The sequence below is a fragment of the Klebsiella ornithinolytica genome, from assembly GCF_030505655.1.
Taxonomy (GTDB): Bacteria; Pseudomonadota; Gammaproteobacteria; order Enterobacterales; family Enterobacteriaceae; genus Klebsiella; species Klebsiella ornithinolytica.
Map to the genome: position 1 here is coordinate 568094 of NZ_CP130153.1, position 113809 is coordinate 681902.

Annotated in this window: 110 protein-coding genes, 3 tRNA genes, 1 other RNA gene and 1 pseudogene (2 of these 115 cut by a window edge); 51 read left to right on the forward strand and 64 right to left on the reverse strand. The window is 56.0% G+C overall.

Annotated features, from left to right (window positions below):
* Window positions 1-185, forward strand: partial view of an Obg family GTPase CgtA gene (gene cgtA / locus Q1L34_RS02715; RefSeq protein WP_004868113.1) — the end only. 994 nt of this gene lie to the left of the window's left edge; 185 of the gene's 1179 nt are visible here — the last part of the coding sequence; its start codon lies beyond the left edge, outside the window; it ends in the stop codon at window positions 183-185.
* A 120-nt stretch (window positions 186-305) separates the two neighbouring features.
* On the opposite strand, the gene dacB is transcribed toward cgtA, so the two are convergent.
* On the reverse strand, window positions 306-1739 hold the full coding sequence (gene dacB, locus Q1L34_RS02720) for a serine-type D-Ala-D-Ala carboxypeptidase (RefSeq protein ID WP_044346923.1): 1434 nt from the start codon (window positions 1737-1739) through the stop codon (window positions 306-308).
* 235 nt (window positions 1740-1974) lie between these two features.
* On the opposite strand from dacB, the gene greA reads away from it, so the two are divergent.
* Complete coding sequence (gene greA, locus Q1L34_RS02725; protein ID WP_004868107.1) at window positions 1975-2451, forward strand: transcription elongation factor GreA; 477 nt, start codon at window positions 1975-1977, stop codon at window positions 2449-2451.
* Between the two features lie 152 nt (window positions 2452-2603).
* Here the strand turns inward: greA and yhbY are convergent, their stop codons facing one another.
* Window positions 2604-2897: a ribosome assembly RNA-binding protein YhbY gene (gene yhbY, locus Q1L34_RS02730; RefSeq protein ID WP_004139797.1), complete on the reverse strand. Its 294-nt coding sequence runs from the start codon at window positions 2895-2897 to the stop codon at window positions 2604-2606.
* A gap of 124 nt (window positions 2898-3021) precedes the next feature.
* On the opposite strand from yhbY, the gene rlmE reads away from it, so the two are divergent.
* The 7 genes from rlmE (at window position 3022) to Q1L34_RS02765 (ending at window position 9247) form a co-directional block, all read left to right on the forward strand.
* Entirely contained in the window at window positions 3022-3651 is a 630-nt protein-coding gene (gene rlmE / locus Q1L34_RS02735) for a 23S rRNA (uridine(2552)-2'-O)-methyltransferase RlmE (protein WP_004106110.1), read from the forward strand.
* A gap of 99 nt (window positions 3652-3750) precedes the next feature.
* Window positions 3751-5685, forward strand: a complete 1935-nt coding sequence (gene ftsH, locus Q1L34_RS02740; protein ID WP_015585660.1) for an ATP-dependent zinc metalloprotease FtsH — start codon at window positions 3751-3753, stop codon at window positions 5683-5685.
* Window positions 5686-5785: 100 nt separating this feature from the next.
* Window positions 5786-6634 carry a dihydropteroate synthase gene (gene folP, locus Q1L34_RS02745; protein WP_004868096.1) on the forward strand — a complete coding sequence of 283 codons (849 nt, stop codon included), beginning with the start codon at window positions 5786-5788 and terminating at the stop codon, window positions 6632-6634.
* Window positions 6627-7964 carry a phosphoglucosamine mutase gene (glmM, locus tag Q1L34_RS02750; protein WP_015585662.1) on the forward strand — a complete coding sequence of 446 codons (1338 nt, stop codon included), beginning with the start codon at window positions 6627-6629 and terminating at the stop codon, window positions 7962-7964. The genes folP and glmM overlap by 8 nt, the downstream gene beginning before the upstream one ends.
* A 305-nt stretch (window positions 7965-8269) precedes the next feature.
* Window positions 8270-8599 (forward strand): preprotein translocase subunit SecG, encoded by a 330-nt coding sequence (gene secG, locus Q1L34_RS02755; protein ID WP_004868090.1) that lies wholly within the window; start codon window positions 8270-8272, stop codon window positions 8597-8599.
* Between the two features lie 13 nt (window positions 8600-8612).
* Window positions 8613-8699, forward strand: a tRNA-Leu gene (locus tag Q1L34_RS02760).
* A gap of 146 nt (window positions 8700-8845) precedes the next feature.
* Entirely contained in the window at window positions 8846-9247 is a 402-nt protein-coding gene (locus Q1L34_RS02765; RefSeq protein ID WP_004868088.1) for a hypothetical protein, read from the forward strand.
* Window positions 9248-9284: 37 nt separating this feature from the next.
* Here the strand turns inward: Q1L34_RS02765 and Q1L34_RS02770 are convergent, their stop codons facing one another.
* The 3 genes from Q1L34_RS02770 to argG all read right to left on the reverse strand — a co-directional run bounded on the left by Q1L34_RS02770 (window position 9285) and on the right by argG (window position 12667).
* Window positions 9285-9836: a YfaZ family outer membrane protein gene (locus Q1L34_RS02770; protein ID WP_004868084.1), complete on the reverse strand. Its 552-nt coding sequence runs from the start codon at window positions 9834-9836 to the stop codon at window positions 9285-9287.
* 687 nt (window positions 9837-10523) lie between these two features.
* Entirely contained in the window at window positions 10524-11153 is a 630-nt protein-coding gene (locus tag Q1L34_RS02775) for a helix-turn-helix domain-containing protein (protein ID WP_004868081.1), read from the reverse strand.
* A gap of 170 nt (window positions 11154-11323) precedes the next feature.
* Window positions 11324-12667, reverse strand: coding sequence for an argininosuccinate synthase (argG, locus tag Q1L34_RS02780; protein WP_004868077.1), 1344 nt, complete (start codon window positions 12665-12667; stop codon window positions 11324-11326).
* Window positions 12668-13120: 453 nt separating this feature from the next.
* Between argG and Q1L34_RS02785 the strand changes: the two genes are divergently transcribed.
* The 12 genes from Q1L34_RS02785 to mtr all read left to right on the forward strand — a co-directional run bounded on the left by Q1L34_RS02785 (window position 13121) and on the right by mtr (window position 27033).
* Window positions 13121-13197: transfer RNA gene (locus Q1L34_RS02785), tRNA-Met, on the forward strand.
* 206 nt (window positions 13198-13403) lie between these two features.
* Complete coding sequence (rimP, locus tag Q1L34_RS02790; RefSeq protein ID WP_004868075.1) at window positions 13404-13856, forward strand: ribosome maturation factor RimP; 453 nt, start codon at window positions 13404-13406, stop codon at window positions 13854-13856.
* 27 nt (window positions 13857-13883) lie between these two features.
* The gene (nusA, locus tag Q1L34_RS02795) at window positions 13884-15371 is read left to right on the forward strand and encodes a transcription termination factor NusA (protein WP_004868073.1); all 1488 of its coding nucleotides are present in this window, start codon (window positions 13884-13886) and stop codon (window positions 15369-15371) included.
* A 24-nt stretch (window positions 15372-15395) separates the two neighbouring features.
* A complete protein-coding gene (gene infB / locus Q1L34_RS02800) occupies window positions 15396-18080 on the forward strand; it encodes a translation initiation factor IF-2 (protein WP_004868071.1) in 2685 nt (894 codons plus the stop codon).
* A 289-nt stretch (window positions 18081-18369) separates the two neighbouring features.
* Entirely contained in the window at window positions 18370-18771 is a 402-nt protein-coding gene (gene rbfA, locus Q1L34_RS02805; RefSeq protein WP_004106092.1) for a 30S ribosome-binding factor RbfA, read from the forward strand.
* Entirely contained in the window at window positions 18771-19715 is a 945-nt protein-coding gene (gene truB / locus Q1L34_RS02810; RefSeq protein ID WP_004868069.1) for a tRNA pseudouridine(55) synthase TruB, read from the forward strand. The genes rbfA and truB overlap by 1 nt, the downstream gene beginning before the upstream one ends.
* A gap of 147 nt (window positions 19716-19862) precedes the next feature.
* Entirely contained in the window at window positions 19863-20132 is a 270-nt protein-coding gene (gene rpsO / locus Q1L34_RS02815; RefSeq protein ID WP_004868066.1) for a 30S ribosomal protein S15, read from the forward strand.
* Window positions 20133-20374: 242 nt separating this feature from the next.
* Window positions 20375-22510 (forward strand): polyribonucleotide nucleotidyltransferase, encoded by a 2136-nt coding sequence (pnp, locus tag Q1L34_RS02820; RefSeq protein ID WP_004868062.1) that lies wholly within the window; start codon window positions 20375-20377, stop codon window positions 22508-22510.
* Window positions 22511-22618: 108 nt separating this feature from the next.
* Entirely contained in the window at window positions 22619-23503 is an 885-nt protein-coding gene (gene nlpI, locus Q1L34_RS02825) for a lipoprotein NlpI (protein ID WP_004868058.1), read from the forward strand.
* A gap of 102 nt (window positions 23504-23605) precedes the next feature.
* Entirely contained in the window at window positions 23606-23686 is an 81-nt protein-coding gene (gene yrbN, locus Q1L34_RS02830) for a protein YrbN (protein ID WP_099001532.1), read from the forward strand.
* A complete protein-coding gene (locus Q1L34_RS02835; RefSeq protein WP_004868054.1) occupies window positions 23679-25646 on the forward strand; it encodes a DEAD/DEAH family ATP-dependent RNA helicase in 1968 nt (655 codons plus the stop codon). Before yrbN ends, Q1L34_RS02835 begins: the two co-directional genes overlap by 8 nt.
* 142 nt (window positions 25647-25788) lie before the next feature.
* Window positions 25789-27033, forward strand: coding sequence for a tryptophan permease (gene mtr, locus Q1L34_RS02840; protein ID WP_004868052.1), 1245 nt, complete (start codon window positions 25789-25791; stop codon window positions 27031-27033).
* Here the strand turns inward: mtr and Q1L34_RS02845 are convergent.
* The 4 genes from Q1L34_RS02845 to ubiU form a co-directional block, all read right to left on the reverse strand.
* A complete protein-coding gene (locus tag Q1L34_RS02845) occupies window positions 27008-27214 on the reverse strand; it encodes a hypothetical protein (RefSeq protein ID WP_165551408.1) in 207 nt (68 codons plus the stop codon). The two genes, mtr and Q1L34_RS02845, sit on opposite strands and share 26 nt — an antisense overlap.
* Window positions 27215-27218: 4 nt before the next feature.
* The gene (locus Q1L34_RS02850; RefSeq protein WP_004868051.1) at window positions 27219-28226 is read right to left on the reverse strand and encodes a luciferase-like monooxygenase; all 1008 of its coding nucleotides are present in this window, start codon (window positions 28224-28226) and stop codon (window positions 27219-27221) included.
* A gap of 142 nt (window positions 28227-28368) precedes the next feature.
* Window positions 28369-29247 carry a U32 family peptidase gene (locus Q1L34_RS02855; RefSeq protein WP_015585664.1) on the reverse strand — a complete coding sequence of 293 codons (879 nt, stop codon included), beginning with the start codon at window positions 29245-29247 and terminating at the stop codon, window positions 28369-28371.
* A gap of 8 nt (window positions 29248-29255) precedes the next feature.
* Complete coding sequence (ubiU, locus tag Q1L34_RS02860) at window positions 29256-30251, reverse strand: ubiquinone anaerobic biosynthesis protein UbiU (RefSeq protein ID WP_004868047.1); 996 nt, start codon at window positions 30249-30251, stop codon at window positions 29256-29258.
* Window positions 30252-30472: 221 nt separating this feature from the next.
* Between ubiU and ubiT the strand changes: the two genes are divergently transcribed.
* Both ubiT and Q1L34_RS02870 read left to right on the forward strand, forming a co-directional pair.
* A complete protein-coding gene (gene ubiT, locus Q1L34_RS02865; RefSeq protein WP_327204350.1) occupies window positions 30473-30997 on the forward strand; it encodes a ubiquinone anaerobic biosynthesis accessory factor UbiT in 525 nt (174 codons plus the stop codon).
* Window positions 30991-31494 carry a GNAT family N-acetyltransferase gene (locus Q1L34_RS02870; RefSeq protein ID WP_004868043.1) on the forward strand — a complete coding sequence of 168 codons (504 nt, stop codon included), beginning with the start codon at window positions 30991-30993 and terminating at the stop codon, window positions 31492-31494. The genes ubiT and Q1L34_RS02870 overlap by 7 nt, the downstream gene beginning before the upstream one ends.
* Here Q1L34_RS02870 and Q1L34_RS02875 read toward each other — a convergent pair.
* Window positions 31481-31765, reverse strand: coding sequence for a GIY-YIG nuclease family protein (locus tag Q1L34_RS02875; RefSeq protein WP_004868040.1), 285 nt, complete (start codon window positions 31763-31765; stop codon window positions 31481-31483). The genes Q1L34_RS02870 and Q1L34_RS02875 overlap by 14 nt on opposite strands.
* A 55-nt stretch (window positions 31766-31820) precedes the next feature.
* Between Q1L34_RS02875 and Q1L34_RS02880 the strand changes: the two genes are divergently transcribed.
* From Q1L34_RS02880 to Q1L34_RS02890, 3 genes are all read left to right on the forward strand, one after another.
* On the forward strand, window positions 31821-32258 hold the full coding sequence (locus Q1L34_RS02880; protein ID WP_004868037.1) for a YhbP family protein: 438 nt from the start codon (window positions 31821-31823) through the stop codon (window positions 32256-32258).
* A 92-nt stretch (window positions 32259-32350) separates the two neighbouring features.
* Window positions 32351-32995, forward strand: a complete 645-nt coding sequence (locus Q1L34_RS02885; RefSeq protein WP_015585665.1) for an NAD(P)H-binding protein — start codon at window positions 32351-32353, stop codon at window positions 32993-32995.
* A gap of 47 nt (window positions 32996-33042) precedes the next feature.
* Entirely contained in the window at window positions 33043-34080 is a 1038-nt protein-coding gene (locus Q1L34_RS02890; RefSeq protein ID WP_004868030.1) for a permease, read from the forward strand.
* 81 nt (window positions 34081-34161) lie between these two features.
* Here Q1L34_RS02890 and dolP read toward each other — a convergent pair whose 3' ends face one another.
* The 4 genes from dolP to Q1L34_RS02910 are packed head-to-tail and all read right to left on the reverse strand — an operon-like array spanning window position 34162 to window position 37812.
* Window positions 34162-34737: a division/outer membrane stress-associated lipid-binding lipoprotein gene (gene dolP, locus Q1L34_RS02895; RefSeq protein ID WP_004868028.1), complete on the reverse strand. Its 576-nt coding sequence runs from the start codon at window positions 34735-34737 to the stop codon at window positions 34162-34164.
* A 9-nt stretch (window positions 34738-34746) separates the two neighbouring features.
* Window positions 34747-35337: a DnaA initiator-associating protein DiaA gene (diaA, locus tag Q1L34_RS02900; protein ID WP_004868024.1), complete on the reverse strand. Its 591-nt coding sequence runs from the start codon at window positions 35335-35337 to the stop codon at window positions 34747-34749.
* Window positions 35338-35359: 22 nt separating this feature from the next.
* Window positions 35360-35746 (reverse strand): YraN family protein, encoded by a 387-nt coding sequence (locus Q1L34_RS02905; protein WP_004868021.1) that lies wholly within the window; start codon window positions 35744-35746, stop codon window positions 35360-35362.
* Complete coding sequence (locus Q1L34_RS02910) at window positions 35704-37812, reverse strand: penicillin-binding protein activator (RefSeq protein ID WP_004868017.1); 2109 nt, start codon at window positions 37810-37812, stop codon at window positions 35704-35706. Before Q1L34_RS02910 ends, Q1L34_RS02905 begins: the two co-directional genes overlap by 43 nt.
* A gap of 63 nt (window positions 37813-37875) precedes the next feature.
* On the opposite strand from Q1L34_RS02910, the gene rsmI reads away from it, so the two are divergent.
* Window positions 37876-38736 (forward strand): 16S rRNA (cytidine(1402)-2'-O)-methyltransferase, encoded by an 861-nt coding sequence (rsmI, locus tag Q1L34_RS02915; RefSeq protein WP_015585669.1) that lies wholly within the window; start codon window positions 37876-37878, stop codon window positions 38734-38736.
* A 32-nt stretch (window positions 38737-38768) separates the two neighbouring features.
* On the opposite strand, the gene Q1L34_RS02920 is transcribed toward rsmI, so the two are convergent.
* The 9 genes from Q1L34_RS02920 to kbaZ all read right to left on the reverse strand — a co-directional run bounded on the left by Q1L34_RS02920 (window position 38769) and on the right by kbaZ (window position 48135).
* On the reverse strand, window positions 38769-40658 hold the full coding sequence (locus Q1L34_RS02920; RefSeq protein ID WP_015585670.1) for an alpha-galactosidase: 1890 nt from the start codon (window positions 40656-40658) through the stop codon (window positions 38769-38771).
* 94 nt (window positions 40659-40752) lie between these two features.
* The gene (kbaY, locus tag Q1L34_RS02925) at window positions 40753-41625 is read right to left on the reverse strand and encodes a tagatose-bisphosphate aldolase subunit KbaY (protein WP_048023314.1); all 873 of its coding nucleotides are present in this window, start codon (window positions 41623-41625) and stop codon (window positions 40753-40755) included.
* Window positions 41626-41637: 12 nt separating this feature from the next.
* Window positions 41638-42795, reverse strand: a complete 1158-nt coding sequence (locus Q1L34_RS02930; RefSeq protein ID WP_048023316.1) for an AgaS family sugar isomerase — start codon at window positions 42793-42795, stop codon at window positions 41638-41640.
* 299 nt (window positions 42796-43094) lie between these two features.
* A complete protein-coding gene (gene nagA, locus Q1L34_RS02935; protein WP_015585673.1) occupies window positions 43095-44228 on the reverse strand; it encodes an N-acetylglucosamine-6-phosphate deacetylase in 1134 nt (377 codons plus the stop codon).
* Window positions 44225-44659: a PTS galactosamine/N-acetylgalactosamine transporter subunit IIA gene (gene agaF, locus Q1L34_RS02940; RefSeq protein ID WP_015585674.1), complete on the reverse strand. Its 435-nt coding sequence runs from the start codon at window positions 44657-44659 to the stop codon at window positions 44225-44227. Before agaF ends, nagA begins: the two co-directional genes overlap by 4 nt.
* 17 nt (window positions 44660-44676) lie before the next feature.
* Window positions 44677-45555 (reverse strand): PTS N-acetylgalactosamine transporter subunit IID, encoded by an 879-nt coding sequence (agaE, locus tag Q1L34_RS02945; RefSeq protein ID WP_015585675.1) that lies wholly within the window; start codon window positions 45553-45555, stop codon window positions 44677-44679.
* Entirely contained in the window at window positions 45545-46324 is a 780-nt protein-coding gene (gene agaW, locus Q1L34_RS02950; protein ID WP_327204351.1) for a PTS N-acetylgalactosamine transporter subunit IIC, read from the reverse strand. The genes agaE and agaW overlap by 11 nt, the downstream gene beginning before the upstream one ends.
* 10 nt (window positions 46325-46334) lie before the next feature.
* Complete coding sequence (gene agaV / locus Q1L34_RS02955) at window positions 46335-46808, reverse strand: PTS N-acetylgalactosamine transporter subunit IIB (protein ID WP_015585677.1); 474 nt, start codon at window positions 46806-46808, stop codon at window positions 46335-46337.
* Between the two features lie 19 nt (window positions 46809-46827).
* Window positions 46828-48135, reverse strand: a complete 1308-nt coding sequence (gene kbaZ / locus Q1L34_RS02960) for a tagatose-bisphosphate aldolase subunit KbaZ (protein WP_327204567.1) — start codon at window positions 48133-48135, stop codon at window positions 46828-46830.
* 238 nt (window positions 48136-48373) lie between these two features.
* Here kbaZ and Q1L34_RS02965 point away from each other — a divergent pair, with 238 nt between their 5' ends.
* Window positions 48374-49195, forward strand: coding sequence for a DeoR family transcriptional regulator (locus Q1L34_RS02965; protein WP_004867990.1), 822 nt, complete (start codon window positions 48374-48376; stop codon window positions 49193-49195).
* 65 nt (window positions 49196-49260) lie between these two features.
* On the opposite strand, the gene garD is transcribed toward Q1L34_RS02965, so the two are convergent.
* The gene (gene garD / locus Q1L34_RS02970; protein ID WP_004867985.1) at window positions 49261-50832 is read right to left on the reverse strand and encodes a galactarate dehydratase; all 1572 of its coding nucleotides are present in this window, start codon (window positions 50830-50832) and stop codon (window positions 49261-49263) included.
* Window positions 50833-51343: 511 nt separating this feature from the next.
* Between garD and garL the strand changes: the two genes are divergently transcribed.
* The 4 genes from garL to rnpB all read left to right on the forward strand — a co-directional run bounded on the left by garL (window position 51344) and on the right by rnpB (window position 54651).
* Window positions 51344-52114 (forward strand): 2-dehydro-3-deoxyglucarate aldolase, encoded by a 771-nt coding sequence (garL, locus tag Q1L34_RS02975; RefSeq protein WP_004867979.1) that lies wholly within the window; start codon window positions 51344-51346, stop codon window positions 52112-52114.
* A 28-nt stretch (window positions 52115-52142) separates the two neighbouring features.
* Complete coding sequence (garR, locus tag Q1L34_RS02980; RefSeq protein ID WP_004867977.1) at window positions 52143-53033, forward strand: 2-hydroxy-3-oxopropionate reductase; 891 nt, start codon at window positions 52143-52145, stop codon at window positions 53031-53033.
* 63 nt (window positions 53034-53096) lie between these two features.
* The gene (garK, locus tag Q1L34_RS02985) at window positions 53097-54242 is read left to right on the forward strand and encodes a glycerate 2-kinase (protein ID WP_004867976.1); all 1146 of its coding nucleotides are present in this window, start codon (window positions 53097-53099) and stop codon (window positions 54240-54242) included.
* Window positions 54243-54274: 32 nt separating this feature from the next.
* An RNA gene (gene rnpB / locus Q1L34_RS02990) (RNase P RNA component class A) lies at window positions 54275-54651 on the forward strand.
* A 328-nt stretch (window positions 54652-54979) separates the two neighbouring features.
* Here the strand turns inward: rnpB and Q1L34_RS02995 are convergent.
* Together Q1L34_RS02995 and Q1L34_RS03000 are read right to left on the reverse strand one after the other, a co-directional pair.
* Window positions 54980-55147 carry a hypothetical protein gene (locus tag Q1L34_RS02995; protein ID WP_004867972.1) on the reverse strand — a complete coding sequence of 56 codons (168 nt, stop codon included), beginning with the start codon at window positions 55145-55147 and terminating at the stop codon, window positions 54980-54982.
* Window positions 55148-55171: 24 nt separating this feature from the next.
* A complete protein-coding gene (locus Q1L34_RS03000) occupies window positions 55172-55873 on the reverse strand; it encodes a pirin family protein (RefSeq protein ID WP_004867969.1) in 702 nt (233 codons plus the stop codon).
* Between the two features lie 104 nt (window positions 55874-55977).
* Here Q1L34_RS03000 and Q1L34_RS03005 point away from each other — a divergent pair, with 104 nt between their 5' ends.
* Window positions 55978-56874 (forward strand): LysR family transcriptional regulator, encoded by an 897-nt coding sequence (locus Q1L34_RS03005; protein WP_004867964.1) that lies wholly within the window; start codon window positions 55978-55980, stop codon window positions 56872-56874.
* 38 nt (window positions 56875-56912) lie between these two features.
* Here the strand turns inward: Q1L34_RS03005 and Q1L34_RS03010 are convergent, their stop codons facing one another.
* The 11 genes from Q1L34_RS03010 to Q1L34_RS03060 form a co-directional block, all read right to left on the reverse strand.
* Window positions 56913-57281, reverse strand: a complete 369-nt coding sequence (locus tag Q1L34_RS03010) for a DUF805 domain-containing protein (RefSeq protein WP_004867959.1) — start codon at window positions 57279-57281, stop codon at window positions 56913-56915.
* 127 nt (window positions 57282-57408) lie between these two features.
* Window positions 57409-58395 carry a glutathione S-transferase family protein gene (locus Q1L34_RS03015; protein WP_004867958.1) on the reverse strand — a complete coding sequence of 329 codons (987 nt, stop codon included), beginning with the start codon at window positions 58393-58395 and terminating at the stop codon, window positions 57409-57411.
* Between the two features lie 77 nt (window positions 58396-58472).
* Window positions 58473-58865, reverse strand: coding sequence for a DoxX family protein (locus Q1L34_RS03020; RefSeq protein WP_004867955.1), 393 nt, complete (start codon window positions 58863-58865; stop codon window positions 58473-58475).
* A 311-nt stretch (window positions 58866-59176) separates the two neighbouring features.
* Entirely contained in the window at window positions 59177-59473 is a 297-nt protein-coding gene (locus tag Q1L34_RS03025; protein WP_004867953.1) for a YqjK-like family protein, read from the reverse strand.
* A complete protein-coding gene (locus Q1L34_RS03030; protein WP_004867949.1) occupies window positions 59470-59868 on the reverse strand; it encodes a phage holin family protein in 399 nt (132 codons plus the stop codon). Before Q1L34_RS03030 ends, Q1L34_RS03025 begins: the two co-directional genes overlap by 4 nt.
* A 2-nt stretch (window positions 59869-59870) precedes the next feature.
* Window positions 59871-60176 carry an ElaB/YgaM/YqjD family protein gene (locus Q1L34_RS03035; RefSeq protein WP_004867946.1) on the reverse strand — a complete coding sequence of 102 codons (306 nt, stop codon included), beginning with the start codon at window positions 60174-60176 and terminating at the stop codon, window positions 59871-59873.
* Window positions 60177-60217: 41 nt separating this feature from the next.
* Entirely contained in the window at window positions 60218-60586 is a 369-nt protein-coding gene (locus Q1L34_RS03040; RefSeq protein WP_032690623.1) for a DUF1090 domain-containing protein, read from the reverse strand.
* 150 nt (window positions 60587-60736) lie between these two features.
* On the reverse strand, window positions 60737-61120 hold the full coding sequence (gene mzrA, locus Q1L34_RS03045; RefSeq protein ID WP_004867943.1) for an EnvZ/OmpR regulon moderator MzrA: 384 nt from the start codon (window positions 61118-61120) through the stop codon (window positions 60737-60739).
* 2 nt (window positions 61121-61122) lie between these two features.
* On the reverse strand, window positions 61123-61785 hold the full coding sequence (gene yqjA / locus Q1L34_RS03050) for a DedA family general envelope maintenance protein YqjA (protein WP_004867940.1): 663 nt from the start codon (window positions 61783-61785) through the stop codon (window positions 61123-61125).
* Between the two features lie 336 nt (window positions 61786-62121).
* On the reverse strand, window positions 62122-62898 hold the full coding sequence (gene exuR, locus Q1L34_RS03055; protein WP_004867938.1) for a transcriptional regulator ExuR: 777 nt from the start codon (window positions 62896-62898) through the stop codon (window positions 62122-62124).
* 129 nt (window positions 62899-63027) lie between these two features.
* The gene (locus Q1L34_RS03060) at window positions 63028-64329 is read right to left on the reverse strand and encodes an MFS transporter (RefSeq protein ID WP_004867935.1); all 1302 of its coding nucleotides are present in this window, start codon (window positions 64327-64329) and stop codon (window positions 63028-63030) included.
* 481 nt (window positions 64330-64810) lie between these two features.
* Between Q1L34_RS03060 and uxaC the strand changes: the two genes are divergently transcribed.
* Both uxaC and Q1L34_RS03070 read left to right on the forward strand, forming a co-directional pair.
* Window positions 64811-66223, forward strand: a complete 1413-nt coding sequence (uxaC, locus tag Q1L34_RS03065) for a glucuronate isomerase (protein WP_004867932.1) — start codon at window positions 64811-64813, stop codon at window positions 66221-66223.
* Window positions 66224-66241: 18 nt separating this feature from the next.
* Window positions 66242-67729: a UxaA family hydrolase gene (locus tag Q1L34_RS03070; protein ID WP_048023325.1), complete on the forward strand. Its 1488-nt coding sequence runs from the start codon at window positions 66242-66244 to the stop codon at window positions 67727-67729.
* An 84-nt stretch (window positions 67730-67813) separates the two neighbouring features.
* On the opposite strand, the gene sstT is transcribed toward Q1L34_RS03070, so the two are convergent.
* From sstT to Q1L34_RS03090, 4 genes are all read right to left on the reverse strand, one after another.
* Window positions 67814-69061, reverse strand: coding sequence for a serine/threonine transporter SstT (gene sstT / locus Q1L34_RS03075; protein ID WP_004867918.1), 1248 nt, complete (start codon window positions 69059-69061; stop codon window positions 67814-67816).
* Window positions 69062-69314: 253 nt separating this feature from the next.
* The gene (locus Q1L34_RS03080; protein WP_015585682.1) at window positions 69315-70283 is read right to left on the reverse strand and encodes a TerC family protein; all 969 of its coding nucleotides are present in this window, start codon (window positions 70281-70283) and stop codon (window positions 69315-69317) included.
* Window positions 70284-70563: 280 nt separating this feature from the next.
* A complete protein-coding gene (locus tag Q1L34_RS03085) occupies window positions 70564-71553 on the reverse strand; it encodes a Gfo/Idh/MocA family protein (protein ID WP_015585683.1) in 990 nt (329 codons plus the stop codon).
* 73 nt (window positions 71554-71626) lie between these two features.
* Window positions 71627-72127: a M48 metallopeptidase family protein gene (locus Q1L34_RS03090; RefSeq protein ID WP_032718272.1), complete on the reverse strand. Its 501-nt coding sequence runs from the start codon at window positions 72125-72127 to the stop codon at window positions 71627-71629.
* Between the two features lie 136 nt (window positions 72128-72263).
* Here Q1L34_RS03090 and rlmG point away from each other — a divergent pair, with 136 nt between their 5' ends.
* A complete protein-coding gene (gene rlmG, locus Q1L34_RS03095; RefSeq protein ID WP_327204352.1) occupies window positions 72264-73400 on the forward strand; it encodes a 23S rRNA (guanine(1835)-N(2))-methyltransferase RlmG in 1137 nt (378 codons plus the stop codon).
* 82 nt (window positions 73401-73482) lie between these two features.
* Here the strand turns inward: rlmG and Q1L34_RS03100 are convergent, their stop codons facing one another.
* The 3 genes from Q1L34_RS03100 to lsrR form a co-directional block, all read right to left on the reverse strand.
* Window positions 73483-75504, reverse strand: a complete 2022-nt coding sequence (locus tag Q1L34_RS03100) for an NADPH-dependent 2,4-dienoyl-CoA reductase (RefSeq protein WP_327204353.1) — start codon at window positions 75502-75504, stop codon at window positions 73483-73485.
* Between the two features lie 191 nt (window positions 75505-75695).
* Entirely contained in the window at window positions 75696-77288 is a 1593-nt protein-coding gene (gene lsrK / locus Q1L34_RS03105) for an autoinducer-2 kinase (protein WP_044346711.1), read from the reverse strand.
* 37 nt (window positions 77289-77325) lie between these two features.
* Window positions 77326-78297 carry a transcriptional regulator LsrR gene (lsrR, locus tag Q1L34_RS03110; RefSeq protein WP_004867898.1) on the reverse strand — a complete coding sequence of 324 codons (972 nt, stop codon included), beginning with the start codon at window positions 78295-78297 and terminating at the stop codon, window positions 77326-77328.
* 217 nt (window positions 78298-78514) lie between these two features.
* On the opposite strand from lsrR, the gene lsrA reads away from it, so the two are divergent.
* The 8 genes from lsrA to Q1L34_RS03150 all read left to right on the forward strand — a co-directional run bounded on the left by lsrA (window position 78515) and on the right by Q1L34_RS03150 (window position 85943).
* Complete coding sequence (gene lsrA, locus Q1L34_RS03115) at window positions 78515-80002, forward strand: autoinducer 2 ABC transporter ATP-binding protein LsrA (protein WP_327204568.1); 1488 nt, start codon at window positions 78515-78517, stop codon at window positions 80000-80002.
* Window positions 79999-81033: an autoinducer 2 ABC transporter permease LsrC gene (gene lsrC, locus Q1L34_RS03120; RefSeq protein ID WP_327204354.1), complete on the forward strand. Its 1035-nt coding sequence runs from the start codon at window positions 79999-80001 to the stop codon at window positions 81031-81033. Before lsrA ends, lsrC begins: the two co-directional genes overlap by 4 nt.
* A complete protein-coding gene (gene lsrD / locus Q1L34_RS03125) occupies window positions 81034-82026 on the forward strand; it encodes an autoinducer 2 ABC transporter permease LsrD (protein WP_004867891.1) in 993 nt (330 codons plus the stop codon).
* Between the two features lie 4 nt (window positions 82027-82030).
* A complete protein-coding gene (gene lsrB, locus Q1L34_RS03130; RefSeq protein ID WP_004867888.1) occupies window positions 82031-83044 on the forward strand; it encodes an autoinducer 2 ABC transporter substrate-binding protein LsrB in 1014 nt (337 codons plus the stop codon).
* A gap of 11 nt (window positions 83045-83055) precedes the next feature.
* A complete protein-coding gene (gene lsrF, locus Q1L34_RS03135; protein ID WP_004867885.1) occupies window positions 83056-83943 on the forward strand; it encodes a 3-hydroxy-5-phosphonooxypentane-2,4-dione thiolase in 888 nt (295 codons plus the stop codon).
* On the forward strand, window positions 83940-84233 hold the full coding sequence (lsrG, locus tag Q1L34_RS03140) for a (4S)-4-hydroxy-5-phosphonooxypentane-2,3-dione isomerase (RefSeq protein WP_004867883.1): 294 nt from the start codon (window positions 83940-83942) through the stop codon (window positions 84231-84233). Before lsrF ends, lsrG begins: the two co-directional genes overlap by 4 nt.
* 318 nt (window positions 84234-84551) lie before the next feature.
* Entirely contained in the window at window positions 84552-85265 is a 714-nt protein-coding gene (locus tag Q1L34_RS03145; protein ID WP_004867877.1) for a hypothetical protein, read from the forward strand.
* Window positions 85266-85463: 198 nt separating this feature from the next.
* The gene (locus tag Q1L34_RS03150) at window positions 85464-85943 is read left to right on the forward strand and encodes an Hcp family type VI secretion system effector (protein WP_004867872.1); all 480 of its coding nucleotides are present in this window, start codon (window positions 85464-85466) and stop codon (window positions 85941-85943) included.
* A 133-nt stretch (window positions 85944-86076) separates the two neighbouring features.
* Here the strand turns inward: Q1L34_RS03150 and ygjG are convergent, their stop codons facing one another.
* Both ygjG and Q1L34_RS03160 read right to left on the reverse strand, forming a co-directional pair.
* Window positions 86077-87456, reverse strand: coding sequence for a putrescine aminotransferase (gene ygjG / locus Q1L34_RS03155; protein ID WP_004867869.1), 1380 nt, complete (start codon window positions 87454-87456; stop codon window positions 86077-86079).
* A 266-nt stretch (window positions 87457-87722) separates the two neighbouring features.
* A complete protein-coding gene (locus Q1L34_RS03160) occupies window positions 87723-88316 on the reverse strand; it encodes a PadR family transcriptional regulator (protein ID WP_004867865.1) in 594 nt (197 codons plus the stop codon).
* A gap of 237 nt (window positions 88317-88553) precedes the next feature.
* Between Q1L34_RS03160 and Q1L34_RS03165 the strand changes: the two genes are divergently transcribed.
* Entirely contained in the window at window positions 88554-89327 is a 774-nt protein-coding gene (locus Q1L34_RS03165; RefSeq protein WP_004867861.1) for a siderophore-interacting protein, read from the forward strand.
* 111 nt (window positions 89328-89438) lie between these two features.
* Here the strand turns inward: Q1L34_RS03165 and Q1L34_RS03170 are convergent, their stop codons facing one another.
* The 4 genes from Q1L34_RS03170 to dhaK all read right to left on the reverse strand — a co-directional run bounded on the left by Q1L34_RS03170 (window position 89439) and on the right by dhaK (window position 94326).
* Window positions 89439-91091 carry a glycerone kinase gene (locus Q1L34_RS03170; protein WP_123629169.1) on the reverse strand — a complete coding sequence of 551 codons (1653 nt, stop codon included), beginning with the start codon at window positions 91089-91091 and terminating at the stop codon, window positions 89439-89441.
* An 89-nt stretch (window positions 91092-91180) separates the two neighbouring features.
* A complete protein-coding gene (gene dhaM / locus Q1L34_RS03175) occupies window positions 91181-92602 on the reverse strand; it encodes a dihydroxyacetone kinase phosphoryl donor subunit DhaM (RefSeq protein ID WP_327204355.1) in 1422 nt (473 codons plus the stop codon).
* 10 nt (window positions 92603-92612) lie between these two features.
* Window positions 92613-93245 (reverse strand): dihydroxyacetone kinase subunit DhaL, encoded by a 633-nt coding sequence (gene dhaL, locus Q1L34_RS03180; protein WP_004867854.1) that lies wholly within the window; start codon window positions 93243-93245, stop codon window positions 92613-92615.
* A gap of 10 nt (window positions 93246-93255) precedes the next feature.
* Window positions 93256-94326: a dihydroxyacetone kinase subunit DhaK gene (gene dhaK / locus Q1L34_RS03185; RefSeq protein ID WP_004867852.1), complete on the reverse strand. Its 1071-nt coding sequence runs from the start codon at window positions 94324-94326 to the stop codon at window positions 93256-93258.
* A 596-nt stretch (window positions 94327-94922) separates the two neighbouring features.
* Between dhaK and Q1L34_RS03190 the strand changes: the two genes are divergently transcribed.
* From Q1L34_RS03190 to Q1L34_RS03200, 3 genes are all read left to right on the forward strand, one after another.
* Window positions 94923-96020: a glycerol dehydrogenase gene (locus tag Q1L34_RS03190; RefSeq protein WP_069476413.1), complete on the forward strand. Its 1098-nt coding sequence runs from the start codon at window positions 94923-94925 to the stop codon at window positions 96018-96020.
* A gap of 95 nt (window positions 96021-96115) precedes the next feature.
* The gene (gene dhaR, locus Q1L34_RS03195; protein ID WP_064359222.1) at window positions 96116-98041 is read left to right on the forward strand and encodes a dihydroxyacetone kinase operon transcriptional regulator DhaR; all 1926 of its coding nucleotides are present in this window, start codon (window positions 96116-96118) and stop codon (window positions 98039-98041) included.
* A gap of 225 nt (window positions 98042-98266) precedes the next feature.
* Window positions 98267-98590 carry a DUF1889 family protein gene (locus Q1L34_RS03200; protein WP_071824665.1) on the forward strand — a complete coding sequence of 108 codons (324 nt, stop codon included), beginning with the start codon at window positions 98267-98269 and terminating at the stop codon, window positions 98588-98590.
* 436 nt (window positions 98591-99026) lie between these two features.
* On the opposite strand, the gene Q1L34_RS03205 is transcribed toward Q1L34_RS03200, so the two are convergent.
* Both Q1L34_RS03205 and Q1L34_RS03210 read right to left on the reverse strand, forming a co-directional pair.
* Window positions 99027-99191 (reverse strand): hypothetical protein, encoded by a 165-nt coding sequence (locus Q1L34_RS03205; RefSeq protein ID WP_015585695.1) that lies wholly within the window; start codon window positions 99189-99191, stop codon window positions 99027-99029.
* A gap of 369 nt (window positions 99192-99560) precedes the next feature.
* Window positions 99561-99636: transfer RNA gene (locus Q1L34_RS03210), tRNA-Ile, on the reverse strand.
* 124 nt (window positions 99637-99760) lie between these two features.
* On the opposite strand from Q1L34_RS03210, the gene mug reads away from it, so the two are divergent.
* Window positions 99761-100267, forward strand: a complete 507-nt coding sequence (gene mug, locus Q1L34_RS03215) for a G/U mismatch-specific DNA glycosylase (RefSeq protein WP_004867844.1) — start codon at window positions 99761-99763, stop codon at window positions 100265-100267.
* Window positions 100268-100367: 100 nt separating this feature from the next.
* Here mug and rpoD read toward each other — a convergent pair whose 3' ends face one another.
* From rpoD to rpsU, 3 genes are all read right to left on the reverse strand, one after another.
* The gene (gene rpoD, locus Q1L34_RS03220; protein ID WP_004867842.1) at window positions 100368-102212 is read right to left on the reverse strand and encodes an RNA polymerase sigma factor RpoD; all 1845 of its coding nucleotides are present in this window, start codon (window positions 102210-102212) and stop codon (window positions 100368-100370) included.
* Between the two features lie 150 nt (window positions 102213-102362).
* Window positions 102363-104108 carry a DNA primase gene (dnaG, locus tag Q1L34_RS03225; protein ID WP_004867839.1) on the reverse strand — a complete coding sequence of 582 codons (1746 nt, stop codon included), beginning with the start codon at window positions 104106-104108 and terminating at the stop codon, window positions 102363-102365.
* A 176-nt stretch (window positions 104109-104284) separates the two neighbouring features.
* The gene (rpsU, locus tag Q1L34_RS03230) at window positions 104285-104500 is read right to left on the reverse strand and encodes a 30S ribosomal protein S21 (protein ID WP_001144069.1); all 216 of its coding nucleotides are present in this window, start codon (window positions 104498-104500) and stop codon (window positions 104285-104287) included.
* A 349-nt stretch (window positions 104501-104849) separates the two neighbouring features.
* Here rpsU and tsaD point away from each other — a divergent pair, with 349 nt between their 5' ends.
* On the forward strand, window positions 104850-105863 hold the full coding sequence (gene tsaD, locus Q1L34_RS03235) for a tRNA (adenosine(37)-N6)-threonylcarbamoyltransferase complex transferase subunit TsaD (RefSeq protein ID WP_004867835.1): 1014 nt from the start codon (window positions 104850-104852) through the stop codon (window positions 105861-105863).
* Window positions 105864-105905: 42 nt separating this feature from the next.
* Here tsaD and Q1L34_RS03240 read toward each other — a convergent pair whose 3' ends face one another.
* The 8 genes from Q1L34_RS03240 to Q1L34_RS03275 form a co-directional block, all read right to left on the reverse strand.
* Window positions 105906-107513, reverse strand: a complete 1608-nt coding sequence (locus tag Q1L34_RS03240; protein WP_015585696.1) for a purine-cytosine permease family protein — start codon at window positions 107511-107513, stop codon at window positions 105906-105908.
* Window positions 107514-107668: 155 nt separating this feature from the next.
* Window positions 107669-108283, reverse strand: a complete 615-nt coding sequence (ureG, locus tag Q1L34_RS03245) for an urease accessory protein UreG (protein WP_004867829.1) — start codon at window positions 108281-108283, stop codon at window positions 107669-107671.
* An 8-nt stretch (window positions 108284-108291) separates the two neighbouring features.
* The gene (locus Q1L34_RS03250) at window positions 108292-108966 is read right to left on the reverse strand and encodes an urease accessory protein UreF (RefSeq protein WP_004867827.1); all 675 of its coding nucleotides are present in this window, start codon (window positions 108964-108966) and stop codon (window positions 108292-108294) included.
* A complete protein-coding gene (ureE, locus tag Q1L34_RS03255) occupies window positions 108967-109464 on the reverse strand; it encodes an urease accessory protein UreE (RefSeq protein WP_004867824.1) in 498 nt (165 codons plus the stop codon).
* Between the two features lie 9 nt (window positions 109465-109473).
* Entirely contained in the window at window positions 109474-111177 is a 1704-nt protein-coding gene (gene ureC, locus Q1L34_RS03260) for an urease subunit alpha (RefSeq protein WP_004867822.1), read from the reverse strand.
* Entirely contained in the window at window positions 111170-111490 is a 321-nt protein-coding gene (locus Q1L34_RS03265) for an urease subunit beta (protein WP_004867818.1), read from the reverse strand. Before Q1L34_RS03265 ends, ureC begins: the two co-directional genes overlap by 8 nt.
* 9 nt (window positions 111491-111499) lie before the next feature.
* A complete protein-coding gene (locus Q1L34_RS03270) occupies window positions 111500-111802 on the reverse strand; it encodes an urease subunit gamma (RefSeq protein WP_004867816.1) in 303 nt (100 codons plus the stop codon).
* Between the two features lie 9 nt (window positions 111803-111811).
* Window positions 111812-112636 carry an urease accessory protein UreD gene (locus tag Q1L34_RS03275; RefSeq protein ID WP_004867813.1) on the reverse strand — a complete coding sequence of 275 codons (825 nt, stop codon included), beginning with the start codon at window positions 112634-112636 and terminating at the stop codon, window positions 111812-111814.
* Between Q1L34_RS03275 and Q1L34_RS03280 the strand changes: the two are divergent.
* Window positions 112626-112712, forward strand: a pseudogene (locus tag Q1L34_RS03280) (short-chain dehydrogenase); the annotation flags it as partial. The gene Q1L34_RS03275 and the pseudogene Q1L34_RS03280 overlap by 11 nt on opposite strands.
* A 67-nt stretch (window positions 112713-112779) precedes the next feature.
* On the opposite strand, the gene Q1L34_RS03285 reads toward Q1L34_RS03280, so the two are convergent.
* A protein-coding gene (locus Q1L34_RS03285) for an MFS transporter (RefSeq protein WP_015585698.1) crosses the window boundary here: on the reverse strand, window positions 112780-113809 show its 3' portion. Its footprint extends 437 nt past the window's final position; the window shows 1030 of its 1467 coding nt (coding positions 438-1467); its start codon lies beyond the right edge, outside the window — the gene reads right to left on this strand; its stop codon occupies window positions 112780-112782.

Below are 113809 nucleotides of genomic sequence, written 5' to 3' on the forward strand. Positions count from 1 at the left end.
TCATCGAAAACCCAATCGTTCATGCACAGGAAGAGAAAGCGCCTGAAAAAGTCGAGTTTATGTGGGACGACTACCACCGTCAGCAGCTTGAAGAAGCCGAAGTTGAAGTCGAAGACGACGAAGACTGGGATGACGACTGGGACGAAGACGACGAAGAAGGCGTTGAGTTCATCTATAAGCGTTAAGCTGCTGGAGTGCCCCGGTACATTGCCGATCGGGGCGACGGCGGGACTGCTGCCCGGGATATGCCGGGAAGCGGTTCAGAGCGCACTAAAAAGGGCCGCATTTGATGCGGCCCTTTCGTATTAGTTGTTCTGGTACAAATCCTTATACAAGCGACTCTCGAAGCGTACCAGCGGGATCCGGCGGTTGCGCTGATCCGCAGGCGGTACCGCATAGCCTGATAAGTATTGTACGAAGGCGATTTTTTGCCCGCTGGCGGCAGTGATGAAACCTGCGAGGTTGTAAACGCCCTGCAGAGAACCGGTTTTGGCCGACACTTTTCCATCGACCCCAGCCTGATTCAGGCCTGCACGATACTGCAGCGAGCCATCGTGGCCAGCCAGCGGCAGCATGGAGATGAAGTTGAGTTCATTATCGTGCTGGGCGATATATTGCAGCACCTGCATCATGGTCGCCGGAGCAATCAGGTTATGCCGCGACAGACCGGAACCGTCGGCAATAATCGTATTGCCTAGATCAATGCCGGCCTGTTGACGCAGGATCTGGCGCACCGCATCCGAACCGGCACGCCAGGTCCCTGGAACGCCAAGACGAGCGTGACCAATGGTGCGAAAGACGGTGTCCGCAATCATGTTGTCTGATTTTTTTAACATGATTCGCAGGAGATCGTGCAGCGGAGCTGATTGCGTCGTAGCCAGCACGGTTCCCGGATCGTTCGCCAGAGTCTGGCGCAGCAGCGTCCCGCTATAGGTAATCCCTGCCTGGATCAGTTCGGACTTCAGGATAACCCCCGCATAGCTTGCGCCGTCCTGAATGGCGAAAGCCAGCGGTAAGGGCTCACTACGCTGTGGCAGGCAACCCGTCAGGGTGTAGCGGTTCAGGTCGCCGGTCACCACGTCGAGTTCGCAATACTGGGCCTCCGCGGAGCCGCGGGCCAGCGTTCTTACCTGGCTAAACATCGTCACCGGGTAGTACGATGCGACGCGAATAAAGGCCAGGTCGCCAGGTTTCTGCGCGCTATAAAGTGAGATAGAAAAACAGTTACGATCGACGATAGCAGCCGCCGGCGGGGCGCTAAAGCATTGCGTCATGTCGTTCCACGGCCAGCCTGGGGCCTTGTCATGACTGGCGAAGACCGAGGTATCAATCAACACGTTCCCCTCGATCCGCTGGACGCCCGCTTTTTTTAGCGTCGCCACCATATTGCGAATATCCTGACGTTTCAGCGTGGGATCGCCGCCAAAACGGGCAATCAGGTCGCCTTTTAGCACGCCGCCATCAAGGCTGCCTTTGGTTTCCAGCGTGGTGGTAAAACGAAAGTTCGGCCCGAGCTGCAGCAGAGCAGCCAGCGCAGTGATCACCTTCTGGGTACTGGCGGGGAGCGCCATCTGCTGACTGTGGAAATCTATCTCCGGCGTCGGGGAGCCAACCTTCTGCGCCATGAAGGCGAGGTTAGCACCCGCAGGCAGCTGGGTGATATATTCGTCAATGTTCGCCGCCTGAGCGCTAAACGCTATACCGGCGGTCAATCCGATGATAAATCTGGGAAATCGCATAATCTCGCGCTAACAACCTGAAACCAGGCCGTCATACTACGGTGCAACACCCTGTAAAGTAAACGATGACCCATAGTGAACTTCAGGGTAAAATACGTATCAAATTGAAAATTGCTGCTGACCTGGGGAATGTTTTCCGGGTTGGTTTTCTTTTTGCTCCTGTCCTGCTGAAGGCCTGACTGGTGGCGGAACGGCGGCGTCCGTTCTATGAAGGAATGATAAAGAGGTATAACAAATGCAAGCTATTCCGATGACCTTACGTGGTGCTGAAAAACTTCGCGAAGAACTGGATTTTCTGAAGTCCGTTCGTCGTCCTGAAATCATCGCTGCTATTGCCGATGCGCGCGAACATGGCGATCTGAAAGAGAACGCTGAGTACCACGCAGCCCGCGAGCAGCAAGGTTTCTGCGAAGGCCGTATTAAGGATATTGAAGCTAAGCTGTCCAATGCACAGGTTATCGATATCACCAAAATGCCGAACAACGGGCGGGTGATTTTTGGTGCAACGGTAAAGGTCCTGAACCTCGATACCGATGAAGAACAGACTTACCGCATCGTGGGTGATGATGAAGCTGATTTTAAGCAAAATCTGATCTCTGTGAATTCACCGATTGCCCGTGGTTTGATCGGTAAAGAACAGGACGATGTAGTGACAATCCGCACACCAGGCGGCGAAGTAGAATACGAAATTATCAAGGTCGAGTACCTTTAATCCGTATTTCCCGCTACCATGTTGATGGATTGTAAAGAAAGGAAAAAGGCCGCATAGCGGCCTTTTATCAACGTCAGGAGCATGGCATTTTGCTCGTCTACCCGTAGAAATCCCTCGTTTTACACAAAGTTGTGTCGAGATTCAGGATATTCTTAGCGTGGCAGCGAGATTTTACGCTCTTTAGTTGGGCGATACAGGACCAGCGTTTTACCGATGACCTGTACGTTACAGGCGCCGGTTTCGCGCACGATAGCTTCCACGATCAAGGTTTTAGTTTCGCGGTCTTCCGATGCGATTTTCACCTTGATGAGCTCATGGTGCTCTAACGCTTGTTCGATCTCGGCCAGTACCCCTTCGGTCAAACCATTGTTGCCAAGCATAACTACCGGCTTGAGCGGATGTGCCAGACCTTTCAGGTGCTGTTTTTGTTTAGTACTCAGATTCATCGTATTTTTTTGCTTACGTTGGGATTGAAAACGGTTCATTCTACCGCCATCTCCCATATATCGCCAAACTACCGTGTCGATTTTTACGTCGCAAAGTATGATGAACCCGAAACGGGAATGTTAAATGACAGGTAAAAAGCGTTCTGCCAGCTCAAGCCGCTGGCTTCAGGAACACTTTAGCGATAAATATGTTCAACAGGCACAGAAAAAGGGGTTACGTTCCCGTGCCTGGTTTAAACTTGATGAAATACAGCAAAGTGACAAGATTTTTAAACCGGGGATGACCATTGTTGACCTCGGCGCTGCACCCGGTGGCTGGTCGCAATATGCGGTTACGCAGATCGGAAACAGCGGCCGCATCATCGCTTGCGATCTTTTACCTATGGATCCAATCGTTGGTGTGGACTTCCTTCAGGGCGACTTTCGTGATGAATTAGTTCTGAAAGCGTTACTTGAACGCGTAGGTGACAGTAAAGTGCAGGTTGTCATGTCCGATATGGCACCAAACATGTGTGGAACACCGGCGGTGGATATTCCCCGGGCCATGTATTTGGTGGAGCTGGCGCTTGGAATGGCTCGTGATGTATTAGCGCCGGGTGGTAGTTTTGTAGTGAAGGTGTTCCAGGGCGAAGGTTTCGATGAGTATCTAAGAGAAATTCGCTCCCTGTTTACGAAGGTCAAAGTTCGTAAGCCGGACTCTTCTCGCGCACGTTCGCGTGAAGTGTACATTGTAGCGACCGGGCGTAAACCATAACCGGTAGATTTCAAACGAAAGTTTGAAAGACGCTGGATATAGAGTATCCTGACGCTGTTTTTAACACAGTTGTAATAAGAGGTTAATCCCTTGAGTGACATGGCGAAAAACCTAATACTCTGGCTGGTCATTGCCGTTGTGCTGATGTCAGTATTCCAGAGCTTTGGGCCCAGCGAGTCTAATGGCCGTAAGGTGGATTATTCAACCTTCCTGCAAGAGGTCAACCAGGACCAGGTTCGCGAAGCGCGTATCAACGGACGTGAGATCAACGTTACCAAGAAAGATAGTAACCGTTACACGACTTACATTCCGGTCAACGATCCGAAGCTGCTCGATAACCTGTTGACGAAAAACGTCAAAGTGGTTGGCGAACCGCCGGAAGAACCGAGCCTGCTGGCTTCCATCTTTATTTCCTGGTTCCCGATGCTGTTGCTGATCGGCGTCTGGATCTTCTTCATGCGGCAAATGCAGGGCGGCGGCGGAAAGGGCGCGATGTCCTTCGGCAAAAGCAAAGCCCGTATGCTGACGGAAGACCAGATCAAAACCACTTTTGCCGATGTCGCCGGTTGCGACGAAGCGAAAGAGGAAGTCGGTGAACTGGTTGAATACCTGCGTGAACCGAGCCGCTTCCAGAAGCTGGGCGGTAAAATCCCGAAAGGCGTCCTGATGGTCGGCCCTCCGGGTACCGGTAAAACGCTGCTGGCGAAAGCTATCGCCGGTGAGGCGAAAGTACCATTCTTCACCATTTCTGGTTCTGACTTCGTTGAAATGTTCGTCGGTGTGGGCGCATCGCGTGTGCGTGACATGTTCGAACAGGCCAAGAAAGCGGCACCGTGCATTATCTTCATCGATGAAATCGACGCCGTCGGTCGCCAGCGTGGCGCTGGTCTTGGCGGTGGTCACGATGAACGTGAACAGACGCTTAACCAGATGCTGGTTGAGATGGATGGCTTCGAAGGTAACGAAGGCATTATCGTTATCGCGGCGACCAACCGTCCTGACGTACTTGACCCGGCGCTGCTGCGTCCAGGCCGTTTTGACCGTCAGGTTGTTGTAGGGCTGCCGGATGTCCGCGGTCGTGAACAGATTCTGAAAGTTCACATGCGTCGCGTACCGTTGTCGCCTGATATCGACGCGGCAATCATTGCGCGCGGTACCCCGGGCTTCTCGGGTGCTGACCTGGCGAACCTGGTCAACGAAGCCGCTCTGTTTGCTGCCCGTGGCAACAAACGCGTGGTATCGATGGTCGAGTTCGAAAAAGCGAAAGACAAAATCATGATGGGTGCGGAACGTCGCTCCATGGTGATGACGGAAGCGCAGAAAGAATCCACCGCATACCACGAAGCGGGCCATGCGATTATCGGCCGCCTGGTACCGGAACACGATCCGGTGCACAAAGTGACGATTATTCCGCGCGGTCGTGCGCTGGGTGTGACCTTCTTCCTGCCGGAAGGCGATGCTATCAGCGCCAGCCGTCAGAAGCTGGAAAGCCAGATTTCGACCCTGTACGGCGGTCGTCTGGCGGAAGAGATTATCTACGGTGTGGAACATGTTTCTACCGGTGCGTCGAACGACATTAAAGTCGCGACGAACCTGGCACGTAACATGGTGACGCAGTGGGGCTTCTCCGACAAACTCGGTCCGCTGCTGTATGCGGAAGAAGAGGGCGAAGTTTTCCTGGGGCGTAGCGTTGCGAAAGCGAAACATATGTCCGATGAGACTGCACGTATCATCGACCAGGAAGTGAAATCGCTGGTTGAACGCAACTACAACCGTGCTCGTCAGATTCTGAATGACAACATGGACATCCTGCATTCGATGAAAGATGCGCTCATGAAATATGAGACCATCGACGCACCGCAGATTGATGACCTGATGGCTCGCCGCGAAGTTCGCCCACCTGCGGGCTGGGAAGATCCGAACGGCACCAATAACTCTGGCAACAATGGCACCCCGAGTGCGCCGCGTCCGGTCGATGAACCGCGTACGCCAAACCCGGGTAACACCATGTCAGAGCAACTGGGCGACAAATAAGTTAGCCGCTATTGATGTTGTTATGTCTATCGAAACCCCGGGGCGCCTGCCGCTCCGGGGTTTTTCTTTTTATTAACCTTCCGGATTCATGGATTTCGCGATGAAACTCGTAGCCCAGGGCTCAACCCTCGATCTCTCCCATCCTCACGTAATGGGTATCCTTAACGTGACGCCAGATTCATTCTCCGATGGCGGCACACATAACTCGCTCGTGGAGGCGGTTAAGCATGCCAATCTGATGATAAATGCGGGAGCGACTATCATTGATATCGGCGGCGAATCGACCCGTCCGGGAGCGTTGGATGTGAGCGTCGAAGAGGAGCTGGCGCGCGTGATCCCGGTGGTAGAAGCCGTTGCTCAGCGTTTTGAAGTCTGGATCTCGGTAGACACGTCGAAGCCAGAAGTGATCCGTGAGTCCGCTCGGGCAGGCGCGCATATTATTAACGATATCCGTTCGCTGACCGAGCCTGGGGCGCTGGAAGCCGCGGCACAAACCGGGCTACCGGTGTGTCTGATGCATATGCAGGGGCAGCCAAAAACGATGCAGGAAGCACCGAAGTACGATGATGTCTTTGCCGATGTCGCCCGCTTCTTCACCGAGCATATCGTGCGCTGTGAACAGGCGGGTATCGCAAAAGAGAAATTGTTGCTCGACCCGGGATTCGGTTTCGGTAAAAATCTTGCCCATAATTATGAGCTACTTGCCCGACTCGGCGAGTTCCATCAGTTCGGTCTCCCGCTGCTGGTTGGCATGTCGCGCAAATCGATGGTCGGCCAACTGCTTAACGTCGGGCCGACGGAACGCCTCAGCGGCAGCCTGGCGTGTGCAGTGATTGCAGCGATGCAGGGCGCGCAGATTATTCGCGTCCATGACGTCAAAGAAACGGTAGAAGCGCTACGCGTGGTGGAAGCCACCCTGAGCACAAAGGAAAATAAACGTTATGAGTAACCGCAAATATTTTGGCACCGATGGTATCCGTGGCCGCGTGGGTGATGCGCCAATTACCCCGGAATTCGTGCTCAAGCTGGGCTGGGCTGCGGGCAAGGTGCTGGCGCGCCACGGTTCACGCAAAATCATTATTGGTAAAGATACCCGTATCTCTGGCTATATGCTGGAATCGGCGCTGGAGGCAGGGCTGGCTGCGGCGGGGCTCTCCGCTTCTTTCACCGGTCCAATGCCTACTCCGGCGGTGGCTTACCTGACGCGAGCCTTCCGTGCTGAAGCCGGGATTGTCATTTCAGCTTCGCATAACCCGTTCTATGACAACGGGATCAAATTCTTCTCTATTGAAGGCACAAAGCTGCCGGATAACGTAGAAGAGGCGATTGAAGCGGAAATGGAAAAAGAGCTCACCTGCGTTGATTCGGCCGAATTGGGCAAAGCCAGCCGTATCGTGGATGCCGCCGGCCGTTATATTGAATTCTGCAAAGGTACCTTCCCGAACGAACTGAGCCTGAATGCGCTCAAAGTGGTTGTCGACTGCGCCCATGGCGCGACCTATCACATTGCGCCGAATGTATTCCGCGAGTTGGGTGCTCAGGTGATCGCGATGGGTTGTGAGCCGAACGGGCTCAATATCAACGAAGAGGTCGGAGCAACCGACGTACGCGCCCTGCAGGCTCGCGTACTGGCCGAAAAAGCCGATCTGGGTATCGCCTATGATGGCGATGGCGACCGCGTCATCATGGTCGACCATGAAGGTAACAAGGTCGATGGCGATCAGATTCTGTATATCATCGCCCGGGAAGGTCTGCGGCAGGGCCAGCTGCGCGGCGGCGCGGTGGGAACGTTAATGAGTAATATGGGGCTGGAGCTGGCGCTCAAACAGCTGGGCATTCCGTTTGTCCGGGCTAAAGTGGGTGACCGCTATGTCCTCGAGAAGCTGCAGGAGAAAGGCTGGCGTATCGGCGCGGAAAACTCCGGCCACGTTATCCTGCTGGATAAAACCACCACCGGTGACGGTATCGTCGCGAGTCTGCAGGTTGTGGCGGCGATGGTGCGTAACCACATGAGTCTGCATGACCTGTGTAGCGGCATGAAAATGTTCCCGCAAATCCTGGTCAACGTCCGTTTCACCGAAGGCAGTGGCAACCCGCTGGAACATGAAAACGTGAAAGCGGTGATGGCGGAAGTGGAAGCGGCATTGGGCAACCGTGGTCGTGTGCTGCTGCGCAAATCGGGTACCGAGCCGCTCATTCGCGTCATGGTCGAAGGCGAGCACGAAGAGCAGGTGCATGAGTTCGCGCATCGTATCGCCGATGCGGTGAAAAACGCCTGATTAAGCCGGTGATTTATTTTCTCGTCTGCGCAGTGGTGCCGTCGGCACCAGACAACGTGAAATAATTATGCGGACTGACAGGGTGCTAAGTGTTTAAAAAGGCGGCGCTTGCCGCCTTTTTCTTCGCCAAAAAATCGTTTTTTGCTGTTTTTTTCCGCAGTTGATACAATGCACCGAAATTGCCCTTGCGAAGGTCATTCGCTTTGGTTAGTATTCACACCCGCTTCAGTGGGAAACATTAAAACCTCCCGCTTTATTGGTTGAAGCAATTGGTATGCGGCGAATCCGCAAGGAACAGGTTGATTATGCAAGAAGCTCTTTTAGTTGTTTTCCTTATTGTAGCGATTGGCCTCGTTGGTCTGATCATGCTGCAGCAAGGTAAAGGCGCTGATATGGGAGCCTCCTTCGGAGCAGGCGCTTCCGGCACGTTGTTTGGATCCAGCGGTTCTGGTAACTTCATGACCCGCATGACTGGTATTCTGGCAGCGTTGTTCTTCATCATCAGTCTGGTGCTGGGCAATATCAACAGCAACAAGACCAATAAAGGAAGTGAGTGGGATAATCTGAGCGCGCCGAAAACCGAGCAGACTCAGCCAACAGCGCCGGCACAGCCGAGCAGCGATATCCCGCACTAATAGTTATATCCGTGCCGAGGTGGTGGAATTGGTAGACACGCTACCTTGAGGTGGTAGTGCCCGATTGGGCTTACGGGTTCAAGTCCCGTCCTCGGTACCAATATTCCGAAAAAAAGACGCTGAAAAGCGTCTTTTTTTTTGCCTTCGACAGGCGCTTATTTATTTATAAATAACTCTTCACTGGTCTTGAACCCACCGCAATCGCTAAAGTCGCGCTCATCTATTCAGAAGAGGTGAAGTGACGCCATGAAAAAAATCAGGTCGTTTATCATTGCCGGCGCCCTGTGTTTGTCCGGATGCAGTACTACGCCGTCGGCGGATACCGTGGACACTATTAACACTTTAACGGTGCCGGTATTGCATAGTGACGCGCAGCTTTCAGGGCAGAGTGCTCAGGCGGTGGTCAGTTGTTTCCAGGATAATAGCGCAATTATCGGCAGCCTGAGCCGGTCGTTAAAAGATAACTACCTGCAGGATGCTTCTAAAAAAGACATCTTTGATAAAGACAGCGAGGCGTTCCACGTCTACAGCGCTCTGACGAAACTGGAACAGATGTCAGCGATGAACGAGGTTTATCGTAAAGAGAACAACATTGCCGGACTGCAGGTGATTAACCGCCTGCTGAAAGCCGTTCCTGTGGCGGCATAGGCGAATGAGGGATTGCCGTCGGCAATCCCTTTTTGCATCAGAAACGGAAGTTGAAACCTGCATAAGCGCCATCAGCCAACGTGTTGTCATGATGAGCGTCTTTCCCCGCCATATCGATATAGCGATATCCGGCTTCAATATTCAGCGATTTAATCACGTTAATCCGCACGCCGGCATTGGCTTCCACGTAGTCATCGACGCCGCTGGACATGGAGTCCGGAGAATAATAGGTTTCACCGAAAAGCGTAAAGTATTGGCCCAGCGGAAGCTGTGCACCGCCGCCCAGTGCGACGGCGTAGCCTTCATCGCTGTCTTGCGGATTCAGATAGAGCGCTTTGCCACCCAGAGTCAGGAGAAACGGACCGAGGTTAAAGTTATAGCCCATGCCTAACCCGGCGACGTCGCCGTCATTATCGCTGTGCGCCCAGTTGCCGTTAAAGGTCATACCCGGTTCTTCGGCACCGAAGCTGGCGGAAAGGTTAGTGAATTCTTCCCCCGCCTCTCCGTGTAAGTTTACCGATGCGCAGGCGGCGCTGCTGGCGCCGAGAGCGGCAACTAACAGAACTGATTTCGGAGTGATCATGCTCATTGTTGAATTCCTTCAGGTAAAAAAATGCCCGATACGGGCGTTCGGGCAAAAATTTAACGGGTTTTTGGGTTTAATCGTTATTTACTGAAGCGCGATACCTTTGTCACGATTGCGCCAGGGGTATCGACACTTACGCTTTGCTGATTATTGGCAGCGTCGCTGGCGCGCTAAAAGATCGCGCGACCAGCCCAGTCTGGTATGACATCCGGATAGCGCGCCATCTGCTGACGGACCATCCATCAGGCGTTTTCAGGGACAGCTGAAGCACCTGATTTCTCCACCCATCCTCGCGCCTGAAGGGACATAAATGCCTGCAGCAGCCGGATGAGGGTTAATCCTCACATCAGACAACTCTTCCCAACGTATCGCCCACCTGGTCGATGAGGTACGGTCGAAGAAGATCGTCATAGTGCCAGCTGCAGAAACCGGTGTTGTCGTATCGCGCACCGGGACAGAAGGATATTAACCTTCGCACGGTACAGGGATTGACTGTGAATGGTATAAGGAGAACCATCTTCATTCCTGAGCTTGTTGTTCAGTTTTCAACACACAATCAGTGTGATAAATACATGAGCCCAGAATAAAATTATTTATCGCTTGTCGTTATCATTTGTTTGTTTAAATTTAAATTCTTCAGTCGACCCGGCGCCGACAACAATAGATAAGCGATAAATAGCCGATGGATGATTAGAATTTTTCAGGAAGCGAGCTTACGCTTTGTAAATAACCACCGCGGGCGAACTCAATATATCCTCCTTTTTTTAACGCCGACAGCACATTGAGAATACTGCTGCGTGAAAGATGGGTGCGGTCCTGAATATATTCGAGGATGGAGACCCGTAGTCGCGTCTCTTCCGGCAACAGCAGCATCTCCAGCAGATGATTGCGAATCACCGAGTAGGTACGTTGCTGCAGCACCAGATCGTCCCGGTACACCAGATAGGAAGTATGGTATGCCAGCAGACGGGTCACCTCTTCCCACAGGTTATGCTCACGGAACAGTTTGATGGCTTGCTCGCTGTCGATACGCAGAACTTCGGAGGCGACCTCAGCACGCAGAGCGTGGCTATGGCTCGGCTGCAGTATCTCGGCGACGCCAAACAGATGAGGTTCATAGACGGTCACGATCAATAATTTATCAGATGAACGAATGACGGACAGCTCACCTTTTTTTAAAAGATAGAGCTGCGCTTTACCTTTATAGTTCGGCGTCAGCCTTTTTCTGGCAACGACATTCATAGGTGTAGCATACGGTTCGAGCGTTTCCAGCAGACGGTTGATCGCCTGGTTTGGCCTGACCGGGGGATTAATATTCATCGCGATCCTCGTGGGGTCAAGGATAAATGTATTCGGGTGATTATAGACAATAATTATAAAAAATTGCGACAGGTAAAAATTACCAGACTAAGACTTTTCTGATGCCGTGTGTTGAGCAGATAAAAAAAGCCGACGGATTAACGTCGGCTGAGAGCATAGTTGAAAACAGATTATTTGTCTCTGTTTTCCAGGTTTTCTACCTGCGGCAGGCCGGTGGCCGAAGAGGCGCTCAGCAGGCCCGATTGCGCGTAACCAAACAGCTTGTCACGGGTATCGGTAATATCCAGATTACGCATCGTCAGTTGACCAATACGGTCTTCCGCCGAGAACATGGAGTCGCCTTTTTCCATCGTCAGACGTTCGGCTTTGTAGGTCAGATTATCGGAGACGGTATTCAGGATGGAGTAGTCGTTTCCGCGACGCAGCTCCAGCGTCACCTCGCCGGTAATGGCGCTGGCCACCCAACGCTGCAGCGCATCGCGCAGCATCAGGGCCTGGGAATCGAACCAACGGCCCTGATACAGCAGGCGGCCCAGCTGACGACCATGGGCATGGTACTGCTCGATGGTATCTTCGTTATGGATACCGGTCAGCAGGCGCTCATAAGCAATATGCAGCAGTGCCATCCCCGGGGCTTCATAAATACCGCGGCTCTTCGCTTCGATGATGCGGTTCTCGATCTGATCGCTCATGCCCAGACCGTGACGACCGCCGATGCGGTTCGCTTCCAGCATCAGCTCAACGTCATCGCTGAAGGTTTTACCGTTCAACGCCACCGGATGACCCTGTTCAAAACGGACAGTCACTTCCTCGGCCGGGATTTTGACGCTTTCGTCCCAGAACTTGACGCCCATGATCGGGTTAACGATTTTCACGCTGGAGTTGAGGAATTCCAGATCTTTCGCTTCGTGCGTTGCGCCCAGCATATTGGAGTCGGTGGAGTAGGCTTTTTCAACGGACATTTTGTAGTCAAAGCCACAGGAAATCATGAACTCAGACATTTCCTGGCGACCGCCCAGCTCATCGATAAAGTCGCTATCCAGCCACGGTTTGTAAATTTTCAGCTCGGCATTGGTCAGCAGACCATAGCGATAGAAACGCTCGATATCGTTGCCTTTGTAAGTGCTGCCGTCACCCCAGATATTGACGCCATCTTCTTTCATCGCGGCAACCAGCATTGTGCCGGTTACCGCGCGGCCCAGCGGGGTGGTGTTAAAGTAGGTCAGACCGCCAGTGGTATTGTGGAAAGCACCGCACTGAATCGCGGCGATCCCTTCGGCGACCAGCTGCTTACGGCAGTCGATCAGACGAGCGCCTTCTGCACCGTACTCTTTGGCGCGACGAGGGATTGCATCGTAATCTTCTTCGTCAGGCTGGCCCAGGTTTGCGGTATAGGCATAAGGAACTGCACCTTTTTTGCGCATCCACAGCAGTGCGGCGCTGGTATCCAGACCACCAGAGAAAGCGATACCAATACGTTGACCAACCGGGAGATGCTTAAGAATCGTCGTCATAAAATAAAACCCTGCTAGATAGACTGTTGTGAGTTCGGTTTATCAAGTCGTAGAACCTGTCCCATTTGACTATTCTGCCTGCCGTTTTTTCTCCGGACAAAGTGCATAATCTTCACGAGCATTGACGCTGCGCTGGTGACTGCGCGCTTCCGTACCCAAAGAGGCGGTAGCAATGGCGTCAAATGGAACAAGTTCTTATTGCATGTTTATGCATTAATTATGAGTTTTCATTTAATCATCTTTTGCGGATGACAGGAAGTGCTTCATTGCTTTTTTGCTAAAAAAGAGCGAGATGGCAGCACAAACGCGAACAGGGAGAGATGAAATACATGTTGACAAAATATAGAGTTTATCAATAAACTTTACCACGATTTTATGTCCCGTCCTCGGTACCAAATCCCAGCAGTATTTGCGTCTTTTGCTCAATAAGAGTAAAATATGCCACGTTTCAGGCGCGGGGTGGAGCAGCCTGGTAGCTCGTCGGGCTCATAACCCGAAGGTCGTCGGTTCAAATCCGGCCCCCGCAACCACTTTCCCATTGAGTACTTTTTCAAATATACTGTGAGGACCTGGTCCTTCGTATCCGAATTTGAAAGAATTCTCCTGGAAGGTGTTCCAGATCGCAGTTGCGATCGCAGGGTTCAGTTATCTAAAACCCCGATTTATCGGGGTTTTTTGTTATCTGACTTCAGAATAACTGGGCTATACGCCCTTTTTTTATGTCTTGGGGGTGGGTTTGTCCACATTAGAGCAAAAATTAACAGAGATGCTCACGGCGCCGGTTGAAGCGCTTGGCTTTGAGCTGGTCGGCATCGAATTCATTCGCGGTCGCACATCCACACTGCGCATCTATATTGATAGTGATGATGGCATCAATGTTGATGATTGTGCTGATGTGAGCCACCAGGTCAGCGCTGTCATGGATGTCGAAGATCCAATCACCGTAGCTTACAACCTGGAAGTGTCTTCACCTGGTCTCGATCGCCCGATGTTTACCGCCGAACACTATGAGCGTTTTTCCGGTGAGGAAGTCGCGCTGGTATTGCGTATGGCGGTACAGAACCGTCGCAAATGGCAGGGCATTATCAAAGCGGTAGACGGTGAAATGATCACGGTAACCGTCGAAGGCAAAGATGAAGTGTTCGCGCTGAGTAACATCCAGAAGGCGAACCTGGTTCCCCACTTTTAACAGTCTGGATTGAGGTGAAAGGCCCCGATGAACAAAGAAATTTTGGCTGTTGTTGAAGCCGTTTCCAACGAAAAGGCGCTGCCGCGCGAAAAGATTTTCGAAGCGCTGGAAAGTGCTCTGGCAACGGCAACCAAGAAAAAATACGAACAAGAGATCGATGTGCGTGTAAGCATCGATCGTCGTAGCGGCGATTTTGATACCTTCCGTCGCTGGCTGGTCGTTGAAGAAGTGACTCAGCCGACGCGCGAAATTACGCTTGAAGCGGCGCGCTACGAAGACGAGAGCATGAATCCTGGTGACTACGTTGAGGACCAGATTGAATCCGTCACCTTCGACCGTATCACTACGCAGACCGCGAAACAGGTTATCGTACAGAAAGTCCGTGAAGCTGAACGCGCCATGGTTGTCGATCAGTTCCGCGAGCACGAAGGTGAAATCATCACCGGCGTAGTGAAGAAAGTAAACCGCGACAACATCACTCTGGATCTGGGCAGCAATGCTGAAGCCGTGATCCTGCGTGAAGATATGCTGCCGCGTGAGAACTTCCGTCCAGGTGACCGTATTCGCGGTGTCCTGTATGCGGTTCGTCCGGAAGCGCGCGGCGCTCAGCTGTTCGTAACCCGTTCTAAGCCGGAAATGCTGGTTGAACTGTTCCGTATTGAAGTACCGGAAATCGGCGAAGAAGTTCTCGAAATCAAAGCCGCCGCTCGCGATCCGGGCTCCCGTGCCAAGATTGCGGTGAAAACCAACGATAAGCGTATCGACCCGGTTGGCGCTTGCGTAGGTATGCGTGGCGCACGCGTTCAGGCGGTTTCAACCGAACTGGGCGGCGAGCGTATCGATATCGTCCTGTGGGATGATAACCCGGCGCAATTCGTGATTAACGCGATGGCACCGGCTGACGTCGCATCTATCGTGGTGGATGAAGATAAACACACCATGGATATTGCGGTTGAAGCGGGCAATCTGGCGCAGGCGATTGGCCGTAACGGTCAAAACGTGCGTCTGGCCTCACAGCTGAGCGGCTGGGAACTCAACGTGATGACCGTTGACGACCTGCAGGCGAAGCATCAGGCCGAAGCCCACGCGGCTATCGATACCTTCACGAAATATCTTGATATTGATGAAGATTTCGCCACGCTGCTGGTTGAAGAAGGTTTCGCGACGCTGGAAGAACTGGCCTATGTGCCGGTGAAAGAACTGCTGGAAATCGACGGTCTGGATGAAGCCACCGTTGAAGCACTTCGCGAGCGTGCGAAAAACGCGCTGACCACGTTGGCGCTGGCTCAGGAAGAAAGCCTGGGAGATACTAAACCTGCCGATGATTTATTAAATCTGGAAGGTTTAGAACGTTTGATGGCTTTCAAACTGGCTGCCCGTGGTGTTTGTACGCTGGAAGATCTCGCCGAGCAGGGCATTGATGATCTGGCTGATATCGAAGGGTTGACCGACGAAAAAGCCGGAGAGCTCATCATGGCCGCCCGTAATATTTGTTGGTTCGGCGACGAAGCGTAATAAACTGTAGCAGGAAGGAACAGCATGACAGATGTGACTATTAAAGCGCTGGCCTCAGAGATTCAGACCTCTGTGGATCGCCTGATACAGCAATTTGCTGATGCAGGGATTCGCAAATCGGCTGATGATTCTGTGACGGCGCAAGAGAAGCAGACCTTGTTGACGCACCTGAACCGTGAGCACGGTTCGGCGCCCGACAAGCTGACGCTGCAGCGCAAAACGCGCAGCACGTTAAATATTCCAGGTACCGGTGGTAAAAGTAAATCGGTACAAATCGAAGTCCGCAAGAAGCGCACCTTTGTGAAACGCGACCCGCAAGAGGCAGAACGCCTTGCCGCGGAAGAGCAGGCGCAGCGTGAAGCGGAAGAGCAAGCCCATCGCGAGGCAGAAGAAGCTGCCAAGCGAGAGGCGCAATTAAAAGCTGAACGTGAGGCCGCAGAACAAGCTAAACGTGAAGTCGCTGAGAAAGCGAAACGTGAAGCTGCGGAAAAAGACAAAGTGAGCAATCAACAAACCGACGACATGACAAAAAGCGCCCAGGCTGAAAAGATCCGCCGTGAAAACGAAGCAGCAGAGCTGAAACGTAAAGCGGAAGAAGAAGCACGTCGCAAGCTTGAAGAAGAAGCGCGCCGCGTAGCGGACGAAGCACGCCGTATGGCTGCAGAAAACGAAAAGAACTGGACCGAAACGCCAGAAGCTCCAGAAGAAACCAGCGATTATCACGTGACGACGTCTCAGCACGCTCGTCAGGCTGAAGATGATAACGATCGCGAAGTAGAAGGCGGCCGTGGCCGCGGTCGCAACAGCAAAGCTGCGCGTCCGAAGAAAGGCAACAAGCACGCCGAATCAAAAGCCGATCGTGAAGAAGCCCGTGCAGCCGTTCGTGGCGGCAAAGGCGGCAAGCGTAAAGGTTCTTCTCTGCAACAGGGCTTCCAGAAGCCTGCGCAGGCTGTAAACCGTGACGTTATCATCGGTGAAACCATCACCGTTGGCGAGCTGGCTAACAAGATGGCGGTCAAAGGCTCTCAGGTCATCAAAGCGATGATGAAGCTGGGCGCGATGGCAACCATCAACCAGGTCATCGACCAGGAAACCGCACAGCTGGTTGCCGAAGAGATGGGCCACAAAGTTATCCTGCGTCGTGAGAACGAGCTGGAAGAAGCGGTAATGAGCGACCGTGATACCGGCGCGGCGGCAGAAGCCCGTGCACCGGTTGTGACCATCATGGGTCACGTTGACCACGGTAAAACCTCTCTGCTGGACTACATTCGTTCAACCAAAGTGGCATCCGGCGAAGCGGGTGGTATTACCCAGCACATCGGTGCATACCACGTTGAAACCGAAAACGGGATGATCACCTTCCTGGATACTCCGGGTCACGCCGCGTTTACCTCAATGCGTGCTCGTGGTGCGCAGGCAACGGATATCGTTGTTCTGGTTGTTGCTGCCGACGATGGCGTGATGCCACAGACTATCGAAGCTATCCAGCACGCAAAAGCGGCTCAGGTGCCGGTAGTGGTTGCGGTCAACAAGATCGACAAACCTGAAGCGGATATGGATCGCGTTAAAAACGAACTGTCTCAGTACGGCGTTATGCCGGAAGAGTGGGGCGGCGAATCTCAGTTCATCCCTGTTTCTGCGAAAGCGGGTACCGGTATTGATGACCTGTTGAATGCTATCCTGCTGCAGGCTGAAGTTCTGGAGCTGAAAGCTGTACGTAACGGTATGGCCAGCGGCGCGGTTATCGAATCCTTCCTGGATAAAGGTCGTGGTCCGGTAGCAACCGTTCTGGTTCGCGAAGGTACTCTGCACAAGGGCGACATCGTTCTGTGCGGCTTCGAATACGGTCGCGTTCGTGCGATGCGTAACGAACTGGGTCAGGAAGTTCTGGAAGCGGGTCCGTCCATTCCGGTGGAAATCCTCGGTCTGTCCGGTGTTCCGGCTGCGGGTGATGAAGTGACCGTTGTTCGTGACGAGAAGAAAGCGCGTGAAGTTGCGCTGTATCGTCAGGGCAAATTCCGTGAAGTTAAACTGGCGCGCCAGCAGAAATCTAAACTCGAGAACATGTTCGCTAACATGACTGAAGGCGAAGTTCACGAAGTGAACGTCGTACTGAAGGCGGACGTTCAGGGTTCTGTCGAAGCGATCTCCGACTCTTTACTGAAACTGTCTACCGACGAAGTCAAAGTGAAGATCATCGGTTCTGGCGTAGGTGGTATCACCGAAACCGACGCGACCCTGGCTGCGGCATCCAACGCCATCCTGGTCGGCTTCAACGTACGTGCCGATGCATCTGCACGTAAAGTTATCGAAGCGGAAAGCCTGGATCTGCGCTACTACTCCGTCATCTATAACCTGATCGACGAAGTGAAAGCGGCGATGAGCGGTATGCTCTCTCCGGAACTGAAACAGCAGATCATCGGTCTGGCTGAAGTCCGTGATGTCTTTAAATCGCCGAAATTTGGCGCTATCGCGGGCTGTATGGTTACCGAAGGGACGATCAAACGTCATAACCCAATCCGCGTTCTGCGCGACAACGTGGTTATCTATGAAGGCGAGCTGGAATCCCTGCGCCGCTTCAAAGATGACGTTAACGAAGTCCGTAACGGTATGGAATGTGGTATCGGCGTGAAGAACTACAACGACGTTCGCGTTGGCGATATGATCGAAGTGTTCGAAATCATCGAGATCCAGCGTACCATCGCCTAATCTTCGTCGGTTTTTGGGCCGCCACGCGTTGGCTGCGCTCGCTCGCCCCGGTCGCATCGTTATCTATGCTCCCGGGGATTGATGAGAGACCTCTGTCTCTCTCACCGGAGGCCAGCCTTCGGTTGTTCAAATTCGTCCCCGATGAATTTGTCACGAGCCTGCCGCCTTGTTGCCACCCAACATCCTTAGACGATTGACTAGCGTAGGCCGGGTTAGCATAGCGCCACCCGGCAATAATTCTAAAAAGGGGCTTATGGCCCCTTTTTTGTCTTTATCTGGAGAATTTATTATGGCGAAAGAATTTGGTCGCCCGCAGCGCGTGGCTCAGGAGATGCAAAAAGAGATTGCTATCATCCTGCAGCGCGAAATTAAAGACCCGCGTCTGGGCATGATGACCACCGTTTCTGGTGTTGAAATGTCTCGCGATCTGGCTTATGCCAAAGTCTTCGTGACCTTTCTGAACGACAAAGACGAAGCCGCGGTGAAAGCCGGTATTAAAGCATTGCAGGAAGCATCCGGCTTTATCCGTTCCCTGCTGGGGAAAGCGATGCGACTGCGTATCGTGCCGGAACTGACCTTCTTCTACGACAACTCGTTGGTTGAAGGGATGCGTATGTCTAACCTGGTGACCAGCGTGGTGAAGCATGACGATGAGCGTCGTGTGAACCCGGACGACAGCAAGGAGGACTGATGAGTCGTCCTCGTCGTCGCGGTCGCGATGTGCATGGCGTGCTGTTGCTGGATAAACCTCAGGGCGCGTCCAGCAACGATGTACTGCAGAAAGTCAAACGTATCTATAACGCGAATCGCGCAGGGCACACCGGTGCGCTGGATCCGCTGGCAACCGGCATGCTGCCGATTTGTCTCGGGGAAGCCACGAAGTTTTCCCAGTATCTGCTGGATTCCGATAAGCGCTATCGTGTGATTGCGAAGCTCGGACAGCGTACCGACACCTCTGATGCCGATGGCCTGGTGGTGGAAGAGCGCCCGCTGACCTTCAGCGACGAACAGCTGGCGGCGGCGCTGGACAGTTTCCGCGGCGAAACCCAACAGGTACCGTCGATGTATTCGGCGCTGAAATACCAGGGGAAAAAGCTCTACGAATATGCCCGTCAGGGGATTGACGTCCCGCGTGAAGCCCGGCCGATTAACGTCTATGAGCTGCTGTTTATCCGCCACGAAGGGGATGAGCTGGAGCTGGAAATTCACTGCTCCAAAGGCACCTATATCCGGACGATTATTGACGATCTGGGTGAGAAACTGGGCTGTGGCGCACACGTTATTTATCTGCGTCGTCTGGCCGTCAGCAAATATCCGGTTGAGCGGATGGTGACGCTGGAGCAGCTGCAGGCGCTGGTTGAACAGGCCATGGCGCAGGATATTCCTGCCGCGCAGCTGCTCGATCCGCTGCTGATGCCGATGGACAGCCCGGCGTCGGACTATCCTCTGGTTAATATTCCCGAAACATCGGCTGTTTACTTTAAGAATGGCAACCCGGTCCGTACAGCAGGCGCCCCGCTACAGGGCCTGGTGCGGGTCACTGAAGGTGAAGAGGGTAAGTTTCTCGGTATGGGTGAGATTGACGATGAAGGCCGCGTGGCGCCGCGTCGTCTGGTTGTCGAATACCCAGCTTGAGGGCTGTTCTTGCGATAAAAGCCGGCTGCGGGTAGAATATCGCCGCTTAACGTCCGCAAAAGTGTTTTAACATTTTCGGGCGTTGCATCAGGGGTCGCTGAATTAGAGATCGGCACCCTTTCTTTCTTTTAAATCTGGAGTTTTAAAATGTCTCTAAGCGTTGAAGCTAAAGCAAAAATCGTTTCTGAGTTTGGTCGTGGCGAAAACGACAGCGGTTCTACCGAAGTTCAGGTTGCACTGCTGACTGCACAGATTAACCATCTGCAGGGTCACTTCTCCGAGCATAAAAAAGATCACCACAGCCGTCGTGGTCTGCTGCGCATGGTTTCCCAGCGTCGTAAACTGCTCGACTACCTGAAACGTAAAGATGTTGCACGTTACTCTTCGCTGATCGAGCGTCTGGGTCTGCGTCGCTAATTCTGCGAGTTTCAGAAAAAGGGGCCTCAGGGCCCCTTTTTTCGACCAGGCGGCAGCAATTCACTAAAAACTCATGTATTGTTGCTATTAATGATCTTCGTGCAGAGGTTCGCGCGGCTAATGAGAGGCTTGATCCGCAGGGGCGGGTAAAGGTTGTCATTAGTCGCGAGGATGCAGGAGATCGGGTCAACTGACGCTATGTCGTGGATATCGCGTCACCTATTGATATAAAGGATAGAATTTTGCTAAATCCGATCGTTCGTAAATTCCAGTACGGCCAACATACCGTAACGCTGGAAACCGGCATGATGGCTCGTCAGGCCACTGCTGCTGTCATGGTTAGCATGGATGACACTGCGGTATTCGTTACCGTTGTTGGTCAGAAAAAAGCGAAGCCAGGTCAGGACTTCTTCCCGCTGACTGTTAACTATCAAGAGCGTACTTACGCAGCAGGTAAAATCCCGGGTGGTTTCTTCCGTCGTGAAGGCCGTCCAAGCGAAGGCGAAACCCTGATCGCGCGTCTGATTGACCGCCCGGTTCGTCCGCTGTTCCCGGAAGGCTTCGTCAACGAAGTTCAGGTTATCGCCACCGTTGTTTCCGTTAACCCGCAGGTTAACCCGGATATCGTGGCGATGATTGGTGCTTCCGCAGCGCTGTCTCTGTCAGGTATTCCGTTCAACGGTCCTATCGGTTCTGCTCGCGTTGGTTATATCAACGACCAGTACGTTCTGAACCCGACTCAGGATGAGCTGAAAGAAAGTAAGCTGGACCTGGTGGTTGCCGGTACCGAAGCGGCCGTGCTGATGGTTGAATCTGAAGCTGAACTGCTGAGCGAAGACCAGATGCTGGGTGCGGTGGTCTTTGGCCACGAGCAGCAGCAGATTGTCATTCAGAACATCAACGACCTGGTTAAAGAAGCGGGTAAACCGCGCTGGGACTGGCAGCCTGAAGCCGTCAACGAAGCGCTGAATGCGCGCGTTGCTGCCCTGGCCGAAGCGCGTCTGAGCGATGCTTACCGTATCACTGATAAACAAGAGCGTTACGCTCAGATTGACGTGATCAAAGCGGAAACTATCGCGACTCTGATTGCTGAAGACGAAACCCTGGACGCTAACGAACTGGGTGAAATCCTGCACGCTATCGAGAAAAATGCCGTACGTAGCCGCGTACTGGCAGGCGAGCCGCGTATCGATGGCCGTGAAAAAGATATGATTCGTGGTCTGGATGTTCGTACTGGCGTACTGCCGCGTACTCACGGTTCCGCACTGTTCACCCGTGGCGAAACTCAGGCGCTGGTGACTGCGACCCTGGGTACCGCACGTGATGCGCAGAACATTGACGAACTGATGGGCGAGCGTACTGACTCCTTCCTGTTCCACTACAACTTCCCTCCGTACTCTGTCGGTGAGACTGGCATGGTGGGTTCACCGAAGCGTCGTGAAATCGGTCACGGTCGTCTGGCTAAGCGCGGCGTACTGGCCGTGATGCCGACCACCGAAGAATTCCCGTACACCGTTCGCGTGGTATCTGAAATCACCGAATCTAACGGTTCTTCCTCCATGGCTTCCGTGTGCGGTGCTTCTCTGGCGCTGATGGATGCTGGTGTGCCGGTGAAGGCTGCCGTTGCGGGTATCGCGATGGGTCTGGTGAAAGAAGGCGACAACTACGTCGTTCTGTCTGACATTCTGGGTGACGAAGACCACCTCGGTGATATGGACTTCAAAGTGGCGGGTTCCCGCGACGGTATCTCTGCACTGCAGATGGATATCAAAATTGAAGGCATCACCAAAGAGATCATGCAGGTTGCACTGAACCAGGCGAAAGGTGCACGTCTGCACATCCTGGGCGTCATGGAGCAGGCGATTAACGCGCCGCGCGGCGATATCTCTGAATTCGCACCGCGTATCCACACCATCAAGATCAGCCCGGACAAGATCAAAGACGTGATCGGTAAAGGCGGCTCTGTGATTCGTGCGCTGACTGAAGAGACCGGTACTACCATCGAAATCGAAGATGACGGTACCGTGAAGATCGCAGCAACCGATGGCGATAAAGCGCAGCACGCTATCCGTCGTATCGAAGAGATCACGGCTGAGATCGAAGTTGGCCGTGTTTACAATGGTAAAGTGACCCGTATCGTTGACTTTGGCGCATTTGTTGCCATCGGCGGCGGTAAAGAAGGTCTGGTCCACATCTCTCAGATCGCTGACAAGCGCGTAGAGAAAGTGACCGATTACCTGCAGATGGGTCAGGAAGTGCCGGTTAAAGTTCTGGAAGTTGACCGTCAGGGCCGCGTTCGTCTGAGCATTAAAGAAGCAGCTGAACAGACTCAGCCTGCCGCTGCACCGGAAGCTCCGGTTGCTGAGCAAGGCGAGTAAGGTTGCCGTTTGCCCTCCGCGTTGGCGGAGGGCGTATTACGGGCAGGACGCCCTGTTTGCAGCCGGGGAACTGGACGTTCATCCAATCGTTGTCTTCGGGAGTGGGAAATGAAGCCTTTTTTGCGCTGGTGTTTCGTGGCGACAGCTCTCACGCTGGCAGGATGCAGCAACTCTGCCTGGCGTAAGGACGCAGTCCTCGCGGTGCCATTGCAACCGACTTTGCAGCAAGAAGTGATTCTGGCGCGCATGGAACAAATTCTTGCCAGTCGGGCTTTAACCGATGACGAACGCGCACAGCTTTTATATGAGCGCGGAGTGTTGTATGATAGTCTCGGTCTGAGGGCATTAGCGCGAAATGATTTTTCACAAGCGTTGGCAATCCGACCTGATATGCCTGAAGTATTCAATTACTTAGGCATTTATTTAACGCAGGCAGGCAATTTTGATGCTGCCTATGAAGCGTTTGATTCTGTACTTGAGCTTGATCCAACTTACAACTACGCGCACTTAAATCGCGGTATCGCCCTTTATTACGGCGGTCGCGCTAAGTTAGCGCAAGATGATCTGCTGGCGTTTTATCAAGACGATCCCAATGATCCTTTCCGTAGCCTGTGGCTTTACCTCGCTGAGCGTAAACTCGACGAGAAGCAGGCGCTTGAAGCACTGAAACAGCGCTTCGACAAATCGGATAAAGAACAATGGGGATGGAACATTGTCGAGTTCTACCTTAGCGACATCAACGAAAAAACGTTGATGGACCGTTTGAAGGCAGACGCAACGGATAACACCTCGCTCGCTGAGCATCTCAGTGAAACCAACTTCTATTTAGGTAAGTACTACCTAAGTCTGGGGGACAAGGACAGCGCTACGGCACTGTTCAAACTGGCGGTCGCAAACAACGTTCACAACTACGTTGAGCACCGATACGCATTGTTGGAATTATCGCTCTTGGGCCAGGAGCAAGATGACCTGGCAGAATCGGACCAGCAATAGCTGACGAACACATCAGCCCATTTTTTTGTTTGCCATCACCTTAACGGGTGAGGGCGTTGTTGTTCGTTAATACACCTACTTTGAGCCGGTTCACACTTTTCAATGAAAATTACTCTAAATTTTCACGTTGAGTTATGTAGACTGGCCGCCATTAATTTTGAGGCACACGTACTACATGGCTGAATTCGAAACCACTTTTGCAGATCTGGGCCTGAAGGCTCCCATCCTTGAAGCGCTTAACGATCTGGGTTACGAAAAACCATCTCCGATCCAGGCTGAGTGCATTCCGCATCTTCTGGGCGGCCGCGACGTTCTGGGTATGGCCCAGACGGGTAGCGGTAAAACCGCAGCGTTCTCTTTACCGCTGCTGAACAATCTTGATCCTGAGCTGAAAGCACCGCAAATTCTGGTGCTGGCGCCGACCCGCGAACTGGCGGTACAGGTCGCTGAAGCAATGACGGACTTCTCTAAACATATGCGCGGCGTAAACGTGGTAGCCCTTTACGGCGGCCAGCGTTATGACGTGCAGCTGCGTGCTCTGCGCCAGGGACCACAAATCGTTGTGGGTACCCCGGGTCGTCTGCTGGACCACCTGAAGCGCGGTACTCTTGATCTCTCTAAACTGAGCGGTCTGGTACTGGATGAAGCTGACGAAATGTTGCGTATGGGCTTCATCGAAGACGTAGAAACGATTATGGCGCAGATCCCGGAAGGTCATCAGACCGCTCTGTTCTCTGCCACCATGCCGGAAGCGATCCGTCGCATTACCCGCCGCTTTATGAAAGAGCCGCAGGAAGTGCGCATCCAGTCCAGCGTCACGACTCGCCCGGACATCAGCCAGAGCTACTGGACTGCTTACGGTATGCGTAAAAATGAAGCGCTGGTGCGTTTCCTGGAAGCGGAAGATTTTGATGCGGCGATTATCTTCGTTCGTACCAAAAACGCGACCCTGGAAGTGGCTGAAGCGCTGGAGCGTAGCGGCTACAACAGCGCCGCGCTGAACGGCGACATGAACCAGGCGCTGCGTGAGCAGACTCTGGAGCGTCTGAAAGATGGTCGTCTGGATATCCTGATTGCGACCGACGTTGCGGCTCGTGGCCTCGACGTTGAGCGTATCAGCCTGGTTGTTAACTATGATATCCCGATGGACTCCGAGTCTTACGTTCACCGTATCGGCCGTACCGGTCGTGCGGGTCGTGCTGGCCGCGCGCTGCTGTTCGTTGAGAACCGTGAACGCCGCCTGCTGCGTAACATCGAACGCACCATGAAGCTGACGATTCCGGAAGTAGAACTGCCGAACGCAGAACTGCTGGGCAAACGCCGCCTGGAAAAATTTGCCGCTAAAGTTCAGCAGCAGCTGGAAAGCAGCGATCTGGATCAGTACCGTGCGCTGCTGGCGAAAATCCAGCCGTCTGCTGAAGGTGAAGAGCTGGATATCGAAACTCTGGCCGCAGCTCTGCTGAAAATGGCTCAGGGCGAACGTCCGCTGATTCTGCCGCCGGATGCACCGATGCGTCCTAAGCGTGAATTCCGCGACCGTGACGATCGTTTCGAGCGCCGTGGCGACCGCAACGACCGTGGTCCGCGTGGCGACCGTCCGGAGCGTAGCGGTGAAGATCGTCCTAAGCGCGAACGTCGTGACGTGGGCGATATGGAGCTGTATCGCATTGAAGTGGGCCGCGATGATGGCGTTGAAGTTCGTCATATTGTTGGCGCTATCGCTAACGAAGGCGACATCAGCAGCCGTTACATCGGTAACATCAAGCTGTTCGGTACCCACTCCACGATCGAACTGCCGAAAGGCATGCCGGGCGAAGTTCTGCAGCACTTCACTCGTACTCGCATCCTGAACAAGCCGATGAACATGCAGCTGCTGGGCGATGCTCAGCCGCGTCCGGACCGTGGCGGCGAACGTCGTGGCGGTGGTGAGCGCCGTGAAGGCGGTCGCGCATTCGGTGGCGAACGTCGTGAAGGCGGCCGCAACTTCGGTGGTGGTGAGCGTCGCGAAGGCGGCCGTGGTGATGGTCGTCGTTTCAGCGGCGAACGTCGTGACGGTGCTCGTGCTCCGCGTCGTGATGATGCCGCTGCGGCTCCGCGCCGTGATGATTCCGCTGGCCGTCGTCGTTTCGGTGGCGATGCGTAATTAGCGCACTCCGCTAGCGTAAAGTAAATAATACAGCCCCGATCGTAATGATTGGGGCTTTTTTTATTTCTTTTGTACTCGTGTACTGGTACAGTGCTGCGCGTTAACAACGAAAAGCATGAATGACTGGAGATTTCGGCAAATGGCGACACTTACCACTACGGCAACCCGACCGTCCTTGTTTGGCGGCGTGGTGATAATCGGCGGGACCATCATTGGCGCAGGCATGTTTTCGCTGCCGGTGGTCATGTCCGGTGCGTGGTTCTTCTGGTCGCTGGCTGCGCTGATCTTTACCTGGTTTTGCATGCTCCATTCCGGACTGATGATTCTGGAAGCGAACCTGAACTACCGCATTGGCTCCAGCTTCGACACCATCACGAAAGATCTGCTGGGTAAAGGCTGGAATCTGGTCAACGGCCTGTCGATCGCTTTTGTGCTCTATATCCTGACCTACGCCTATATCTCGGCCAGCGGCTCCATACTGCACCATACCTTCGCGGAGCTTTCATTGAATGTGCCGGCGCGGGCTGCGGGCTTTGGCTTTGCGCTGCTGGTGGCTTTTATCGTCTGGTTGAGTACCAAAGCGGTGAGCCGAATGACGGCAATCGTACTGGGAGCGAAGGTTATTACCTTCTTCCTGACCTTTGGAAGTCTGCTGGGGCACGTTGAGCCGACGACACTGTTTAACGTCGCCGAAAAGAATGCATCCTACACGCCGTACCTGTTGATGACGCTGCCGTTTTGCCTGGCTTCCTTTGGCTATCACGGTAACGTACCGAGCCTGATGAAGTATTATGGCAAAGATCCCCGGACCATTATCCGCTGCCTGGTGTACGGTACGCTGCTGGCCCTCGGGCTGTATGTCGTCTGGTTACTGGTGACGATGGGCAACATTCCACGCCCTGAGTTTATCGGCATCGCGCAGAAGGGCGGTAACATAGATGTGCTGGTACAGGCATTGAGCGGGGTGCTCAACAGCCGTAGTCTGGACCTGCTGCTGGTGGTGTTCTCGAACTTCGCCGTTGCCAGCTCTTTCCTTGGGGTCACCTTGGGACTGTTTGACTACCTGGCGGACCTGTTTGGGTTTGATGATTCTGCTCTCGGCCGTTTTAAGACCGCGCTTCTGACCTTTGTTCCACCGATCATTGGCGGCCTGCTGCAGCCCAATGGTTTCCTGTATGCCATCGGCTATGCCGGTCTGGCCGCAACCGTCTGGGCGGCGATTGTCCCGGCGCTGCTGGCCCGCGCATCGCGTAAGCGCTTCGGTAGCCCACAGTTTCGTGTCTGGGGCGGAACGCCGATGATTGTGCTGATTCTGCTGTTTGGTGCCGGTAACATCATCGTGCATTTCCTGTCGAGCTTTAATCTGTTGCCTGTTTACCAGTAAACAGAATGCCCGGTGGCGCGACGCTGACCGGGCCTACCGGAGCGAGCAGGCCGGATAAGACGCCGCCGCCATCCGGCAAAAAGCGATCTAACCAACGCAGAGCCAGAATGCCCGGTGGCGCGACGCTGACCGGGCCTACCGAAGCGAGCAGGCCGGATAAGACGCCGTCGCCATCCGGCAAAAAACTACCCCAGCAACTCCTCTTTTACCTGCATCGCTAAATCAAACGAATGCAGGCGCGCCTGATGATCGAAGATCTGGCCGTTCACCATCAGCTCATCGGCCTGGGTTTCCCGCAAAATGGACTCCAGTCCGTGGCGGATTTTGGCTTTATCCCCTACCAGCGACATGCTGAGCGCCTGCTGTACTCCATACTGTTCTGAGGCGGACCACAGTTGATGCATATTTTCCACCGGCGGCGGGAGCTGACCGGTTTCGCCGCGACGCAGCTTCACGAATGCCTGTTGCATCGAGGTGAACAGGAATTCGGCATCACGGTTGCTATCGGCGGCGATGATATTAATACATACCATGGCGTACGGTTTCGCTAAGCGCTCGGACGGTTTGAACTGGGTGCGGTAGAGATGCAGCGCCTGGAATAACATATCCGGCGCAAAGTGCGACGCGAAGGCAAAGGGCAACCCAAGCTGTGCCGCCAGCTGTGCGCTGTACAGACTGGAGCCTAACAGCCACACCGGGATCTGCTCTCCGTAGCCGGGAACCGGGCGCACGTGCGGATTGGGATCGCGGGCATCAAACCAGTCCACCAGTTCGGCGACATCGCGCGGGAAGTTATCAACATCCCCGCCCATATGGCGGCGGAGCGCCATCATCGTCCGCTGGTCGCTGCCCGGCGCACGGCCAAGCCCCAGGTCAATACGTCCTGGATACAAGGTATTGAGCGTACCGAACTGTTCGGCGATCACCAGCGGTGAATGGTTGGGTAACATCACGCCACCGGATCCCAGATGCAGCGTCGTGGTATTCGCCGCCAGATAGCCGATAAGCACCGATGTTGCGGCGCTGGCAATGCCAACCATGTTGTGATGTTCCGCCAGCCAATAGCGATGATAGCCGCGTTTTTCAGCCAGGCGAGCGAGATCCAGAGAGTGTGAGAAGGCCGTTTTGGCGCAAGAACCCTCGGGGATCGGTGCCAGATCGAGCACCGAGAACGGAATAGATTTGTCAGTCATAAAGGCTCACTTTGTTACAGCATCGTCATCAGATTGAAGGTCTTCTTCCAGCCTGGCGCATTCAGCGAGCGCCAGCCAGAAAAGCTGCAGCTTTCATACTGCATGAAAAGACGAAGCATGCTGTTAACAAAGCGAGCTATTTTCAGGACTGCAGTTCCAGCCCGGCCAGTCGTTTCCAGTAACCGTTGCAGTCACTGTTGGCGATCAGCGGCAGCGGCGAGGCGCCGTTTTCATTGGCGCGGAAGGCATCGAGCATAGCAAAGGTATCGTTACCCAGCGGTGACAGGCGCACCATATCGACCAGCCCCTGCATCGACGCCAGTTCGTTGCCGAGGTTATAGACATAGCCGCTCATGGTCTGAATACCGTTCAGGACAAACACCTGCTGATTTTCCTGGGACAGCACGCTGCGCCCGTTCGGGTACTTGATGCAGCAGGTCTCACATTCATCTTTCGGGCGATCTTCGGAACGTGCGGTAAAGCAGCGAGCGGAATAGGCCAACGGCAGGTGGCCGTAGCTCAGGACTTCCACGTCGAACTGGTCGCGGAGACCGAGCTCTTCGCACTGGGCGAGCAGGTTCACCAGCCAGTCGCGAGACAGCTCAACCGGCATGCACCAGCGTATCATTCCTTGTTTACGCAGCAGACGCAGGGTGACGGCGTTATAGCAGTTGAGCGCATGTCCGGCGACGAAAGGCAGTTTGCGCTCTGCGCACATATTGACGACGCCAAGGTCGCTGGCTTCGATCAGAAATTCACCGTTATCGACATAGCGCTTCAGCTCGTTGAGTTCGGAAGAGGCCTGCACCAGCGCAAGCGTGGAGAGCACCACCTGCTTACCGCTGCCCGCCAGCGCTTTCGCCATCTCCAGCCAGTCGCCCACTTTGGTGGCGCGGCGTTTGCTGCATACGGCTTCGCCCAGATAGATCGTATCAGCACTGGATCGTGCGGCCTGCTGGTAAAAATCTTCCAGCGTCTCTTTCGGCCAGTAGTAAAGCACCGGCCCTAATGAATATTTCATTACTTTTCTCACTGCCATTTACGGTGGTAGGCGCCAAGGGTGGTTTGTGTCCCTTCGGACATGGCACCGAGCGTCTCCATCCATGCGGATTGCGGAATAAAGTTTTGCGGATCGGCTTTGCAGCGATCGATCGCCTGGCGCCATACTTTCGCCACCTGGGTGACGTAGGCGGGGCTGCGCTGGCGACCTTCAATTTTCACCGACGCAATATTTGCCGCCATCAGTTCCGGCAGGAGCTCCAGCGTATTCAGGCTGGTTGGCTCTTCCAGCGCATGATAGCGCTCGCCATCTACCAGATAGCGACCCTTGCACAGCGTCGGGTAACCCGCATTTTCACCATCCTGATAGCGATCGATCAGCACTTCGTTGAGGCGTGACTCGAGACCCTGCGGCGTTTGTTGCCAGCGGACAAAGCGCGCAGGTGAACAGGCGCCGACGGTATTCGGCGATTCGCCGGTCAGGTAAGAAGAGAGGTAGCAGCGGCCTTCTGCCATGATGCACAGGCTGCCGAAGGCGAAGACCTCCAGCGGAACCGGCGTCGTGCGGGCGAGCTGTTTTACCTGATGAATCGACAGCACGCGCGGTAGCACAACGCGGGCGACATCGAAATTGCGATGATAGAAACGCACCGCCTCTTCGTTGGTTGCCGACGCCTGTACCGAAACGTGGCGTTCAATATGTGGATAACGCTCTGCGGCGTATTCCAGCATGGCGATATCGGCAAGGATTAAGGCATCCGCGCCCAGCTGTGCCGCCATGTCTACCGCACGCTGCCAGCGGGCATAACCGTCAGGATGTGCAAAGGTGTTGATCGCTATATGCAGCTTACGACGGTGCTGATGCACAAAGCTAACGGCCTCCTGCAGTTTCTTTTCGGTGAAATTAAGGCCGGCAAAGTGGCGGGCGTTGGTGTCATCTTTCAGCCCGATATAGACGGCGTCGGCACCGTTTTCGATGGCCGCCTTAAGTGCCGGAAGGTTGCCGGCTGGGCAGAGCAGCTCCATAATTTTTCCTGAAAAATGCGGCCCGTAGGGACGCTGATAGGGTTAATGAGCAGGGATTTTAGTTAACCTTCTGGTGACAATTTTTGATTTGAGGCAGTTAAAAGCGTATTGGCGGCGCCAATAATTGGTACCCGTTGTGGTGATTTTGTTGATTTACGCCGCTATGTCGTTTATTTGATATGGCACAATAGCGGAACTATTGCTTTCATGGAGTAAGGCTTGTGTTGGATAAATTGCGTTCCCGGCTGGTCCACTTTGGCCCGTCTTTGATGAGCGTGCCGGTTAAGCTGGCGCCTTTTGCCCTCAAGCGCCAGGTGCTGGAGCAGGTATTAAGCTGGCAGTTTCGTCAGGCTCTGGAAGAGGGCGAACTGGATTTTCTCGAAGGCCGCTGGTTAAGTATTAATGTGCGTGATATCGGTTTGCTGTGGTATACCTCGGTGAGCGAAGGGCGTCTGGTGGTCAGCGCTACGGCCGAAGCGGATGTGAGCTTCAGCGCCGATGCCAGCGATCTGCTGATGATCGCCGCGCGTAAACAGGATCCGGATACATTGTTCTTCCAGCGTCGGCTGGTCATCGAAGGTGATACTGAGCTGGGGCTGTATGTAAAAAACCTGATGGATGCCATTGAGCTGGAGCAGATGCCAAAAGCGCTGCGCGTGATGATGCTGCAGCTGGCTGACTTTGTTGAAGCGGGGCTGAACGGCCCGCGGAAACCTGAACAGACATCGGTAGGTGAGGCATGCTGATTCGAGTTGAAATTGGGATTGATGCACCGGGAATCGACGCGTTACTGCGCCGTACGTTTGGCAGCGATGCCGAAGCGCAGCTGGTGCACGATTTACGTGAAGACGGCCTGATCACGCTGGGCGTGGTGGCGACAGATGATGAAGGGCAGGTTATTGGCTATGTCGCCTTCAGCCCGGTCTCCGTTGAAGGCGAAGAGCTGCAGTGGGTCGGACTGGCGCCGCTGGCGGTAGATGAAAACTATCGCGGCCAGGGAATCGGCAGCCAGCTGGTCTACGAAGGGCTGGATTCATTGAATGAGTTTAGCTATGCCGCAGTGGTGACGCTGGGCGAGCCGGCCTTCTACGGCCGCCTCGGCTTTGAGCCGGCTGCCCGCTTCGATCTGCGTTGCCGCTGGCCGGATACCGGCGAGGCGTTCCAGGTGCGCCCGTTGGCCGATGACGCGCTGGAAGGGGTGCATGGGCTGGTAGAGTACTGCGATCGCTTTAACCGCCTCTGAGGCTCTCCAGCAGAGTCTCAAAAGAACCATCTCCGGCAACGAGGCGCTCTTTCTGGCGCTTCGTTAGCTGCTTGATGCGATACTCCAGTCGTAGCGCAAGTGAGTGTTCACCAACTTCCTGGCTGAACGCCAGCTGTAGTTCGCCTTTTCCGCGCAATGCTTTTGCTCCCTTGCCATCCTGATGCTGACAAAAACGGCGTGCAACATCGGTAGTGATCCCGGTGTAAAGGCGATTATCGGCGGTACGTATCAGATAGAGAAACCAGCGCACGGTAGAAAGATCGGTATGTTAAGGTAGTTGCACCATAACATACCGGAGAGTAAAGATGGATACGCTTGCTGCTATCAGCCGCTGGCTTGGCAAACAGCATGTGATTAGCTGGTGCGTTGCCAGCGACGGAGAGCTGTGGTGCGCCAATGCGTTCTATGTGTATGACTCGCAAAACGTCGCCTTCTATCTCCTGAGTGATGACAGTACCCGCCACGGGCAGATGACCGGCCTGCGCGCAAAGGTCGCCGGCACCGTCAATGGCCAGCCGAAAACCGTTGCCCGTATTCGCGGCGTCCAGTTCAAAGGTGAAATTCGTCGTCTTTCAGGTCACGAGGAAGAGACGATGCGCGCGCGGTACGTCAGCCGCTTTCCGATCGCCAGGATGCTGCGTGCGCCGGTCTGGGAAATCCGCCCGGATGAGCTCAAATTCACCGATAACACGCTGGGGTTTGGCACCAAGTTACACTGGCTACGTCACCCGGATAGCGAGTGAAAGCCCGCACGGGCGTGCAGAGTCTCACATTTCCCGCATACTCTTGTTACCGCGGCATCCGCCGCTGAAGGGCTGATTTTTCAGGGGGCATAATGAGTCAGGTGCTAATAACAGGGGCTACCGGATTAGTTGGTGGGCACTTACTTCGAATGCTGATCGAGGCGCCGGACATTGCGGCGATAACCGCAGCGACCCGCCGCCCGCTGGCGGACGCAGAGGGGGTGCTAAATCCCCACGCGCCTGAGCTGAGCGATGCGCTGGCGCAGGTTGTTGACCCTGTTGATATCGTGTTTTGCTGTCTCGGGACCACGCTGCGAGACGCGGGCAGCAAAGCCGCCTTCATTCAGGCTGACTACCAGCTGGTGGTGGATACGGCGCTCACCGGGCTCCGGCTGGGCGCGAAGCACATGCTGGTGGTCAGCGCGATGGGGGCCAATCCGCATTCGATGTTCTTCTACAACCGCGTTAAAGGCGAAATGGAAGAGGCGCTGCGTGCGCAGCCGTGGACGCGTCTGACGATTTTGCGCCCGTCGATGCTGCTGGGCGATCGAGAGCAAAAAAGGGCAAATGAAGCGGTGCTGGCGCCATTATTCCGATTGCTGCCGGGAAACTGGAAATCTATCCATGCCCATGAGGTGGCGCAAGCGATGCTGAGCGAAGCGCTGACCCCTGGCCGGGAAGGCGTGACGATTCTGCCATCGGCAAAACTGCGTGAAATTGCGGCCAGCGAAGCGTAGTATTCTGCGCTTCACATCATATCACCACATCTTTCCTGGGGAATGCTATGGCTGGTCAGTCTTCATCTCAGGCGGCGTCACCGTTTCAATGGTGGAAGCCCGCACTCTTTTTTCTCGTTGTTATCGTTGGCCTGTGGTTCGTCAAATGGCAGCCTTACTATGGCAAGGCGTTTACGGCCGCAGAAACGCACAGTATCGGTAAATCGATCCTGGCCCAGGCCGACGCCAACCCGCTAAAAGCGGCATGGGACTACGCGGTGGTCTACTTCCTGGCGGTGTGGAAAGCGGCGGTGCTGGGCGTCCTGCTCGGTTCGCTGATTCAGGTGCTGATCCCGCGCGACTGGCTGCTGCGTACGCTGGGCCAATCGCGATTTCGCGGTACGCTCTCAGGGGTGCTGTTTTCTCTGCCTGGTATGATGTGTACTTGCTGCGCCGCACCGGTTGCGGCGGGGATGCGTAAGCAGCAGGTATCGATGGGCGGCGCGCTGGCGTTCTGGATGGGCAACCCGCTGCTGAATCCGGCAACGCTGGTGTTTATGGGCTTTGTGCTGGGCTGGCAGTTTGCGTTGATTCGCCTGGCTGCCGGGCTGGCAACGGTGTTAATCGTGGCGACGCTGGTGCAAAAATGGGTCAAAGAGGCGGCAACGCAACCGTCAGATCTTCCGGCTGTCGATGGTACCGCACAGGGGCCTTTTTTCACCCGCTGGCTGAGCGCACTCTGGACCCTGTTCTGGAATACTATCCCGGTCTATATTCTGGCGGTCCTGGTGCTGGGGGCGGCACGTGTCTGGCTGTTCCCGCATGCCGATGGCGTGGTGGGGAATACCCTGTTCTGGGTGGTGGCGATGGCGATAGCCGGCTGTCTGTTTGTCATCCCTACCGCGGCGGAGATCCCTATCGTCCAAACCATGATGCTGGCGGGAATGGGGTTTGCCCCGGCGTTGGCGCTACTCATCACGCTGCCTGCGGTCAGCGTGCCGTCGTTGATTATGTTGCGTAAGGCTTTTCCGGCGAAAGCGCTGTGGCTGACCGGTGGGCTGGTGGCCCTATGCGGCGCGGTGGTTGGCGGACTGGCGTTACTCTGAGGAAATCCCGGGCTGCGGCTAACGCCTTGCCCGGTTCGTCACCCGGCTCAGCATTGCGCGAGCCGGGACTATTTGGGGGACTTACTTGATATAGGTAAAGGCGGTGGTCACACGCGATACGCCGCTTACCCGACTGGCGATATCTGCCGCCGCACGACCTTCACGCTCCGTGACCAGACCCATCAGGAACACTTCGCCATTCTCGGTCGTTACTTTAACGTTTGACGATTTGACCTGATCGGTGCCCAGCAGCTGAGAGCGCACTTTGGTCGTAATCCAGGTATCGGAAGAGGCGGTACCTAAACCAATCGGCTGGCCCTGACGCACTTCGTTAAAGACTTCCGTTGTGCCTTCGACGCCCATGGCGATTTGTTTCGCGCGCGCGGAGAGATCCGCCACCGGAGACTGACCGGTCAGCAGGACTTTGCCCTGATAGGCGGTAACGTTAATCCGCGCCTGTTTCTTAATTTGCTCGTCTTTCGACAGCGCGCTGTTGACGCGCAGTTCCAGCGTACTGTCATCAACCTGAGTACCGACCGTACGCGGGTCCGTGGCGGCTTTGGTGCCGACAGCTGCCGTTCCGACTACCGCTGCGGCAACGCATCCTTGTAGCAGTAGCGCAGAAAGAATGATGGCGAGGGGCGAGAGAGCCTTCATGTGTTCTCCTTAATCGTCCTGGTGTGGAAAAAGCGTGTTATCAATCAAATCGCACAGGCAGTTAACGGTGAGCATATGCATTTCCTGAATTCGCGCGCTGCGATGAGACGGAATGCGGATTTCGACATCCTGCTGGCCCAGCAGACCAGCCAGCTCACCGCCGTCGTAGCCGGTGAGTGCGACGATGGTCATATCGCGGGTGACGGCAGCTTCAACGGCTTTCACGATGTCCCGACTATTGCCGCGCGTGGAAATGGCCAGCAGAACATCACCTGCGTGGCCTAACGCGCGAACCTGCTTGGCGTAGATTTCGTCATGCAGGCGATCGTTGGCAATTGCGGTTAAGACCACATTATCGGTATTTAGTGCAATGGCGGGTAAACCAGGACGCTCTGTTTCAAAACGATTAATCATGCTGGCAGCAAAATGCTGTGCGTTGGCGGCAGAGGTGCCATTGCCACAACAGAGGATTTTGTTGCCATTGAGCAGCGACTGTACCAGGGTCAAGGCCGCACGGGAGATGGCATCCGGGAGAGCTTCCGCTGCTGCAATTTGGGTTTGAATGCTTTCAGTAAAGCAGGCTTTAATTCTATCGAGCACGGGATCCCTTAATTCATTTACGCTATTCGCCAAAGGCGTTTCTCAGCCATTGGATGTCGTTTCCGGTGAAGGCTACCACATCGAAACGGCAATCCACAGTGTCAAAGCTCCCATTCTGCCGGGAGAGCCACAGGCGAGCAGCCTGGAGGAGTCTTTGTTGTTTTTTTTGCGTGACGCTGGAGGCGGCATCCCCGTAGCTTGCGCTGCGCCGATAGCGCACTTCCACAAAAACGGTTACCGCGCCATCGCGCATGATGAGGTCAATCTCACCGCCCCGCTCACGGGCGTTGGCGGCGATAAAATGCAGCCCCCGGCTTTCCAGCCACCGGCGAGCCTGGTTTTCCCAGGCATCTCCGGTCTGTTTGGTTAGTTGGCTGCGACGATCTGTCCGTGTTGGTACTTGAGCCATGACAATTTCCTGTTGATCACGCAGTCCTGCGTGGCCGTCAGATCGCCGGTGTTACCGTTCAGCTCGAAGCCCGGCGTCTGGCGCATCTGGGCGAAATGGTTAGCCAGAGACCAGGCATCCGCGCCCATTGCATACAGGCGAGCCAGTGAGTAATCGTTGCGCACGGCGGAGAGCGCCTGCTGCATCAGCGCCGGGTTGCTGCCGGCCAGCATCGGGATCTCACTATACTGCAAACCTTCCATCTCCAGGCGGAAATCCGGACCGGCAGTGCCCTGGGCGCTACGGGAGCTGGCGTACAGGGTGACATTGCTCTGGCTGCCGTTGCGCAGGGCGATCATCGGTTTGATATAGGCAATCTGTTCCGGCGTCGCCAGGATCCAGGCGGCGTCGACGCCACCGCTACTGCTGACCGGGACATCTTCCGGGTTGCCGAGGCTGCTGTCAGACGCTGACGGCAGCGTAGAAACGGGCGTACCGCTCAGAGAGATACCGCTGTTGACGCTGGATTTCAGCTCAGAAGCGGAACCAAAGCGCTGCTGCAGGACGGTTCCGCCACCCAGTTTTAACCACTCGTTGGCGAAGGCGTTCACCACGCGATCGCCGAGCGCGCCGCGAGGCGCCAGCAGCAGCGGCGTTTGTTTGCCCTGATCGTGAATATGGCGCGCCGCGTCACGGGCCTCATCTTCCGGGGAGAGAGCGAAATAGCAAATATTGGCGCGATTTTCGACTTTCTCCGGCTGGTTCAGCGCCAGTACGTTGAGCGAGGTATTGCTCTTGATGACATCCTCGACGTTATCCTTGAGCAGCGGGCCGACGACGAGGGTGGCGCCATCCTGCTGTACCTGCGCGAGCAGCTGACTCATTGGTTGCGTGGTGGTGTCGTAAATTTTCAGTTCAGCCGAAGGGTTGGCCGGAGTGGTGGCAACCGGCTGGGTCTGCGGTGCGCTGACCGCAGGTTGCGCGGTTGTGGCGGTGGCGTCGCTGGTGGCTGACTGCTCCGGCACCGCGGCAGCCTGAGTGGCGGTCGGCGCAGTGACCGGAGCCGGCGCCCGATCGGCCTCTGGCGCCTGTACAGGGACCGGCGCGGTATTGGTTGAGGTCAGGTCACCCACTTCGGCCTGTGAAGGGCTCACGACGTCGCTGCTGGCGACACTGGCGGCCTGCGCAACCTGGGCAGGAACGGCGTTTCCGGTGACGGTCGGCGCGCCATTTTTCGCCGCTTCAAAACCCTGCTGGATGGTACGACCGAAGACGGCGGCCTGGCCGTTGAGCGGCAGCAGGAGGGCGATCTTATTGGTTGAGGCCGGTTTATAATTTTGCATATTCACCAGCGCCGTTGGCAGCATTTTCGCGCCAGGGTTCTGCGGATAGCGGGTTTGCCAGTCTTTCACGCCGGCTTTGAGCAGGGTGGGATCGTTACGGTTGTCAAACCACATGCGTTGCAGATCCAGCCATCCCTGCAGGACGTTTTCATCGGCATTGATGATCAGCGCGTTAGCCTGATCCTGGGTCATTGAGGTGAGCGCTTTCCAGGTCGCGTCGATATTCTGCTGCTGTTGTTTCGGCTGACTCAGCAGCGGCTGCTGGGCGATCAGGGCACGTAGCAGCGTAATTGACGGACGGCCCTGGCTGGCATCAATCTGCGCCTGCCAGTATCGCGGCTGCTGATTCGTCTCGAAGTTTGCCGGATCGAGCTTGCTCAGCAGCGCCTGAGCGCCCTGGAAATCGTTCTGTGCCAGCTTCACTTCGACGGCCAGCAGAGATTGCTCGCGGGCCTGGGTACCGTTGAGATTAGAGGGCAGCTGGTTGAACAGGTCGATGGCCTGCTGCTTTTTGCCTTCCTGTAACAGTGCACGAATGGCGAGTAATTGCCAGTTGGTCTTGCTATCATTCGAGCTTTGCTGCATTTGCTGTAGGTAGTAACTGGAATCTGCCTGTGCCGTACCCTGTAAAAACGCCGTGCTTTGATCCGGGGTATGGGTGCCGCAGCCAGCGAAGATCAAAGCAGCCAGCAGTACGGGCAGACAACGCGCGGGTTTAGAACGAAGAAATGTTGACGGTACCATATGTATCCAGTGATATTTTTTTGGCTCAATGCTCAATATTAATTCGGCAATACGGACGAGACAATGAAACAACACGAATCAGCAGATAATTCTCAGGGGCAGCTCTATATTGTGCCCACTCCGATCGGAAATCTGTCTGATATCACGCAGCGTGCCCTGGAAGTATTACAAGCCGTTGATTTAGTTGCCGCGGAAGATACCCGCCACACCGGTTTGCTGCTCCAGCATTTTGCGATTAACGCCCGTTTATTTGCGCTGCACGACCATAATGAACAGCAAAAAGCTGAAACACTTCTGGCGAAATTAAAAGACGGGCAGAACATTGCGCTGGTGTCTGACGCCGGGACTCCGCTGATCAACGATCCGGGCTATCACCTGGTACGGGCTTGTCGCGAGGCCAATATCCGCGTGGTGCCGCTTCCGGGCCCCTGTGCCGCCATTGCTGCGCTCAGCGCGGCAGGCCTGCCTTCCGATCGTTTCTGCTACGAAGGATTCCTGCCGGCAAAATCAAAAGGACGTCGCGATACGCTGAAGGCGCTGGAAGAAGAGCCGCGTACGCTGATCTTTTACGAATCAACTCACCGTTTACTGGAAAGCCTGGAAGATATCTGCACGGTGCTGGGAGAGTCCCGCTACGTGGTGCTGGCGCGTGAGCTGACCAAAACCTGGGAATCCATTCACGGCGCGCCAATTGGCGAACTGCTGGCGTGGGTGAAAGAGGATGAGAACCGGCGTAAAGGCGAGATGGTACTGATCGTCGAAGGGTTTAAAGCGCAGGAAGAAGCCCTGCCCGCAGACGCGCTGCGTACGCTGGCTCTGCTGCAGGCGGAGCTACCGCTGAAAAAAGCCGCTGCGCTGGCCGCGGAAATTCACGGCGTGAAGAAAAATGCGCTGTATAAATATGCGCTGGAGCAGCAGGGATAAGAGACAGGCCCGGGAACCCCGGGCCATTTATCTTATTTGATCGGCGTGGCTTCAAAAACCAGCGTTTGTAGCGGCTGTAGCGTAATAACCACGGCGTCCTGATAATGCTCCGGAACCGTTGGGTTATTGCCGTAGCGAGCGGTCAGAGTAAACCGGGTTGCTTCGCCCTGAGGAATTTCAAACTCTTTTTTCAGATTCAGGTAGTAACTTTGCGGTTTATCGGAAGGGTTACGCAGTCCCAGTATCGCCTTGTCTTTGCTCCAGGAGGCCCAGCCATACACCTCAAGCGCCGTCGGATCGCCGCCGACCCAGTGTGTATCCACCAGCACGTGGGCATTTTCACGCGACCATTTTGCGGCCTCTGCCAGAACGTCCCACTTGGCTTTGTTCAACATGGACGGCGTGATGTACAGCTCCTGTAGCTGGGTCCCCGTCGCGAAATAGCTCCACACCTGATCGGCAAAATCGCCGTCGCTCTGCACTTTCTCCAGTCCATAATAGGCATTCTCTGCACTGACAATACCATGATACATCAAGGAATTAAGTGGGAATAATGGCCCCTTTCTTACGATTGAGCGCCAGGTTTCCGCGTCGCGATAGGTCATCCACTGCTGTACCGGCGTTCCGGGACCGTACAGATTGATATCATCGCCCTGACGCCAGATCGAATCAGCGTAGAACAGCCATGACGGGCTGGCATCGGTGCCGGTCGTCAGGTTGATAAACAGGTTCGGGTTTGCGCTACGCATGTTGTGTAGCAGGGCGATAGAGGCATCAAAATCGGAAGCAAACGGGCTACCCTCAATATGTGAGTTGGCATTGCCCATGCCGTCCAGTTTGAAGGAGGTGATGTGTTCGTTCTTAATCAGGCTGGCGATCTGTTCATTGAAGTTCTTGAAATAACGAGGCCCTGAGAGCGCAAATTTACCGTCGACCGTTTCAAAACCATACTCTTTGGCATGAGAGACGCGAATATCGCGCGGTTTATTGTAGCCGCCCCACGGTGAGAGCCATAAACCGACGGAACTATGCAGGCTGTCCGCTTTCTCCCTGACCTTGCCGAAACCCTGACTGAATGCCGGGCCAAATAACCATCTGCCGGTACGATCGTCCCAGCCATCATCCAGCAGGAAAGCATCGAGAGGTACGCCGCGGCCGGTAATAAACGCCTTATTCCATTCATCCATACGCCCCAGCACGTCCTGCTCGGTGTAGGTGGTAAAGAAGCCGATGTCCATCCAGCTATTGTAGTGGAGGTAGGGTTTATAAGGGCGTGGGCGAACGGCATCGATAAACTGGTTAACACTGCGGCGCAGCTGGCTGGTTTCCGCCACGGTGCCAAACCAGGTGGTATAGCTCACCGGTGTTTCTGGCTGGACGGGCGTTTTCAGTTCGACGTTGAGATTGGTGGTGCCTTCATAGGCATAAGTATTGACGACAGGCTTATTCGGCAACATGAAAAACGTGTCGGCAATAATTGGCGAACTGTTAATTGCGCCATCGACATAAGGGGCCTGCGCCTGTTTTTTGGTTGGGAAGAAGGTGATTTTCGCGACATTCTGCGCTTTGCCAACGGCGGCAATGGTGTAATCGATACTGGCGTACTTGCCTTTCAGCAGGTTCAGCGTCATGGTCACGTTGAAATCGGGATGGACGTACTCCACCACCAGCGTATTCTCTTTTTTCTCAACGTGGCTGATTTTAAAATCAGCCGTATGGATAACGGTCTCATCCGGTAGCGTCAGAAAGAATGGTTCCTGGGGCGACAGCTGATGGCCGGAATGCGTATCTTTAACCACCACAGCCGAACTGGCATCATCGAATGAGAAAGCCATATTGTCGTTATTCAGTGCATAGTTCGCCGCAAAGGCACTTTGTGAAATAAACAGGGCGAGCAACGAAACATTGAGCGCTTTTTTCATGGGGCAGAGGTCCTTTGTTTTCGTTTTATCAGCGTTATCCTGTCGTGAATAACGCTGTGGGACAGAGGCGTATCATGACCGCCTGCGAAAGCGATCAGGCTTCAGCGGGGAGCAGTAGACGGCTGGCTGAGCCGCAGACGGTGATTTTGTGTCTGACCACCTCTTTCATGGCATCCATACCGACGCGCATGTAGTAGCGAGGATCGTTACCCTGCGGATTTTCGGCGAACCATTTTTTGACCGCCGCGGCGAAGGCGATTTTTAGCTCGGTGGCGACGTTGACTTTACATACCCCCAGTTCGATGGTGCGGCGAACGTAATCGTCAGGTACGTCGCTTGCGCCGTGCAGCACCAGCGGTACGTCCACGACCTCGCGGATTTCCGCCAGACGCTGGAAGTCAATTTTTGGCGTTTTGCTGTAGAGCCCGTGGGCGGTGCCGATTGCTACCGCAAGACTGTCGACTCCGGTCAATTCAACAAAACGCTTTGCCTCCTGCGGATCGGTCAGAAAAGCGCTTTCAGCATCAACGCTCATATCATCTTCCACGCCGCCCAGGCGTCCGAGTTCTGCTTCGACGCTGCAATCACGGGCATGGCAAAAATCCACGACCGATTTCACCAGCCGGACATTCTCTGCAAACGGGAAATGGCTACCATCGATCATGGCGCTACGAACGCCGGCATTTACTTTACGGGTAATATCTTCCAGCGATTCGTGATGATCGAGATGCAGCGCCAGCGGCATGTCGTAGGTAGTGGAGTAAGCGCTGCATAGCGCATAGATCTCCTCCAGCGCGATGTGCTTAAACGTGCCCGGCGTTCCTGCGAGGATCACCGGCGATCGCATTTCACTGCAGACTTCAAGGATCGCCTGGATCGTCTCGGCGTTATGAATGTTGAATGCCGGTACCGCATAGCCTTTTGCCTGGGCATCCAGCAGGAGATATTTCGTCGAAATAATACTCATGATGCGTTCCTCTCAAGCATTCCAGGGGTGAATGACAACACCTTGCACCACGCGGTTAACCGTACCGCTGGCGGAAGGGGTATCCGGGGTATTACCAACGCGGATAGATTGTGCGAGCGCAAACGTCTGGGCATACATCAGGAAGCAGAACGCCTGCTCGACATCGCTAAAGGTGCGGGAAGAAGACGGTAACAGGATGTGTGGGCCGGCTTCGACGGCGGCGTCGCTTTCGGCCGCTATTGCTACCACGCGCATGGCCTGGTTGTCGCGACGCAGCTCGGCCAGTAGATCGAGATCGTACTGGCGGGTATAGGGATGGCTGGACACCATCACCACCACCAGCGTTTCATTATCCACCAGCGATTTAGGTCCGTGGCGAAAGCCGACAGGGGAGTCATAAAACGCCGCCAGCTTACCGGCGGTCAGCTCCAGGACCTTGAGGGCCGATTCACGAGCCGCGCCCTGTAATCCGCCGCTGCCAAGATAGACGATCCGTTTCCACGGCTCATAACCAAACACCCCATCGCTAAAATCACCCAGCGACGTGAGGATCGTTTGGCAACGATCCGCTACGTCACGGAAGGTTTTGCTGTTGATCGTCTCCGGCGCGAATACCGCAAGGCAGCTTGCCATCATGGTGGTGATACTGCTGGTCATTGCGAAGCCGCGGTCATGTGTTTCTGCCGGCATCAATAGCGCAAAGGCGTTATCGCGGTTCACCGCATTTTGGTACAGGCTGCCGGCTTCATTACAGGTAATCGATAGGTGGTAGCATTCCGGTACGAACTGATTGGCCAGCTCAACGGCGGCGACGCTCTCCGGGCTATTGCCGGAGCGGGCAAAGGAGACCAGCAGCAGCGGATGTGCGGCGTTAAAATAGTCCATGGGGTTGGTGACCAGGTCCGTCGTTGGGATCGCGCTGATATTTTTTCCGCTCTGGCGCGACAGCCAGGGCGCGATGATCTCGCCGATAAAGGCGGAGGTGCCAGCACCAGTCAGGACAATCCGCAGATCGTTTTTGCGCAGCAGCGGGGCGAGGAAGCTGTCGATCGTTGCACGATTATTGTCGATGTTGTTGAGTGAGCGAAGCCAGCAGGAGGGCTGTTGACGAATCTCTGCTTCAGTCCAGGTGCCAGTCGAGGCAAAGGCGGCGGTATAGGTTTCAGGCATAACTCAGTCCTTAGTCGTGTGAATTCCACATCAGACGCTGGCAAAAATGTCGCTATCTTTCGTTTCGTTTCACTTATTCATGTAATCAGTTAGATAAAATCTATAGGAAAGAAATCGAAAGTTCAATGGAAGAAATTAGAAATAAAACGAAAACTGTGATCTTTGAAGTTATGATGTTTTTATGTGACTGATAAACAATAAATTACGTGTTTTTATTGTCAGACTGGCGTTATTTCAGAAAGAAAGGAAAAGGCCTTTCGGTACAACGCCGAAGGCCAATGTGATACATAACGAAAGGATTAAAGGGAGAGAGCCTGTCCCTGAATCCAGATTTTTTGCAGCTGCAGGCTGTCATCCAGCGCAATAACGTTGGCGTATTTTCCCGCCCGCAGCGATCCCAGCCGATCGTCGATACCCAACAGACGAGCAGGGTGGAGCGATGCCATATGAATGGCCTGTTCTGGCGTGGCCCCTGCTTGTTCAACCATGTTGCGAACGGCGGCATCAAGAGAGAGCGTGCTGCCCGCGAGGCCACCGGAAGCGGTACGTACGATGCCCTTACGCATTTCTACCTCTTCGCCGCACAACGAATAGTGGCCATCCGGCATGCCGGCTGCCTGCATCGCATCGGTGATCAGGACCAGCCTCTCTCTGGCACAGCTGCAACACAGCTGCATGGCGGCAGGATGGACATGATGACCATCGGCGATAAGTTCCAGCCATGCATGCCGGGTGGTTAACCCGGCACCGACCATGCCAGGCTCCCGATGATGTAATCCGCTCATGCCGTTGTAGCAATGCACCAGCCCGTCAGCGCCTGCGGTAAACGCCGCTCGGGTCTGTGCATAGGTGGCAGCGCTATGGCCCAGCATGACGCGGATACCCTGCTGTTTAAGATGGCGAATAGCCCGTATGGCATCCGGTTTTTCCGGTGCCAGGGCCACGACCCGCAGCGTTTGCCGGGAGCGAGCAATCAACGTATCCAGCTCGGCGATATCCAGTTCACGGAACAACTCGGGTGGATGGGCGCCTTTATTCTCTGGCGTAAAGTAGGGGCCTTCAAGATAGCTCCCCAATACCAGGGCGCCGGGGCCGCCGGAAAGCGTGCGTCGGGCGATACGTTCCAGCGCACCGTGGATGGCCTGCAACGGCGCGGTGACGGTAGTCGGGAGCCAGGCCCCCACTCCCTCGCGAGTTTTATACATCGCCAGCCTGTCGAGTGCTTCCGGTGCCTCGTCCATCACATCAATACCCGCGCCGCCGTGGACATGCGTATCGATGTAGGCCGGGCAAAGCAGATCGGCATCGCGCGCGGTGACGCCAACCGGAACGGGCTCGATGGCGGTGATAACGCCCGCTTCCATCCGAAGCTGATGATCGGCAAGCCAGCCCTGCTCGGTTAACAAGCGTCTGGCACGCAGAATTTGCGTCATATTCCTTCCTCAACCGGTTTTTCTTCGCGACAGCGCGCCAGTTCATCGACCAGGCTGGTTAACCCGCGATGCCCGCATTCCAGCGCCTGCAGGCGAAACGCCTCGCTGTTCAGCCCCTCGCGTTCCAGCACCATTTCAAGCAGTAGCTGCAAATTCGTGCCGGTAATCACCTCGCGCCCGGTTTTTTGCATTGCCAGCGTCGAGGCTACGCGAAAGGGGGTTCCCCCCAGGAGATCGGTCAGAAAAACGATATCGTCCTGAGCATCCAGTGCGTTGACTGCCTGCTCAAGCTGCGCAGTCAGCAGGGCCGTGGTTGAGGTTTCTGGAAAGTCGATGGCAATAAACTGCGATTGTTCACCCAGAATTTGTTTCATCGCCATTTCCATACCGCTGGCAAAGCCGCCATGCCCCGTCAAAATAATGCCTAACATCGAATACCTCTTTGTTTTTACAGGAAGTGGCAGAATTTACCCACAACGCCCAGCACAACGGTGAGCGCGATGAGGCGCAACGGACTCCAGCCGCGACGCACCAGCCAGAACATGGTCAGGGTATAAACCAGTGGAAGAAACGCCGGCATCAGTTTATCGATGACATCGGTTTGCAGTTTCACCACCGCATCACCCGCGGTGATCTCCAGCGTAGTGCTGAGACGGACATAGGTGGCCACCAGCGCGCCAATGACCGTCATGCCAACAATAGACGCCGCGTGTCCGACTTTTTTGGTATTGGCTTTAATCAAAGGGATCGCCGCCACGCCCATACGATACGCGTAGTGTGCAAGACCAAAGCGCAATCCGAGATGTACCACGTTAAACAGCACAATAAACACCACCGCGCCGAGGATAGAGCCTTGTAGCGCGAGGCTGGCCCCAATCCCGCCGCAAATGGGCAGTAGCGTCAGCCAGAACATTGCATCGCCAATCCCGCCGAGCGGGGCACCCACGGCAATTTTGGTGCTCTGAATGCTGTTGACATCCTGCTTGGAACGTTCCATGGCGAGAATGATGCCGATAACAAAAGTCACCAGAAAAGGATGGGTGTTGAAGAACCCCATATGCCCTTTCATGGCTCGTGCCAGGTCGCGTTGGTTGGTATGGATCTTTTTCAACGCGGGCAGCAGACCGTACAGCCAGCCTGAAGCCTGCATACGTTCATAGTTGAAGGAGGCCTGTAAAAGCATGGACCGCCAGGCGACGCGGTTAATGTCTTTTTTCGTCAGCTCCGCACCGAGACTCTGGTCTTCGTAGACGTTTTCATTCACGCCGGAAAGCAACGTCTCTTCAGGAGCGGAGACGCCTGGCAGAGTGGTTTGATTAGATGCCATCTTCGAATTCCTCTTTCTGTGCCGCAGAAGCAGTCGGTTCAGGAGATTTACGCAGCAGGTCTATTAACGCCATTGCCAGCGCCGCGGCGGCAATGGCCAGCACCGGTAGCTTCAGCCAGGCAGCGGCGACAAAACCGATGATAAAATAGGGGATATAGACGTTTTTCATCATGATTTTCAGCAGAACAGCGAAGCCGATAGCAGGCATAATGCCGCCAGCCACGCCGAGACCGTCAATCAGGCGCTCAGGCAGAACATCAATGGCCGTTTTCGCATGTTCCGCGCCGAAATAGATTGGCAGAAAAGCACAGAGAAAATAGAAAATCCCCAGCGCCAGCAGCGCCAGATAGTTAACCTGTTCAATACCGCGGGTATCAGCATTCGCTGCCATACGGTCGCAGCGAGACATCACCCCTGACATCACCGAGAACAGGAAGGTGATCCCCATTTGTACTGCGACGGCGAAGGGCACGGCGACACCGACGGCAACGTCAGGTTTCACGCCGGTAGTAATGGCAAAGGTGGTGCCGACGATGGTACCGATAATCACGTTTGGCGGCTGAGCTCCGGCCAGCGGGGCCAGCCCCATCCAGACCAGTTCCAGCGTACCGCCGGTTAAAATGCCGGTATGCAGATCGCCCAGAATCAGGCCAACCAGCGGGCCGAGCACCACCGGACGGTGCATATGTGTCAAACCATTGAACATATCCAGGCCCGCAATAAAGGCCAGAATGCCCAACGCAAATGCCTGCAACAGACTGATTTCCATTATGAATCCCTCAGAGTAGTTTAAAGAGATCCAAAGCGGGTTCTGTCGGAACGCCCTGAACAAAGCATTCCACCCCGGCGGCCTTCAGGCCGTTAAACGCCGCAATATCGTCAGCGTCTACAGAAACCGTTTTGGCAATGTGTTGTTTGCCATTGGCGTAGTGCATATTGCCTACGTTGATACGTGTGACGGGAACGCCGCCTTCGACCAGGCGTAAGAAATCTGCTGGCGTTTTGCAGACCAGTAGAATCTTTTGTCGATCGGCGGCGCGGTGGATATTGTCGATAACCTTTTGCAGTGACCAGAAGCGTACGGCGATCCCTTCTGCCAGGACCATTTCCATCAGGTTTTGCTGCACCGGGTCTTCAGCAACCTCATCATTGGCCACCAGTACCAGGTTTGCTCCCGCAAATCCGACCCACTGGACACCTACCTGACCGTGGATCAAACGTTCATCAATACGGCTTAAGACAATGTTTGGCATCGCGTTTTCCTCTTCGTTGTTATGCGTTATGGGACGTAACGCCCACACAGGCGGCGTGGTACTGCTGCAGTATGTCCTGAATGTGATCGAGGATGAGTTCTCGCGGCTCCGCCTTGAGATCGCCCTCGCGAACTTTGATGTACTGCAGCGGCATATACTGACTGAGGAGCGGCAGCGGGAGCGGCCAGTCCGCGAGATTACGCACCAGGCGGGCAAACGCCTCATCGATTTGCCGATCCGGCCAGTAGTAGCGCACGCGGTCTGAATAGCTATAGCCTCGCGCCAGACGTCGCGCATGACCATCGCCGTGATAGTGGTTTTGCCAGTATTCCGGGCGATCGAGCATCACGTTTTCCAGCACCTGACGCAGCCCGGAGCAGGCCTTCGCAGGCAGCAGCTCCTCCTCTATTGCCGCCAGTGAGAACAGCGCTTCACGCAGGGCGAAGGTGAGCGCCGGGCCAACCTTCAAAATAGCAAAGTGATCTTTAACCAGCTGCCGCAGCGCCTGCAGCGTCTGGTAATCGGTCGAGTGGGCTTCAAAGACCAGCGCGTCATAGTCTTCAACCATGGCGCTAAGCGCTTCGGCTTGCTGGGGTTGATAGTCGATAATATGCGTGTGATCGAATTCGACGCCAGGCTGGACCACTAATCCGATGATACGTGGCCAGATGTGGGTCAGCCCGCGTAGCTCAAAGGCATGTCGATGTGCTTCCAGCGTCGCACGCGCGGCATCAGGCGTCGTAACCTGTAGCTCGGTCAGGGTTTCATGAGCCCCGCCTGGGACGGGGACTTCGGTGCCGATGACGTAGACCAGGTCAGATTCACCGAAACGTTCACGGCAGGTCTCTTCCGCCACCGCGGCCAGGCGCGCGGCGCGTTCAGCGACGATGTCATCGGTTAACGGCAGCGGATCACCTTCGCAGGACATACTACAATCGAGGTGGATCTTCTTAAAACCGGCGGCGACGTAGCTTTTTATTAAATCATCGGCATTCGCCATCGCCTGGGCGGCAGGCAGGGTTTGCCAGCGGTTGGGCCCAAGGTGATCGCCGCCGAGGATCAGCTGTGATTGGGGAAAATCGAGCGAGTCGGCGAGCTGGTGGACAAAACCGCGGAAATCGGCCGGCGTCATGCCGGTATAACCGCCGAACTGATCGACCTGATTGGATGTGGCTTCAATCAGTAACGGGGTTTGCTGCGCCCGGGCGTAACGAATGGCGGCCTCAAGTACCAGTGGATGGGCGGAACAGACGGCATAAATACCGTTGCCTCTACCTTGTTTATGCTGCGCCACCATTTTTGTCAGATGTTTCACTTTCCTCTCCATTTCGGATGGTAATGAGATTAATCTTTCGTTTTGTTTCATTTAATACTGCATCATGGTGATGTAAAAATAAAACGAAAGATAATAGTTTTCCGATCTGTTTCACAAAAGAAACATAATGAAAGGTTTCAGCGAGGGGCGTTGCGCTGCTCTCTGCCTTTATGGGGCTTGCATTCCGTTAAAAGAAAGGTGTTAATAGACCAAACGAAATGAAACGAAAGATTTGATGAAAGGAATACTTATGAGCGGTACCGACTCTTCTGCAGATAAGCGCATCAGCGGCACCAGTGAAAGGCGTGAGCAGATTATCCAGCGCTTACGGCAGCAGGGAAGCGTGCAGGTGAACGATCTTTCTCTTTTATACGGTGTCTCGACGGTGACGATTCGCAACGATCTGGCCTTCCTTGAAAAACAAGGTATTGCGGTTCGCGCTTACGGCGGCGCGCTGATCTGCGACGGGACAATGCCGGCTCCCGAACCGTCGGTGGAAGATAAAAGTTCGCTCAATACCGCGGTGAAGCGCAGCATCGCGCGGGCGGCGGTAGAACTGATTCAACCGGGGCATCGTATTATTCTCGATTCCGGGACCACCACCTATGAAATCGCCCGTCTGTTGCATCAACATACGGACATTATTGCGATGACCAATGGGATGAATGTGGCGAATGCGCTGCTGGATGCTGAAGGGGTGGAACTGTTAATGACCGGGGGACATCTGCGCCGTCAGTCGCAGTCGTTTTATGGCGATCAGGCCGAGCAGTCTTTACTGAATTACCACTTCGATATGCTTTTTCTCGGCGTCGACGCCATCGACCTCGATCGCGGTGTGAGTACCCACAATGAAGATGAAGCCCGCCTGAACCGGCGGATGTGTGAAGTGGCGGAACGCATTATCGTCGTCACCGATTCCACCAAATTTAATCGTTCGAGTCTGCATAAGATCATCGATACGCAACGCATTGATATGATTATTGTCGATGAAGGCATTCCGACGGAAAGTCTGGAAGGGCTGCGCAAGAGCGGGATTGATGTGCGACTGGTGAAGCGCCAGGACGCGGCATAGACCCCCTTCCCGAGGGGGAGAGGGTCTGCGGTCAGGCGGCTGGCACCGTGCCGCCCGAGGGGCAATCAGGTCACCGGCGCCGGGTTAAAGACCGCCAGCTGATTATACAGGCCCCACCGATCGGAGAAGGTTTTCTTACGGCCGCTGGCGACATCAAGAATAAACCCGAACAGCTTCTGGCCAACCTCTTCAATCGTCTCTTCGCCGGTGGCGATAGTCCCGGCGTTGATATCCATTAAGTCATACCAGCGGTTTGCCAGCTCGGTGCGGGTTGCCATCTTGATGACCGGCACGGCGACCAGACCATACGGCGTGCCGCGCCCGGTTGTAAACACCTGAACCGTAATCCCCGAAGCAACCTGCTGAGTGCCGCAGACAAAGTCGCTGGCCGGGGTAGCCGCAAAGATCAGGCCGCGTTTGGTTGGGCGCTGGCCTGGTGAGAGGACCTCGGCAATCGCGCTCTTGCCGGATTTGGCGATCGAACCCAGCGCCTTTTCCACTACGTTCGCCAGGCCGCCCTTCTTATTACCGGGGGAGGGATTGGCGCTGCGATCGGTTTGACCTGAATCGAGGTAGTTATCGTACCAGGCCATCTCTTCGAGCAGACGCTTACCCACTTCTTCGTTGATCGCCCGCGGCGTCAGCAGATGGATAGCATCGCGAACCTCAGTGACCTCAGAGAACATGACGGTGGCGCCGCAGCGGACCAGCAGATCGGAAGCGTAGCCCACCGCCGGATTGGCGGTCACGCCGGAAAAGGCATCGCTGCCGCCGCACTGCATGCCCACCACCAGCTCAGAGGCCGGACAGGTTTCACGCTGGCGGGCATTCAGTTTTGTCAGATGCCGTTCCGCTACCTGCAAAATATCGTCAACCATTGACTGGAACCCGACATGCTGTTCATCCTGCAGGCGGATGACACTGGCGCTGTCGACGGCGATGGGCTGAACATCTTCGGTGCCCTGGAGCAGGCGTTCCGGCTGGAGCTTTTCACAGCCGAGCCCAACCACCATGACTTCACCGCCGAAATTGGGGTTTAGCGCCAGATTATGGATCGTGCGAATAGGGATCACGGCAGCCGGGGCGTTGATCGCCACGCCGCAGCCATACAGGTGGTTGAGACCGACCACACCGTCGACATTCGGGTATTTCGGCAGCAGGTCTCGTTCAATAATTTTCACCACATAGTCGACGACGCCCGCGACGCAGTGCACGCTGGTAGTGATACCGAGCAGGTTTCTGGTGCCGACGCTGCCATCGGCGTTGCGATACCCTTCAAAGGTGTAACCGGTCAGCGCAGGCAGAGGCTCCGGAACTTTGTTTGCCAGCGGTAGCGTGTTCAGCGGCGGCGCTTTCGGCAGTTCAACCAGCGATTCCTCAATCCAGCTACCCTGCGGGATGTCGCGCACCGCGTAGCCAATGACTTCGCCATAGCGGATGATTTCACCGCGTACAGGAATATCAATCAATGCTACTTTGTGACCTTGCGGGATATGTTCGATGAGCGTCAGTCCGTCAGGGAAACGCGTTCCGGCTTTTAAACCTCGATCGTTAACAATAATCGCTACATTATCCGTTTGGTGTACTTTTATATAAAACGCCGTCGGCGATTCCTGTCTGATTTCAATGTCGGCCATTGTCCAGTATTCTCCAGCAAGGTGCGAATAATAAAATAAAACGGCTATTCAGTTTCTGATGAACGAATTTCTTCGGCAAAGAATGTCAGGTGTTTTGATTTGGATGTGTGATCCCAGTCACTCATTGTCGCGGGAGCAAAACCGCTGCCAAGGGAAAACACTGGAACTGTGCATCAGCGCCCACTGATTATGGCGTATGCACAATTATAATGATTATTTATTCTATTTTATGGGTTTTTTGCACGGTGTTCTATGACCGCCAGCTGATTATACTGAGTCATGCTTGCTATGCGCCAGATGAGTAAATCGAGTGCTTCTGATATCGGTTTATAAACAATTAAGAGGCACACCAAAAATAAATAAATGAAGTGCAATGCGCTTATTCAACGCAGCGCTAATCTTCATTGAATGTTCGGCCTGATAGCAATGATTGGCTATCCGTTTATTGTCGACCACATTCAATATGTGTAACTGCAGAAATAATTAACGGTTGAGTGACAAGGTATAAGTGATGAATAACGATATCTTCCCGAACAAATTTAAGGCGGCCCTGGCGGCGCATCAGATTCAAATTGGTTGCTGGTCCGCCCTGGCCAGCCCCATCACGACAGAAGTATTAGGCCTGGCCGGTTTCGACTGGCTGGTGCTGGACGGCGAACATGCGCCGAACGATATCTCCACCTTTATCCCCCAGTTGATGGCGCTGAAAGGCAGCGTCAGCGCGCCGGTTGTGCGCGTACCGACTAACGAGCCGGTGATCATTAAGCGCCTGCTGGATATTGGTTTCTATAACTTTTTGATCCCGTTTGTGGAAAGCGAAAAGGAAGCGCTCGACGCTGTCGCCGCCACGCGCTATCCGCCAGAAGGAATTCGCGGCGTTTCCGTGTCGCACCGCGCCAACATGTTTGGCACGGTGCCGGATTACTTCGCGCAGTCGAACCAAAACATCACCCTCCTGGTACAAATTGAAAGCCAGCAGGGGGTGGATAATGTCGATGCGATTGCCGCGACTGCGGGCGTTGACGGTATTTTTGTCGGCCCAAGCGACCTGGCCGCCGCGCTGGGACATCTGGGCAACGCCTCTCACCCGCAGGTCCAGCAGGCTATCCAGCACATCTTTGCGAGCGCGAAAAAGCACGGCAAGCCGAGCGGTATTCTGGCGCCGGTAGAAGCGGATGCGCGTCGTTATCTGGAATGGGGCGCGACCTTTGTCGCCGTCGGCAGCGATCTGGGCGTATTCCGCTCCGCCACGCAGAAACTGGCTGATTCCTTTAAGAAATAACCGCCACCGGAACAAGAGAGATAAAGACATGACAATGAAAGTTGGTTTTATTGGCCTTGGCATCATGGGTAAACCCATGAGTAAAAACCTCCTCAAAGCGGGTTACTCGCTGGTGGTTGCCGATCGTAATCCGGAAGCCATCGCAGAAGTGATTGCCGCAGGCGCTGAAACCGCCGCTTCGGCGAAAGCGATAGCTGAACAGTGTGAGGTGATCATCACCATGCTGCCGAACTCTCCGCATGTGAAAGAGGTGGCGCTGGGCGAAGGCGGCATTATTGAAGGGGCGAAGCCGGGCACCGTGCTGATTGATATGAGCTCCATTGCTCCGCTGGCGAGCCGCGAAATCAGCGATGCGCTAAAGGCGAAAGGCGTAAATATGCTGGATGCGCCGGTCAGCGGCGGCGAGCCGAAGGCCATTGACGGTACTTTGTCGGTCATGGTTGGCGGTGATAAAGCGATTTTTGACCAATATTATGACCTGCTGAAAGCGATGGCGGGTTCTGTCGTGCATACCGGCGATATCGGTGCGGGCAACGTGACCAAGCTGGCCAACCAGGTGATCGTGGCGCTGAATATTGCGGCCATGTCTGAAGCATTGACCCTGGCGACCAAAGCAGGTGTGAACCCGGATCTGGTGTATCAGGCAATCCGCGGCGGTCTGGCCGGCAGCACCGTACTGGATGCCAAAGCGCCGATGGTGATGGATCGCAACTTTAAACCGGGCTTCCGTATCGATTTGCATATCAAAGATCTGGCGAATGCGCTGGATACGTCCCACGGCGTGGGGGCGCAGCTGCCGCTGACCGCGGCGGTGATGGAGATGATGCAGGCGCTGCGCGCTGACGGTCTGGGTACCGCCGACCACAGCGCGCTTGCGTGCTACTACGAAAAACTGGCGAAAGTGGAAGTCACTCGCTAACAAGAAGGGCGCGGATAGCGCCCTGTAATTCTTGCCTTGCGCGGCACTGTCAGGCTAATAACTATGAAAATCGTAATCGCCCCAGACTCATATAAAGAAAGCCTCTCGGCCACTGAGGTTGCACAGGCTATAGAAAAAGGTTTTCGGGAGATTTTCCCCGATGCGCTCTATGTGAAGGTCCCTCTCGCCGATGGCGGTGAAGGGACCGTTGAGGCGATGATCGCCGCGACACAGGGAACCAAAATGAGCGCTTGTGTGACGGGGCCGCTGGGGGTGCCGGTTGATGCCTGCTGGGGGCTTTCCGGGGATGGTCAAACCGCGTTTATTGAAATGGCGGCGGCCAGCGGGCTGGGGCTGGTGCCTCCCGCGCAGCGCAATCCGCTGTTGACGACCTCGCGTGGCACCGGTGAGCTGATTTTGCAGGCGCTGGAGCATGGGGCGAGAAAGATCATTATTGGTATTGGCGGCAGTGCAACCAACGACGGTGGCGCAGGGATGGTGCAGGCGCTGGGCGCGCGGCTTCGCGACGCGAACGGCGTTGATATTGGTGACGGCGGTGGCAGCCTTGCCTGCCTGAATTCGATTGACCTGTCCGCACTGGATGTTCGGTTGCAGGAGTGTTCAATTCACGTGGCCTGCGATGTCTCTAACCCACTGACTGGCGAGACGGGCGCTTCGTGGATTTTCGGCCCGCAAAAAGGGGCGACGGAAGCGATGATCCTCGAGCTGGATCGTAATCTTGAGCACTATGCGGATGTGATTAAGCGAACTCTGCGTGTCGATGTCAAAGAGGTCGCCGGAGCCGGTGCCGCAGGTGGCATGGGGGCGGCGCTGATGGCATTTCTGAATGCTGAATTACGTAGCGGTATCGAGATTGTGACCCAGGCGCTGAATCTGGAAGAGCATATTCTTGACTGTTCGCTGGTAGTGACCGGTGAAGGAAGGCTCGACAGTCAAAGCATTAGCGGTAAGGTCCCGGTCGGCGTCGCGAGCGTGGCGAAAAAATACCGTAAGCCGGTGATTGGTATTGCCGGCAGCCTGGCCCGCGATGTCGGCGTGGTACATCAGTATGGTATCGACGCGGTGTTCAGCGTGCTGACCACTATCACGAGCCTGGAGGAGGCCTTCCGCGGTGCTTCGGACAATATTTATCGCGCTTCACGGAATGTTGCCGCGACTTTGCAGGTCGGGATTGTGATGGAAGGATGACAACCGACGGTAAACCTTTTATACTTCGCGCCGAAGCTGACCAGACAGTCGCCGCTTCGTCGTCGTCCTCTTCGGGGGAGACGGGCGGAGGGGAGGAAAGTCCGGGCTCCATAGGGCAGGGTGCCAGGTAACGCCTGGGGGGGAAACCCACGACCAGTGCAACAGAGAGCAAACCGCCGATGGCCCGCGCAAGCGGGATCAGGTAAGGGTGAAAGGGTGCGGTAAGAGCGCACCGCGCGACTGGTAACAGTTCGTGGCACGGTAAACTCCACCCGGAGCAAGGCCAAATAGGGGTTCACAAGGTACGGCCCGTACTGAACCCGGGTAGGCTGCTTGAGCCAGTGAGCGATTGCTGGCCTAGATGAATGACTGTCCACGACAGAACCCGGCTTATCGGTCAGCTTCAACTCATTCAAAAACGCCCATACAGCGCAATCTGTATGGGCGTTTTGCGATATGCGGCAGAAGCGGCAGAAGACGATGAATGACAGTCCACTCCGCTCTCAATGACAAGAAAGCGGCTTATCGGTCAGCGTCAACTCATTCAAGAACGCCCATACAGCGCAATCTGTATGGGCGTTTTGCGATATGCGGCAGAAGCGGCAGAAGACGATGAATGACAGTCCACTCCGCTCTCAATGACAAGAAAGCGGCTTATCGGTCAGCGTCAATCATGCAAAAACGCCCTGCGCAGGATAAGCTAAGCAGGGCGTTTTGCTATTTCCGAAGGTGGCCGTTCAGGCGGTGTTTTCTTCGTCCTGAATCCGAATTTCGGCTTCTGAAACAATTGCTTCCAGTTCGCTTAGCATCTCTTCATAGCCAAAACTTACGGCCTTCGTTGGCTCCGTTAACAGCGGCTCGGGCGACGATACGGCTTTCTTTGCTTTCTTCTTATGCTTACTCACTGACAGACTCCATGACTCCCGTTATTACACCGGTAAATCTATCAGTAAAGCGCGCAATGGCGTGTCGGCAACAAGGGTAATGTTAGCTTCGTCACGAATAAATGCCCCGTCACCGCAGGTCAGGGCCTGTTTTGCTTCTTCATGGGCGACGGCATGCACCGTTCCATGAATCGATTGCAGGTAGGCGCGCGGCCCGTGTAGCTGGACATCAACCCGCTCGCCTTTGGCGAGATCGAGATGGTGGATCCAGACCTGCTGACGCAGCTGTAAACTGTTGTGCGCGCCGTCAGGTGAAGCGAGCAGCTGTTGCCCGCTACCAGCGATAGCCATTTTCTGCAGCAGCGGATTTTCCCGCTGCGGACAGGCATCCAGCCACAGCTGCATCCGCGTCAGCGAACCGTCTTTACTCAAATTGTGCTCGCTGTAACTCACCCCTGGTTGAGTGGATATCAGCAGCGCTTCGCCGGCCTTTGCCTGCACATGGTTGCCATCACTGTCACGATATTCCGCTTCCCCTTCCAGAATCAGGTTCAGGATATCGACTTTCGGGTAGGTACGCGGTTGAAACGACGCGCCGGGTGCCAGAACTTCCTGGTTGAGCACGCGCAAAGAGGCGTAGCCTAACAGTTTAGGGTCAAAGTAGTGTCCAAAGGAAAAGGTGTAGCGGGCCTGCAGCCAGCCGAAATCTGCTTGTCCGCATTGTTTGGCTGTTCGGGTAGTAATCATTTTCTTGACCTCTCTTTACACTAAATCAATGGTAAAGGTATGGACGCTGTATTGTTAGCCAGATATTCTGCCCGGTATATTCAAATTTCCTGAATGAGAGTGCTATGGCTAAAGAGAGAGCATTGACGCTGGAAGCGTTACGCGTAATGGACGCTATCGACAGGCGTGGGAGCTTTGCTGCTGCGGCCGACGAACTCGGACGGGTGCCCTCAGCCCTCAGTTACACCATGCAAAAGCTGGAAGAGGAACTGGATGTAGTGCTGTTTGACCGCTCAGGTCATCGGACAAAATTCACCAACGTTGGGCGGATGCTGCTGGAGCGCGGGCGCGTGCTGCTGGAAGCGGCCGATAAGCTCACCACTGATGCCGAAGCGCTTTCGCGCGGCTGGGAAACGCATCTGACCATCGTGACCGAAGCCCTGGTACCAACCCAGGACTTCTTTCCGCTGATTGAGAAGCTGGCGACCAAATCGAATACCCAGCTGTCGGTGCTTACCGAAGTGCTGGCCGGCGCGTGGGAGCGGCTGGAGCAGGGACGTGCGGATATCGTTGTCGCCCCTGATATGCATTTTCGTTCCTCATCGGAGATTAACTCCCGCAAACTCTATTCGGTGCTGAACGTCTATGTTGCTGCGCCGGATCACCCCATTCACCAGGAGCCGGAGCCGCTTTCCGAAGTGACGCGGGTAAAATATCGCGGCGTGGCGGTGGCAGATACCGCCCGCGAGCGTCCGGTTCTGACGGTACAGCTGCTCGACAAACAGCCGCGCTTAACGGTCAGTACTATTGAAGATAAACGTCAGGCTCTGCTGGCGGGACTGGGGGTGGCGACGATGCCCTATCCGCTGGTCGAGAAAGACATCGCCGAAGGGCGCTTACGGGTTGTCAGCCCGGAATATACTAATGAAATTGACATCATTATGGCGTGGCGCCGCGACAGTATGGGCGAAGCGAAATCATGGTGTCTGCGGGAGATCCCTAAGCTGTTTGCCGGGAAGTAAATCCGCTATGCGCTCCTTCCGCGGGAGGAGCGCATCATTCACGATGACAGGGATTTGGGATCCGGCCCGAAACGGTTGTTGCCAGGCGTGCCGTTCTGGCAATTGAAGAGCAGAATGATCAGCCAGCCAATAACCGGAATCAGCATCAGCAACAGCCACCACGCCGAGCGATCCGTATCGTGTAAACGGCGAAACTGCACCGCCCACCACGGCAAAAAGACCAACACGCCATAAATCGTCGTCAGGATGCCTTCACCTCCTGCGCGCTGCCATCCCAGCATTTTATCGATGATGCTCAGTACGCCGGTCAGGATGATGTTGACCAGAATAAACATCCAGTACTCTTTGCGGCGTGCGCGGCCGCCAAATCCAATGTAGTTTCTCAGTACTTTTAAATACCAGTCCATTTTTACGCCTCGATTAACGGTCAATCACTTGTTTTTAAAGCGATCGCAATAAGAATAGACGCGAATAGCAGACGGGTAAATATGCCGGATCTGAAAATATCGGGCGCCGGGAAGGGCGCCCGGCAGGTTAGCGGAACAGAAGGTCCCGGCCGTGCGGCTCGGTGAGATCCTGCTGAGGACCGACGGAGATAATCCCGGTTGGGTTAATCGTTTTATGGCTGCGATAGTAGTGGTGGCGGATGTGGGCAAAATTCACCGTCTCCGCAATACCCGGCATCTGGTAGATATCGCGCAGGAAACCATACAGATTGGGGTAGTCGCTGATACGGCGTTTGTCGCACTTAAAGTGGGTCACGTAGACCGGGTCGAAACGCACGAGGGTTGTCCACAGACGAATATCGGCCTCGGTCAGCTGGCTACCCGTCAGATAGCGATGCTGGCCCAGAATTTGTTCCAGGCGCTCCAGCGAGGTGAACACCGCATCGACAGCCTCATCATAGGCCTGCTGGCTGGTGGCGAACCCGGCTTTATAGACGCCGTTATTGACGTTGTCGTAGATCCAACCGTTCAGCGCATCGATATTTTCGCGCAGCGCGGGCGGGTAGTAATCGCCGGCGGTGGCGCCCAGTCCGTCAAAGGCGGTATTGAACATGCGGATGATTTCAGCCGACTCATTACTGACGATCGTATGCTGCTTTTTATCCCACAGAACCGGCACCGTGACACGTCCGGTGTAGTGCGGATCGGCGTGCAGGTAGAGCTGATAGAGAAATTCATGTTGATACAGCGTATCGCCGGTCGCCTCGGGAAAATCGTCGTCGAAAGTCCAGCCGTTTTCCAGCATCAGGGGGTGAACCACCGAGACGGAAAGAAAAGGATCCAGACCTTTGAGCTTGCGCAGAATTAACGTGCGGTGCGCCCACGGGCAGGCGAGGGATACGTACAGATGATAGCGATCTTTTTCTGCAGCAAAGCCGCCGTCGCCGGAGGGGCCCGGTGCGCCATCGGCGGTCAGCCAGTTGCGGAAGGCTGAAACGGAACGCTTGAAACGCCCTCCGGTGGATTTGGTGTCATACCAGGTATCGTGCCAGACGCCGTCGATTAATTGTCCCATTTTTTCCTCCTTCAGACTTCAGATAGCAAAAGCGAGGAGATATCTCCTCGCTTTGTTCTTCACTCAGTATAGTGTGCTTACCACTTTTTATTCAGCACGCGGTCGATGCTGAATGCGCCCGGACCGGTGATGGCCAGCAGCAGGAAACCGCCTGCGATGGTCAGGTTTTTCATGAACATCAGCGAGTTCACGCCTTCAGCAAAGTTGCTGTGGAACAGGAACGCGGTCAGCAGGGTGAAGCCTGCGGTGAACAGCGCGGTGGTACGTGTCAGGAAACCGAACAGAATCGCCAGACCGCCGCCGAACTCCAGCAGAATGGTTAATGGCAGTAATGCGCCCGGTACGCCCATGGCTTCCATATATTGTTGAGTACCCGCATAACCGGTGATTTTTCCCCAACCTGCAGTGATAAACAGGATTGGCATCAGAATGCGTGCTACCAGTACACCAACATCTTCTAATTTTTTCATTTCTTACTCCAGAAAACCCAAAGGGCGGCGATTTTGTTTTTTGGTGCAATCCTGCGTAGTTACGCGGGGTTGCTGTCGATGGAGAGAATATTAGCGAGGCTCGAAAGGAATTGTTAGCAAGGAAAACTGTAGATCTTCATCAAAGATTCTGAGTGATCGCGATCGGTAAACGCGACCTGACAAGGGCCACGAGCAGAGCTCAACGCCGCCGTCAGCGGCTGGAGTGGTGACGAAGAGCGGCGCCAGTTGCGAGGCGTTTACGCCCCGGAACAAGGAGAACAGGGATGGCGGAGGTGTGACGGGCAGGGTGTTTAGAGGGAGGATGTCTGGCGCAGCAGGCGTTTTGCCATGCGCCAGGCGCTCCAGAGACCGAAGCCGCGTTTAGTCCAGCGCAGTAAAAAGCGCGGGTGACGAACGGACCATACTGCCATGATACCGCTGCCGACCACCGCCCAGGAGCGAAGGTGCTGGAGGGTCAGCCAGCCGCGGTCGAACGGGGCGGTCGCTTCGAGCCAGTCGCGACGGCTGGCGATTAAATCCAGCCGCTGCTGTTGGATCTGGCGCAGCAGCAGCGCTTTCCGCTGCTCGCGTTGCTGTTTGCTGTTCATAGGCGTTCGTCCTCCAGCAGAGCGCGGTCTTCAGCCAGCTCTTTGCGCGTCAAGCGCAGGAAAGTCGAACGGCGGGCTTTGCGCAGCGTCCAGATACCGCCGATTAACGAGCTGAGCAGCAGCACAGCGGTGGTCGCAATCATTACGTACAGCCGATACTGGGGATCGATGGCCCAGATAATCAGAACCAGCAGGCTCATCAGGCCAAAGGCGGCAAACAGCAGCGTCAGCCCCAGCATCAAAAACAGCTGGAAGAGGTTCGCCTTCTCTTCTTCCAGCTCCACGACCACCAGGCGCAGGCGCGTTTCGACCATTTCAACCAGCAGCGTAATGATCCGCTGGCCGATACCGAAAACGCTCTTTCCCGGCCCCTGAGTGTGTTGAGAATCCGCCATAATTAACGACGCGTCAGCAGGACACCCAGCACCAGCCCGACGGCTGCGCCAATACCTACACCGGTCCACGGATTTTCACGGACGTACTCGTCGGCGCGGGCGGCGGTTTCACGCGTTTGTCTGACGATGGCATCGCTGGTTTCACCGAGCCGGACGCGGCTCTCTTTCAGTGCGCTCTCTGCTTTGCTACGCAGTTTGCCAATCTCTTCTTTTGACTTATCCGTGGAGGAGTTAAGCACTTCTTCCAGGGTATCAGCCAGCGTCTTCAGTTCTGCACGCAGATCGTCTGCAACGTTGTCTTTAGGCATCTTTCTCTCCTGTAGAGTGGGTCCATGTAAAGTGTGGCTTATTAGTAATCACGCGACTCAAGCGTTTTCAGCTCGTGCTGCGCTTCATCAAGCTTGCGTTGGCGCTTGCTGATTTTATCGGCATCGCCTTTCTGCTCAGCTTCCTTCAAATCGCGCTGACGCTCGGTAATTTCCTCGCGTTGTTTTGCGATTTTTTGCTGATGTTCGGCTTTGAGCTTACCGTCGCTGCAGTTCGCTCTGACTTCACGAAGCGCTTTGTTCAAACCATCAATCCGGTTCTGGTTGTGATGTTTTTCGGCGTAGCTAATCTCCCGCTGGATATCCTGCTCTTTTTCCTGACAGGGGGAGATGGCAAAGGCGCTGGAGCTCAGCGAAGTCAAAACCAGAATCAAAGCGATGCGGTATTTCATGGATGCTACCTTCCATTGTGTGAGGGCATACCCGGGAGATATGCCCGATCCAGTCGATAAACGTCAGCCCGGTGGCTCCCGCAGTCTTAAGCATAGTCAGGAAAACGGGAAACCACCAAACTGCGTGAAAATATTCAGAATTTTGGCTAGTTATCCCAATCTGTGTGGCGCATCGCGCAGACGGGAGAGCCATGCTGTCGGCGTATTTTCTTCCTCCAGCAAAGCAATAATATAACCATGTGGCAGGGCGCGGCCCAGCACTTCTTTCGCGGCGATACCCTGGGCGCTGGAATCAAATTTGATTAACAGGCCGTCTTTTTGCGGGGTGATACTTTTAAAACGAATGCCGTTTGCGTCGAGATGATGCCAGACGGAAAAACCGTCAGGCATGCCAACGCCCTGAGAGACAGGATGGATAGTCAGGGTTGATTCCTGTTGCTGCACCGCCAGCCATAGCCAGAACAGCGCGCACAAAAAAACAGAACCGCCCAGCAGCCAGCTAATCCGGCGTCGGGAGAGGCTTTTTATGGCCATTATCAGCTCCGGCTTCTGTATTTTTTCTTCCACAGGACAACTAACGAGCCGATTAAGCCAAACACCAGCAGCACAACCGGCAGCAGCATCAGGCAGGACATCAGCTGATCCTCATATTTGAGGAATACCGGGGTTTTACCCAGCAGGTAACCCAGGGAAGTCAGAATCAAAACCCACAGCAGGCCGCTCATCCAGTTAAAGAACTGGAAGCGGGCATTGTTCAGACCCGAAAGTCCGGCAATGGTCGGCAGCAGCGTACGAACGAAGGCAATAAAGCGGCCCATCAACAAGGCGGAGAGCCCGTGCTTATGAAACAGGTGATGTGCGCGCTGGTGGTAGTGGGAGGGCAAATGTGAAAGCCAGTTTTGCACAATTCGCGTATTGCCGAGCCAGCGGCCCTGAATGTAGCTGAGCCAGCAACCCAGGCTGGCTGCCGTCGTCAGCAGAAGCAGGGTTTCGGGAAAACCCATCGCCCCTTTGGCTATCAGAACGCCGACCAGCACCAGCAGGCTGTCGCCGGGTAAAAAGGCGGCGGGAAGCAGGCCGTTTTCAAGGAACAAAATCATAAATAAGACAAAGTAAAGCATGCCAATCATGGAGGGATTCGCGAGGGTCTCGTAATCCTGGCTCCATAAGGCATTCAACAATTGGGTTAATAGTTCCATTCACGATTCCTGGTACATCGGTTAACGGTATGTCTGAACGCAGCGTGTATTGCGACATAGATTCTTATGAGATTATGGTCGCTGTTGGTGCGTTCTGAACGGTTCCCTGTTAAAAGTGAAATCAACGCAAGCCTACTTCAGAACGTCAAAATGCATCTAATTGTAACAAAATCGCTGAGTTTACGTCAGAAAAATTGCAGTCGGTTGCTCGTTGATTTTGCTGATTGCGGTGGCGGGAGGCGAGTCTCTTTACACAGGCTGACACTATAGATGTTTGCTTACCCTGGCGGGTTTGCGGGCAGGCGCTGACAGCCTGCCTGAAATGAAGATAACCGCTTATTTTGCGCCATTGGCCGCGGTATCGAGGTGAACGACCGGATTTTCTGCAAACAGATAGCGGTCGGCATTGAATTCAAAATCGTCGCTGGTCTCGTTGAACAACATCAGCTTAGTGTTCTCCAGATGCTGCCACATGGCCAGTTTCGCCGCGTGCGGATCTTTGCGAATCAGCGCTTTCAGAATTTGGTCATGATCGTCACACCAGTTATCCACGGTGCGCAGGTCGATATGGTCATGGAGCTTTTTCCAGTACGGGTTATGCACGCGCTGGGTCCACATTTTTTCAACAATAGCGGCTAACGCCGTATTTTGCGTCGCCAGAGCTACCTGGACATGAAACTGAAGATCCCATTCCGAATCGCGGAAGCATTTCTCTTTACGCGCCTTCTCCTGGATCTCCATCAGCTTCATGATGTCCTGCTTGGTCACCTGGGTGGCGGCGAACTCGGCAATATTGCTTTCAATAAGCTGACGCGCCTGCAGCAGTTCAAAGGGGCCGTAGCTGGCGAACTCCAGCGTTTCATCAACCACCTGCTGATACTTCGGATGGTTGGAGATGACGTGGATGCCAGAGCCTTTACGCACTTCCACATAGCCTTCCACTTCCAGCATGATAATGGCTTCGCGAACCACGGTGCGGCTGACGCTCTTTTCATCGGCGATAAACCGCTCTGCAGGCAGCTTATCGCCCACAAGGTAAACACCTTGCTCAATACGCGCCTTCAGCTCGGCAGCAAGCTGCTGATACAAACGACGCGGTTCTGTGATTTCCATATTCGCTCCCGGAAGATGGCGACAATATTGGATTTGTTATACCACTTTTACGCGCATCTCACCACCGTCAGACATGAAAAAGCCGCCTTCAATGAGGCGGCTTTGTAAACAGATCTCACCGTATCAGGACTAGCTTTGCGTCACCGGCTTAGTCGTTTTGAGCGGCGGGGCGTCGTCATCGGCTGACTTGTTCTTCAGTACGGTCCAGATGACAAGGGCGCCCAGCAGATCGAAGACCGCCAGTACGGCGAACAGCGGGCTGAAACCAATGGTATCCGCCAGAGCGCCGACCACCAGGGCGAACATGGTACTCGCCATCCAGGCCGCCATACCGGTCAGGCCGTTTGCCGTAGCCACTTCGTTACGGCCAAATACGTCGGAAGAGAGCGTAATCAGCGCACCGGACAGCGCCTGGTGGGCAAAGCCGCCGACGCACAGCAGGGCGATAGCCACAAACGGGCTGGTAAACAGGCCGATCATCCCCGGGCCAATCATCAGCAGTGCGCCCATGGTCACGACCATTTTACGCGACACAATCAGGTTAACCCCGAACCAGCGCTGGAACAGCGGCGGCAGATAGCCCCCGATGATGCAGCCCAGGTCAGCAAACAGCATTGGCATCCATGCAAACATCGCGATTTCTTTCAGGTTAAAGCCATAGACTTTAAACATGAACAGCGGGATCCAGGCATTGAAGGTCCCCCATGCTGGCTCGGCAAGGAAGCGCGGCAGCGCGATGCCCCAGAACTGACGGTTGCGCAGGATCTGCCACGGAGACATTTTCTTGCTGTTGTTGGTCTGGTGATGCGATTCCTGACCGCCGATGATGTAGTCGCGTTCTTCAGTGGTTAATTTTTTCTGGTCGCGAGGGTGTTTATAGAAGACCAGCCACGCCATGGCCCAGATAAAACTCAGGACACCGGAGATAATGAACGCCATCTGCCAGCTGTGCATCACAATCGCCCAGACGACCAGCGGCGGGGCGATCATCGCGCCGATTGAGGAGCCCACGTTGAAGTAACCGACGGCAATAGAGCGTTCTTTTGCCGGGAACCATTCGGAGCTGGCCTTCAGGCCTGCCGGGATCATCGCCGCTTCCGCCGCGCCGACCGCGCCACGAGCCAGCGCTAATCCGCCCCAGCTGCCCGCCAGCGCCGTTGAACCACAGAAAACGGCCCAGGCGATCGCGAAGAAGGCATAACCGATCTTCGTCCCCAGCACGTCAAGGACGTAGCCTGCCACCGGCTGCATGACGGTATAAGCAGCTGAATAGGCTGCGATGATATAGGAATACTGTTGGGTGGAGATGTGTAACTCTTCCATCAGAGTCGGCGCAGCCGCAGCCACAGTGTTACGTGTCAGGTAACCCAGCACGGTGCCCATTGTCACCAGTGCGATCATATACCAACGTAACCCTTTAATTTTACGCATGTAAAACCTCATCGTTTGTTATATCTCCGCAGCGAGTGCGGCCATCTTCAAACCCTGTACAGGGGTTGAGAAGGAGAAACGGAGGGCTCAGGAGGGAAAACCCATATGGCCCGAACCTTGCCATCAATTGTTTTGCTTAATTCGGTATCCGTACCGGTCAATGCGATGTATTGAATCATCGCGAATACATTCCAACGGTTTATATGTTGCGACGGCAGAAAGATAACTTGTCATACAACTTTAAAAGTTGAGTACTGTCACAAAAGTGGGAAAGTTTATGGGGGTATTATTTCTTGCGAGCAAAGCCAGTACTGGCGCGGCTTGCACGAGGGTTTACTCCAGAAAGGGTACTTTTTTTGTCAGCGTTTATTGATCTATCTCACGAAAAAGATTTCGGCCTGTAGAAATTGGTGTGATAACTTTGTCAGCATGATAGTCAATCATCTGAAGGGCTCCTCAATGGGGCGAAGAGGAAATGAAAATGACACCGTTTATGACCGAAGATTTTCTGCTTGATACCGAGTTTGCCCGCCGTTTGTATCACGACTACGCCAAAGACCAGCCGATTTTCGACTATCACTGCCACCTTCCGCCGCAGCAGATTGCCGAAAATTATCGTTTTAAAAACCTGTATGACATCTGGCTGAAAGGTGACCACTACAAATGGCGCGCAATGCGCACCAATGGCGTGGCTGAACGCCTGTGTACCGGCGATGCTTCGGACCGCGAGAAGTTTGACGCATGGGCAGCTACCGTACCGCATACGATCGGCAATCCGCTCTATCACTGGACCCATCTGGAGCTGCGCCGCCCGTTTGGGATTACGGGTAAGCTGCTGTCCCCGTCCACCGCGGATGAGATCTGGAATCAGTGCAACGATCTGCTGGCCCAGGAGCGCTTCTCCGCCCGCGGTATCATGACGCAGATGAACGTGAAAATGGTCGGCACCACCGACGATCCGATCGATTCGCTGGAACATCATGCGGCGGTGGCGAAAGACGCGACCTTCACGACCAAAGTGCTGCCAAGCTGGCGTCCGGATAAAGCGTTCAACATTGAGCAGGCGACGTTTAACGACTACATGGCGAAGCTGGGTGAAGTTTCAGATACCGACATCCGCCGCTTTGCCGATCTGCAGGCTGCGCTGGTCAAACGTCTGGATCACTTCGCCGCGCACGGCTGTAAAGTCTCCGACCATGCGCTGGATGTGGTGCTGTTTGCTGAAGCCAGCGAAGCGGAACTCGATAGCATCCTTGCCCGCCGTCTGGCCGGTTCCATCCTGTGCGAACATGAAGTGGCGCAGTTTAAAACGGCTGTGCTGGTCTTCCTGGGAGCAGAATACGCTCGCCGTGGCTGGGTCCAGCAGTATCACATTGGCGCGCTGCGTAACAATAATCAGCGTCAGTTCAAGCTGTTAGGGCCGGATGTTGGCTTTGATTCCATCAACGATCGCCCGATGGCGGAAGAGCTGTCCCGACTGCTGAGCAAGCAGAATGAAGAAAACCTGCTGCCGAAAACCATTCTTTACTGCCTGAACCCGCGCGATAACGAAGTGCTGGGCACGATGATCGGTAACTTCCAGGGCGAAGGGATGCCGGGCAAGATGCAGTTCGGTTCCGGCTGGTGGTTCAACGATCAGAAAGACGGCATGGAACGTCAGATGACCCAGCTGGCGCAGCTTGGTCTGCTCAGTCGTTTCGTCGGCATGCTGACCGACAGCCGCAGCTTCTTGTCCTACACCCGCCATGAGTATTTCCGTCGCATCCTGTGCCAGATGATCGGCCGCTGGGTTGCCGCGGGTGAAGCGCCGGCGGATATTCAGCTGCTGGGCGAGATGGTGAAAAATATCTGCTTTAACAATGCGCGTGATTACTTCGCGATTGAACTGAATTAAGACCAGAGGTCGGTTGCTATGCAATACATTAAAATCCATTCGCAGGATAACGTTGCTGTCGCGTTAGCAGATATGGCGACGGGTACCCAGGTCACCATTGATGATACTGCGGTCACCTTAAGCCAGGACGTTGTCCGTGGTCATAAGTTCGCATTACGCGCGATTGCGAAGGGAGAAAACGTCATCAAGTATGGTCTGCCCATTGGTCATGCGCTGGCGGATATTGCGCCAGGGGAACATATTCATGCCCATAATACGCGTACCAACCTGAGCGACCTTGACGAGTATCGCTATCAACCGGATCTTGCCGAGCCGTCGGCGCAGCCGGCCGACCGCGACGTGCAGCTCTATCGTCGTGCGAACGGGGAGGTCGGGGTGCGCAATGAACTGTGGATCCTGCCGACCGTCGGCTGTGTCAACGGTATCGCCCGTCAGATTCAGAACCGGTTTCTGAAAGAGACCAACGAAGCGGAAGGCACCGATGGCGTCTTTCTCTTCAGTCACACTTACGGCTGTTCGCAGCTGGGTGATGATCACATCAATACCCGCACCATGTTGCAAAACATGGTGCGTCACCCGAACGCCGGGGCGGTGCTGGTGATTGGCCTGGGCTGTGAGAACAACCAGGTCGACGCGTTCCGTGAAACCCTCGGTGAGTTCGATCCTCAGCGCGTACACTTTATGATCTGCCAGAAGCAGGATGATGAGGTGGAAGCGGGACTGGAGCATCTGCATCAGCTTTATGAGGTGATGCGCCACGACAAACGTGAGCCAGGCAAACTGAGCGAGCTGAAGTTTGGCCTCGAGTGCGGCGGATCGGACGGCCTTTCGGGGATTACCGCGAACCCGATGCTGGGACGCTTCTCGGATTACCTGATCGCCAACGGCGGCACCACCGTGTTGACGGAGGTGCCGGAAATGTTCGGCGCTGAGCAGCTGCTGATGAGCCACTGCCGCGATGAACAAACCTTCGACAAGCTGGTGACGATGGTGAATGACTTTAAACAGTACTTCATTGCGCATAACCAGCCCATTTACGAGAACCCGTCGCCGGGTAACAAAGCGGGCGGGATCACGACGCTGGAAGATAAATCGCTGGGCTGCACGCAGAAAGCGGGCTCCAGCGAAGTGGTGGACGTCCTGCGCTATGGCGAACGTTTAAAAGTGCATGGCCTCAATCTGCTGAGCGCGCCGGGCAACGATGCGGTGGCAACCAGCGCGCTGGCCGGTGCGGGGTGTCATATGGTGCTGTTTAGTACCGGTCGCGGCACGCCGTACGGTGGTTTTGTGCCGACGGTCAAAATCGCCACTAACAGCGAACTGGCGGCGAAAAAGAAACACTGGATCGATTTTGACGCCGGTCAGCTGATTCACGGTAAAGCGATGCCTCAGCTGCTGGAAGAGTTTATCGATACCCTCGTTGATATCGTCAATGGCAAACCGACCTGCAATGAGCGCAATGATTTCCGTGAACTGGCGATCTTCAAAAGCGGCGTCACGTTGTAATGAAGCGCATCCGTTCCGTTTAAAATGGAAACGCGAGAGAGGGAAGAAGGCCCCTCCGCAGATGAGCGGAGGGGAAGGTCGGGATTAATCGCGCAGCGCGTTTTTCGCCAGCTGCTCGTCTTCCGCCATACAGGCGGCGGCGGTAAACAGCACGTCGGTGGAGGAGTTCAACGCGGTCTCACAGGAGTCCTGCAGCACGCCGATGATAAAGCCGACGGCAACCACTTGCATGGCGATATCATTGGGGATCCCGAACATGTTGCAGGCCAGCGGGATCAGCAGCAGGGAGCCGCCCGCCACGCCGGAAGCACCGCAGGCGCACAGCGACGCCACGACGCTCAACAGCAGCGCGGTAGGCAGATCCACCGGAATCCCCAGGGTATGTACAGCAGCCAGCGTCAGCACCGTAATGGTGATGGCAGCCCCGGCCATGTTGATGGTGGCGCCCAGCGGGATCGACACCGAATAGGTATCGCGATCGAGATTCAGCTTTTCACTCAGCGCCATATTGACCGGAATATTGGCGGCGGAGCTGCGGGTAAAGAAAGCATACACGCCGCTTTCGCGCAGGCAGGTCAGCACCAGCGGATAGGGGTTGCGGCGGATTTTCCAGAACACCAGCAGCGGGTTAATCACCAGCGCCACCAGCAGCATACAGCCCACCAGCACCATCAGCAGCTGCGCGTAGCCCCACAGGGTTTCAAACCCGGTGGTCGCCAGGGTTGAGGAGACCAGGCCGAAAATACCCAGCGGCGCAAACCGAATAACCAGTTTCACGATAAAGGTCACCGCGTGGGAGACATCGTTGATCAGGTTTTTTGTCGTCTCATTGCCGTGACGCAGCGCAAAGCCCAGACCCACGGCCCACACCAGAATCCCGATATAGTTGGCATTGAGCAGGGCGTCGACCGGGTTTGAAACCATGCTCATCAGCAGCCCGCGCAGTACTTCAACAATCCCCGACGGCGGCGTAATATCGCCGGCCGCGGAGGTCAGGTGCAGCGTGGAAGGGAAGACAAAGCTGAACAGCACGGCGGTGAGTGCGGCGCTGAACGTCCCCAGCAGATACAGGAACAGAATCGGACGGATGCTGGTTTTTTGCCCCTGCTGGTGGTTAGCGATGGAGGCCATCACCAGCATCAGCACCAGCACCGGCGCTACGGCTTTCAGCGCGCCGACAAACAGCGTACCGAGCAGGCCAACGGCGATCGCCGCAGGTTTTGAAACCAGCGCCAGCAGCACGCCAAGCACCAGACCGATTAAAATTTGTTTGACCAGGCTGCCCTGAGCCAGGCGCTGTAGCAGGCCCGATGGGGGAGTTTGTGTCGTCATGATTATCCCTTGTTGTGATGTTGCTACCGGTCCCATGTACGTATTATTTGTTACGTTTATGTCCGGATGTAAATAAATGTTTGCCTGGTCGAGTATACGGAAAGTGCGCCATCCTGGAAGCGTAAAATGCTGCTTATTTAGCTGAGATCTTATTTTTTAACTATGTATTAACGTTTTTGTGACATGGCGAGAAATAATACGCGGCGGGCGTTGCTGACCGGGTGAAAGTGGTTTTCACCCGGCCATTTAAGGCTTAGTGCTGTAATTTCTTCTTGTCGTGTTGCTTATTGACCCAGGCGTTAATCAGCAGCGTCAGCGCCAGAATACCGCCAACGACGCCGAGTGAGGCGCCAATCGGGATATGGTAGAAGTCGACGATCAGCATCTTGATACCGATAAAGACCAGAATGATCGACAGACCATATTTCAGCATGGAGAAGCGCTCCGCGACGCCGGCCAGCAGGAAGTACATGGCGCGCAGGCCGAGAATCGCGAACAGGTTCGACGTCAGCACGATAAACGGATCGGTGGTTACGGCGAAGATTGCCGGGATACTATCGACCGCAAAAATCACGTCGCTCAGCTCGACCAGGATCAGCACCAGCAGCAGCGGCGTGGCGAACAGGACGCCGTTTTGCCGCGTAAAGAAACGCTCGCCTTCAATCTTATCGGTCATCCGCAGATGGCTGCGGATCCAGCGTACCAGCGGTTTGTCGCCGATGCCGGAAGCATCCTCTTTCGCCAGCGCCATCTTCACACCGGTAAACAGCAGGAAAGCACCGAAGAGATAGAGCAGCCACTCGAACTGGGAGATCAGCCAGCTTCCGGTAAAGATCATCACCGTACGCAGCACGATCGCCCCCAGCACGCCGTAAACCAGCACCCGGCGCTGCAGCGCAGGCGGGACGGAGAAGTAGCTGAACAGCATCAGCCAGACAAAGACATTGTCCACGGCCAGCGATTTTTCAATCAGATAGCCGGTAAGGAAAGCCAGCGCCTGCGGATCGGCAACGGCACGGCCCTGAGTTTGTGTCAGGTACCACCAGAAGACGGCGTTAAAGAGAAGGGAGAGCGTTACCCAGAGAATAGACCAACCCGCGGCCTGTTTCATGGTCATGCCATGCGCACCACGCCGTCCCTGAAGAAGCAGATCGATGGCTAGCATGATCACCACGACCACGGCGAATCCGCCCCATAACAACGGTGTGCCGACAGTATTCATTACTTAATTCCTTACATAAAAACAAAACGGCTGACGTCGGAAGACGGCAGCCGCTGCGTGTTTATGCATAGACCTCGCCTTCCGGCAAGGTCTCACTTACAACAATAAAAGAACCGCGCGATGACGGCAGGACCTTTTATTATTGCCCGGCGACCGGATGCGGTTTTGCACGCATCGTAATGACGATCCACCGGCAAGGAAGTTACTCCCCTTTGCGCGTAACAAAATATGACAAGTCATAAAGGGCGTCAATGGTTGCTGACGGCCTCTTTACACTCTTTTACGCCCCCTGCGGACCATCGGCCGGGAATACGACGCCGGTCTGACGACGAATTTCGCTCAGCAGTCTGGCCGTAATACGGCTGACTTCCAGCCCCGGGTGAACAACCTGGTTGTTCTCCACCAGATGCGCAAACGCCTCCGCCTCGTACAGCATAGTATTGATATGCTGTGGCTGCGTCAGATCCTGAGCCTTCCCACCGCGTGGGATGAAAGAGAGCTTCTGGCACTCGGAGATTTTTTCGATCACCAGCGCGCCGGCTTCACCCTGAATTTCGCTTGGTAGCGTGGAGTCGCTCACTTTAGAGTGGTGCAGGGTGACGTCAAAACCGGCGTAGCTGAGGATCACGGTACCCTGGGCATCAACGCCGCTGTCCAGCAGGCTGGCGCTGGCGTGAACCGCGCGCGGTTCGCCCCACAGCGCCACCGCCGAGGCCAGACAATAGAAGCCGATATCCATAATCGAGCCGTTGGAGAAGGCCGGGTTAAAGGTGTTCGGGTTCTCACCGTCGAGATAGCGCTGATAGCGGGAGGAGTACTGGCAGTAGTTGAAAAACGCTTTGTGCAGTTTGCCTGCCTTACCGAGCGACTGCTGCAGCAGCAGAAAATTTGGCAGGCTGGCGGTTTTGAAGGCTTCGAACAGCACCACCTGGTTTTCGTGAGCGATCCGAATGGCGTCTTCGACTTCCCGCAGGTTTGAGGCCAGCGGTTTTTCACAAATCACGTGCTTTTTATGGTTGAGGAACAGCTGCGTTTGCGGGAAGTGCAGGGAGTTCGGGCTGGCAATGTAAACCGCGTCGACAGCATCGCTTTGCGCCAGATCGTCCAGCGACGTAAACAGCTGGTCGACGGGATAATCGCTCGCAAAGGCCTGCGCCTGTTCAAGGCTGCGAGAGTAAATCGCGGTGAGTTTATACTTGCCCGTTTCATGGGCGGCATCGACAAACTGTTTTGTTATCCAGTTTGTGCCAACAACTGCGAAACGTATCATAAACGTTGACGAACTCCGTTAAAGGGAACCTTTGGTCACTCTAACATGCCACCATGACAAAACCAGTGCGCGACTACGCAGAACGATTTAACGAAAGATGCGTTAGCCACAGACGGGTATCGAACTCCAGCTGGTGGTACTGCGGCTCCATATAGCAACAGAGTTGATAGAAGGCTTTGTTATGCTCCTTCTCCTTAAGGTGCGCCAGCTCATGCACCACAATCATACGTAAAAACGCCTCCGGCGCTTCGCGGAACACCGTGGCCACTCTGATTTCGGCTTTTGCTTTCAGCTTACCGCCCTGGACCCGCGAAATCGCGGTATGCAGGCCGAGCGCATTATTCAAGACGTGGATCTTGCTGTCGTACATCACCTTGTTGATCGGCGCCGCGCCGCGTAAATAGCGGGTTTTCAGATCCTGCGTGTACTGATACAGCGCCTTATCGTTATTGACGTCGTGACCTTCCGGATAGCGCTTCTGCAGAACCGCCCCCAGGCGCTGCTCGGCAATCAATGTGCGGACCTGAGAAAGTAAATTCTCCGGATAGCCCTGCAGGTAAGTGAGTTGACTCATGACAGCTCCAGATAAAAGATCTTCACATCCTCCTTCAGGCTGCATCGGCGCATCTTGAATGATTTTGTGTATAAAAAGGGTATACTCACGCACCCTTTCAGGGATAACGCCGAAATTTTACCACTCAGGAGGGCCGATGAGCCACTTAGACAACGGTTTCCGTTCACTGACACTAAAACGTTTTCCGGAAACGGATGACGTTAACCCGCTACTGGCGTGGGAAGCGGCGGATGAATATCTGCTGCAGCAGTTGGATGACACGGAGATTAACGGCCCGGTCCTGATTTTCAACGATACCTTTGGCGCACTGAGCTGCGCGCTGGCGGAGCATACGCCGTTTAGCATCGGTGACTCTTACCTCACCGAGCTCGCGACGCGTGAGAATTTACGCCATAACGATATCGCGGAATCCAGCGTCAAGTTTCTCGACAGCACCGCGGAGTATCCGTCGGCGCCAGGCGTTGTTCTGATTAAAGTTCCGAAAACGCTGGCCTTGCTCGAGCAGCAGCTGCGTGCGCTGCGCCGGGTCGTGACGCCGCAAACCCGTATCATCGCCGGCGCAAAGGCGCGTGATATCCATACTTCTACGCTGGAGCTGTTTGAGAAAGTGCTGGGGCCGACCACCACCACCCTGGCCTGGAAGAAAGCCCGCCTGATCAACTGTACGTTCAGCGAACCGGCGCTTGCCGATGCGCCGCAGACGCTGAGCTGGAAGCTGGAAGGGACCGACTGGACTATTCACAACCACGCGAACGTGTTCTCCCGCACCGGGCTGGATATTGGCGCGCGTTTCTTTATCGAACACCTGCCGTCGGATCTTGAAGGCGAGATTGTCGATCTGGGCTGTGGTAACGGAGTGATTGGCCTGACGCTGCTGGAGAAGAACCCGCAGGCTAACGTGGTGTTCGTCGATGAGTCGCCGATGGCCGTCGCCTCCAGTCGTCTGAACGTGGAAACCAACATGCCCGAGGCGCTGGATCGCTGCGAGTTTATGATTAACAACGCGCTGTCCGGCGTTGAGCCTTTCCGCTTCAACGCCGTGTTGTGCAACCCGCCTTTCCACCAGAAACACGCGTTAACCGATAATATCGCCTGGGAGATGTTCCACCACGCGCGCCGCTGCCTGAAGATCAACGGTGAGCTGTATATCGTGGCCAACCGTCATCTGGATTACTTCCACAAGCTGAAGAAAATTTTCGGTAACTGCGCCACCGTCGCCACCAACAATAAATTTGTGGTGTTGAAGGCGGTGAAGGTACGCAAGATCCGCTGATCGCATTTGTCGGGCGACAGGCTGCGCGATAGCAATCGTCGTCGCCTGTCGCCCGGGCCAGCGGGTCATTCAGGCCGCGCCGTTAAATGGTCAGCCCGAGCCGCGTTCCCTGGGCGATGGCGCGGCGAGCATCCAGCTCCATCGCGACATCGCACCCGCCAATCTGATGCACGACTTTTCCGGCCGCGCGTAGCGGATCCGCCAGTTCGCGCTTCGGCTCCTGACCGGCGCAGATAATCACCTGATCAACCGGCAATATCCGGATCTCGCCGCCGATCGTGATATGTAATCCCTCATCGTCGATCTTCTGATAGCTGACTCCCGGGATCATGTTGACGCCGCGGGCCAGCAGCGTAGCCCGGTGGATCCAGCCGGTGGTCTTGCCTAACCCATCTCCGGGTTTGCCGGCCTTGCGCTGGAGCATCACAATGCGCCGCGGGCTTTTCTCCCGCTGCGGCCCTTCCGGACGCAGTCCGCCTGCGCTCTGCAAAGTCGTATCAATACCCCATTCCTCGCAGAACGCGTCGATGTTCTGGCTGGTGGCAACGCCAGGCTGGCTGAGGTACATCGCGGTATCAAAGCCGATCCCACCGCAGCCGATAATCGCGACGCTCTGACCCACCGGCGCCTTGTCGCGCAGCACGTCGAGGTAGCTCATCACCTTCGGATGGGTTATTCCGGCGATCTCCGGCATTCGCGGGGCGATCCCGGTGGCGAGGATCGTTTCGTCAAAGTCCAGTAAACGATCCGCCGTGACCTGCTGGCCCAGCTGCAGGTTAACGCCGTGCAGATCCAGCATGCGCCGGTAGTAGCGCAGCGTTTCGTAAAACTCCTCTTTGCCGGGGATCTGTTTGGCGATATTAAACTGCCCGCCAATCTCCTGCTGGGCATCAAACAGGGTGACCGAGTGGCCGCGCGCGGCGGCATTTACGGCAAAGGCCAGGCCGGCAGGGCCTGCGCCCACAACGGCCAGGCGCTTTGGCCCGACAGCAGGCGTAACCGGCATCAGAGTTTCGTGGCAGGCCCGCGGATTGACCAGACAAGAGGTCACTTTACCGGCAAAGATCTGATCCAGGCAGGCCTGGTTACAGCCGATACAGGTATTGATCTCATCGGCGCGCCCGCTTTGAGCTTTGGAAAGGAACTCGCCGTCGGCCAGAAACGGCCGGGCCATTGACACCATATCGGCGTCGCCGCGGGCGAGGATCGCCTCCGCGACGTCAGGATCGTTGATACGGTTAGTGGTGACCATGGGGATCGACACCGCACCTTTCAGTTTCCGGGTGACCCAGCTGAAGGCGCCGCGCGGTACCGGTGTCGCAATGGTCGGAATACGCGCTTCGTGCCAGCCGATACCGGTGTTGATGAGGGTCGCGCCTGCCGCCTCGATGGCCTGCGCCAGCTCAATCACTTCCGGCAGCGTACTGCCGTCGTTGACCAGGTCGAGCATCGACAGGCGGTAGATAATAATGAAATCGTGGCCAGCCCGTTCGCGTACCGCACGCACGACTTCTACGGCAAAGCGCATGCGCCGGGCGTAATCGCCGCCCCACTGGTCGTCACGCTGGTTGGTGCGCGCGGCGAGGAATTCGTTGATTAAATAGCCCTCTGACCCCATCACTTCGACGCCATCATAGCCGGCCTCCCGGGCCAGCTGCGCGCAGTGGGCAAAATCGGCGATCAGCTGCAGGATCTCATCATGGCTTAGCGCATGCGGGGTAAAGCGGTTAATCGGCGCCTGCAATGCCGACGGAGCCACCGGCCGCGGCTGATAGCTGTAGCGGCCGGTATGCAAAATTTGCAGGGCGATTTTGCCCCCTTCGCGATGAACCGCATCGGTAATATGCCGATGGTGCGCCAGATGGCGGGCATCATCGAGCACCGCGCCGCCGGCCATCGTGACGCCGGAATCCACTGGCGCAATCCCGCCGGTGACAATCAGCGCCACGCCGTGACGCGCGCGTTCGGCGTAAAAGGCCGCCAGCCGTTGCGCGCCGTCGGCATGTTCTTCCAACCCGGTGTGCATGGAACCCATCAGCACGCGGTTTTTCAACTGGGTGAACCCCAGGTCGAGCGGGGCGAATAACGACGGGTAGTGGCTCATAATGGCTTCCAGTCTCTTATATGTAACATTATTGTTATGTGGTCGGATGAGTTACTAATTTAGCCGTCGTCAGCGAAAAGTGAAAAAGGGCGTGCGGTGATTGTGATGGGATTCAAATAACGGTGACGGGAAGTTCCCCTCCTCGAAGGGAAGAGGGGATTTTGCACCTGGGACAGACGTTCCGTGGAGGGTCAGGGGGCCGGAACGACAGGTGGGCGCCGCTCAAGGCCTGGCGCCTGCCACATCGAGGTGGTCAGCCCGCTGTCGACCAGCCCGAGCTGGTCGGCATAGACCGATTGCCATTTCTCCATCATCCCCTGGTACAGTTCGCGGTGCGCCGGATTGGGGGTAAACACCCGATGCCAGCTCACCAGCTTCTCACCCGTGCTGGCCATATCGCTGTACAGGCCGGCGCCGGTTCCGGCGGCGATCGCGCAGCCCAGCGCCGTGGCTTCGCGCACAGCCGGGACCCGCACCGGCAAGCCGGTGACATCGCTGAGAATCTGGCTCCATAATGCTCCTTTCGAGCCGCCTCCGGCGAACACCAGGCTGTCGAACGTCACGCCGGAGAAGCGGGAGATTTGCGCCAGGTTACAGGCAGAGACAATCGCTGCGTTCTCCTCCAGGGCGCGGAACAGAGTGGCCTTGTTGCATTTTTCCGCATCGATGGAGAGGTTAATAAACGACGGCGCGGCGTGATACCACTGCTTAAAGTGCATGGCATCGGAGAAAATCGGCATCACGCCGTGGGAACCTGCCGGTACGCGGCTGGCCATCTCTTCGAGCAGAGCATACGCATCCACCCCCAGGCGTTCGGCAACCAGCTTCTCTTCGGCGCAAAAAGCATCGCGGAACCAGCGCATGGTCAGGCCGGTAAAGAAGCTGATCGACTCGGCCTGCGCCATGCCGGGTATGACGTGCGGGTTGATGCGGATATTCATCTGTGGATCGGTGCGGACCTCCGGCAGGTTCACCACCTGTTGCCAGAAGGTTCCCCCCAGCACCGCGCTTTGGCCGGCGCGTACCACCCCCAGACCCAGGCAGCCAAGCTGTACATCGCCGCCGCCCATGATCACCGGCGTGCCGGCACGGAGTCCGCACTGCTGCGCTGCCGTATCGGTCACCGCGCCGAGCGGAGTGCCGGTCTCTTTGACCGGCGAGAGCAGATCCGCACGCAGCCCGGCCATATCGAGCAGCGCCGGGCGCCAGTCGCGGCTGAACAGGTCGAGCATTCCGGTGGTACCGGCATTGGATGGGTCAACGGCCAGCTCGCCGGAGAGTTTTGCCGCCAGCCAGTCGCTAATCATCGTAATGGTGGCAGCCTGACGGTAAATATCCGGGCGATGGTGAGCCAGCCACAGCAGGCGCGGCATGGCGCTTAGTGCCAGCGTCTGGCCCGAGACATCATAGACTTCCGATTCAAACTGATAATCATGGATCTCTTTAAGCTCCGAGACTTCGCGGCTGGCGCGGGCATCGACGTTGGCGCAGGCCCAGATAGCCTCGCCGTTGCGGTCGTACAGGACGATGCCTTCACGCATGGAACAGCAGGCGACGGACTGAATATCGGCCGCCTGAAGGTGCGCGGCGGCCAGCGCCTGGCGGATACACTGGCAGGCCAGCAGCCAGTTGGTGGTGAGGTCAAACTCCATTGAGCCGGGAACATTTTCCACGCTCAGGTGCTTCCATTCCGCCTGACCGACCGCGACCTGGTGGCCGCTGAGATCGAAAATCACCGCCCGAATACTGCCGGTCCCGGCATCTAACGCTAACAGGTAACTCATGACATGCGCCTCGCGGTTGTTGCGCGGCGCAGGGCCATCAGGAGGCCAGCGTGAGCACCGCGCGTGCTGTTGTCTCTTCCGTTACCAGGCCATTGATGCGTTTGCCCGTCAGGGCGGCATAAATCGCCTGCGCTTTTTCCGTGCCACCGGCAACGCCGACGATGGTCGGCAGCTGCGCCAGCTCGTCGAGGGTGACGCCGAGTAATTCCCGGTGAATCTCCAGATCCTCAACCCGCCTGCCGTCGGCCTGCAGGAAATAACCTAAAATGTCGCCCACCGCGCCTTTACGCGCATACATCAACTGTTCGCCTTCGCTGATGTAGCCGGAGCGCAGGATGGTTGCGTCGCGGCGCTGGTCGATGGCGCCGATCCCCACGACCGCAGCATCCGCCGCGGTGGCCGCCAGAATCACATCCCGGACGCTCGACTCCCGACGCAGAATGTCAGCCACGTCGGCCGAAGAGACCCGCAGCGGCGCCGGAATGATGCTGACGCGACAGGCGGCGTCCAGCTGACCGATACCGGTCATATAGGGGCCCACGCCGCCGGAAAGCGTCACCAGCCGCACCTGCTGCGAACTGATAAATCCGCTCAGGTGCTGCAGACAGCTCATGGTAGCTTCACCAAACCCCACCGCCAGCAGCTGCCCAGGTTCCAGTACCCCCATCAGCGATTGCGCCGCGCCGATCCCCAGCCGCGTATTCATCGGTGGCGTATTGAGCGCCGGCAGCACGCGGGCAATCTTCAGGTCAAAACGCTGTTGCAGCTCGGTTTCCAGCGCCAGACACCCTTCATAGCGGGAGTTGATCTGCACGCGGATCACCCCGGACTGGCGGCCTTTCTCCAGCAGGCGGGAGATCTTTAACCGCGGCAGCCCCAGGCGCTCGCCGATATCGTTCTGCGTCAATCCGTCGTGGTAGTAACACCAGGCTACCCGCGCCACCAGCTCCTCTTCGGCTAGCGCCAGGCCCGCGTAGCGGCTCTCTTCCGTAATGCGTTTTTCGCTCATAAAGTGAACTCTTATAAAAATTTAGATCATATGTTCGTTATTGCGCGGTCGGAAAGTGTGAGCCGCCCGGCAAAACCGATCTTTCATTGTTTGCAGGTTTTTTCCAACGATCTAAAGCATGAAACTGTGATCTTTGCACGGTTGTAAATATAGTTCACCGTCTACGCTTTTGAACATTATTAAATTAAAAAATCATTTGTTCATACGAGGCGCGATGATGAAGCCACTGCTTGAAGCCCGTCAGATTCGCAAACAGTTCTCCGGCATCGCCGTATTAAAGGGCATTGATTTCACGCTCTTTTCCGGCCAGGTGCATGCGCTGATGGGCGGTAATGGCGCGGGAAAATCGACGCTGATGAAGATTATCGCCGGGGTGGAAACGCCCGACGAGGGTGAACTCATTCTTGGCGGCCGCGCTTTTGCGCGTCTCAACCCGGCGCTGGCTCATCAACTGGGCGTTTACCTTGTTCCCCAGGAACCGATGCTGTTTCCTAATCTGACGGTTCGGGAAAACATTCTTTTCCGCCTGCCCGGACGGCCCGATAACAACGGGCGGCTGCAGGAGACGCTGCGGCAGTTGAACTGCCAGCTCAATCTGGAGGCGGTGGCCGGGACGCTGGAAGTGGCGGATCAGCAAATGGTGGAGATCCTGCGCGGTCTGATGCGCGATGCGCAGATCCTGATCCTCGATGAACCCACCGCCTCGTTAACGCCCGGGGAGACGGATCGGTTGTTTCGTCAGATCCGCGCTCTGCAGGATCTCGGCGTCGGTATCGTGTTTATCTCGCACAAGCTGCCGGAGATCCGTCAGATCGCCAGCCATATCTCGGTCATGCGCGACGGCGCGGTGGTGCTGAACGGCGACACGGCGAGCTACAGCGACGCGCAGCTGATCGATGCAATGACCCCCGCCGCTCGCGGACACGATCTTAGCGATACCCAGAAGCTATGGCTGGCGCTGCCGGGGAATCGCCGCACCCAGCCGCAGGATTTCCCGGTGCTGCGGGTGGACGATCTGACCGGTGAAGGCTTTATCGATCTCAGTCTGGAGATCCATGCCGGGGAGATCGTTGGCCTCGCCGGGCTGGTGGGATCCGGGCGCACCGAATTTGCCGAGACGCTCTACGGCCTGCGCCCGTCGCGGACCGGCCGGATATGGCTGGAAAACCGCGATATCAGTCGCGACAGCACGCGCGCGCGGCTCGCCAGCGGGCTGGTTTATCTGCCGGAAGATCGGCAGGTCTCCGGGCTGTTTCTCGATGCCCCGGTGCGCTGGAACACGGTGATGTTTAACCAGCCATCGTGGTGGCAGCAGCGCCAGCGCGAAGCGGCGGTGGTGGAGCGTTACCACCGGGCGCTGGGCATCAAACTTAATCACAGCGGTCAGACCGTGCGCACGCTCTCCGGCGGCAATCAGCAAAAGGTGCTGCTGGCCCGCTGTCTGGAGGCCAATCCGCTGCTGCTGATTGTCGATGAACCGACGCGCGGCGTGGATGTTTCCGCCCGGGCCGATATCTATCAACTGCTGAAAAGCGTCGCCGCGCAAAACGTGGCGGTGCTGATGATATCAAGCGATCTGGATGAGTTTGTCGGGCTGGCCGACCGGGTGGTGGTTATGCACCAGGGCCGGCAGAGCGGGGAACTGCTGCGACAGGCGGTCACCGTCGATCGCATGATGACCCTGGCCTTTGGAGGGCAGTCATGAAAACGTTACTCCGAAACCGCGAGCTGAGCGCGTTGCTGGCGATTCTGGCGCTCTTTGCGCTGCTGATTGCGCTCAACCCGGCCTGGTTCAACCTGCAAATTCTGGCGATGATTTTTGCCAGTTCGCAAATCCTCTGTCTGCTGGCGCTGGGGGCGACGCTGGTCATGCTGACCCGCAATATTGACGTCTCCGTCGGCTCGACCGTCGGCCTGAGCGCGATTGCGGTCGGTGCCGCGCTCAACGGTGGCTATGGCCTGACGACGGCGATTGTCTTTGCGCTGGCGATTGGCGCACTGGCGGGGGCCTTCAACGGCCTGCTGGTGGTTGGCCTGCGCATTCCGGCGATTGTCGCGACGCTCGGCACCCTGGGGTTGTATCGCGGAATGATGCTGCTGTGGACCGGAGGCAAGTGGATCGAGGGGCTGCCCGATAGTCTGAAGTCGCTCTCTGAACCGTTCTTTATCGGCGTATCGCCGCTGGGTTGGCTGGTGCTGGCGCTGCTGCTGAGCGGGACCTGGCTGCTGGCACGCACCGCCTTTGGTCGCGATTTTTACGCCGTGGGCGATAACCTGGCCGCCGCGCGTCAGCTGGGCGTCGCGGTCAACCGCACGCGGATGCTGGCCTTTACGCTTAACGGCATGCTGGCGGCCTGCGCCGGGATCGTCTTTGCCGCGCAGATTGGCTTTGTCCCCAACCAGACCGGTAGCGGACTGGAGATGAAAGCGATCGCCGCCTGCGTGCTGGGCGGGATCTCGCTGCTCGGTGGGACCGGAACCCTCGTCGGCGCTTTTCTCGGCGCCTTTTTCCTCACTCAAATCGATACCGTACTGGTGCTGCTGCGGCTGCCGGCATGGTGGAACGACTTTATCGCCGGCCTCGTTCTGCTGGGCGTACTGGTGCTCGACGGACGGCTGCGCCAGGCGCTGGCGCGGCATCAGCGGGCGCTGAAGTACAGCCGTTTTCAGCCCGCCAACAAAGGGGGAAAGCACGTCACCCCGTTCGAAAAACGTAAAAACAAAGAGGTGGCGTAGATGAAACTTAACTGGGAAAGCGCGCTGCTGGCATTACTGGTGCTGGAGATTCTGCTGTTTGGGGCGATCAATCCGCGCATGCTGGATATCAACATGCTGCTGTTTAGTACCAGCGACTTTATCTGTATTGGTATTGTCGCACTGCCGCTGACCCTGGTGATCATCAGCGGCGGTATTGATATTTCCCTCGGCTCCACCATTGGCCTGTGCGCCATCGCGCTGGGGGTAATGATGCAGGCGGGCTGGCCGCTGGGGCTGGCGATTCCGCTCACCCTTGCCATTGGGCTGCTGTGCGGCCTGGTGAATGCTGCGCTGATTCACTACACCGGCATCAGTCCGCTGGTGATTACTCTCGGCACGCTGTATCTCTACGGCGGCGGGGCGCTGCTGCTTTCGGGAATGGCCGGGGCGACGGGCTATGAAGGGATTGGCGGCTTTCCCGATAGCTTTACTGCTTTTGCCAACCTGACGCTATTTGGCCTACCGCTGCCGCTGGTGATGTTTGCCATCATCACCTTTTTTTTCTGGCTGTTGACCCATCGCGGGCGGTTTGGCCGCCACCTCTTTTTACTTGGACAAAATCCCAGAGCAGCACGCTATGCCGCGCTGTCGGTCAACGGTATGCCCTACGTGCTGTATGGCCTGGTGGGCGTGGCGTCGGCAATCGCCGCGTTGATTCTGGTCTCCTATTTCGGTTCGGCGCGTTCGGATTTAGGCCGCGATCTGCTGATGCCGGCGCTGACCGCTGCCGTGCTCGGCGGAGCGAATATTTATGGCGGGTCGGGTTCGATACTCGGTACGGCGCTGGCGGCACTGCTGGTGGGGTACCTGCAACAGGGTTTACAGATGGTCGGCATCCCCAACCAGGTGTCGAGCGCGCTGTCAGGGGCGCTGTTGGTTGTGGTGGTGATGGGGCGTTCGCTGAGCCTGCACCGCGAATGGGTGCGGATGGCCTGGCGGCGTCTTCTCTCGCGTAAAACAATCGGAGCATAACAAGATGAAAGCAAAACATATCCTGCAAATCAGTGCCCTGGCGCTGGCCATGAGTGTCGCGGTGGCTCAGGCGGCTGACCGCATCGCTTTTATTCCTAAGCTGGTCGGCGTGGGCTTCTTTACCAGCGGCGGCAACGGCGCGAAAGAGGCCGGCAAAGCGTTGGCGGTGGACGTGACCTACGACGGTCCGACCGAACCCAGCGTGTCCGGCCAGGTGCAGCTAATCAACAACTTCGTCAATCAGGGCTACAACGCGATTATCGTCTCGGCGGTGTCGCCGGATGGCCTGTGTCCGGCGCTGAAGCGGGCGATGCAGCGCGGCGTGAAGGTTCTGACCTGGGACTCCGATACCAAACCCGAGTGCCGCAGCATCTACATCAACCAGGGGACTCCGCAGCAGCTCGGCGGCCTGCTGGTTGAGATGGCGGAAAAACAGGTGACGAAGCCCGCCGCTAAAGTGGCATTTTTCTACTCCAGCCCGACGGTGACCGACCAGAACCAGTGGGTGAAAGAGGCGAAAGCCAAAATCGAAAAAGAGCATCCGCAGTGGGAGGTGGTGACCACCCAGTTCGGCTATAACGACGCCACTAAATCGCTGCAAACCGCCGAGGGGATCTTAAAAGCGTATCCGGATCTCGACGCCATTATCGCCCCTGACGCCAACGCGCTGCCGGCCGCCGCGCAGGCGGCAGAGAACCTCAAGCGCCAGGGCGTGGCGATTGTCGGCTTCAGCACGCCGAATGTGATGCGCCCCTACGTCGAGCGCGGCACGGTAAAAGCCTTCGGCCTGTGGGATGTGGTACAGCAGGGAAAAATTGCGGTGAACGTCGCCGATCGGCTGCTGAAAAAAGGCGATCTTAACGTTGGTGATAGCGTGGACATCAAAGATATCGGCACGCTGAAGGTCGAGCCAAACAGCGTGCAGGGCTACCAGTATGAAGCGAAAGGCAACGGTATCGTACTGCTGCCGGAGCGCGTGGTGTTCACCAAAGAGAACATCAATAACTACGACTTCTGATGGAGGACGAGATGGCAGATTTAGACGATATCAAAGAGGGAAAAGACTTCGGCTTTGACCGGCCGCAGAAGAATACGCTCTATACGTTGAAAGGCTGTGGTTCACTGGAGTGGGGGATGCAGTCCCGGCTGGCGCGTATCTTTAATCCGCAGAGCAACCGCACGGTCATGCTGGCTTTCGATCATGGCTACTTCCAGGGGCCGACCACCGGGCTTGAACGTATCGATCTCTCTATTGCTCCGCTGTTTGAGGAGACCGACGTGCTGATGTGTACCCGCGGCGTGCTACGCAGCCAGGTGCCGGCGGCGACCAACAAACCGGTGGTGCTGCGCGCCTCCGGCGGTAATTCTATTCTTAGCGAGCTCTCCAACGAGTGCGTTGCCGTGGCGATGGAGGATGCTCTGCGCCTCAACGTCTGCGCGGTGGCGGCGCAGGTCTATATCGGCAGCGAGTACGAACACCAGTCGATCAATAACATCATTAAGCTGGTGGATGCGGGCAACCGCTACGGTATGCCGGTGCTGGCGGTGACCGGCGTGGGGAAAGAGATGACCCGCGACGCCCGCTACTTCTCGCTTGCCAGCCGCATTGCTGCTGAGATGGGGGCGCAGTTTGTCAAAACCTATTTTGTCGATGAGGGGTTTGAAAAAGTCACCGCCAGCTGCCCGGTGCCGATTGTGATCGCCGGAGGCAAAAAACTGCCGGAACATGAAGCGCTGGAGATGTGCTGGCGGGCGCTTGACCAGGGGGCATCCGGCGTCGATATGGGGCGCAATATCTTCCAGTCCAGCGCGCCGCGGGCGATGTTAAAGGCGGTGAAAAAAGTGGTCCATGAGAATATGAGCGCCCGCGAGGCGTATCAGTTCTGGCAGGAAGAGAAACAGGGAGAGCAAAAATGAACGTGACGCTGGTGGAGATTAATATCAGGCCAGAGCGGGTGGCGGAGTTTCTTGACGTCTTTCGGGCTAACCATGAAGGGGCGCTGAAAGAGCCGGGCAACCTGCGATTTGACGTGCTGCAGGACCCGGAGGTGAAGACCCGTTTTTTTATCTATGAAGCCTATAAAGATGATGAGGCGGTGCTGGCGCATAAGAAAACCCCGCACTACCTGACCTGCGTGGAAAAGCTCGACGAGATGATGTCAGAACCGCGTAAGAAACGCAGTTTCGTGGGGTTATTGCCGGAATAGCCTTGCCCCTGGCCTGCGGGATCTTTGCGGCGAGCGGATTATCGCAGGCCATGTTTCTGGCGAGAGGGGAGTGCTTTAAACTTTCTTTTGTATCGTGGGTAGGGTTTACCGCAATGATAAGCCGCACGGTGAGTGCATTATCTTCGCGATGTATTCAACGTATTAATATATTCTGCAATGAGCTGTATATTAAAATATGAATTAGCGCTCCCGGCGGTTTGGTACAAAATAAATAAAGGTTTTTGGTTTGTTTTATTTGAGTTGCTTGTTTTTTTTGCATACATTCGAGGTTGACTATGCTGATAGTAAGGATACTCGATGAAAGCCTCGGACTATTTAAAGATGAAGTTGCAGAGCGACAGACAGCTAGCGGTGTATGGACAACAGGGCGTAATCTCCGCATGGAAAGCAATGAAGGGCATTGGTTCTGATATTTACTCCGGGGTTGAACGGGTAAGTTGGTATTCTTCTTGTCTTATCCCCAGATATCATGATGTTTGCGGGCAATTATATTCCGAAGAAAAAAGGATGATGTATTCCATTCGCTCCATCTATCGGTGCCGTGACGTGATAGTCCATATATTCTATCTCTACTTTCAAATGGTCATAGACGATACGGAAACCGGAAATTCAAAGGGTATTGTGCGTTCTGTTGATTCAACAGCTACAAGGGTGGTTGCCCGAATGCCAGAAAGTAGAGCAGTGCAGTTGGGCCTTGCTGTTATCCTGGCCGAGGCATTATCTATGTCAGATTTAGTGTCTCGTGCGGTTGTTGAAAGGCTCGCTGCACGGGTTCCTGGTGTTGTTTGGATGTTCCAGATATTCGGGACCGATCAAAAATGTGCCCTTGCTGCCCGTAGGCTGAAAACACTGGATCCAAAATACTTCGCGATACTCTACAACGCAGAACTAGAAATGCTTTATTACTTCCTTGAACCTGTTCTATCCGAAGTTATCAAAAATGTTAAGATAAAATTTTATCAGGATTTCGATGAGTGTTATAACGCCATAAAGAGTAAGTATCATGTTTAAAACTTTACTGTCACTTATTTTTAACGAAGGACTTATTCTGGTCTGCTACATTGGGTTTGGATTTTTTTATCTTGAATTTTTCCCGACTTACTGGTTTGCTTTAACCATTTTTTCAATGATAGTACTGATCATTATATTGCCTAAATTTACGGAACGATTCGATAAGTACGATAAATAATTTCTACGAAAAGGATTTTTATGTCTAATCCAGCCTATTTATGGTTAACGGATGAAAATGGTTCACCGATGGTCGGTCCGTCGCTGGTATCAGGTCGTGAAGGGGCTATCGAGCTGAAATCATTTACCCATAACGTCAATATTCCGATTGACGGCAATACCGGAAAGTTGACCGGCACGCGTATTCATATGCCGATTATGTTTCAGAAGGAATTTGACCGTGTCACTCCCATGCTTTATCGGGCGTTAAGTACCGGGAGAACTTTGCAATCTGCGATGTTCAAACTGTATCAGATTATTGAGGCCGGGTTAGAGCAGGAGTACTTCAATATTATTCTTGAAAATGTAAAGCTGACATCAATCACGCCGGATTTATACCCAGGGGCAGATACCGGAACGCATCTTGAAACGGTGCTTATGCGCTATGAAAAAATTACCTGGAAGCATTGCGATGGCAATATTATCTATACAGATTCATGGAATGAGCGTGCGACATATTAACCGTATAGGCAAACGGCATATGACATGAAGGTGAAAGTCGGGCAGTACTGCATTGGTCTGGTCGGTATGACGGAATGGCAGGCGTAAAAAAGCCCGGCGAACATCGTTTTCGCCGGGCTTTTGTTGACTATCTTCAGGCTTGCTCCACAGATACCCGCAGTGCAGCCAGCGCCTGACGCGCCGCGCTGAGTACCAGTTCGCACTGCTCAATCGTCAGCGTCAGCGGCGGCTCTATACGAATGGTTTTGGCGTTATTCAACGTGCCGGCTACCAGAACCCGCTGGCGGAACATCTCGCTGGCGAAGTTATAGCCGATCTCGTTATCCACGAACTCAATCGCCATCAGCATCCCTTTACCGCGAACTTCATTTACCAGATCCGGATACTCACGGGACAGTTGATGGAAGCCGTTTAACAGCAGCTCACCTTTCTGTTCCGCCTGGGCCGGCAGATTCTGCGTCAGCAGGACGTTGATCGTGGCCAGCGCTGCGGCACAGGCCAGCGGATTACCGCCGAAGGTGGTGGTGTGCAGGAACGGGTTGTCGAACAGCACCGAGAACACCTCTTCGGTGGCAATCGTCGCCCCAATTGGCATAACGCCGCCGCCGAGCGCTTTGGCAAGACACAGAATGTCCGGCTGAACGTTTTCGTGCTCGCAGGCAAACATTTTGCCGGTGCGCCCCATGCCGGTTTGCACTTCGTCGAGGATCAGCAGCGCGCCAAATTCATCGCACAGCTTGCGCACCGCGGGTAGGTAGCCCTGCGGCGGCAGAATCACGCCCCCTTCGCCCTGTATTGGCTCAAGGATCACCGCCGCGACATCATCACCGGTTTTTTTACACTCGCTCAGCAGCGTACGCATCGCGTTGATATCGCCAAACGGCACGTGACGGAACCCTGGAAGTAGCGGCATAAAAGGCTTACGGAATGTCGATTTCGCGGTGGCCGATAGCGCGCCCAGCGACTTACCATGAAAAGCGCCGCTGGTGGCCACAAACGTAAATTTACCGCGCGGCGACTGGTAGGCTTTAGCGAGTTTCAGCGCCGCTTCGACCGACTCTGTGCCGCTGTTACAGAAGAAGCTGTATTTCAGCTTGCCGGGGGTTAACGCCGCCAGCGTTTTTGCCAGCATGGCCCGCAGCGGGTCAAGCAGTTCCTGGCTATGAAGAGGTTGTTTCGCGAGCTGATGCTCGACGGCGGAAATGACAACTGGATTACGGTGCCCTACATTAAAAATTCCAAAGCCACCCAGGCAATCGACAAACTCTTGTCCCTGAGTGTCGACAAGCGTATTTAACCCTCCCGCTTGCCACTCTACGGCTCCGTAATCCCCGCCAGCAGTAACCGATTTTCGGTACTCTAAAAAACCGGGATTCACATGCTCTTTAAAATATTCCCTGACCTCCTGGTTAAGTGCTTTCATCTCCTCATGATCAAGCGTTCGCTTCTCAATGAGATTCAGTGCGTGTGCGCTGCAGGCCAGAGCCGATGCGCTGGAAGGTAACCTGTTCAAAGTGAGCTCCTGGGACGGGCGTATCACATGATACTGAATTAAGTATTGCAGGGATTACGCCACTTCGGCACGGGAGCTGAAAATCGGGATAAACGCAGCGCGAAAGCGCATTTGCGCGAAATTTAATCTCACGGCGATATTTTTGGCATGTTTTACTCCTGAACGGGGGACGTTACCCGCCGGGAGGGAGCCCCGTGCGTGCTGCCTGGTGGTGCAGATTGCCCAATATGGGGGCAGGAGGGGGGACTGGCATCCCCCCGGAGGGGTTAATCGAGCTGGGAAATCTCCATTGCCGCGCGGTCAATGACGGCGACAATCTGTTTCAGCTGAGTCTCGCTGATGGCCTGTTGATTTACCTTTAAATCCAGTACGGCTTTAAAGTTCTCCAGCGCCCGCTTCATTTGCGGGTTTTTGCGCAGTTCACAGCCGACCATACGGGCCTGCAAACGTTCCTGGATATGGCCGAGCTGTTCCTGATTCTCGGCATGCAGGAGGCTGCCCTCTGCGGTTATGGCGATTTTTTTGCGGCCATTTTCCTCTTCGACGCTGATAAGACCCTGATCCTGAAGGAGATCAAGAGTTGGATAGATCACACCCGGACTCGGGCTGTAGTTGCCCTGGGTCAGGTTTTCTATCTCTTTAATCAATTCGTAGCCGTGGCTGGCGTTGCGGGTGAGGATGTCGAGGATCACCAGACGCAGTTCGCCATGGCCGAAGAAACGCTGACGGCGTCCGCCGCCGCCGCCACCCCGGCGACCGTGTTCGCCATGTTCGCCGCCCCGGCGGCCATGCTCCCCGCGTTCGCTGTGTTCACCGTGGTGGCCACGTGGCCCTCGACCTTCTTCATGATGATGTCGCATAGTTTGCTCCTGTATGTTTTGATATATCTAATATATATCTAAAAATTAATACTTAGCAAGTATGAATCTGAATATTTTAATAATTATTTGATTTTAAATGTTTTTATTTTGTTTGTTGTACTTTGTTGCTTTTTGTCACGGCTATATCAAAAAAAACTTGCATTCTTTTTTAATGGCAATCATTATCATTTGGGTAAAGTTTAGATATATCTATAAATCTCACGAAGGCGAATGACGATGATAAAAACGAAAGAACCTCAGTACCCGAAACGCGTTCGCAATGAGCTGCGTTTTCGCGAGTTAACCGTGCTGCGCGTTGAGCGCGTCGGCGCCGCCTTCCAGCGCATTGTGCTGGGCGGAGAGGCGCTGGAAGGTTTTGTCTCCCAGGGTTTTGACGACCATACCAAACTCTTTTTCCCGCAAGCCGGTACTGCGTTTACTCCGCCGCAGGTGACGGAAGAGGGCATTAACTGGGGGGAAGGCGTCCGTCCGGCAACTCGCGACTACACGCCGCTGTATGATGCCGAACGTCATGAACTGGCCTATGACTTCTTCATCCATGACGGCGGTATTGCCAGCAGCTGGGCGCTGGCGGCAAACGTCGGCGATAAGCTGGTGATTGGTGGGCCACGCGGTTCGCTGGTGGTGCCAGAGGATTATGCCTGGCAGCTGTATGTCTGCGATGAATCCGGTATGCCTGCGCTGCGCCGCCGTCTGCTGGGCCTTAGCCGCCTGCCCGTGCGCCCGCAGGTTACGGCGCTGGTGACGATCGGCGAGGCATCGTATCAAGATTATCTGGCGGATCTGCAGGGCTTTAATATTGAGTGGATCGTCGGCCATCATTCGTCCGTGGTGGCTGAACGTCTGGCGCAGGTGAGCGTGCCTGCGGAAGATTATTTTATCTGGGTGACCGGTGAAGGCGCTGTGGTGAAATCACTGCTCGGTCGGTTTGAAAATGATGAAATTGACCCGCAGCTGGTGCGTTCCCAGGCCTACTGGCACAGTAAATAGCCTGATGCCCGGGCTACGGCGTCAGCGCGTTGCCCGGGATAGCGGCTATTCTGTTCTGTCGCCCGGCTCAGCGTCGCGTCGCCGGGATATTCCGCTGCGGAGGACGCCGCCTTAGCGTTGTTCTGCCAGCGTTTTGAAGACCTGCGCGACCGCGTGGGCGCCCGGATCCATATTGCCCAGCAGGCTGTCGCTGTTAAGGTACGACGCGCGCCCGGCGTTGGCTTTACTGGCGTGGCAGGTGCGCTCGGCGCCCGCTTCCGCAGCGGCAAACGCCGCCTGTAAATCAGTCGGTGCGACAAGCAGCGACGCCAGCGCCGGCTGCAGCGCATCGATCATCGTGCGATCGCCCTCATCCGCACCGCCGTAAAACTTCATTTGCGCCAGACCGGCGTTTAACGCTTCCGCGACGCCGGCGCCTTGCTCCAGCTTCTGCCCGGCGGCGGTAAAGAAGATCGACATCAGCACGCCGCTGGAACCGCCCATCACCACGGTCAGACGTTCGCCGATCAGGGCCAACAGGGTCGCGAGATCGCCCAACGGCAACTGCTGGCGTTGCAGCAGGTCGGCAATATCGCGCGCGCCAGCGGCAAAGGTGGAGCCGGTATCGCCATCGCCGACTTTGGCATCCAGCGCATTCAGGTGCGCCTCCAGGTCAGACAAGGTACCGGTTATCCGCTCGACATAGCCCGCCACGACGTGATTGTCCGAAGGCTGGAACGCCACGCGGGTGCTGCGCAGCGAAGAGGGCATCACCTCAATGGTTCGTGGCTGCACCGGCGCCTGCCAGCTGGCCGTTTCCACAGCGGAAAGCAGCGCTTTTTCAATGCTCTCCTCCAGTACGATGGCGGTTATCGAGAAACCTTTCATATCCAGCGCCGTCACCAGCGACGCCGGGCCAATCAGCCAGTCGATCCGCTGATGGAGCGACGTGTCGGCCAGCTCACGCGTCAGAATCGCCATTTCCGCAACCGACACGCCGCCGAGGTTGTTCAGCATCACCGCCAGACGGCCGGTTTGTGGCAGGGCGGCGGTCAGTTTCTCCACCATCAGGCGGACAATCTGCGCGCTGTTCTGGGTGGCGATGACCGAGGCGCCGGGTTCGCCATGGATGCCCATGCCCAGCTCTGCCCGATCGGGATGGTGGCGCGGTGCCGTTTCAGCCTCCTGCGGCAGATGGCAACTGGAGAGCGCGAGGCCCAGCGTGCGGGTCTTGTCTGCCGCATATCGGGCCTCACGCAGCACGGTAGCAAGATTGTAGCCACGTTCGGCAAAATAACCGGCCACTTTATGCACCAGGATGGTGCCGGCAATCCCGCGCGGATGCTTGTTATCCGGTAGCGAAATATCGTCGCCGACAATCAGCATTTCGACGTTGTAACCCAGGCGACGGGCTTTCTCGGCGGCGAGGCCAAAGTTAAGGCGATCGCCGGTATAGTTTTTGACGATCAGCAGACAGCCCGCTTCGCCGGTCACCGCCTGAATGGCGGTCAGCACCGCATCAACGCTCGGGGAGGCAAAAATATCGCCGCACACCGCGGCGGTGAGCATCCCTTTACCGATAAACCCAACGTGGGCCGGCTCATGGCCGGAGCCGCCGCCGGAGATGATGGCGACGTTGCTTTTGTTGAGATCGCGACGAACGACCACGCGAATCGCCGGATCGCTCTCCAGACGCGCCAGGTTGTTCCACGGGCTGGCAACGATCGTTCCTTCAATAACATCGTCGACGAGGCGGGTGCGCTGATTAAAAAAGAATTGAGACATAACGGTTCCTGGTGGTTGAGCGAAACACAATCCCCGGAGGCGGAGCCTCCGGCGTGAAGAATGGAGTACAGAGAGTGACGAATGGACAGCTATGTGCGGAGAACGCGTTTTCCGGCGACATCCAGCGTAAGGGATTCACCATCGCCTATCTGCTTCAGGGCCTCTCCCTGCCGACACAGGCAGACGATCCCGGCCTGACGGGCGATGATCGCGCCGTGGGATGCCTCGCTCCCTTCCCGCAGACAAATCCCCTTGACCAGATGAGGATCCAGCTGCAAGACGGTGGAAGGAAAGAGATCGTCGGCGATGATAATCGTCGGCTCATGCACCGCCAGCGGCGCTTCGCTGCGGCCTTGCAGATGACGCAAAGTCCGGTGGAGCAGATCGTCGATATCAATATAGCGCGCCTGCAGATAGGCATCGTTCAGCTGGCGGTACTGCTGGCTGAGGTCGGCCAGCACCTGATACCACGCCCACTCCGCATTGCATTGTTCCTGGCGCAGGATATCGCAGGCGGCTTCATAGAGATCCGGGTCGTCGAGCAGCGTGTGATGGCCGGAGAAAATGGCCGCGATATCGGCAGAATAGCGCTCTTCCGCCAGGGAGGTCAGCGCATTGAGATCGTCCAGCGTCTGGCCGATCGCCTGCTCCAGGCGCCGCTGTTCGTTGGCGATGTCGGCGCCGGTTTGCCGGACTGGCCGGAGGGCAGGCAGCGGATAGCGGAGCGCTTTGCCCTGAACACGCGCGGCGACGGGGGCAAAAACCGCTGGCGCGGCGTCCGGCTGCTCGCCAAAGTTCTCCGCGGCCAGCGCCTGAAATGCCGCCAGCGCCGCTTCGGCATCTGGCCCGCGGGCCAGCAGCCTTAATGTATCGTTGCAGCGTACCTGCAACAGGGCAATCTGGTTAATGCTGTCCGGTGAGACGCATTTGCCGCCTTTCTCCAGCACCAGATCGGCATTGAATCCGGATAACGCGGCCACCAGCCGCGATGCCGGACGAACGTGTAAGCCGTTATGGTTTTTAATGACCACCGAGATGGACTCGCCGCTGAGATCGTCGGCCATTGGCGTGGCCTCGGGGCCGTTCTGTGCGAGCGATGGTAACCCCAGCTGTACGCGCTTAGCTTCCAGGGCGTTCATGGCGTCGGCGATCACTTTATCGATACCCGATCCGGTGGCGGCGCTGACCGTTGCCGCCAGCGTGCCTTCGACCAGCGGCGCGGCGCACAGGCGAACCTTCGCCGCGATCGCCGGATCGAGGAGATCCAGCGCGGTTTCCGCGCTGAGCAGGGCGCTGCCGATATCCATCATCACCAGCACGTGGTCGGTATCGGCAACGGATTCAATGGCCTCCATCACCTTAATCGGATCGGTGCCGATCGGGTTTTCAGGATCGTCAATGCCGGCGGCGATCGCCAGCTTGCAGCCGTCGCCAGTTAACATCTGCCGGGCCAGTTCTCCGACACCTTCGCCCAGTCGGGCGCTATGAGAAACAATCACCAGGTTTACCATCGCGTTATCCTTACTCTTTGGCTGAAGCAGCCAGCGCCTGAATCATGAACATCACCGAGGTTGCGCCCGGATCCTGATGCCCGATGCTGCGTTCGCCGAGGTAGCTGGCGCGGCCTTTGCGGGCCTGCATGGTGATGGTAGAACGGGCGGCTTCCTCTGCCTGTATCGCGGCGGCATCCAGCGCATGCTGAACCGACAGGTGCTGTTCGCTGGACTGGCGCAGTGACTCGACGACCGGCAGCCAGACGTCGCACATGGTTTTATCACCGGGTTCCGCTTTCCCCCGGTTGACCACGCCGTCGGCCCCTTCGCGCATCATCTGGTACAGCTCGTCGAGGGTCAGACTCTGGTGGGCCTGCGTCACCTGGGCGGCGCGAATAAAGAAGGTGCCGAACAGCGGGCCGCTGGCGCCGCCGACGTTGGAGAGCAGCGTCATTCCGGTGTTCTTAAGAATAAAACCGATGTCTTTATCGGCAATGGACGGCAGTTTTTCCACCACCTTGCTGAAGCCGCGATACATGTTCAGACCGTGGTCGGCATCGCCAATCTCTTTATCCAGGCCGGTCAGAAAATCTTTCTCTTTGGTAAAAATGTCGCCGCAGCGATAGAGCCAGTTAACGATTTGCGTTCTGTTTAGTGACATGTCGTGCTCCTTAATGGCCCCAGTTCAGCGCCGGGGTATGAACGGGGGCGTCCCATAATGCCAGCGTGTCGTCATCGACTTTCAGCAGAGTGAGGGAGAAGCCCACCATGTCCAGCGAGGTACAGTAGCTGCCGATGAGGTTGCGTTCGATCGTGATGCCGTTCTCCTCGCAGCGGGTGGCCAGTCGGTTGTATACGCCGTACAGCTCCGACAGCGGGGTGGCGCCAAGGTTATTGACCAGCGCGATGACGCGGTCGCCTTGCTGCAGCGCCTGTTTGCTTTGCGTGACGTCCTGCCAGCGCCCTTTGACGGTGTCCCACTGACGCAGCGTGCGGCTGTAGGTGCCGTTCTCCAGCAAGGTGTCGAACATCTCATCAACGGTGCGGTCGAGAGAGCTGAAGGGGCGACGGTCGATACCCGGCTCGCCGTGGATACCGACGCCGAACTCCATCTCATTATCCTGTAATTCGAATGACGGCTGTCCGGCGGCCGGCACGGTGCAGGCGCCCAGCGCCACACCGATGGAGTGGCCGAGGTTGTTAAGCTTGCGGCCCAGTTCGGCGCAGGCTTCCAGCGAATCGCCGCGTTCGGCCGCCGCGCCGACCAGCTTCTCAACCAGCACGGTGTTGGCGACGCCGCGGCGTCCGGCGGTGTAGAGGCTGTCTTTGACCGCCACGTCGTCATCGATCACCACGGTGGTCACCTTGACGCCGCTTTCGTGCAGCAGCTCGGTGGCGGTTTCGAAATTAAGGATATCCCCGGTGTAGTTTTTGATGATCAGCAGCACGCCTTCGCCGCCGTCGATATTCATCGCGCACTCGAACATTTTATCCGGGGTCGGGGAGGTGAAAATCTCGCCCGGACAGGCGCCGGCAAGCATACCTTTGCCAATATAGCCGCAGTGCATCGGCTCGTGTCCGCTGCCGCCGCCGGAGAGCAGCGCCACTTTCCCGGCCACCGGCGCATCGGCGCGGGTGACATACACCGGGTCCTGATGCAGCGTTAATTCAGGATGGGCTCTGGCGAGGCCAAGCAGTTGTTCACTCAGTACATCTTCGACACGGTTAATCAATTTTTTCATTATTTATGCTCCGTCGGAGTGATGCGATGCGGCCTCTCTACGCACGGAGGCGGTCATCGTGTAGGGGTATCGTCTGGCGTGAAGAACTACCCGGCGACGTTATGATTCTGGCTGAGTTAACGGAAAAAAAAATGTCGCGAAAACGAGTTTCATAACGGAACGTGGTTATTTATTTTTGTTCCGTTATGAAACGTTATCGCCGATGAAAAGAGAAAAATGCGAGCTAAGGCGGTTTTTTCGCCCTGCGTTCCCCCGCAGTCTACGGGGGAGGCGGATCTTTTTTTTATCTGTTTTCTGCTGTCGAGGGGATCAGCGTTAGCAGATTAGCCGTTTTTTTTTGTCGCAGGACGGCGAATGGCCGGATCGGGATCGCAATCCCGGCGTTTTCCGGCAATTGATGTTCCAATATGGAACGGTAAAAAATATTCTCTGTTTCATATCAGAACAAAAACGGGAAAAATTTTTTTGTTCACCGCTCGCCCTACAGTGTTTGCATCGCTCCGGTCACGATCCCGTTTCCGCCATGAACCGCAGGCTGAACAGGATGACGCCAGGGCTCATCATGTAAAACATGCACTTATTTGAGGGTGAAAGGAATGCTAAAAGTTATTCAATCTCCGGCCAAATATCTTCAGGGTCCTGACGCATCCACGCTTTTTGGTCAGTATGCCAAAAATCTGGCGGACAGCTTTTTTGTGATTGCCGATGACTTCGTGATGAAGCTGGCGGGGGACAAAGTACTCAATGGCCTGCATAGCCACGGTTTAAGCTGCCACGCGGCCCGTTTTAACGGTGAATGCAGCCACGCGGAGATCAACCGCCTGATTGCCATTCTGCAGCAGCACGGCTGCCGCGGCGTGGTAGGGATTGGCGGCGGGAAGACGCTCGATACCGCTAAAGCCATTGGCTTCTACCAGAAGCTGCCGGTGGTGGTGATCCCGACGATTGCCTCTACCGATGCGCCAACCAGCGCGCTGTCGGTTATCTACACCGAAGCCGGTGAGTTTGAAGAGTATCTGATCTATCCGAAAAACCCGGATATGGTGGTCATGGATACGGCAATTATTGCCAAAGCGCCGGTGCGCCTGCTGGTGGCCGGGATGGGCGATGCGCTCTCGACCTGGTTTGAAGCGAAGGCCTGTTTTGATGCCAGAGCGACCAGTATGGCCGGCGGACAGTCCACGGCGGCGGCGTTGAGCCTGGCTCGCCTGTGCTATGATACGCTGCTGGCCGAAGGCGAAAAAGCGCGCCTGGCAGCGCAGGCTGGCGTGGTGACGGATGCGCTGGAGCGCATTGTCGAAGCCAATACCTACCTCAGCGGAATTGGGTTTGAAAGCAGCGGGCTAGCCGCGGCGCACGCCATTCATAACGGCTTCACTATTCTGGAAGAGTGCCATCATCTGTACCACGGCGAAAAAGTGGCGTTTGGCACTCTGGCGCAGCTGGTGCTGCAAAACAGCCCGATGGAAGAGATTGAAACGGTGCTGGGCTTCTGCCAGAAAGTCGGTCTGCCGGTGACTCTGGCGCAAATGGGCGTCAAAGAGGGCATTGAAGGTAAAATTCAGGCGGTCGCGAAAGCGACCTGCGCGGAAGGCGAAACGATCCATAACATGCCATTCCCGGTGACGGCAGACAGCGTTTACGCCGCGATCCTGACGGCCGATTTGCTCGGTCAGCAGTGGCTGGCGCGTTAACGTCTCGCTGACCTGCTTTTTGCAGGGTGAAGCGTATTCTCCCCTCCGACAGTCTCTGCCGGAGGGGTTATCTATTTTAAACAGTGGAAAAGGAAATGGCGGCGCAGACTCAGGACTCCGGAAAAACAGTATCTTCCGTTATCAGTCAGTCGTGGCAGCGTTGCAGCCGGTTTATGCCGAGGGAGACCTGGCAGGCGCCGCATCAGGCGCAGGGGCTGACCTTCGAATCGATCTGCCGGCGTAAAACCGCGCTGCTGACCATCGGCCAGGCGGCGCTGGAAGATGCCTGGGAGTTTATGGATAGCCGACCCTGCGCGTTGTTTATCCTCGATGAGTCCGCCTGTATCCTCAGCCGCTGCGGCGAACCGCAGACGCTGGCGCAGCTCGCGGAACTCGGTTTTCTTGACGGCAGCTACTGCGCGGAAAGCATTATCGGCAGCTGCGCGCTCTCGCTGGCTTCGATGCTGGGGCAACCGGTGAAAACCATCGGCGAGCAACACTTTAAACAGGCGCTGCACGGGTGGTCATTTAGCTCCACGCCGGTGTTTGATAACCACGGTCGCCTGTTTGGCTCCATCTCGCTGTGCTGTTTGATCGAACAGCAGGCCTCCTCTGATTTGTCTCTGACGCTGGCTATCGCCCGGGAAGTGGGCAACTCGCTGTTGACCGACAGCCTGCTGGCCGAATCTAACCGTCATCTCAACCAGATGTATGGCCTGCTGGAGAGCATGGATGATGGCGTGATGGCGTGGAATGAGCAGGGGGTATTGCAGTTTCTTAATGTCCAGGCCGCGACGCTCCTGCATCTTGATGCCCAGACCAGCCAGGGGAAAAATATTAACGAACTGGTGACGCTGCCGGCGCTGCTGCGCCGGGCCATTAAGCACGCGCGCGCGCTGAACCATGCGGAAGTGACGTTTGAGAGCCAGCATCAGTTTATCGATGCCGTCATTACCCTCAAGCCCATCGTCGAAGAGCAGGGCAATAGCTTTATTTTACTGCTGCACCCGGTGGAGCAGATGCGCCAGCTGATGACCAGCCAGTTAGGCAAAGTGAGCCACACTTTTGCGCAGATGTCCTCGGACGATCCGGAAACGCGACGGCTGATTCATTTTGGCCGTCAGGCGGCGCGGGGCGGTTTTCCGGTCCTGCTCTGTGGGGAAGAGGGGGTGGGTAAGGAGCTGGTCGCCCAGGCCATTCATAATGAAAGCGAACGGGCGGGCGGGCCTTATATTGCCGTCAACTGTCAGCTGTATGCCGACAGCGCGCTGGGCCAGGATTTTATGGGTAGCGCGCCTACCGATGACGAAAACGGGCGCCTGAGCCGCCTGGAACTGGCCAGCGGCGGCACCCTGTTTCTGGAAAAAATAGAGTACCTGGCGCCGGAGCTGCAGTCCGCGCTGCTGCAGGTGATTAAACAGGGGGTATTAACCCGCCTCGATGCCCGGCGCCTGATTCCGGTGGACGTTAAGGTGATTGCTACCACCACCGTTGATCTGGCTAATCTGGTGGAGCAGAACCGCTTTAGTCGCCAGCTCTATTACGCGCTGCATTCGTTTGAGATCGTCATTCCGCCGCTGAGGGCACGGCGCAACAGCATTCCCTCGCTGGTACACAACCGCCTGCGTAGCCTGGAGAAACGCTTTTCATCGCGCCTGAAAGTGGACGACGATGCCCTGGCGCAGCTGGTGAACTACTCCTGGCCGGGTAATGATTTTGAGTTAAACAGCATTATTGAAAATATCGCCATCAGCAGCGATAACGGCCATATCCGCCTGAGCAACCTGCCGGAATATCTCTTCTCCGAGCGGCCGGGCAGCGATACCGTCTCGCCCCTGCTACCTGCCAGCCTGACCTTCAGCGCTATTGAAAAAGAGGCCATTATCCATGCCGCCCGCGTCACCAGTGGCCGGGTGCAGGAGATGTCCCATCTGCTCAACATCGGGCGCACGACGCTGTGGCGCAAAATGAAGCAGTACGATATCGACGCCAGCCAGTTTAAGCGCAAAAATCACGACTAGTTGTCTGCACTCTCCGCGATTTGGGGGCGCAATTGCTGTTTTTCGCGATCTAAGCGGCGATTTGCTGTCGGTCGCGGATGACGGGGCGGTTTATACGGGCTGCACCGGACTTATCGGGCAGAAAAACGCCATGCAAACGTTTGACTGAGGTCTGAATCAAAGAAAGGCAACGATCTCTTTGATATCCCCGCAGACTTGGGTCCATATTATAAACATGTTCATCACGTGGTTAATTTTAAGGATAAGAGCATGCCAACAGCGATAGATAAAGCGTTAGATTTTATTGGTGGAATGAACACATCGGCGTCGGCTCCGCATTCAATGGATGAAAGTACGGCTAAGGGCATTTTAAAATATCTCCATGAGTTAGGCGTTCCGGCCAGCGCCGAAGACGTGATCGTGCGAGGCGAGCGGGAGGGATGGAATTCCGGGTTCACCCATAAAGTGGCCGGATGGGCGGAGAAAATCGCCGCTGGCAACCGTATCGTGATTAAAAATCCAGAGTACTTCTCCTCCTATATGCGGGAGCAGCTCCGGGAGCTGGTGTAAGCGGCTCGTTTTTAAAAAATGATTCTGAAGATAGTATTCTGCAGGATGGTATAAAAAAGGAGCAACGTTGCTAATGTCGCTCCTTATATTTTTCCGCTAATGAATATTCAGGATAATTTGAAATTTCCGCGCTAAGCAATGTATTTTCCGCTGGCTGAATAAGAGACTGGCGCTCTGGCGTATTTAGCATGGCAGGAAATTCTGAACCTGTCTGGCGCTCAATAACACTATCTTGTTTATCGTCCCTTATCGGTTCTTTTCCTTTCCTTCCCGACTGAACATGCTGCTGCCTTTTTCACTTTGTACTGAGTGCCCCGTGAGCGCCTCAGCATTCTGACTGTTTTAGCAACTCAGCGATGAGACTTCTTTAACGCTTCGATTCAACGCTGATTTTCATCAGCTTCAGGTTTATCGGTGGCGATTCAGTTTTTCCTGATTAGCGAGCGAGCCCGACGGCTTTCGCCTGTGCCTGGAAGCGTTTGAGTTGCTGCTCGATTTCTTCCACAGAAATACCCGTTTCAATCGCGGGAGAACTGGCAACGGTGCGGAAAAGCTGCGTTTTCGTGATCTTAGGGGAGGATGTTTTTTGCGTCGTGATCATTATCTCGTTAGTTATGCCGTGATTCTAGTTCTATTGAGCGATGCCAGCAAGGCTGCGGCAATTTTCTCTGGGCTTTCAGTTTGTGGGCAAATGCTATAAATAGACAAGTATCTGACTCAAAAATGCGTCCGTCGTGTATTTCACATCCGGTGAAAGTGGACATTGTGATAAAAGCCAGTCACGGCAGTTTTGGGTTAGCATACCAGGTGAATTGCTGGAGCAACTGATGGCTATCTGAAACGAAAGTGTTCTGATGAACCTTCAGGGTAAAAACCGAGATTGAAGTCTGAAGCTAAAACGGGACCTGGTCCAAATGCAATGCAAACAAAAAGGACTTAGATAATTTCTTATCTAAGTCCTTGTTTTATCTGGTGGCCCCTGCTGGACTTGAACCAGCGACCAAGCGATTATGAGTCGCCTGCTCTAACCACTGAGCTAAGGGGCCGTGGCGAGGGATTATAAAGTAACTGGCAGGCGCAATCCAGCGCAAAACGCACGGCTGCTGTTTTTATAAACAATGCATTTTCAATCCTTTATAATCGCCTTTTAGGTATTGAGCGGGTGGAAAGATGATTAACGATATTCTGGCGCCGGACCTGCGGGTGGTCTTCTGCGGCATCAATCCGGGGAAGTCCTCTGCCCATACTGGTTTTCATTTCGCGCATCCGGGTAATCGCTTCTGGAAGGTGATTTACCAGGCCGGTTTTACCGACCGTCTGCTGAAGCCTGAAGAGGAGCTGCAGCTGCTCGATACGCGCTGCGGGATCACTATGCTGGTGGAACGCCCGACGGTTCAGGCCAGCGAAGTCGCCCTGCAGGAGCTACGCAGCGGCGGCCGGGAGCTGGTGCTGAAAATTGAACAGTATCAGCCGCGGGCGCTGGCGATTCTCGGTAAACAGGCCTTTGAGAAAGCGTTTCAGGTACGCGGTGCGCGTTGGGGCAAGCAGCAGGTGACCATCGGCGATACGGAAGTGTGGGTGCTGCCCAACCCCAGCGGACTGAACCGGGCGACGCTGGATAAGCTAGTGGAGGCGTATCGTGAACTGGATGATGCGCTGGCATCGCGAGGTCGATAGCCTGCGGCGGGGACCGGCGTTGGCTCTCTCTGACGGCAACAGAGTGAATGGAAGACAAAAAAAAGCTCCCCGCAGGGAGCTTTTTTATTTCCGGCAACGATTAATCGTCGAGGAAGCTACGCAGCACTTCAGAACGGCTCGGGTGACGCAGCTTGCGCAGCGCCTTCGCTTCGATCTGACGGATACGTTCGCGGGTAACGTCGAACTGTTTACCGACTTCTTCCAGCGTGTGGTCAGTATTCATATCGATACCGAAACGCATACGCAGGACCTTCGCTTCACGAGCGGTCAGGCCTGCCAGCACGTCGTGAGTGGCGGCACGCAGGCTTTCCGTGGTCGCGGAGTCCAGCGGCAGCTCGAGGGTGGTATCCTCGATGAAATCACCCAGATGCGAATCTTCATCGTCGCCGATCGGCGTTTCCATGGAGATTGGCTCTTTGGCAATTTTCAGCACCTTACGAATTTTATCTTCCGGCATCAGCATACGTTCAGCCAGCTCTTCCGGCGTCGGCTCGCGACCCATTTCCTGCAGCATCTGGCGGGAGATACGGTTGAGCTTGTTGATGGTCTCAATCATATGCACCGGAATACGGATGGTGCGCGCCTGATCCGCGATAGAGCGGGTGATGGCCTGACGGATCCACCAGGTTGCATAGGTGGAGAACTTGTAGCCGCGACGATATTCGAACTTATCAACCGCTTTCATCAGACCAATGTTACCTTCCTGAATCAGATCCAGGAACTGCAGGCCACGGTTGGTGTATTTCTTGGCGATAGAGATAACCAGACGTAAGTTCGCTTCAACCATCTCTTTCTTCGCACGGCGGGCTTTCGCTTCACCGATGGACATACGACGGTTGATATCTTTAACCTGCTCGATGGTCAGGCCGGTCTCTTCTTCAATCTGCTGCAGCTTCTGCAGGCCGCGCTGGACGTCTTCTTTGACGTCGTGCAGTTTTTCAGACCACGGCTTGTTCATGGCGATCGCAGCGTTGAACCAGGTCTCGCTGGTTTCATTGCCGGTGAACAGGGTGATGAAGTTCTTCTTCGGCATTTTGCACTGTTCGACGCACAGTTTCATGATGATACGTTCCTGAGTACGGACGCGATCCATCATGCTACGCATGCTGCCGACCAGGTAATCGAACTGTTTCGGTACCAGGCGGAACTGTTTGAACACCTCAGACAGCTTGAGAATTTCTTCCTGGGCTGCGGCGTGGCTACGACCTTTCGCTTTGATGGTATCGCGGGTCAGCTCGTACTGCGTGCGCAGTTCAGCGAATTTCTCGCGCGCCAGCTCAGGATCGATGCTGTTGTCGTCATCGCTGCTGTCGTCGTCGTCGTCTTCATCTTCGTCTTCGTCGTCATCCATCTCTTCCTGAGAGAGTTCAGAACCGACGTGCGTCGCGGTTGGCGCCAGGTCTTCTTCGGCGTTAGGATCGACGAAACCGGTGATCAGGTCAGACAGGCGCGCTTCTTCAGCTTCGACGCGGTCGTACTGCTCCAGCAGATAGGTAATGGCTTCCGGATATTCAGCAACGGAGCACTGAACCTGGTTGATCCCATCTTCAATACGTTTGGCGATGTCGATTTCGCCTTCACGCGTCAGCAGTTCTACGGTACCCATTTCGCGCATGTACATGCGCACCGGATCGGTTGTACGTCCGATTTCAGATTCAACACTGGACAACACCTGTGCAGCAGCTTCTTCTGCATCTTCGTCGGTGTTGTTGCTGTTTTCAGCCAGCAGCAGATCATCGGCATCCGGTGCTTCTTCCATCACCTGAATGCCCATGTCATTGATCATTTGGATGATGTCTTCGATCTGATCGGAGTCGACGATATCTTCCGGCAGATGGTCATTGACCTCGGCATAGGTCAGATAGCCTTGCTCCTTACCACGTTGGACAAGAAGCTTCAGCTGTGACTGCGGGTTTTGCTCCATAAGACGGTATCCACACTTAATTCGTTTGATTGGTGTCGACAGACAAACTGCCAACATTTAAAGCGAGGGCGTACTTATATTATTGCCGCTGCGCCTCAGCGCGGCTGTCGGGGGCTTCCCGAACGATATTCGGCACTTAAGCCGTGCAATTCATTTTTTTGCCAGCTCCTGACTGATGGTCCAGAGTTCCCGGCGTTCTTCACTGCTTAAACCGTGCGTGCGGTCGCGAGCTATCAACTCTTCTTGCCGCAGTTCCAGCAGAGAATCAAACATATGGTTGAGCGCGTCGGTGAAGGTTTTTTCCGCGATATCTTTATCTGCTATATCGTCCCACATCGACAGTTTTTCAAGGGTTGCGGCCTCATTTGTACCGCGATACTGCTCTAAAAGTTGCCCGGTGGTCAGACCTGGCTGAGACAAACAGGTTTTGACCAGTTCGCTGAACAGGCCAAGCCCGGGCATTTTGCGCTGATCCAGGCCCTCTAAAGGCGGAACCAGCGGCGCCAAATCCGGGTTTTGCACCAGCAGTCCTATCAGTATACGCATGGTCGTGCGTTTTAGCTGCGGCGCGGGGCGTGGCGCTCCACTTTCTGTCTGTTTTGGCATTAAACGTTCAAGCTGAGCGTCATCTAAAATCCCCAGCTTGTTGCCCAGCTCCTGACGCAAATAAATGCGCAGCGTTTCACCCGGTACCTGGGTGATGAGCGGCAGCGCTAAGGTACTGAGCTGCGCGCGCCCGTCCGGGGTGCTCAAGTCGACCTGCGGCAGCAGGCTGTTGAACAAAAACGTGGAGAGCGGCTGAGCCTGCTCCATCCGCGCTTCAAACGCCGCTTTACCCTCTTTACGCACCAGCGTATCCGGGTCTTCGCCGTCGGGCAGAAACATAAAGCGTAGCTGACGACCATCGGTCATGTACGGCAGCGCCGTTTCCAGCGCCCGCCAGGCGGCATCGCGGCCAGCCCGGTCGCCGTCGTAACAGCAGATGACCTGGTTGGTCGCCCGGAACAAAAGCTGAATATGGTCGGCGGTGGTCGAGGTCCCCAGCGACGCGACGGCGTAGTTTATGTCGTACTGCGCCAGTGCCACGACGTCCATATAGCCTTCGACAACCAGCAAACGCGGTGGTTCGGCGTTATCCTGCTGCGCTTCATACAGGCCGTACAGCTGACGACCTTTATGGAAAATATCGGTTTCCGGAGAGTTAAGGTATTTCGGCAGGGCATCGCCCAGCACGCGACCACCAAAACCAATCACCCGGCCTCGCTTATCGCGGATAGGGAACATCACCCGTTCGCGGAAGCGGTCGTAACTGCGCCCCTTATCGTTCGTCACCAGCATGCCGGCATCGATAAGCGACTGGCGGTTTTCTTGATTGCCGCCAAAACGTTTTAAGACGTTATCCCAACCGGGTGGGGCGTAGCCAATCGCGAAGCGCGCAATGACCTCGCTGCTTAAGCCACGTTTTGCCAGATACTGGCGCGCAGGGTCGGCGGCGGGTTGCATCAGAGACTGTTGATAAAACGCATTCAGACCGTCCATCAATTGATAGAGACTTTGCCGCTGATGGCGCTCTATTTGACTCGGTCCGTTGCCTGCTTCGTATGGCACTTCGAGGTTGTGCATGGCGGCCAGCTCTTCGACCGTCTCCACGAACTCGAGTTTGTCGTAGTTCATCAGGAAGTCGACAGCGTTGCCGTGCGCACCGCAACCAAAGCAGTGATAAAACTGTTTTTCACCGTTGACGGTAAAAGAGGGGGTTTTTTCGTTATGGAATGGACAGCACGCGTGGTAGTTCTTGCCCTGCTTTTTGAGCTTTACCCGCGCGTCGATCAGATCGACGATGTCGGTGCGCGCCAGCAGATCATTGATAAATACGCGTGGGATTCGTCCAGCCATAGGCCCCGTAAACTATACACACGATCACCAGACGGCCTCAGCGTGGGCTGAACACGTTCTTTCATGATGCGGTGTATCTGCTAATGCATAAACGAAAATAAGCCGCGCATTCCTTCCGGAAGCACGGCCTTACAACAACAACTCAGTCTGAATTGAGGGCTTTGGCCCTCAACAGATTAGTACAGACGAGTGCGGCGTGCGTTTTCGCGAGCCAGTTTCTTCGCGTGACGTTTCACTGCAGAAGCTTTAGCGCGCTTACGTTCGGTAGTCGGTTTTTCATAGAACTCACGACGACGAACTTCCGCCAGAACACCTGCTTTCTCACAGGAACGCTTGAAGCGACGCAGAGCTACGTCGAACGGCTCGTTTTCACGTACTTTAATTACCGGCATGTGCCTCTCACCTTTGATTAATTCGGTTTGCTGCTGGCATCAACGCCAGCTTATTTCAAAATGGTGCGGAATTTTACTGCAATTGCTGCTGCTTTGTAAAGCACCGCTGCCTTTTTTGAAAGGACTTTTATAAGGGTGAGGAGTATACACGAGGGTTGTTCCTGGGGCGAACAAAGTTTTATCTTCGCCGCCTGCAGGCCTTTCTGACGCTGCATGGCGGGCAACGTGCCGCCGGGCGGGTTTTCGCGCCGCGCCGGTTGCCTCGCTGCGCCAACCAGGCACGCTGAGGGTATACATCAACCCGCATTGGTCCTAAACTGCGCGGTATTAGAGCGAGGTAAAACAAGACATGCGTGTACTGGGTATTGAAACATCCTGCGATGAAACCGGCATCGCCATTTATGACGACGAAAAAGGCCTGCTAGCCAATCAATTGTATAGTCAGGTGAAATTACATGCTGACTACGGCGGCGTGGTGCCCGAGCTGGCTTCGCGCGACCACGTGCGTAAAACCGTACCGCTGATTCAGGCGGCGTTGAAAGAGGCCGGGCTGACGGCAAAAGAGATCGATGCTGTAGCCTATACCGCAGGTCCCGGCCTGGTTGGCGCGCTGCTGGTCGGCGCAACGGTAGGGCGTTCGCTGGCCTTTGCCTGGAACGTGCCGGCGGTTCCGGTGCATCATATGGAAGGGCATCTGCTGGCGCCGATGCTGGAAGATAATCCCCCCGCATTCCCGTTTGTGGCGCTGCTGGTCTCTGGCGGCCATACCCAGCTGATTAGCGTAACCGGTATTGGTCAGTACGAGCTGCTCGGCGAGTCTATCGATGATGCGGCCGGGGAGGCGTTCGATAAAACCGCTAAGCTGCTGGGGCTCGATTATCCCGGCGGCCCGATGCTGTCTAAGATGGCGGCTCAGGGCAAAGAAGGGCGGTTTGTTTTCCCCCGTCCGATGACTGACCGTCCCGGTCTGGATTTCAGCTTCTCCGGCCTGAAAACCTTTGCGGCTAACACTATTCGCAATAACGATGACGACGAGCAGACCCGTGCAGATATCGCCCGTGCGTTTGAAGATGCGGTGGTGGATACGCTGATGATTAAGTGTCGTCGCGCGCTGGAGCAGACCGGCTTTAAACGCCTGGTGATGGCCGGCGGCGTGAGCGCCAACCGCACGCTGCGCGCGAAGCTGGCGGAGATGATGGCAAAGCGCGGCGGCGAAGTGTTCTATGCGCGCCCGGAGTTCTGCACCGATAACGGCGCGATGATCGCCTATGCCGGGATGGTTCGCCTGCGTACCGGCGCTAAACCGGATCTCGGCGTGACCGTCCGTCCGCGCTGGCCGCTTGCTGAATTGCCGGCGGCGTAACCTGCATCACAGGCCGACATTCCGTCGGCCTGCCTTTCTGCTTTACTCCATACTTTTACACAGCGAGCAAATCGCGCCCTGATGTTTGTGCGAGTGCATGACGTCCGGACGTTCGTACTCTTCTTCGCAGCTGACGCACTGGTAAACGGTGATGGACGCATTGCCCTGCGCGTCGTAGCGCGGCTCGCTAATCCCGTCATCATACTGCTTGATGTAGTAGCGCCCGCCGGTGAGGATACCCATCAGCGGCGTCATCACCAGCGCCACGACCAGCGCAATCAGCGGCGAGAATGGCGCCAGCGTGGCACCGAGCAGGCCGAAGAAGGCGCAGATCGACAGGCCGGCCGCCAGAGCAAACGAAACCACCCCCACCGGGTTAACGTTGTAGATCATCCCGCGACGATATTCTGGCTGCGCCGGGGCGAGCCTGAGCAGACCTTTGTTGACGGTGATATCGGTGGCAACCACCACGACCCAGGCAATGGCAAAGTTAGAATAGAAACCAAGAATCCACGACAGCGCGCTGAACATATCGCCCTCCATCAGCGCCAGCGCGATGGCGAGGTTGACGATGACGAAGATAATCCGCCCCGGATAGCGTTTGGTGGTGCGCGTCCAGGCGCTGGTCCACGCCAGCGAGCCAGAATAGGCGTTGGTGACGTTGATTTTAATCTGTGAAATGACCACCAGCACCACGGCCAGGGTTAACGCCAGCCAGCCGGGTACCAGGTTATCAAAGACGCTGACGAACTGCTGTACCGGCTCGGTGTTGTGCACTGCCGGGAAGCGGGTCAGCAGATAAAAGCCGAGGAAGGCGCCGATGATCTGTTTTATCGCGCCTAATACCACCCAGCCAGGGCCTGCGGAAAAGACCGCCAGCCACCAGCTTTTGCTATTTTCCGCCGTTTTGGGCGGCATAAAGCGCAGGTAATCGATCTGCTCGCCGATCTGCATAATCAGCGACAGACAGACGCCGGCGCCGAGCATAATGGCAGTTAAATCGACCTGCGCCGCGTTATTCTTGCCGGCGAAGTTCATAAAGCCATCCACCAACGCCGGGTCTTTGGCAATCAGCCAGGCCACCGGCACCACCATCAGCACCAGCCACAGCGGCGTGGTCCACACCTGCAGGCGGGTCAGGGCTTTCATACCGTAAACGACCAGCGGCAGCACCATCAGGGTGGCGATGAGATAGCCCATCCACAGCGGGATCCCTAATCCAACCAGCAGCCCCTGGGCCATAATCGAGCCTTCAAGGGCGAAGAAGATAAAGGTGAAGCCTGCGAAGATAATGCTGGTGATGACCGAGCCAAAATAGCCGAATCCGGCGCTGCGGGTGATTAAGTCGAGATCGATGTTATAGCGGGCGGCGGTAATCGCCAGCGGGATCCCGGTGAGGAAGATCACCAGCGCCGCCAGCAGGATGGCGTAAATCGCGTTGGTGGTGCCCCATGCCATGCCGATGCTGGCGCCGATGGAGAAGTCCGCCAGATAGGCGATGCCGCCCAGCGCGGTCACGGCGACGACGCCAGGCCCCCAGCGGCGGAAGCTCAGCGGAGCATAGCGGAGTGTATAGTCTTCCAGGGTTTCTCTGGAGCCTGATGGCCCGGTCTGGGCAGGTAACTCAGTTTTGATATCCAGTGATGACATAGTCATTCCTTAATGGTCAGGTATGACTGTAATTAGCAAACCTTATGCCACTTCGTAGAGCAGGCGCCGCAGGGGGTTGTGGGGGGGGAGGGATAAAAAGAGGGCGTCGAATGCACCATCCGGGCGCGGGCGCGTCCGGATGGTGCAGGAACGTTTTAGCGCAGCATACCTTTGTCGACAAGGAAGGCGATGATGTTGTTCAGGCCATCGCCGCTTTTCAGGTTGGTAAAGGTCCACGGGCGCTCGCCGCGCATACGCATCGTATCGCGCTCCATCACCTCCAGCGACGCGCCCACATACGGTGCAAGGTCGGTTTTGTTGATCACCAGGAAGTCCGACTTCGTGATCCCCGGCCCCCCTTTGCGCGGGATCTTTTCCCCTTCCGCAACGTCAATGACGTAGATGGTCAGATCCGCCAGCTCCGGACTGAAGGTGGCGCTCAGGTTATCGCCGCCGCTTTCCACAAAGATCAGATCGAGGTTGCCGAATTTTTCGCTCAGCGCTTCTACCGCCGCCAGGTTCATCGACGCGTCTTCGCGGATCGCGGTATGCGGACATCCGCCGGTTTCGACGCCGACGATGCGCTCCGGCGCCAGCGCGCCCGCTTCGGTGAGAATACGCTGATCTTCTTTGGTGTAGATGTCGTTGGTGACGACGGCTAACTGCCAGCTGTCACGCATGGCTTTACACAGCGCTTCCAGCAGGGCTGTTTTCCCGGAACCGACCGGGCCGCCGACGCCGACGCGCAGCGGGTGTTTGTAGTTATGCATACTCTCTCCTAGGAACGGAATAATCGGGAATACTGAGTTTCATGCCGGGCGGAAGCAATGGCGGCCAGCGGCGTGGAGGAACCTATCGCGCTATCCGGCGCCGCAAGGGCGCAGGCCATATCCGCCGCGTAGCGATCGCACAGGCGTAAAATCAGCTGCTGGGCCGCCTGCTGGCCGAAGGGAACCAGCTTAACGCCCGCCATGACCGCGCTTTCGATCCAGCTGTAGCCAAGGCTCAGCGCCAGGTCGGGAAGTGCGATTTGCCAACGCACGCCGAGCCACGCCATGCCGGCGAGCTGGCTTTGCCGGCACAAACCGCGCCACGCCGGCGGGCAGTCCGGCTGCCAGTCGGCCAGCAGGCGGGCAAATGCCGTGCCGCGATTACGCTCTTCTTCACGCAGTTCGCGGGTCTCACGGCAGGCGAGCAGCCAGGCGGTCCAGCGCTGTGCTGACGGCAGATCGTCGTTTTCGCATGCCCGATACAGCCGGGCGAACAGAGGAAGATCGACGGTAAAAAAGCTCTGTTCCATCTGCTGCTGCTGCCAGCGTTCAAAAGCGGCGGCATCGGGTACCCAGCCTGCTTCGACTGCCCATTCCAGACCTTGCGACCAGCTATAGCCGCCGACCGGTAGGTTGCTGCTGGCCAGCTGCATCAACCGCAGGCGTTTTTCCGGCGTTGGCATTTAGTGACTGTGCTCGTGATGATGATGATCGTGGCCATGATCGTGACTATGACCGTGGCTGTGGCCGTGGCTTTCGCTGGCGTAGGCGCCGGCTTCCGGTTCAAACGGCAGATGCGCGAAAGTGACCTCCAGGCCGAACTGGCGCAGCATATCGTCCAGCACATGATCGTGGTGATAGCGCAGCTCTCCGGGCATGATTTGCAGCGGAACGTGGCGGTTGCCGAGGTGATAGCAGGCTTTCGCCAGGGTGAACGGATCGTCGCAATGCACCACGGACACGCCTTCATCTGCGGCGATAATTTGCACAAACTCGCTGCCGTCTTCATTGCTGAGCACATCCCCGCCGCGTAGCAGCAGGCCGCGCGGCAACAACAAACCGGCTTCGCGACCGTCGTTGAGGGTGACTTTGATACGACTTTTCACCCGCACATCGATCGGCAGCGTAAGGCTGGCGGTCAGTTTGCCAGGTGAATCCACTCGTTGGGTCAGATAGAGCATCCGGACTCCTTAAAACAGAAAATAACGTTGCGCCATCGGCAGGACATCTGCCGGTTCGCTGGTGATCAGTTCGCCATCGATGCGCACTTCATAGGTTTGCGCGTCGACGGTGATATTGGGCTGCAGGCCGTTATGGATCATGTCGGTCTTTTGTACCGTCCGGCAGCCTTTCACCACCGCCGTGGCGCTCTGCAGATTCAGACGCTGCGCCACGCCACTGTCGACCGCCGCCTGCGGCAGGAAGGTGAGGCGACAGTGATGGCGAGCGCTGCCCAGCGCGCCGAACATCGGGCGGTAGTGCACCGGCTGTGGCGTCGGAATCGAGGCGTTGATGTCGCCCATCGGGGCAATGGCGATCATACCGCCCTTGATCACCGTGGCCGGCTTAACGCCGAAAAACGCCGGGGACCACAGCACGAGATCCGCCAGTTTGCCCACTTCAATCGAGCCGACTTCATGGGCGATACCGTGGGTCAGCGCCGGGTTAATGGTGTACTTGGCGATATAGCGCTTCACGCGGAAGTTGTCGTTATCGCCGCGTTCTTCCGCCAGCGGCCCGCGCTGCACCTTCATCCGATGCGCCACCTGCCAGGTACGCAGAACGACTTCGCCCACGCGCCCCATCGCCTGCGAATCGGAAGAGGTCAGAGAGAAGGCGCCGAGATCGTGCAGAACATCTTCTGCCGCAATGGTTTCCCGGCGGATGCGGGATTCGGCAAACGCCACGTCTTCCGCAATATCCGGATCGAGATGGTGGCAGACCATCAGCATATCGAGATGTTCGTCAATGGTATTGACGGTGTAGGGCAGCGTCGGGTTGGTGGAGGAGGGCAAAATATTGGGGTGTGCGCAGGCGGTAATAATATCCGGCGCATGGCCGCCGCCGGCACCTTCGGTATGGAAAGTGTGGATCGTCCGTCCGGCAATCGCCGCCAGCGTATCTTCAACAAAACCCGATTCATTCAGGGTGTCGCTGTGCAGCGCCACCTGAATATCCATTTCGTCGGCGACCGTCAGCGCGCAGTTGATGGCGGCCGGCGTGGCGCCCCAGTCTTCATGAATTTTCAGGCCGATAACGCCTGCCGCAACCTGTTCGCGTAGCGCGTCCGGGTTTGAGCCGTTGCCTTTGCCCAGCAGACCAATATTCACCGGCAGACTGTCCGCGGCCTGTAGCATCCGCGAGATGTACCACGGCCCCGGTGTACAGGTGGTGGCGTGTGTCCCCGCGGCGGGGCCCGTTCCGCCGCCGACCATGGTGGTGACGCCGGAGACCAGCGCCTCTTCCGCCTGCTGCGGGCAGATCCAGTGGATGTGGGTATCGACGCCGCCGGCGGTGACTATCTTACCTTCGGCGGCAATAACCTCCGTCGCCGCGCCAATGGGGATAGTGACGTCAGGCTGGATATCGGGATTACCCGCTTTGCCGATTGCGACAATACGCCCCTCTTTGACACCAATGTCGGCTTTGACGATCCCCCAGTGATCGACGATCAGCGCATTGGTCAGCACCAGATCGACACAGTCGTCAGCGAGCATTTGTCCCTGGCCCATACCGTCACGGATGACCTTCCCGCCGCCGAACTTGACCTCTTCGCCGTAGGTGGTCAGATCGTCTTCGACCTCGATCCACAGTTCGGTGTCCGCCAGGCGCACTTTATCGCCGGTGGTGGGGCCAAACATGTCGGCATAGGCCTGACGTGAAATATCACTCATTGTTTGCCTCCAGATTTCCCATCACGTCGCCGCGAAAGCCGTATACCGCGCGACGACCGGCGAGCGCCACCAGCTCTACTTCACGTTTTTGCCCTGGCTCAAAGCGGACCGCGGTGCCGGCGGCGATGTTCAGGCGATAGCCGGTGGCCTGCGCCCGATCAAATTTCAGCGCCGGGTTGACCTCGGCAAAATGGTAATGCGATCCAACCTGAATCGGCCGGTCGCCATGATTCTCAACGATAATGCTGCGGGTGGCGCGGCCAACGTTCAGAGCTATCTGTCCGGGCTGCACCTTATATTCACCTGGGATCATCGCGAAACCTCAGATAATCGGGTTGTGGACGGTGACCAGCTTCGAGCCATCCGGGAAGGTGGCCTCGACCTGGATGTCGGGGATCATTTCGGGTACGCCCTCCATGACCTGTTCGCGGCTTAACACGTGGCGGCCTTCTTCCATCAGCGCCGCGACGCTTTTACCGTCGCGGGCGCCTTCCATAATAAAGGCGCTGATTAAGGCCACGGCTTCCGGGTAGTTCAGCTTCAGGCCGCGGGCCAGGCGACGTTCCGCCACCAGTGCGGCGGTAAACAACAGCAGCTTGTCTTTCTCTCTGGGGGTCAGTTCCATAGCGTTCTCTCAGGTCAACCAGATTCGGGGAAGGACCGGGGACTTTCCGGTCAGATGCGGGCGCATAAACTGCCAGATATCACGCATCGCCCGCTGGCAAAGTAAGTTATCGTCACTTAAAAAGCGCACCGTCAGCAGGCCGTCAGTCAGCGTGGCGCCAGCATAATTGCCCAGCGTCGTGAGTCGTTCCCGCACGCCGTCAAGCAGGGCTTCACTGGCGGGATAGAACAGAAGAGTACCGACCCACGGGTACTGCGCCACGCTGGCCAGACGTCCGTCGGCCAGATGCAGGCGTTCAATGAGCAGCGGGGCATCATCCATCCATACTTCAAGACGATTGCTGAGGGCGCCATGGCTAAAGCTTTCACCGATGACCGGGCGGCCCAGGCACAGCAGATCCCAGGCCAGCAGCGTGCTGGAAGGGCAAAGATGAAAGGCGGTATGCAGACGGGCGCGGGCGCCGGGAAAGAAAATCGCGTCCTGCGGCAGCCACTCCAGCGTCGAGCGTTCCGCCAGCGTCAGACGCTGATGTAAATGAGCCTGCGCGCCGCTGCTGCGGTAAAACTTACTGGCACCGGGCATGGTGATTAACGTGTGGCAGCCGCTATCGAGAGCGGCGCGAATCGTTAGCTCGTCACCACCGACAATCCCGCCCGGCGGGTGGAGTAAGTAGAGATGACAGGTATCGTCTTCAGGATAAAAGGGACGCTGGACGGTGAGCGGACCGACATGACGGGCGGAGGTGAGTACCGTTTTGCCGCCGCGATGTTGAAAATGAAGGTCCAGCGTAGCCTGCCAGCCTTTTTTATTCTCTGGTAACACGGTGCTGTGCAATGTTGTTACGCCCCTGCAAAATCAAGATAAAACAGCAGCGATGAGTATTGATCGGCGCGAAAGTATCTCGATCATATGAAAAGCTTATGAATTAAAAACAAGAAAACAGCCGCCTGTGCGGCGGCCGTTTAGCGAAAAGATTATTACGCCTGATAATCTTCGGCGTCAATGTCATAACCCGATGGTTCCCAGCGAATCGCGAGCAGCGACAGCAGGCCAATCAGCGGCGCGGCGGCGATAATCCAAAAGACCTGGGTATCCAGGGCCGCAACCAGCAGCGGGAAGAGGAACAGCGACAGCGTTGAGCTGCTGCGCATCAGAGTCTGGTTCAGGCCGACGCCGACACCGCGCAGCGAAGTTGGATAGCTCAGCGAAGCAAAGGTCATGGTGTGGGCGCCGGGGCCAAACCCCTGGCCGAACAGGAACAGCGCCAGCATCGCCACGGCCGCGATGCCTTCGCCCGCGCCGTGCGGACGGCCGATCAGCGCCAGTCCCAGCAGCGCCGCCAGCTGGCAACTGTAGCCCGCCAGCGACATCTTCCATGCCCCTAAGCGCGGCACCAGCCGCACTGCCAGCAGGCCGCCGACGAAAGCAAAGAGCAGGTTCAGCGCCAGGGAGATCACAATCGTGGTCAGCATCGACTGAACAAAGAAGCTGGAGATAATCACCGGCAGGCCGAAGGCGACGGCGTTATAGGCAAAGGAAGAGACGACCGACAGCAGCGTAGCGAGGGTGGTCCGCCGCAGATAGACGCCCTGGAACAGACGGAAATAGTTGCTCCACTGCGCTTTTTTCACCACCGGCGTCGGGTTATCCAGCGCGTCCTGCGCCACGTGGGCGTTGATGTTATAGGCCTTGCGCAGAATGGCGGCCGCTTCACGCAGGTTGCCCTGATTGGCGGCCCACACCGGCGACTCGCTCATATAGCGGCTGCGAATGGCGATAATCACCAGTGCAGGAACCGCGCCGAAGCCCAGAATCAGCCGCCACAGCCAGTCGCTGTGGCTTTCCGGCAGTACGGCATAGAACAAGAGCACCAGCAGATATGAAATACTGATAGCGGCGTACCACGTCGGGCACCACATGGCGACGCTGGCCGCTTTGTTGCCCGGCCCCTTAAGCTTTGAGAACTCACTCAGGAAGGCCATCGCCACCGGCAGATCGATACCGACG

Coding starts and splice junctions, on each gene's coding strand:
- dacB (WP_044346923.1), bottom strand. CDS start 1,739: ATGCGATTTCCCAGATTTATCATCGGATTGACCGCCGGTATAGCGTTT.
- greA (WP_004868107.1), top strand. CDS start 1,975: ATGCAAGCTATTCCGATGACCTTACGTGGTGCTGAAAAACTTCGCGAA.
- yhbY (WP_004139797.1), bottom strand. CDS start 2,897: ATGAATCTGAGTACTAAACAAAAACAGCACCTGAAAGGTCTGGCACAT.
- rlmE (WP_004106110.1), top strand. CDS start 3,022: ATGACAGGTAAAAAGCGTTCTGCCAGCTCAAGCCGCTGGCTTCAGGAA.
- ftsH (WP_015585660.1), top strand. CDS start 3,751: ATGGCGAAAAACCTAATACTCTGGCTGGTCATTGCCGTTGTGCTGATG.
- folP (WP_004868096.1), top strand. CDS start 5,786: ATGAAACTCGTAGCCCAGGGCTCAACCCTCGATCTCTCCCATCCTCAC.
- glmM (WP_015585662.1), top strand. CDS start 6,627: ATGAGTAACCGCAAATATTTTGGCACCGATGGTATCCGTGGCCGCGTG.
- secG (WP_004868090.1), top strand. CDS start 8,270: ATGCAAGAAGCTCTTTTAGTTGTTTTCCTTATTGTAGCGATTGGCCTC.
- Q1L34_RS02765 (WP_004868088.1), top strand. CDS start 8,846: ATGAAAAAAATCAGGTCGTTTATCATTGCCGGCGCCCTGTGTTTGTCC.
- Q1L34_RS02770 (WP_004868084.1), bottom strand. CDS start 9,836: ATGAGCATGATCACTCCGAAATCAGTTCTGTTAGTTGCCGCTCTCGGC.
- Q1L34_RS02775 (WP_004868081.1), bottom strand. CDS start 11,153: ATGAATATTAATCCCCCGGTCAGGCCAAACCAGGCGATCAACCGTCTG.
- argG (WP_004868077.1), bottom strand. CDS start 12,667: ATGACGACGATTCTTAAGCATCTCCCGGTTGGTCAACGTATTGGTATC.
- nusA (WP_004868073.1), top strand. CDS start 13,884: ATGAACAAAGAAATTTTGGCTGTTGTTGAAGCCGTTTCCAACGAAAAG.
- infB (WP_004868071.1), top strand. CDS start 15,396: ATGACAGATGTGACTATTAAAGCGCTGGCCTCAGAGATTCAGACCTCT.
- rbfA (WP_004106092.1), top strand. CDS start 18,370: ATGGCGAAAGAATTTGGTCGCCCGCAGCGCGTGGCTCAGGAGATGCAA.
- truB (WP_004868069.1), top strand. CDS start 18,771: ATGAGTCGTCCTCGTCGTCGCGGTCGCGATGTGCATGGCGTGCTGTTG.
- rpsO (WP_004868066.1), top strand. CDS start 19,863: ATGTCTCTAAGCGTTGAAGCTAAAGCAAAAATCGTTTCTGAGTTTGGT.
- nlpI (WP_004868058.1), top strand. CDS start 22,619: ATGAAGCCTTTTTTGCGCTGGTGTTTCGTGGCGACAGCTCTCACGCTG.
- yrbN (WP_099001532.1), top strand. CDS start 23,606: ATGAAAATTACTCTAAATTTTCACGTTGAGTTATGTAGACTGGCCGCC.
- Q1L34_RS02835 (WP_004868054.1), top strand. CDS start 23,679: ATGGCTGAATTCGAAACCACTTTTGCAGATCTGGGCCTGAAGGCTCCC.
- mtr (WP_004868052.1), top strand. CDS start 25,789: ATGGCGACACTTACCACTACGGCAACCCGACCGTCCTTGTTTGGCGGC.
- Q1L34_RS02850 (WP_004868051.1), bottom strand. CDS start 28,226: ATGACTGACAAATCTATTCCGTTCTCGGTGCTCGATCTGGCACCGATC.
- Q1L34_RS02855 (WP_015585664.1), bottom strand. CDS start 29,247: ATGAAATATTCATTAGGGCCGGTGCTTTACTACTGGCCGAAAGAGACG.
- ubiU (WP_004868047.1), bottom strand. CDS start 30,251: ATGGAGCTGCTCTGCCCAGCCGGCAACCTTCCGGCACTTAAGGCGGCC.
- Q1L34_RS02870 (WP_004868043.1), top strand. CDS start 30,991: ATGCTGATTCGAGTTGAAATTGGGATTGATGCACCGGGAATCGACGCG.
- Q1L34_RS02880 (WP_004868037.1), top strand. CDS start 31,821: ATGGATACGCTTGCTGCTATCAGCCGCTGGCTTGGCAAACAGCATGTG.
- Q1L34_RS02885 (WP_015585665.1), top strand. CDS start 32,351: ATGAGTCAGGTGCTAATAACAGGGGCTACCGGATTAGTTGGTGGGCAC.
- Q1L34_RS02890 (WP_004868030.1), top strand. CDS start 33,043: ATGGCTGGTCAGTCTTCATCTCAGGCGGCGTCACCGTTTCAATGGTGG.
- dolP (WP_004868028.1), bottom strand. CDS start 34,737: ATGAAGGCTCTCTCGCCCCTCGCCATCATTCTTTCTGCGCTACTGCTA.
- Q1L34_RS02905 (WP_004868021.1), bottom strand. CDS start 35,746: ATGGCTCAAGTACCAACACGGACAGATCGTCGCAGCCAACTAACCAAA.
- Q1L34_RS02910 (WP_004868017.1), bottom strand. CDS start 37,812: ATGGTACCGTCAACATTTCTTCGTTCTAAACCCGCGCGTTGTCTGCCC.
- rsmI (WP_015585669.1), top strand. CDS start 37,876: ATGAAACAACACGAATCAGCAGATAATTCTCAGGGGCAGCTCTATATT.
- Q1L34_RS02920 (WP_015585670.1), bottom strand. CDS start 40,658: ATGAAAAAAGCGCTCAATGTTTCGTTGCTCGCCCTGTTTATTTCACAA.
- kbaY (WP_048023314.1), bottom strand. CDS start 41,625: ATGAGTATTATTTCGACGAAATATCTCCTGCTGGATGCCCAGGCAAAA.
- Q1L34_RS02930 (WP_048023316.1), bottom strand. CDS start 42,795: ATGCCTGAAACCTATACCGCCGCCTTTGCCTCGACTGGCACCTGGACT.
- nagA (WP_015585673.1), bottom strand. CDS start 44,228: ATGACGCAAATTCTGCGTGCCAGACGCTTGTTAACCGAGCAGGGCTGG.
- agaF (WP_015585674.1), bottom strand. CDS start 44,659: ATGTTAGGCATTATTTTGACGGGGCATGGCGGCTTTGCCAGCGGTATG.
- agaE (WP_015585675.1), bottom strand. CDS start 45,555: ATGGCATCTAATCAAACCACTCTGCCAGGCGTCTCCGCTCCTGAAGAG.
- agaW (WP_327204351.1), bottom strand. CDS start 46,324: ATGGAAATCAGTCTGTTGCAGGCATTTGCGTTGGGCATTCTGGCCTTT.
- agaV (WP_015585677.1), bottom strand. CDS start 46,808: ATGCCAAACATTGTCTTAAGCCGTATTGATGAACGTTTGATCCACGGT.
- kbaZ (WP_327204567.1), bottom strand. CDS start 48,135: ATGGAGAGGAAAGTGAAACATCTGACAAAAATGGTGGCGCAGCATAAA.
- Q1L34_RS02965 (WP_004867990.1), top strand. CDS start 48,374: ATGAGCGGTACCGACTCTTCTGCAGATAAGCGCATCAGCGGCACCAGT.
- garD (WP_004867985.1), bottom strand. CDS start 50,832: ATGGCCGACATTGAAATCAGACAGGAATCGCCGACGGCGTTTTATATA.
- garL (WP_004867979.1), top strand. CDS start 51,344: ATGAATAACGATATCTTCCCGAACAAATTTAAGGCGGCCCTGGCGGCG.
- garR (WP_004867977.1), top strand. CDS start 52,143: ATGACAATGAAAGTTGGTTTTATTGGCCTTGGCATCATGGGTAAACCC.
- garK (WP_004867976.1), top strand. CDS start 53,097: ATGAAAATCGTAATCGCCCCAGACTCATATAAAGAAAGCCTCTCGGCC.
- Q1L34_RS03000 (WP_004867969.1), bottom strand. CDS start 55,873: ATGATTACTACCCGAACAGCCAAACAATGCGGACAAGCAGATTTCGGC.
- Q1L34_RS03005 (WP_004867964.1), top strand. CDS start 55,978: ATGGCTAAAGAGAGAGCATTGACGCTGGAAGCGTTACGCGTAATGGAC.
- Q1L34_RS03010 (WP_004867959.1), bottom strand. CDS start 57,281: ATGGACTGGTATTTAAAAGTACTGAGAAACTACATTGGATTTGGCGGC.
- Q1L34_RS03015 (WP_004867958.1), bottom strand. CDS start 58,395: ATGGGACAATTAATCGACGGCGTCTGGCACGATACCTGGTATGACACC.
- Q1L34_RS03020 (WP_004867955.1), bottom strand. CDS start 58,865: ATGAAAAAATTAGAAGATGTTGGTGTACTGGTAGCACGCATTCTGATG.
- Q1L34_RS03025 (WP_004867953.1), bottom strand. CDS start 59,473: ATGAACAGCAAACAGCAACGCGAGCAGCGGAAAGCGCTGCTGCTGCGC.
- Q1L34_RS03030 (WP_004867949.1), bottom strand. CDS start 59,868: ATGGCGGATTCTCAACACACTCAGGGGCCGGGAAAGAGCGTTTTCGGT.
- Q1L34_RS03035 (WP_004867946.1), bottom strand. CDS start 60,176: ATGCCTAAAGACAACGTTGCAGACGATCTGCGTGCAGAACTGAAGACG.
- Q1L34_RS03040 (WP_032690623.1), bottom strand. CDS start 60,586: ATGAAATACCGCATCGCTTTGATTCTGGTTTTGACTTCGCTGAGCTCC.
- mzrA (WP_004867943.1), bottom strand. CDS start 61,120: ATGGCCATAAAAAGCCTCTCCCGACGCCGGATTAGCTGGCTGCTGGGC.
- yqjA (WP_004867940.1), bottom strand. CDS start 61,785: ATGGAACTATTAACCCAATTGTTGAATGCCTTATGGAGCCAGGATTAC.
- exuR (WP_004867938.1), bottom strand. CDS start 62,898: ATGGAAATCACAGAACCGCGTCGTTTGTATCAGCAGCTTGCTGCCGAG.
- Q1L34_RS03060 (WP_004867935.1), bottom strand. CDS start 64,329: ATGCGTAAAATTAAAGGGTTACGTTGGTATATGATCGCACTGGTGACA.
- uxaC (WP_004867932.1), top strand. CDS start 64,811: ATGACACCGTTTATGACCGAAGATTTTCTGCTTGATACCGAGTTTGCC.
- Q1L34_RS03070 (WP_048023325.1), top strand. CDS start 66,242: ATGCAATACATTAAAATCCATTCGCAGGATAACGTTGCTGTCGCGTTA.
- sstT (WP_004867918.1), bottom strand. CDS start 69,061: ATGACGACACAAACTCCCCCATCGGGCCTGCTACAGCGCCTGGCTCAG.
- Q1L34_RS03080 (WP_015585682.1), bottom strand. CDS start 70,283: ATGAATACTGTCGGCACACCGTTGTTATGGGGCGGATTCGCCGTGGTC.
- Q1L34_RS03085 (WP_015585683.1), bottom strand. CDS start 71,553: ATGATACGTTTCGCAGTTGTTGGCACAAACTGGATAACAAAACAGTTT.
- Q1L34_RS03090 (WP_032718272.1), bottom strand. CDS start 72,127: ATGAGTCAACTCACTTACCTGCAGGGCTATCCGGAGAATTTACTTTCT.
- rlmG (WP_327204352.1), top strand. CDS start 72,264: ATGAGCCACTTAGACAACGGTTTCCGTTCACTGACACTAAAACGTTTT.
- Q1L34_RS03100 (WP_327204353.1), bottom strand. CDS start 75,504: ATGAGCCACTACCCGTCGTTATTCGCCCCGCTCGACCTGGGGTTCACC.
- lsrK (WP_044346711.1), bottom strand. CDS start 77,288: ATGAGTTACCTGTTAGCGTTAGATGCCGGGACCGGCAGTATTCGGGCG.
- lsrR (WP_004867898.1), bottom strand. CDS start 78,297: ATGAGCGAAAAACGCATTACGGAAGAGAGCCGCTACGCGGGCCTGGCG.
- lsrA (WP_327204568.1), top strand. CDS start 78,515: ATGAAGCCACTGCTTGAAGCCCGTCAGATTCGCAAACAGTTCTCCGGC.
- lsrC (WP_327204354.1), top strand. CDS start 79,999: ATGAAAACGTTACTCCGAAACCGCGAGCTGAGCGCGTTGCTGGCGATT.
- lsrD (WP_004867891.1), top strand. CDS start 81,034: ATGAAACTTAACTGGGAAAGCGCGCTGCTGGCATTACTGGTGCTGGAG.
- lsrB (WP_004867888.1), top strand. CDS start 82,031: ATGAAAGCAAAACATATCCTGCAAATCAGTGCCCTGGCGCTGGCCATG.
- lsrF (WP_004867885.1), top strand. CDS start 83,056: ATGGCAGATTTAGACGATATCAAAGAGGGAAAAGACTTCGGCTTTGAC.
- lsrG (WP_004867883.1), top strand. CDS start 83,940: ATGAACGTGACGCTGGTGGAGATTAATATCAGGCCAGAGCGGGTGGCG.
- Q1L34_RS03145 (WP_004867877.1), top strand. CDS start 84,552: ATGAAAGCCTCGGACTATTTAAAGATGAAGTTGCAGAGCGACAGACAG.
- Q1L34_RS03150 (WP_004867872.1), top strand. CDS start 85,464: ATGTCTAATCCAGCCTATTTATGGTTAACGGATGAAAATGGTTCACCG.
- Q1L34_RS03160 (WP_004867865.1), bottom strand. CDS start 88,316: ATGCGACATCATCATGAAGAAGGTCGAGGGCCACGTGGCCACCACGGT.
- Q1L34_RS03165 (WP_004867861.1), top strand. CDS start 88,554: ATGATAAAAACGAAAGAACCTCAGTACCCGAAACGCGTTCGCAATGAG.
- Q1L34_RS03170 (WP_123629169.1), bottom strand. CDS start 91,091: ATGTCTCAATTCTTTTTTAATCAGCGCACCCGCCTCGTCGACGATGTT.
- dhaM (WP_327204355.1), bottom strand. CDS start 92,602: ATGGTAAACCTGGTGATTGTTTCTCATAGCGCCCGACTGGGCGAAGGT.
- dhaL (WP_004867854.1), bottom strand. CDS start 93,245: ATGTCACTAAACAGAACGCAAATCGTTAACTGGCTCTATCGCTGCGGC.
- dhaK (WP_004867852.1), bottom strand. CDS start 94,326: ATGAAAAAATTGATTAACCGTGTCGAAGATGTACTGAGTGAACAACTG.
- Q1L34_RS03190 (WP_069476413.1), top strand. CDS start 94,923: ATGCTAAAAGTTATTCAATCTCCGGCCAAATATCTTCAGGGTCCTGAC.
- dhaR (WP_064359222.1), top strand. CDS start 96,116: ATGGCGGCGCAGACTCAGGACTCCGGAAAAACAGTATCTTCCGTTATC.
- Q1L34_RS03205 (WP_015585695.1), bottom strand. CDS start 99,191: ATGATCACGACGCAAAAAACATCCTCCCCTAAGATCACGAAAACGCAG.
- mug (WP_004867844.1), top strand. CDS start 99,761: ATGATTAACGATATTCTGGCGCCGGACCTGCGGGTGGTCTTCTGCGGC.
- rpoD (WP_004867842.1), bottom strand. CDS start 102,212: ATGGAGCAAAACCCGCAGTCACAGCTGAAGCTTCTTGTCCAACGTGGT.
- dnaG (WP_004867839.1), bottom strand. CDS start 104,108: ATGGCTGGACGAATCCCACGCGTATTTATCAATGATCTGCTGGCGCGC.
- rpsU (WP_001144069.1), bottom strand. CDS start 104,500: ATGCCGGTAATTAAAGTACGTGAAAACGAGCCGTTCGACGTAGCTCTG.
- tsaD (WP_004867835.1), top strand. CDS start 104,850: ATGCGTGTACTGGGTATTGAAACATCCTGCGATGAAACCGGCATCGCC.
- Q1L34_RS03240 (WP_015585696.1), bottom strand. CDS start 107,513: ATGTCATCACTGGATATCAAAACTGAGTTACCTGCCCAGACCGGGCCA.
- ureG (WP_004867829.1), bottom strand. CDS start 108,283: ATGCATAACTACAAACACCCGCTGCGCGTCGGCGTCGGCGGCCCGGTC.
- Q1L34_RS03250 (WP_004867827.1), bottom strand. CDS start 108,966: ATGCCAACGCCGGAAAAACGCCTGCGGTTGATGCAGCTGGCCAGCAGC.
- ureE (WP_004867824.1), bottom strand. CDS start 109,464: ATGCTCTATCTGACCCAACGAGTGGATTCACCTGGCAAACTGACCGCC.
- ureC (WP_004867822.1), bottom strand. CDS start 111,177: ATGAGTGATATTTCACGTCAGGCCTATGCCGACATGTTTGGCCCCACC.
- Q1L34_RS03265 (WP_004867818.1), bottom strand. CDS start 111,490: ATGATCCCAGGTGAATATAAGGTGCAGCCCGGACAGATAGCTCTGAAC.
- Q1L34_RS03270 (WP_004867816.1), bottom strand. CDS start 111,802: ATGGAACTGACCCCCAGAGAGAAAGACAAGCTGCTGTTGTTTACCGCC.